We start from the raw sequence: 107,227 nt of genomic DNA on the forward strand, positions 1-107,227 counted from the left end.
GATTCTAGAATTGTCCGCATGGGACAGCAGACGAAAGAGCGGTGGAAGACGGCGCATCTCGGCAAGCGGGGAGACCGCGTGCGTCTGGGAGGGCGGCAACTCTGGCAGTGCGAGTGGCGCTGGATCAACAAGAACACCGTTCGCCTGCCCCACCCGCTGCACACCGACCAGATGTTCTCGTTCATGATCTGCGAGGTCGGCCCCGCCTCGGCGCCGGTGCGCTTCGCCGCGGCGCAGGTCGAGCCGGAGATGTGGGCGTTCTACGTGCCGGATTGAGGGGCGGCCAAGCGCCAAACCTTACGGCGGGGTCGAGCGGTGCACCATCAGCTATGGGCCGCCCTTAGATCGTCATCCCGGCGAAAGCCGGGATCCATTTGGGTCGCCGTTTAGGCTCCTGCTGACACCGAGAGGCGAATGGATCCCGGCTTTCGCCGGGATGACGCGCGGCGTGAGGGCACTCCTCCAAGCAGAAGCCAGAACGAAAACGGGCCGAACCTTTCGGTACGGCCCGTCCGTTTGTCCGGTCTCTCAGGCGACTCAGATGTCGTCGCCGAGCGCACCCTTGATCTTGCCGCCGAGCTGCTGGGCCTTGCCCTTGGCTTCCTGCGCGGCGCCGTCGGCCTTGGTGTCCGGGTTGTCGCTGTGCTGCTTCACCTTGCCGGCCAGCTCGTTGAGATTGCCTTTGATCTTGTCGGTCAGCTCGCCCATGATCGATACTCCTGGCTAAGGTCGGGTGCCACACGACACGGCACCTGCGACTTGCCGGAAATAACGTATGTCGAGCAGGACCGTTCCCGATCAGCTGCGCGTGACTTCGCCCAGAAACGCCTTGGTCGCGCGCCAGGCGTCCAGCGCGCCGTCCGGATTCTTGGTCCGCAGCAGCGTCGACGACCCGTGCACCCCGCCCAGCTTGGGTACGAACTGCGTCTTCTGCGTCGAGGGCGACGCAGCGAGGATCTCGCGCGCGGCATCCTCCTCCTTGCCGTCCTGCGCCGAAGTGACGAAGATCGGCGCGGTGACCTGCTTGGCCGCACGCGCAACCGCGCCCTTGTCGTCAAGATATTCGCCCGGCGAGAAGGCGAGCAGCGCCTTCACCTGCCCCTTGTGCTCGGCGGCGAGCGGGAAGATCAGCGCGGCCGAATAGCTGCTGCCCCAGAGGATGATCGGCAACTTCTGCTGCTGGCCCCAGGCGAAGGCGGCCTCGAGGTCCTTCTTCGCATCGGCATAGCTCGCCGAATGGCCGAGCATCTTCACCGTCTCGTTCACGCCGAACAACGTGCCGCCGGCGCGCTGGTCGATCCTGAGCGACGAATAGCCCGCCTGCGCCAGCTGAGGCGCGAGCAGCGCATATTCGTCCTTGCCCGATTCGGCCTGGTGGAACAGCAGCAGCAGCGCCTTGGGCTTGGCCGCCTTGGTATAGACGCCCGCGATCTTCACCCCGTCGGCGGCGCGCAGCGTCACCGGCTCGGCCGAGATCGGCCCCTGATTCTCCATCGGATCGCTCTGCGGCCGCGGGTGACAGCCCGCGACTCCGATCAATGCCAGCGCCGCCAGCGCCGCGCGCATCAGATCAGCCCTGCCAGCGGGCTCGACGGATCGGCATAGCGCCGCTTCGCCATCCGCCCGGCGCGATAGGAAAGCCGCCCGGCCTCCACCGCCGCCTTCATCGCCGCCGCCATCAGGATGGGGTCCTTGGCCTCGGCGATCGCGGTGTTCATCAGCACGCCGTCGCAGCCCAGCTCCATCGCCACCGCCGCGTCCGAGGCCGAGCCGACGCCAGCATCGACCAGCACCGGCACCTTGGCGCCCTCGACGATCAGCCGGATCGTCACCTGGTTCTGGATGCCGAGGCCGGAGCCGATCGGCGCGCCCAGCGGCATGATCGCGACCGCGCCCGCATCCTCCAGCCGCTTGGCGGCGATGGGATCGTCGACGCAGTAGACCATCGGCTTGAAGCCTTCCTTGGCCAACACCTCGGTGGCGCGCAGCGTCTCGACCATGTCCGGGTAGAGCGTCCGCGCCTCGCCCAGCACTTCCAGCTTCACCAGCTCCCAGCCGCCCGCCTCGCGCGCCAGCCGCAGCGTGCGGATCGCCGAATCGGCATCGAAGCAGCCCGCGGTGTTGGGCAGATAGGTGATCTTCTTCGGGTCGATATAGTCGGTGAGCATCGGCGCCTTGGGGTCGCTGACGTTCACCCGGCGGACCGCCACGGTGACGATCTCGGCGCCCGAGGCCGCGACGGCCGCGGCATTCTGCTCGAAATCCTTGTACTTGCCGGTGCCGACGATCAGCCGCGAGCGGAAGGTCTTGCCCGCCACCGTCCAGCTATCGTCGACGAGCGGTGCGGCATGGTCGCCACCGCCCACGAAATGCACGATCTCCAGCTCGTCACCGTCCTCGACGATGACGTCGTTCAGCGTCGAGCGCGGCACCACCTCCAGGTTGCGTTCCACCGCCACCTTCTCGGGCACCAGCCCCAGCTCGCTCGCGAGCTGGGCGAGGGTAAGCCCGGCGGTGATGCGCTTGTGTTCGCCATTGACGCGGATGGAGACGGTGCCGTCGCTGTGCATGAAGAGCCTTGGATTTGATCGGAGACGCCGGCTCATATAGGGAGGACCGCATCCTGCCCGCAACCGAAAGGCGCCTGCATTGGCCGATACGATCTTCGTCTTGAATGGTCCCAACCTCAATCTGCTGGGGCTCCGCGAGCCGGAAATCTATGGGTCGGACACGCTGGACGACATTGCCGGCATGCTGGAGGATCGCGCCCGCGAGCTGGGGCTCGAGATCGAGGTCCGCCAGTCCAACCATGAGGGCCATCTGATCGACTGGCTGCACGAAGCCCAGGCCGATGGTGCGCGCGCCGTCCTACTAAATCCGGGAGGGTACACGCACACCTCGGTCGCGCTACACGATGCGATCAAAAGCATCAGCACGCCGGTGATCGAAGTGCATCTCTCCAATCCCCACGCCCGCGAATCCTTCCGCCACACGAGCCTCGTCGCCCGTGCCGCGAAGGGCACAGTGGCCGGGTTTGGTGCAACCTCCTATATGCTCGCGCTTGAAGCCGCCGCGCGTCTCTGACAGAGGGCGCCGTTTCATCTGTAGAATTTCAAAGAAGGGTCGTATGGCCGAAGAAACCAAGTCGGGTGCAATGATGGTCGACATCGAACTGGTCCGCCAGCTCGCTGCCGTGCTCGATGACACCCAGCTCACCGAGATCGAAGTCGAGGACGGCGAACGCCGCGTCCGCGTCGCCCGCAAGGTGACCGCAGCGCCCGCAGCGGTGCAATATGCCGCGCCCGCCGCGCCGATGCTCGCCGCCACGCCGGCCGCAGCTGCTCCGGCCGAGATCGTCGCCGCGCCGCAGCCGGCCGCCAATGCGGTCAAGTCGCCGATGGTCGGCACCGCGTACCTTAAGCCGAATCCCGAGGCGAAGACCTTCGTCACGGTCGGCCAGCAGGTCGCCGCCGGCGACACGCTGCTGATCATCGAGGCGATGAAGGTGATGAACCCGATCCATGCCCCCAGCGCCGGCACGGTCAAGGCGATCCTGGTCGAGAACGGCCAGCCGGTCGAGTTCGACCAGCCGCTCGTCGTGGTCGAGTAACGGAACGGCCATGCCCGAGATCAAGAAGCTGCTGATCGCCAATCGCGGCGAGATCGCGCTGCGCATCCACCGCGCGTGCCACGAAATGGGCATCAAGACGGTGGCGGTGCACTCCACCGCCGATTCCGACGCGATGCATGTGCGTCTGGCGGACGAGGCGATCTGCATCGGCCCGCCGGCCGCGGCGGAGAGCTATCTCAACATCCCGAACATCATCTCGGCCGCCGAGATCTCGGGCGCGGATGCGATCCACCCGGGCTATGGCTTCCTCTCGGAGAACGCCCAGTTCGCCGAGATCGTCGAGGCGCACGGGCTGATCTTCGTCGGCCCCAAGCCCGAACATATTCGCACCATGGGCGACAAGATCGAGGCGAAGCGCACCGCCGGCGCGCTCGGCCTGCCGCTGGTGCCGGGCTCGGACGGCCCGATCAGCGACCTCGAAGAGGCCAAGGCGATTGCCGCCAAGGCCGGCTATCCGGTGATCATCAAGGCGGCTTCGGGCGGCGGCGGTCGCGGCATGAAGGTGTGCACCAGCGAGGATCAGCTCGAGACGCTGATGCAGCAGGCGGGCAGTGAGGCGAAGGCCGCGTTCGGCGACGCCACCGTCTACCTGGAAAAGTATCTCGGCAACCCGCGCCACATCGAGTTCCAGGTGTTCGGCGACGGCAACGGCAACGCGATCCATCTCGGCGAGCGTGACTGCTCGCTCCAGCGCCGCCACCAGAAGGTGCTCGAAGAGGCCCTCTCGCCGGTGATCACGCCCGAAGAGCGCGCGCACATGGGCGGCATCGTCGCCAAGGCGATGTCCGACATGGGCTATCGCGGCGCGGGCACGATCGAGTTCCTGTGGGAAAATGGCGAGTTCTACTTCATCGAGATGAACACCCGCCTCCAGGTCGAGCATCCGGTGACCGAGATGATCACCGGCATGGACCTGGTCCGCGAGCAGATCCGCGTCGCCGAAGGCCACGGCCTGTCGGTGCGCCAGGAGGACATCGAGTTCCGCGGCCACGCGATCGAATGCCGCATCAACGCCGAGGATCCGCGGACCTTCGCGCCCTCGCCGGGCACGATCACCCACTTCCACGCGCCGGGCGGCATGCATGTCCGCGTCGATAGCGGCATCTATTCGGGCTACCGGATCCCGCCTTACTATGATTCCATGATCGCCAAGCTGATCGTCTATGGCCGCACCCGCGAGGGCTGCATCCTGCGACTGAAGCGGGCGCTCGAGGAGTTCGTGGTCGACGGCATCAAGACGACGATCCCGCTCCACCAGGCACTGCTCGACGATCCCGAGTTCCTGAAGGGCGACTATACGATCAAGTGGCTCGAGGAGTGGCTCGCCAAGCAGGACGAGGCCGCCGCGGCGTGAAGGCCACGATCTACCACAACCCGCGCTGCTCCAAGTCGCGCGAGGCGCTGGCGATCCTCAAGGACGCCGGCGCCGAGGTGGAGGTGATCGAGTATCTGAAGACGCCGCCGAGCCGCGCGACGCTGGCGGATCTCTACCAGCGCGCGGGCATGACCGCGCGCGAGGGCCTGCGCATCGCCGAAGACGCCGCCAAGCCGCTCAAGGGCGCGGACGACGAGACGATCCTCGACGCGATGGCGGCCAACCCGATCCTGATCGAACGCCCGCTGGTGGTAACCGAGCGCGGCGTGCGGCTGGGAAGGCCGCCCGAGAAGGTGCGGGAAATCCTGTAACGGAGCATCTTCTCGCCGGAACGAGAAGATTTCCCGCCACCAACAGCCGTCATCCCGGCGAAAGCCGGGATCCATTGGGGTCGCCGTATCGGCTCCTGCCTAGAGCGAATGGCGAATGGATCCCGGCTTCCGCCGGGATGACAAGCATTGCCTCAGCCCCGCACCCCCGCCGCGATCGTCTCGCGCCACGGCGTGGTCGGCCGACCGATCAGCCCGGACAGCGTCTTCGACTCCTCGAACAGCGCGCCGTCGGCGACCCGCGCATCGCTGTCCGCGAGGATCGCCGCGAACGGGCCCGGCAGCCCCGCGCCTTCCAGCGCCTTGGCGTACTCGGCCTGCGGCAGGTCCTGATACGCGACCGGCTTGCCCGACGCCTCCGCCAGCGCCGCGGCAAGCTCGGCATGGGTGAAGCCGGTGTCGCCCGCCAGCTCGAACGTCCCCGCCTGCCCACGTACCAGCACCACCGCCGCCGCCTCGGCATAGTCCGCGCGCGCCGCGCCCGAGACCAGCCCGTCGCCCGCGCTGCCGATCAGCACGCCGTGTTCGATCGCCGGACCGGCGCTCATCAGGTAATTCTCGGTGTACCAGCCGTTGCGCAGCAGCGCGGCGGGAATGCCGCTCGCGGCGAGCAAATCCTCGGTCGCCTTGTGCTCGACCGCCATCTGCATCGGCGAGGTCTGCGCGCGCAGCAGGCTGGTATAGGCGATCAGCTGCACCCCCGCCGCCCTGGCCGCATCGATCACTGCCCGATGCTGGGGCACGCGGCTGCCGATGGCGTTGCCGGAAATGAGCAGCAGCCGGGTCACGCCCGCCAGCCCCGGCGCCAGCGTCTCCGGCGCATCATAGTCGAACGCGCGCACGGTCACGCCCTTGGCGGCGAGGTCGGCGACGCTGTCGGGATTGCGCACGAGCGCGACGATCTCGCCGGGCGCGACCTTCGCCAGCAGCGATTCGACGACAAGGCGGCCCAGCTGGCCCGAAGCTCCGGTAACGGCGTACATGGCAGTTCCTTCCGATCGTGGATTGACCAGCGCGATGTAACACCCCACTTACGAATCGTAAGTACGCACATAAAGGTAAGTATCAAAAAATGTCGGACGAGACGCCCCGCACCCTGGCCGCGATGATGGCGCGCGGCGACGTGTTCGTCCCCGATTGCCCGTCGCGCGCGGTGCTCAAGCGGATCACCAGCAGCTGGGGCCTGCTCGTGCTGGTGGCGCTCCGCGACGGCACGCGGCGCTTCAGCGAGCTTCGCCGCCGAGTGAACGGGGTGAGCGAACGCATGCTCGCCCAGACGCTCCAGCAGCTCGAGGCGCACCAGCTGGTCACGCGTCGCAGCCTGCCGGTGGTGCCGCCGCATGTCGAATACAGCCTCACCCCGCTGGGCGAGCAGGCCGCGGCGAAGGTCGAGGATCTGGTCGAGTGGATCCAGGCCAACATCGCCGCGCTGATGCCGGCGGAGGCGGAGGCGGCCGAGTAACCTTGAGCCGTCATCCCGGCGAAAGCCGGGATCCATTGGGGTCTCCGTTCCGGCGCTTGCTGAAGCCGAGAGGCGACTGGATCCCGGCTTTCGCCGGGATGACGAACGGAGGGGGGGGCCCAATGTCCTCCACCACAGCCGCCCGCACCCGCTTACGGCGCCCGCAACCAGCCCTCCCCTCCCCCGCAGTGTACCTCGCCGCGCGCGCATGGCATGGCACCGCCCCATGATCGCCGCCATCGCCACCCTGCTCCTCTGCCAGCTGCTCGGCGAGGGGATCCACCTCGTCACCGGCCTGCCGCTGCCGGGGGCCGTCATCGGCATGTTCCTGCTGCTCGGCTGGCTGCTGCTCCGCCCCGGCGAGCGGCCCACGCTGGTGCAGGTCTCCGCTTGGCTGACCGCGCATCTCTCGGTGATGTTCGTCCCCGCCGCGGTCGGGCTGATCGAGGAGGGGCCGGTGCTGGCCAGGAACGGCGTGGCGATCGTCGTCGCCACGCTCGCCTCGACGCTGCTGACGATGGTGGTCACCGCGCTGGTCTTTCGCTGGGCCCTCGCGCGCACGGAGCCGATGGCATGACCGGGGCGTGGCACACGCTCCAGGGCACGCCGCTGCTCTGGCTGGCGGTGACGCTGCTGGTGTTCGAGGGCGCCGATCGCCTGTCGAAGCGCAGCAATCGCCACCCGCTCTGCCATCCGGTGCTGCTAGCGACGCCGGTGCTGATCGCTATCCTGCTGGCGACCCGCACCCCCTACCCCGTCTATGCGCAGAACACCGCGATGCTCGGCTTCCTGCTCGGCCCGGCGACGGTCGGCCTGGCGGTGCCGCTGTGGCGCAACCGCGCGCTGGTCCGCCGCGCCGCCGGACCGCTGCTGCTCGCGCTGTTCGCCGGATCGCTGACCGCGATCGTGAGCGTCACCGGTATCGTCTGGGCCTTCGGGGGCAGCGCCCAGATTCTCGCGACCGTCGCGCCCCGCTCGGTGACGACTCCCGTGGCGATGGCGCTGGCGCAGCAGCTGGGCGGCATCCCGGCGCTGGCGGCGGTGGTGGTGCTGATCGCCGGCGTGTTCGGCGCGATGATCGCGACGCCGCTGCTCGACGCGCTGCGAATCCGGGATTATCGCGTGCGGGGGTTCGCCGCGGGGGTCGCCGCGCACGGCTTCGGCACCGCCCGCGCCTTCCAGGTGGACGAGCTCGGCGGCACCTTCGCCGGCATCGGCATGGCGCTCAACGCCGCGATGACCGCACTGCTGCTGACGCTGTGGGCGGTGCTGTAGCCGCTATTCGTCGGTCACGTCCTGCTTGGTGCCGTAGAGCCGCACCGGGCGGCCGTTCTCGAACTCCACATCGGCGGTGAGCCGCATCTTGCGCAGGGCGCCGTCACGACGGCGGATCGCCACGTCGATGGTGAAGCTGGCGCCCTCCGCCACCGCGCGATCCCGCACCGCGCGCAGCAGCGCCTGCGACTCCGGGGTGTACATCGCGACCACCTCGTCGCGGGTCAGCGGCGCGCCGCGCGGAATGCCGAACAGATCATAGACGCCCGGCGACCAGCGCAGCCCGTTCGTCGCGAGATCGCACTCCCAGGCGGCGGGCAGCGGGATCAACGGATCGCCGGCGCGCAGTCCCGTGCCGAGGAGAGGCTGGATGAGCATGCCAAACGTTAGCATGCGCAGGGTTAACGCACCATTGCCCACCCCCTCCGCAACTCCCGGGGTGACGCGCGCGCAACACCCCGCTAAGGGGTCCGGCCATGACCCAGATCACGCCCGAGATCGTGGCCGAGCACGGCCTTTCGCCCGAAGAATATGACCGCGTCCTCAAGGCGCTCGGTCGCGAGCCGAACCTGACCGAGCTCGGCATCTTCTCGGTGATGTGGTCCGAGCATTGCAGCTACAAGTCCAGCCGCATCCACCTGAAGAAGCTGCCCACCACCGGCCCGCAGGTGATCTGCGGCCCCGGCGAGAATGCCGGCGTGGTCGATATCGGCGACGGCCAGGCAGCGATCTTCAAGATGGAGAGCCACAACCACCCGAGCTACATCGAGCCCTATCAGGGTGCTGCGACCGGCGTAGGCGGCATCCTGCGCGACGTGTTCACCATGGGCGCGCGCCCGATCGCCAACATGAACGCGCTGCGCTTCGGCCGGCCCGACCATCCCAAGATGAAGCACCTGATCGCCGGCGTCGTCCATGGCATCGGCGGCTATGGCAATTGCGTCGGCGTGCCGACGGTGGGCGGCGAGGTGAACTTCCACCCGGCCTATGACGGCAACATCCTGGTCAACGCGATGACCGTCGGCATCGCCGATACCGACAAGATCTTCTATTCGGCGGCCTCGGGGGTCGGCAATTCGATCGTCTATGTCGGCTCCAAGACCGGCCGCGACGGCATCCACGGCGCGACCATGGCCTCGGCCGATTTCGGCGAGGATTCGGAAGAGAAGCGCCCCACCGTCCAGGTCGGCGATCCCTTCACCGAGAAGCTGCTGATCGAAGCCTGCCTCGAGCTCATGGCCTCGGACGCGATCGTCGCGATCCAGGACATGGGCGCCGCCGGCCTCACCTCCTCCAGCGTCGAGATGGCGTCCAAGGGCGGCGTCGGCATCGAGCTGATCATGGACGACGTGCCCCAGCGCGAAACCGGCATGACGCCGTACGAGATGATGCTCTCCGAGTCGCAGGAGCGCATGCTGATGGTGCTCAAGCCCGGCCGCGAGGATTTCGCCCAGGCGATCTTCCGCAAATGGGAGCTCGATTTCGCGGTGATCGGCCATGTGACGGATACCGGCCGCATGGTGCTCAAGTGGAAGGGCGATGTCGTGTGTGACATCCCGCTCGCCCCGCTGGCCGACGACGCCCCCCTCTACGATCGCCCGCACGTGCCGACGCCGAAGCCGGCCGAGCTGCAGAACGTGCCGGAATGCACCGATCCCGCCGCCGATCTCGTCAAGCTGATGGGTTCGCCGGACATCGCCAGCCGCCGCTGGATCTGGGAACAGTATGACCACATGGTCGGCGGCGACACCGTGCAGCGCCCGGGCGGCGACGCCGCGGTCGTACGCGTCCACGGCACCGACAAGGGCCTGGCGATCACCACCGATTGCACCCCGCGCTATTGCTTCGCGGACCCGGTCGAGGGCGGCAAGCAGGCGATCGCGGAAGCATGGCGCAACCTCTCGTCGGTGGGCGCGACCCCGCTGGCGGTGACCAACTGCCTCAACTTCGCCAACCCGCAGCGCCCGGAGATCATGGGCCAGATCGTCGGCGCGCTCGAAGGCATGAGCGAGGCGTGCCGCGCGCTCGACTTCCCGATCGTCTCGGGCAATGTCAGCCTCTACAACGAGAGCAAGGCCACCGGCGGCGGCTCGGCGATCCTGCCGACCCCGGCGATCGGCGCGATCGGCCTGCTCAAGGACTGGCAGAAGAACTGCACCATCGCCTTCAAGGGCACCGGCGACGTGATCATCGCGGTCGGCGAGCGCGGCGGCCATCTCGGCCAGTCGATCTGGCTGCGCGAGATCTGCGGCCGCGAGGAAGGCCCGCCCCCGCCGGTCGACCTGATGATGGAGCGCCGCACCGGCGCGTTCATCCGCTCGGCGATCTGCGGCGGCGCGATCACCGCCTGCCATGACGTGTCCGACGGCGGCCTCGCGGTCGCGGTGGCCGAGATGGCGCTGGCCTCCAACATCGGCGCGATCCTCGACCAGCCCCAGCCCTTCGGCGTCGCCGGCAGCTGGTTCGGCGAGGACCAGGGCCTGTACGTCGTGACCGTGAAGGACGAGGCGCTGGCCGACTTCCTGGTCGCCGCCGACAAGGCCGGGCTCGCCGCCGACCCGATCGGCCGCACCATCGCCAACCGCATCATCTTCGAGCTGGAGGAAGGCGATTTCTGCGTGAGCCTCGCCGACCTCCGCAAGGCGCATGAGGGCTTCTTCCCGGCGCTGATGGGCACGGCGGAAGCGGTGAGCGAAGAGAACGCGATCTAAGCACACTTAAGCCTCTCCCCCTCGGGGGAGGGGTTGGGGTGGGGCAGTGTCTCACCGAGACCAACAGAGGTTCTGGAATCCCTCCACCCCCAAACCCAGTATCAGGTGAACCGCGCCCCGCGCGGTTCAGGTCATGCCGGGGGCATGACCGACCTGATACTCCAAGGAGGAGGGGCTAAGAAGTGTGCACGCCACCCACGCCTTGCACCAGCCGCACACAATCGCGCCGCAACCCCCAAATGGGGGGCGGCGCCTTGCTCGCCTTGGGCTGGTGACAGCGTAATCAACGCGGCATCCTTCGCCCATGTCGGATTTCGGGGATCGGGCCAGGGGCGGCGGGAGCGTCGCCTTGTCGGGCGGGACGCAGCTGGGCGCCGGGCTGGACGGCACCCGCCTGCGTGCGCTGGCCGCGTCGCTGCTCGCGCTCGGCATCTTCTGGATCGACAGCTTCACCAGCTTCCACAGCGCGATCGCGACGCTCTACGCAGTCGTGCTGCTGCTCGCGGGCGCGCGGCTCGATCGGCGCCAGCTGATCGGCTGGAGCCTCGCCTGCGCCGCGCTCACCCTGACGAGCTTCGTCATCGTCCACCGCGATGCGCCCACCACCGAAGCCGCGCTGCGGCTGGTGGTGAGCCTCGCCGCCAACGCCGTCACCACCGCGCTGCTGCTCCACCGCATCGTGCTCGACCAGCGCGTCGCGCGCGAGGAGCGCCGCTACGCGACGATGACCGACACGCTCGCGATCGCCATCTGGGAACATGATTTCAGCTGCGTCGATGCCGCCATCCAGGGCCTGCGCGCGAGCGGCGTCAGCGATCTGCGCGCCTATCTGCGCGCGCATCCCGAATTCGTCGCCCAGCTCCGCCGCCAGGTGCGCATCACCGACGTGAACCAGACCGCGCTCGACATGATGGGCGTGCCGAGCAAGGCAGCCTTCTTCCGCAGGCTCGGCGACTTCCTGCCCGAAACCGACGCCAGCTTCGCCGACTGCATCGTCGCGATCGACGAGCGGCGGCCGATGTTCCAGGCCGAGACCCAGGTGCTCGCCGCCGACGGCAGCCCCATCGACATCATCGTCGCGTTCAGCCTGGCCCCCGGCACCTGCCTGGCGCACGTGCCCGGCAGCATCCTCGACATCCGCCAGCGCAAGCGGCTGGAGACCACCGTCGAGCGCACCCGCATCGAGCTGGAGCGCGTCCAGCGCACCGCGGCGATCGGCGCGATGTCCGCCTCGATCGCGCACGAAATCAACCAGCCGATCTCCGCGGTGCAAAGCTACGCCGATTCCGCCGCGCGCTGGCTCGCCCGCCCCGAGCCGGACCTGGCCGAGGTGCGGCTGTCGCTGGCCGGGCTCAACCAGGCGGTGGCGAACGTCCATGCGGTGATCCAGCGCGTACGCTCGCTGGTCGGCGGGTCGCAGGGCGAGATGCGGCCGCTGCCGCTGGGCAGCCTCGTCGCCGACACGCTGGCCATCGCCGCACGCGATCTTGACGCCCATGGCGCGCGGATCCATGTCGCGCCGCTGGGCGAGCCGACGGTGGTCGGCGACCGGATCCTGCTCAAGCATTTGCTGCTCAACCTGATCACCAACGCGCTGCAGGCGATGGAGGCCGCGGGGATCGCCGACAAGCGAATGGACCTTACGCTCCACGCCAATGACGACCATGTCCTGCTGCTGCTCCGCGACTACGGCCCTGGCCTTTCCGACGCCATTGCCGAGCCGTTCGACACCTTCGCCACCACCAAGCCCGGCGGCATGGGGCTCGGCCTGTCGATCTGCCGCTCGATCGTGGAGCTGCACGACGGCCGCATCGCGCTGAGCAACCACCCCGATGGCGGCGCGCTGGCGGCGATCGAGCTGCCGCTGGCGGCCTGAGCGATCAGCCCAGCGCCCGCTCCAGCGCGCCGGAAAGCAGATCGGGATCGACCGGTTTGTCGAGCAGCGCGACCAGGTCCAGCGTGGCGGCACGCGCGCGCAGTTCGGGGGTGGGATAGGCGGTCATCAGGATCACCGGCACCGTCGATCCGCGCTCGCGCAGCCGCTGGCGCAGTTCCAGCCCCGATCGGCCGGGCATCTGGAGGTCGGTGAGCACGCAGTCCGCGGCATCATCGCCGGTATCGAGATAGGCGTCGGCCGAGGGGTAGATCGCGGTGCGATAGCCGAAGGAGCGGATCAGGCTCGCCGCCGCGTCGCGCACCAAGGCATCGTCATCCACCACGGCAACCAGGCTGTCCGGCACGCACTACGCTCCCACGTCGCCGGGTCATCCGGGACTGGCTACAAAGCTAGGGTGCGTTGCCGCGTCTGTAAGCTATACGCTTGGTTATTCGGGAAACTACGCATTCCCATCGGAGGACGCCAGCGCCTCGGCGGCGCGGACCAGATCGGGCACGGTGCGCAGCCCCATCTTGCGCATCAGGCTGGCGCGGTGAAGCTTCACGGTGATCTCGGCAATGCCCAGCTCGCCGGCGATCTGCTTGTTGAGCAAGCCCCGCACCACGCCTTCCATCACCTGCCGCTCGCGCGCGGTGAGCGTGGCGAAGCGCTGGCGGACGCCTTCGCTTTCCTGCGCAGCGCTGCGCCGCTCGGCAGCGCGGGCGAGCCCGGCATTGACCGCATCGAGCATGTCCTGATCGCGGAACGGCTTGGTGAGGAAATCCACCGCCCCGCCCTTCATCGCCTTGACCGACATCGGGATGTCGCCGTGGCCGGTGAGGAAGATCACCGGCAGATCCACGCCGCGCTCGGCGAGGCGATCGCGACACTCGAATCCGCCCATGTGCGGCATCCGCACGTCGACGACGAGGCAGCACGGCGTCTCCGGCAGGGCTGCGTCGAGAAATTCCTGGGCCGAGCCATAGTTGCGCACCGCGAAGTCGACCGAGCGGAACAGCGAATCGAGCGCCCCGCGCACCAGCGGATCGTCGTCGACGACCAGCACGACGGGCTGCGCTTCGGGCGCGGGAGCGAGGCGGGGCATGGTTGCGATCCTTTCGCAACAGGCGTGGCGCAAGGGGCGCCGGGGAGCAATCCCGGATGGGGTGCGGGGGCGCCCCCCGAATGGGAAGGTCGATCGGTCGCGGGCTGGTGTAGCGCTGCGTTACGACGACAAGCGATGGCCCGCCTGTGCCCCGATAGCGCACGGCGCCTCCTTCACCTTGACTTTAGGGGTTGTTAACCAGTCTTGACTACCCACTGCCACTTCCATGACGAACCTCGGTATTTCAGCATGATATTCACCGTTTCTGAGCGGGTACGAAACGAGTGCCGGCAATATGATGTGGACATCAGGACGGGCGCGAGCTTTGGCAGCGCTGGCCAAACGAGCATTCTCGTTGAATCGCCGATTTGCATCAAACCAGGGCTTTTCGACATCGATGTAGTGGGAGCCTTCACCTATTTTGGCGACCATCAAGCATTCCAAGGTTCGTTCTACCGCGAGGTAAACCTGATCGGGCGCTTTTGCTCGATTGCAGGCCGCGTGGCGATTGGCGCGCAAGAGCACCCGACCGACTGCGTCTCGCCTCATATCCTTTTCGGTGGTGGCTGCGCGTGGAAAGCGGCTGACGAATTTCGAGCCCGCAACGCCGGAACTACCCAGCGACATCTGGCAAAGCAGTGCCACCTGACGGACACGCTTGGCAAAGTGCGTATTGGCAACGATGTCTGGATCGGCGAAGGCGTCTATATCCGCAAGGGCGTGCGCATCGGCGACGGTGCGATCATTGCGTCTCATGCCGTTGTCACCAAGGACGTTCCCCCCTATGCGATTGTCGGTGGTGCCCCGGCCAAGGTCATCCGCTACCGTTTTGCGCCTGATATAGTTTCCGAGCTGCTACGCCTGGAATGGTGGCACTACGGTTTAAGCGCTCTCGAAGGTGTCGACATGACGGACCCCGAGCGTGCCGTAAGAAAGATTGAAGACAACATCGCCCAGGGTACGGCACAGACGTACAAGCCACCCGTTCTACAAATTTCCGCCGACGATCTGCAGGTATTCTACTGGGATCACGAGAGCCAGCGACTGGTAGCTTGATCTTTGTCGCGATAGTAGCCGGTGAGCAACCGCAGATGGTGGAAACCGCTCTTGCGTTGCGCGCGCCAGAAGCTTTTCTCCGAAGCAGGTCATCGATGCGCGCGATGCGGGATGCACGGCACCCCCTGCGCCATCGCGCCTGCCACCGTCCTGAATGAACCCAAATCGGTCGCCGAGCTTTCCGGCGACGTCAGTCCCCCCGCGCCTCGCGGCGCGCTCGGACCGCGGGCGGAACCGGGCGCGGCCCGGCTGCCGGGGGCGGGCTTGCGGCCGGTGGTGGGCTCGGGCGGCTTGGTGCGGCCGCGCTAGGGCGGGCCGCAGGCGGTTGGAACGCCGGACGGGGCGGCGGCGTGCCCGCCCCCTCGGGGCGTGCCTGGCGCATCCAGCCCGGCGACATCCAGCCGCCGCCGCGGCGCGGCCCGGCGTTGGTCGGCGCAGCCGGTGCAGGTGCGGCCGGTGCGGGTGCGGCGGCGGGCGGCGTGCTCGGTCGTGGTGCCCCGGCACCGGGACGATTCCCCGACCAGCCCGGGCGCGGGCCCTGCCAGCCTGGGCGCCCGTCGCCTTCACCGCGCGGCGGACGCGCGGTCCAGCCGTCCGGGCGCGGACGCCCGGCACTCCAGCTCGGAGCACCGGTGACCGGCGGCTGGCCCGGCGTGACCGCGCCGGGCGGCGGCGTGGTCGGTATCGTGCCCGGCGGCGGGGTAGGACGCGTGCCACCTTGCGGGCGGCCGGGCCGATCGGGGCGCTGGCCCGGCAACCCGCCCCACATCCATGGTCGCCCCGGCTTGCCGGTGCCCGGCGGCGGCGCCGGCTGCCCTGCTCCCGGCGCCGGCGCTGCGTGCGGCGGGCGGCCCGGCCGCGGCGGACGATGCTGCCAGTGCTGGCCCAGCCCCGGCGGCGGCGGACCGTTGAAGCCGCCGTTCCGCCAGCGGGCGAAGGCCGCCGCCATCGCCGCGCGACGGGCGCGCTCGGCGGCCCAGCGCTGCTGGTCGGCAAAGGCGAAGTTCGCGCCGCGATATTGCCAGCCCGAATCCCAGCCGGGATCGATGCCGACGAAGAACAGGTTCATGTCGCCCCAGCTGGTGGTGTCCACCGCGTCCCATTGCCGGTCGAGCAGCGCATCGCGCAGCCGCCGCCCACGCTGGTAGAGCCGCTCGCCCTCGTCGATCCAGCGCACGCCCGCGTCGCGCGGCAGCAGCTTGCCGCCGCCGTCATAGACCGCGGCGACATTGCCGTCCTGATAGCCGAAGCTGCGATCGGCCTCGCGCACGAGAAACGGACCGCGTTCGCCCGCGGCGAAGAAATAGGTGCGCGCGCCCTCGGACTGGTCCTCCGCCACCACCCAATAGCCGTCGCGCAATTCCCAGGCGACGGGCGTGCCGCCGTCGAAGCGGAAGCTGTAGTCGGGCGGCGCGTCGCCCAGCGTGTCCCACAGCGCATGGGCGCGGTCGATCCAGCGATAGCTGCTCTCGCCCTCGGCATCGACATCGGCGGAGCCGGCGGTGACGATCGCGCCGTTCTGCGCGGCGGCGGGGTGCGCGGCTCCGCAGAGCAGCGCTGCGCCGAGCATCCAGGGGGTGATCCGGGTCATCGCGTCATCCTGTCCAACATCCTGCCGCCACCATCCGCCGCCTCCGGTGAACAAAGCATGACAATGTGGACAGCTCCGGCAACAATATGAAAAACATCGGATTAACCAAAACTTAGCGTCGCGCGCCGCATAGCCGACTCCATGGTTAATGCGTCTTTCAAAGGATTCGGCATGCGGCGCGCGATCCTGCTTCCGACGATGGTTTCTGCCCTGGCCCTGGTCGGCGCCTGCAGCGGCGGAGGCGGAGGCGGCGGCGGCGGCGTCGCGACCACGCCTGCGGCCCCCCAGCCTACCCCGGACAAGACGCCCACGCCGAGCCCGTCCCCCACCCCCACGCCGGTGCCGACGCCCTCGCCTTCCCCGACGCCCGCCCCGTCTCCGACACCGACACCGACACCGACGCCCACGCCGGGCGTGACGCCAGCACCCACCAATCCGCCGATCAACGCTTCGTTGCTGTCGCTCACCCAGACGGAGAGCTTCGACAACGACGCGACCGGCTACGCGGGGACCTTTTATCCTGATGCACGTGCGTGCGGCTGCCTGGCGGACACGCGTGCCCTCACGATCCGCTTCGACGCGGCCACCGGCGGCTACACCGTCAGCGACGGCGTCAACACCGAGACCTTCCTTCCCGGCGACATGGACGCGTCGCAGTCGAACAGCGTGCTGCGGGTCTATCGCCACGCGAGCGCGACCAGCGACTACACCCTGACGCTCACCCTGCCGGGCACCAGCGGCGCGCTGACCTACCAATATGTCGGCGCCGGCTTCTGGCAGCGCGCGGACATGGCGGCGAGCGGCGAAAGCGCCTTCCGCTTCAACGCCTTCACCTATGGCGTCGAAACGCCCGACGCCGCCCAGCCGCGCACCGGCAACGGCGCCTATGCGGTCGATCTGGTCGGCTCGCTCGGCTATGGCGTGCTCGAAAGCCTGGTCGGCAGCGGCACGCTCCAGGTCGATTTCGCCACCGGCAAGGTCGTCACCAGCGGCGAGGTGCGCGAGGTCTCCACCACCACCGGCGCGACCATCACCAGCTCGGCCTTTCTCGGGCTCGCCCAGATGGCGGCGAGCAGCAACGCCTTTGCCGGGATCTTCGCCTTTTCCGGCGGCGAGCTCGCCGGCACGCTCGACGGGCGCTTCTACGGCCCCGCCGCGCAGGAAGTCGGCGCCGCATGGAGCGCGGCCAATGCCGATGGCCGTGCCGCCGCGGGCGTGCTGATCGGCCGCCAGTCGGGCGCGCAGACCGGCAATGCCAGCCTCGCCAGCCTTACCGCCAGCCAGATCTTCACCGGCGAGGCGGCGACGCTGACCGCGCGCTACGGCGATACCACCGGCGAACTCACCGCCCCCAGCGCCGCCGCGCAGCCGGTTACGGTGAGCTACGACGCCGCCTCGGGCAATTATGTGGTGATCTCGGGCGCGCGCACCGGCCTGTTCCCAGCCAATCCCACGGCCGGCGCGCCGGACCAGCTGACGCTCGATGCGCTGGGCGGCATGCGCTATGTCCGCGCCGCCCGCTGGGCGACGACCAGCAGCAGCAACGGCATCACCAGCAGCGTGACCGACGCCTTCACCTTCGGCATGGCGACCGCCGCCGGCAGCGTGCCGCGCACCGGATCGGCGAGCTATGCCGTGCGGCTGGCAGGCGCGCTCGCCGACGCCAGCAAGCCGGGGCCGTTCGCGGTGACCGGCAGCGGCACGCTCACCGCCGATTTCGCCAGCGGCGCGATCGCGACCAGCGGCACCGCTACCGCCAGCTTCACCGATGCGGCCAACGCGACCACCAGCACCGCCGGCAGCTTCAGCGGATCGGCGACGCTGTCGAGCAGCGCCAACAGCTTCACCGGCAGCCTCAACCTCGCGCTGTTCGCGGGTTACAACGGCGCGCTGACCGGCCATTTCTATGGCCCCGCGGCCGACGAGGTCGGTGCCGCCGCCGGGCTCACCGATGCGGATGGCGAGGCCGCCGCGATCAGCCTGGTCGGCGCCAAGAGCGGCAGCACGCTCGCCGCGGGCCGAACCCTCGCCACGCCGGACGTCGCTGGCGATGCCGCCGGCGGCTACAGCGTGACCGGCCTGCCCGGCCTGTCTGAGACGCTGGTGCTGCTCACCGCCGCCGATCGCGAGGCGATCACCAGCGACGCGGGCTTCGACGTCTATCGCAAGACGCTGGCCGCCGGCACCGTCCAGGCGCGGATCTACGATGCCGGCAAGGGCCCGCTCGCGCTCAGCTATACCAGCTTCGCCGAGCTTGCCTATCTCGCCAGCGACGCCGCGGCGGGCAGCGATCCGCTGCGCTGGTACTTGCCCTTCGGCCAGCGCACCACGGCGGACCAGATGCCGCGCACCGGCACTGCCAGCTATGCCGGGCAGGTGTTCGGAACCGGCACGGTGGGCGCCGCCGCCTACACGCTGGGCGGCACGAGCAGCTTCGCGGTCGACTTCGCCCGGGCGAGCGCCAGCGGCAACCTCGCCATCACCGGCAGCGGCGCGACCGGCACGCGCGACTTCGGCAGCTTCGGCTTCGCGGGCACGGGCATCTCGGCCAACGGCTTCACCGGCGCGCTCAGCGGCGCTGGCGGTTCCGGCAGCCTCACCGGCTGGTTCTTCGGCCCGCAGGCGCAGGAGATCGGCGCGCGGTTCGAGACGAGCGGCACGCTCCCGAACGGCGACAAGGCGGTTCTCCACGGCGCGACGCTGGCCAAGAAGGCGCCGTGACCGCACGCATCGCCCTTCCCGTGGCGCTGGCCCTGCTCGCGCCGTTTCCCGCCCTCGCCCAGGCTACCGAGCAACGCCAGGTCTCGGCGGTGGAGTTGTTCGCGCTCGCCGCCCAGGCAGAGGTCGCGGGCCGCGGGCAAGAGGCGGAGACGATGTACCGCGCTCTCGCCAAGGATCCCGATTCCGAGGTCCGCGCCGAGGCCCGCTTCCGCCTGGGCCAGCTGCTCGAGCGGCTGGGCCGCAGGCGCGAGGCGGCGACCATCTATCGTGCGCTGCTCGACGAGAAGCCCGGTGCTGCGCGCGTTCGGCTGGAACTCGCCCGGCTGCTCACCCAGCTCGGCGACGAGGGCGCTGCCCGGCGCGAGCTGCGCCAGGCACAGGCGGGCGGGCTGCCGCCACAGGTCGCGCAGATCGTCGACCAGTTCGCCGCGGCGCTGCGCTCGCGCAAGCCCTGGGGCGCCAGCCTCGAAGTCGCGCTGGTGCCCGACAGCAACGTCAACCGCGCCACCGATGCGGCGACGCTCGATACCGTGCTCGCCCCGCTCCAGCTCTCGCGCGACGCCCGCGAGCAATCGGGGGTCGGCGCGCATGCCGGCGGCCAGCTCTATGCGCGCGTGCCGATCGCGACCAACCTGTCGCTGGTCCCGCGCGTCTCGGGCCAGGGCGATTTCTACCGCCAAGGCCGCTTCAACGACGTCTCCGCCTCGGGGCTGGTCGGGCTGGAGTGGAGCCTCGGCCGCGATCGCCTGCGCCCTTCGGTCGGCGGCACCCAGCGCTGGTATGGCGGCAGCCCCTATGCCCGCACCGCCACCGCCGCGATCGACTGGCAGCATCCGCTCGGCACCAAGGCGCAGCTGACCACCAGCGCGACGATCGCCGACACCAAATATCGCGGCAATCCCCTGCAGGACGGCCTGCTGCTCAACGGCAGCGTCACCTATGAGCGCGCGTTCAGCGCCCGCGCCGGCGGCAGCATCACCGTCTCCGCCACCCGCCAGAGTGCCGAGGATCCCGGCTATGCGACGGCCTCGGGCGCGGGCAGCCTGCTCGCCTGGCGCGAGTTCGGCCGCACCACCGTCTATGCGACGGCGGGGCTGCGCCGGCTGGAGGGCGATGCGCGGCTGTTCCTGTTCCCCGAGCGCCGCAAGGACTGGAACATCAGCCTCGGTGCCGGCGCGACCTTCCGCCGCCTGCAGATCCACGGCTTCGCGCCGCTGATCCGGCTCGACTGGGAGCGGAACAGCTCCACGGTCGGCATCTACGACTTCACCCGCAAGGCGGCGACGATCGGGCTCACCCGGGCGTTCTGAAACCGCTTCTGAGTATGCCTGGAAGACCGACTGCAGTGAGCACGCTCGAATTGGATCGGCTATCCCAACCGGGTCAATAATTTTACCAACGCGACCTGACTGTTGGTGCCCGACTTCTCGAACAGGGATGCGAGTTGCACCCTGGCTGTCGCGTAGGAGATGCCAAGCTTCTCCGCAGTGGCGCGCAGGCCGCCTTCTTCGGCCAGCAACGCAGCGGCAAGTCGCGTTTCCGCCCGGGTAAACTGGAACAGCGCTTCCCAATCCGCCTGCATCGAGGGGGGCCGCACGTCCCGATCCAGCAGGCGCATCAGCAGCGCCGGCCGGGCGATGCCGGTTCGGTGCGCGCCGACCGGCAGGCGCGAGATCACTGCCAATAGATCGCTGCCGAACCGTCGCAGCGCCACCGATACCGTCGCGCGGGTAGCGTTCGCATCCAGCATTGCGGCGATCGCGCGATCCAGCGCGATGTCGCTGGCCCGGTCCGCCGCATGCAGTCTGCCGTTTCGGCAGCCCAGCCCGTCGGCTCGTCGCAGGATGGCCTCGGCGCTGGGGCTGCACCCCATGAACTCTCCCCGCTGCCCCAGAACGATCACTGCGTCCGGGCCGCTTAGATCCGGCGGACGCGCCGCGAGCCGCGCCGCTTCGGCCATGTGATCGGTCAACATCGCCAGGAGTCGGGTTTCCTGCACGTTCAGCGGGCCGTGATCCTCGTCGCGATGCAGCGACAGTCCGAAGCGATGGCGTTCTCTGCCGCTATAATGAAGTTGCCAGAAGCTGCTGCTCAGCCAGTCCCGGTTCCAGCGCACATAGGCATGCTCCCGATACGCTTCGGGACTGGCGATCACCCGCGAGTCGAACATTCCCCCCGCGGGATTGGCTGCTGCGAAGCGATTGGTCGGATCGTTTCGCCAATGGTGGGTGGCATAGGCCTGCATTCCGTCCAGGAACCTGCTGTTGGGCACCTGGTGGAAAGACTGATCGAACGGGTGCTTGCCCGCTTCGTCGAAGGGCGCGACGAGAATCCATTTCGCGGAAAGTCGTGAACAGACCTGCGCCAGCGCCGCGTTCCAACGCTCCGGGCTGTCGACGCCCTGATAGAATTTCAGGATCAGCTTGGAGATATCCTCGTGGATCAACCCTCGTCCCCCCGAAGAAGCGCGATCGCCAGCGGCCTATCTTAGTGAAAACCCCGCCCTGCTCCGGCGCTTGGTATAGTCCAATTGGCGTATGCGCGAAATACAGGACGCCATTATTGCTTCCGCACCTTGATTGAGGGGGCGAGCGCACGCGGGTATCTGGTGTCCACCTGGGCCGATCCCGCAGAATTAGCCGTATCGAAATGCACGATCGATCCGGCGTAACGCCCAGCCTCCGCAGGAACTCTCCGTGTCGTCTCGTCCTGACGGTCCGGCAGGGAGTGCGAGTGCCGCGTAGCATATGTTCAGCCCCTTCGGTTGCGCCCAGGGAGCGGGCGCCCCGCAACCCGGGGTCTGGAACTGCCGACAGGATGAATCTCGTGCGAGGTGCCCGGCCCGCCACTAAGCTCAAGGAGGGAATGATGAAGCGCTTTATGACAGCGGTCGGCGCCACCGCAGCCCTGATGGCGGGTGGTTGCAGCATGATCGTCAAGGAAACGCGACACAGCGGCGGCTATCCGGGCCACCTGCTGGACCAGCGGACGTTCGATGCCTCCTACTCGAAAAGGCTGCAGCTTTTCCGAGCGACGCTGATCCTGGCCATGGCGGCGGACATGGGCCGAACAACGGTGAGCGGGCAGGATGCCGATGGCTTCGCGCAACTGCTCTCGGCCGCCGCAAGCGAGATCAACTATGCCGCGGCGGACCTGTTCGCAAACGAAGCTGGAGGGTCAGTATGCAGCACCGTCAACGCACTGCCCCCCGGTGATCTGAAGAACGACATCGGATGTGCCGGCTTCTACGAGAATTTCGAGAGCAACCTGCCGCTGATCGAAGCGCGCATCATCAAGGTGATGCTGGCCGCGCTGCCGACGGCCAAGGTCCGCAAATTCCTGGAAGATGCGAAGGGCGGCAACGTCATGGGCGCGGCCTGGTCCGCATTGGGAGCAATGTCGGAGGCGGTAAGCGGACTCCATGTCAGCTTCGCGCGTTACCGCACCGGCATCGAGATCGTCGCGGCAAGCCTTGCCCAGTGCAAGGGCGGCGGCACCTTCGACGCCAAGGAACAGACTGTTGTCGACGCAGCGGCTTGCCTTGGTCTCTCGCCGCACGACCTTTTCAGCCCCGGCGCGCTCCACGGCAGAAATCTGGCAAAGGGCACGGTGCAACCGAGAGCGTTTCTGGTGGTGATGCGCGGCATCGCCGCTGACTGCGTGGCGCTGAACTTCAGCGGAAAGGGCACCGACCTTGTCGCGAGTCAGAACATCCGGAAGCGCGCGTGCAACACCATCGGCTTCGCACCCAAGCCACGTCCCTACAGATTCCGGCCCGAAACGGATATCCTTGTCGAGGATGCGCCGCTCGAACACGGTTCGACCCCGCTTGCAGATGCAAACTGAGCGACCGCTGATGTGTTGTCCGCCACGCCGCCGTGCATGCGAAACCGCGCGTGAAGCGTCGAGAAAGGCTTAGGGCAAGGACATACCGAATGCCCAAAAGAACAGCGGGCGGGCACGTCCAGCCCCCCCGGTCTGGACCTGCCCGCCCGCATGGGCGCCGCGCTTCCCCCGAATTGCGGCGCCTTGGGAGACCTGGCGCGCCGTGGGCCCTGGGCTCCGGCGCTGCGGTGCTTCTGCCACGCTGCGGACATGCCGCCTGTGACGAACGTCACGCTCCAGCAATGAATCCTGCGTCGTCGATGCCGGATGCGATCGAAAAAGGGCGCGCGCCGCCGTCGACGGGGTGTATTCCCATGGAGAGCCTGCCGGATGTCGCGGGTGGACCGCAGGGGCAGGTGGCGAAGCGGGGGCGGCATTCCTATCTGGGCTCTGGAAAACCATTCAGAACAAAGATAGAACCCTCCTCTATGGCACTCACCACGATCTCCGTCCGCGGCGCGCGCGAGCATAATCTCAAGGGCGTCGACATCGACATTCCCCGCGACACGCTGACGGTGATCACCGGGCTGTCGGGGTCGGGCAAGTCGAGCCTCGCCTTCGACACCATCTATGCCGAGGGGCAGCGCCGCTATGTCGAGTCGCTCTCGGCCTATGCGCGCCAGTTCCTCGAGCTGATGCAGAAGCCCAATGTGGAGCATATCGAGGGCCTCAGCCCTGCCATATCAATCGAGCAGAAGACCACCAGCCGCAACCCGCGCTCGACGGTGGCGACGGTTACCGAGATCTATGATTACATGCGCCTGCTGTGGGCGCGGGTGGGCGTACCCTATTCGCCCGCCACCGGGCTGCCGATCAGCGCGCAGACGGTGAGCCAGATGGTCGACCGCGTGCTGGCGCTGCCCGAGGGCACCCGGCTGCTGCTGCTCGCCCCCGTCGTGCGCGGGCGCAAGGGCGAGTATCGCAAGGAGCTCGCCGAGTGGCAGAAGGCGGGCTTCAGCCGCGTCCGCATCGACGGCGAGATGTACCTGATCGAGGAAGCCCCGGCGCTCGACAAGAAGTTCAAGCACGACATCGAGGTGGTGGTCGATCGCCTTGTGGTGCGCGACGATATCGGCACGCGGCTGGCGGAAAGCTTCGAGACCGCGCTCAAGCTGGCCGAGGGGCTGGCCTATGTCGACCTGGTGGATACCACGGTGGAGGCGCTGCAGGGCACGGGCGCGGCTGTCCGGGAGGCACCCCAGACGTTCGCAGCAGAAGGACAGGACGGGCCCCACCCCAACCCCTCCCCTGAAGGGGAGGGGCTCAAGAAGCAGAAGGGGATGAAAAACACCGGGATTCCCGACAACCGCATCGTCTTCTCCGAGAAGTTCGCCTGCCCGGTCTCCGGCTTCACCATCCCCGAGATCGAGCCGCGGCTGTTCTCGTTCAACGCCCCCCAGGGCGCCTGCCCGGCATGCGACGGCCTCGGCGAGAAGCTCGAGTTCGACGAGGACCTCGTCGTCCCCAACCATGATCTCAGCATCAAGAAGGGCGCGGTGGTGCCCTGGGCCAAATCCAACCCGCCCTCGCCCTATTACATGCAGGTGCTGGGCAGCCTCGCCCGCGAATTCGGCTTCAAGCTCGACACCCCCTGGGGCGAGCTGCCCGCCGAGGTGCAGCGCATCATCCTCCACGGCACCGGCGGCAAGCCGGTCACCCTCACCTTCATCGACGGCCGCAAGAGCTACGACGTCAAGAAGCCGTTCGAGGGCGTGATCGGCAACCTCAACCGCCGCATGCTGCAGACCGAAAGCGCCTGGATGCGCGAGGAGCTGGGCAAGTACCAGGCCTCCCACCCCTGCGAGGTCTGCGGCGGCGCGCGCCTCAAGCCCGAGGCGCTGGCGGTGAAGGTCGCCGGGCAGGACATCGCCTATGCCACCCATCTCTCGGTGGTCGACGCGCTCGGCTTCTTCCAGACGCTGCCCGCCACCTTCACGCCGCAGCAGCGCGAGATCGCCCGCGCGATCCTCAAGGAAATCGACGAGCGGCTCGGCTTCCTCAACAATGTCGGGCTCGACTATCTCAACCTCGACCGCACCTCGGGCACCTTGTCCGGCGGCGAGAGCCAGCGCATCCGCCTCGCCAGCCAGATCGGCAGCGGGCTGTCGGGCGTGCTCTACGTGCTCGACGAGCCCTCGATCGGCCTGCACCAGCGCGACAACGACATGCTGCTCGCCACCCTCAAGCGGCTGCGCGACCTCGGCAACACCGTGCTCGTCGTCGAGCATGACGAGGATGCGATCCGCACCGCCGACTATGTGATCGACATGGGGCCGGGCGCCGGCGTCCATGGCGGCGAGATCGTCGCCAAGGGCACGCTCGACGAGGTGCTCGCCACCGAGGGCAGCGTCACCGCCGACTATCTCAACGGCACCCGCGAAGTGCCGCTGCCCGCCAAGCGCCGCAAGGGCAACGGCAAGAAGATCACGGTGCACAACGCCGTCGCCAACAACCTCAAGGGCGTGACGGCGAGCATCCCGCTCGGCACCTTCACCTGCATCACCGGCGTCTCGGGCTCGGGCAAGTCCAGCTTCACGCTCGACACGCTCTACGCCTCGGCGGCGCGCCAGCTCAACGGCGCGCGCGTGCTCGCCGGCAAGCACGACAAGATCACGGGCCTTGAGAACTGCGACAAGGTGATCGACATCGACCAGTCGCCGATCGGCCGCACCCCGCGCTCGAACCCGGCGACCTATACCGGCGCCTTCACCAACATCCGCGACTGGTTCGCCGGCCTCCCCGAAGCGCAGGCGCGCGGCTACAAGCCCGGCCGGTTCAGCTTCAACGTCAAGGGCGGCCGGTGCGAGGCGTGCCAGGGCGACGGCGTGCTCAAGATCGAGATGCACTTCCTCCCCGACGTCTATGTCACCTGCGACGTGTGCCACGGCGCGCGCTACAATCGCGAGACGCTGGAGGTGAAGTTCAAGGGCAAGTCGATTGCCGACGTGCTCGACATGACGGTGGAAGACGCGGTCGAGTTCTTCAAGGCCGTGCCCCCGATCCGCGACCGCATGGCGATGCTCGCCGAAGTGGGCCTCGGCTATGTGAAGGTGGGCCAGCAGGCGACGACGCTGTCGGGCGGCGAGGCGCAGCGGGTGAAGCTCGCCAAGGAACTGGCGCGCCGCGCCACCGGGCAGACGCTGTACATCCTCGACGAACCCACCACGGGCCTGCACTTCGAGGACGTGCGGAAGCTATTGGAAGTGCTCCACGCGCTGGTGGAGCAGGGCAACACGGTCGTGGTGATCGAGCACAATCTCGACGTCATCAAGACCGCCGACTGGATCCTCGACCTGGGGCCCGAAGGCGGCGTGAAGGGCGGCGAGATCGTCGCCGAAGGCACGCCGGAGCAGGTGGCGAAGGTGGCGGGCAGCTATACCGGGCGGTATCTGGCGCCGTTGCTCAAGCCGCGGAAGGTGAAGGCGGGGAAGGTGGCGGCGGAGTGATCCGCCGCCGACGCCGAGCTTGACCTTAAATCAGGAATTCATCTTCAACCGCATCAAAGGCCGTTTTGGCCAAATTCATCTCTTCATCTGAAATATCTTTGGCGTGAGCATCAGCCCTATATTTGTTCACCTCATTCAAAGCAGCTCGCAATTCAGAGCGGCGACTTCCAAGATATGTCAGAACTTTTTCAGATCCCAATATAGAAATCAGGTCCGTTAAATACAAGGGACTATCAGTATTAGAAAATAAAAACCTGTGGTCGAGGTGGTCGAGCGCCTCAAACCTTCGCTTTGATAGCTGACTACTGATTATCGATACAAAATCAGATGCCTCAATTCCCCGCGCCCAAACAGAAAGGGTAGTTCTTATGCCCTGTTCTATTTTGCCACGCCGAAGACAAAGCTCACCCCACTTATCTTCCAGATCTTCGCATTTTTCGTCAGGTGCAATTCGTAGAACAGCTTTACGAACTGAATCAAATGCTATCTCTGGCACACCATCTCTGACAGAAATTAGCCCGTATCCTAGTAGATGATCTACAAGGTCAGGAGCCTGCTTAACGTACTCCGCTAACTCATCAGGGCTCCCAATGATTAGTTGGCGCAACAGGGCAAATTCTTCTTCGTAGTAAACTTTGATATTGTGCACTATCTCGTACAGATAAGATTGTAATTGGCTGGCGAAGGCAGTCTGCGCCTGATCAATACGTTGCATTGGAACATCTTTCGGTCGCTGACCGAAGGTTAGCTGATGAACCTTACTACAAATCTGCCGAGTGAAAAACGGGTGGCCACCATATGCAGAGTGCAATTTAGAAATCGCCGCAGCGTCGAAGTCCAACCCCATAAAAAAACCCAAGCGATCAACCATCTCTCGAGTTTCGTCAAATGTTAGATTCGGGATAAATCTTTTTTGAGCTAATAGATAGGCTGGGTTATCTACACCATTTATTCTTGCTTGCTCAAGAAGATATGGGCTTGTGCCTACTATGCAAACTGACAAGGAAAACTTTTTGGTCGCCTGCGCGAACGACCTGATCACCTGCCAAAAATAGAGAGGATCGTTACCAGACCGCCAGTGATCCGACGCGCCCGTGTGCGGAGATATTTTTTCTATTTCGTCAAATATTATCAGGAGGTTGGTTTGCAATGCAGACATGGTTTGCGCCATGTAGAAATTAAACCACTCTGAGACCACCACACCCTCAAGACTTTTCGGGCGCTGCAACGCCTTCAACCGGTTTTGGCTTCGAATGGTTTCTACGATGTGGACCAAAAGTTCGCCATATCTTCGACAATGCACACTAAGCGATTCACAGTCGAAAGTTGCTATAATTAGCTCTGTCGCCTTTGACCGACGCTGGATAGCATGGATTGCCGATGTCTTCCCACTTTTCCTTAAACCAAACAAACTTGAATGCTGCCCCGATTTAGCAAGATCTACGACACTGCTAACGATATCGGATCTACCAAAAAAGAAGTGCTCTTCCTTCAGAGCAGCCTGAAATCCAAAAAGATCACGAATGTGATAGTTCTGTCGGACCGCAGATATAAGTGGGTTGACCCTGGTGCTTAGAACCTCAAAGGTCAACGGGACAATAATGGGATACTCCAAATGCTTTTCCAGGTAAAGCTGGACAGCTCTTTCAATATCGTAGTCACCACTTACGAGAAATCTTATTCCACGGTCTATCCGAGCTGAAGCCACTAAATCAAGAAACTTATTGTAAGCTTCAAGCGTTCTGACTTCAAATGTGTCGTAGTCTGCAAACAGTATTAGCAACTCTCTTTGGGTGTTTAGCACAACGGACGAATCGTCGGTCGGCCTAATCAGCGCCGCAAAGTACGTAGAATTATCAACTTGGATGCCGTCGAAAGATCGTGTGACGTAAAACGTCTGGGCCACCTTCCTCAAAGCCATCTGTATTTTCTGAGGATACTTACCAATTTCGAAGTTCTGATTGAAACCAGCGTATGTAGGCATGAGGCTCCCCCTAAACCCCTTCGGCATAACCGGCGGCGATTTGGCAGCCAAGTGGGAACGCAATTAAAAAAGCTCGCCGGCGTCGCAGCCATAGCGCGTTGAGCGCGCCAGTTCGTATCGCTGGCGTCTAGGTGTGTGTTCAAAGTGATAGCTTTGCTGTAAAACAGAGCCCCATTGGCCTATCCCAACTTTCACGCATGCCCCACCTCCCCACCAACCCCGCCCATCTCGGCCGCGCCGCCAGCGCCACCGTCGAGCCCGACTTCACCGGCCCCGACTGGTTCGAGGCCTATGCCGCCCGCCACGAAGCGGACGGGCAGGAGGGCCGGCTGGTCTCGCAGTTCGCCTTTTCGGAGAGCTGGGACTCGTGGGAGATGCACCCGCACGGCGCGGAGCTGGTGATCTGCACCCAGGGCGCCTGCACGCTCCACCAGGAACATGCCGACGGCAGCACCGAGCGCGTGACGCTCGCGCCGGGCGACTATGCGATCAACCCGCCGGGGACGTGGCACACCGCCGATGTCGCGCCGGGCGCAACCTGCACCGCGATCTTCATCACCCCCGGCCTCGGCACCACCCATCGGCCGCGCTGAACAGAGGCGCGCAAACCGGCACCGGGAACGTCCCCGATGCCGGCGGTACCGTGGCTCGCGCGATTCAGGCGGCGATCTTCTTCGGGTCGATCCAGAGCGCCGTCTGCGCCTTGTTCGGCGCGAACTGCGGCTCGCCGAACGGGCAGCGGATCAGGCTTTCCTGCTCCAGGCATTCGGGAAAGCTGGCATACAGCGCCTCCCAGTTCTTGTACTTGCAGTACAACAGCGCATCATTGCACACATAGGCGGCACGCGCGGCCATCGCCGGCTGGCGGGTCGACGTGGCAAAGGTTACGACAACGGCCAGAGCCCCCAACTTCGCTGCGACTTGCATCCACCGCATCGTCTTCTCCCTCTGTTCGATTGCGACTCTTCGAAGAGCCGCAGCTATATTCCTGCAATATTTTGCGATTGGCAATGCGCCTTGCGGCGCCCGCGCCGTGCACCCACCCCGCCCCGCCCTGCCCGCTCAGCAGAACAAATCGATAACAAATCGCTTTCCTACAGCATCCGATCCGGCATATCTGGAGAGTCGCCTGCAACCAGGAGACGTTCGATGATCCCGGATCCCGACGCGCTTACCGTCCACCCCGACGCCGACGACCTGTTCTGCCTCGACACGATGATCGAGCCGCGCATCGATTTCGGCGGCGGCCTCCCCGCCCGGCGCGAACGGCACGATGGCTGGACGCCGGCCAAGCAGCGCCAGTTCCTCCAGATGCTGGCCGAGGGGCACACCATCACCAACAGCTGCGCCGCGCTCGGCATGTCGACCAGCTCGGCCTATGCGCTGCGCCGCTCGGCGGCGGGGGCGGCGTTCGCGCTCGGCTGGCAGGCGGCGCTGCTGCTCGCGCGCGAGCATCTGGCCGACCGGCTGCTCGAGCGCGCGATGCACGGCTCGGTCGACACGATCACCCAGCCCGACGGCTCCACCGTCACCCGCCAGCGCCACGACAACCGGCTGGCGATGCACATGCTCAACCGGCTCGACCGGCTGGCCGAGCAGGACTGCGGCCCCGCCGACCATGCCGCCGCGCGGCTGGTCGCCGGCGAGTTCGAGCAGTTCCTGGCGCTGGTCGCGGTCGACGGCGGGGCGGCGCGCGCCGGGCTGTTCCTCGCGCGGCGGGCGGGCGGCGCGGGCGGCATGGGCACGGAAGCGGCGGACGAGCTGGCGGCGGTGCGCGCGCTGGCCCGCGCCGATGCCTGGCTGCGCACCGGCGCCGATGCGCGCGAAGGCGTGGCGGTGGGCGATCTCGATCCGGCGCAGCGGCGCGGCTGGAGCGCCGAGCAATGGGCGCGCGCCGAGACGGCCGGGCTGCTCGTCCTCGCGCCGCCGCCCGCCCCGGCGGAAAACGCGCGCGAGCGTGAACTTTGGCAACTTAGCGCGCGCGACAATCCGAACGGCGAGCCCGTCTGGTGCGACAGCGACCGCGGCGAATGGCGCACCAGCTTCCCGCCACCCGACGATTTCTACGGCGAGGAGTTCGGGGACTATGGCGAGCCGGACTATGCGCGCGAATTGTCGCCCGAGGAGCTGGAGGTGCTGGAAGGCCCGCTGCGCGCGGCGCGCGAGGCCCGGCGGGTCGCGGCGGCGCAGGAGCGCGATGCGTTCTTCGCGGACGGCGTGGACGTGATCGAGGTCGACGCGCACGGCGTGCCGCTCTGGGGGGAGGCAAAAAGCGAGGGCGAAGCCGAGCCTGCCAAGTCCCCCTCCCGCCTGCGAGGTTCAGGTCGGTCAGGCCCCCGGCCTGACCTAAGCGATGCGGGGCATCGTTTACCTGAACCTGGGTTAGGGGAGGGTGAGAGAGGGTCGCAAGCGAAGCGCGATAGGGAAGCGGACACACCGCAGCTTGCATCGGAGTCACCCCCCAGCACCCCCACTGCCTGCCACCCTCACACACCCTCCCCCATCCCCTCCCGCAAGCGGGAGGGGGGTAAGAAGGGCGCTTCGTCGCATCCCGGGACGGGCCCCGCCGCCCCCGGCTTGACACCCCCGGCCGACGCGCCCATCTCGCCCCCGGCACGCGCCAGGGGTGCGTCCAAACGCCAACGGATCCGAGAAGGAACCATGCCCAGTAACGATCAAAGTAGACCGACCGCGCCTGCCAGGGCCGCCGCGCTGAACTGATCCTGCTGGGTCACGTCACTCGCGCCGGCCCCGGGGGGCCGGTCGGCAGTGAGGTGTACCATGAATGCAGCCATTCGTTTCCTGAACGACCTGCGCCGGATCGGCGGTGCGTCGCGGGACCTCAACGCGGTGTTCGACGAACGCCTGACCTTCGGCGAACGCCTCGCCGATCGGGTCGCGGCGGTCGGCGGCTCCTGGGGGTTCATCATCGGCTTCGGGGTGTTTCTCGGCGCCTGGGCGCTGGTCAACACCGTGGTGCTGGCCGCGCACGCGTTCGACCCGTTTCCGTTTATCTTCTTGAACTTGATGTTGTCGATGCTCGCCGCGCTCCAGGCCCCGATCATCATGATGAGCCAGAACCGCCAGGCGGCGAAGGACCGGCTCGAGGCGCGGCTCGATTATGAGACCAACTTGCGCGCCGAGGCGCAGATCGAGGAGCTGCACGCGAAAATCGATTCGCTGCATGCCGATATTGCCCGGCTGGTCGAGGTCCGGGCGCCGCGCTGATCCGGTCGCCTCAGAAGGCGACGGCGCGGGCTTCCTTCTCGGCCTCGTTGAGCGCGCGCTGGGTGGCGACCCGCTCGGCGCGGACGGCCATCGCTTCCCAGGCCGCCTGGGACCGGAGGTGCCGCTCGCGGACATTGTCGAGATCGCAGCCGGCGGCGGCATTGCCGGCTTCGTCGGCACGGGCGCGGAACAGTTCGATTTCGGTCATCGGCGGGGGTGCCTCGCTGGGGAAAGAGGGAGGGACATGCGAAAACGGCGGCCCCGGATGGAGCCGCCGTCTTGGGGTTCAGGTCAGTCGGCCGCCTGGAGGTTGACCGCCGCCATCTTGCCGCGGCGATCCTCTTCCAGTTCGTAGGTCACGCGCTGGTTCTGCTGCAGCGTGATCATGCCGGCGCGCTCCACCGCGGTGATGTGGACGAAGGCGTCGTTGCCGCCGGTGTCCGGCGCGATGAAGCCATAGCCCTTGTCGGCGTTGAAGAACTTGACGGTGCCAGTGATGCTCATGGTGTTTTCCTTACATTGTCGGCGCGCCCCGTGCGGGCGGACCTCGCGCTTCAGGGCAGGGATGGAAGGAAAACGGAGCCGCAAAGCACCAGAGACCAACGATTTGCGACTTCAGCCTGCCCTATGTGGGCCTATTGGGAAGGGAATGCAATGGCGGCGACCGGAACTGCGGCGGGATGCCGGGCCTGCGAGGCGAGGCCCCGCCCCGTATCGGAGCGGGGCGAAGGCCGGTCAGTCGGGCTTCTTGGCGACGGCGACGAGCGCCGGGCGGAGCAGCCGGTCCTTGATCATGTAGCCGGACTGGATCTCCTGCACCACGGTGCCGGGTTCCTTGTCGGCGACGGGCATTTCCATCATCGCCTGGTGCCTGTTGGGGTCGAGCGCCTCGCCCAGCGCCACCACCTTGGAGATGCCGTGACGGCTGAAAATTGCCTCCAGCTCTCGGCCGGTGGCCTCCAGGCCGGTGACGAGGCCCTTCATCTTCTCGTCTTCCCGGAGCTCGGCCGGAATGGCCTGCAGCGCCCGGCCGAGATTGTCCGCGACCGAGAGGATGTCGCGGGCAAAGCTGGTCGCGGCATAGGCGCGTGCGTCCGCCACTTCCTTTTCGGTGCGGCGACGAAGGTTCTGCATGTCGGCCTGGACGTAGAGATGCGCCTGCTTGGCCTCGGCCAGCTGCGCCTCCAACTCGGCGACACGGTCCTGCTCGGCCACTTCCGGCGCGGCTTGTGCAGTCTCTTCCCGCAGCGTTTCGCCCTGGGTCGGTTCGGTATTTTCGATGTTCTCGGACATGGTTCCCTGTTTTCTTCAGGCCAGCAAACGGGCCAATGTGGCCGCCGTGAAATCCACCATGGGCACGACGCGGGCATAGTTCAACCGGGTGGGGCCGATCACGCCGACGACGCCGACGACACGACCGTCCAGCGAACGGACCGGCTTGGCGATCACCGACGAGCCGGAAAGCGCGAACAGCTTGTTCTCGGAGCCGATGAAGATCCGCGCCGCCTCGCCTTCGCGGGCGCTATCGAGCAGGCGGGCGATCTCCTCCTTGCCCTCCAGCTCGTCGAGCAGCTGGCGGACGCGGTCGAGATCCTCGGCGGCACCGGTGTCGATCAGCCGGGCCTGCCCGCGGACGATCAGCACCGGACGGCGGCCGCTATCCTCGCTCCACACCGCCAGGCCGCGCTCGACCAGCTCCGACGCGGCGGCGTCGAGCGCAGCCTGTTGCTGGCGGAGTTCCCGCTCGATCCGGCCGCGCGCCTCGGCGAGCGTCAGCCCGGCGAGCGTGGCGCTCATGTAATTGGCCGCGCGCTGCAGCGACATCGGATCGACCCCGCCGGGCAGCTCGACCACCCGGTTCTCGACCGAGCCGTCCTCGCCGACCAGCACGGCAAGCGCGCGGTCCTGGCTCAGCGGTACGAAGCCGAACTGGCGCAGCACCGTCTCCGCCTTGGGCACCAGCACCAGCCCGGCGCACGCGGACAGCCCGGAAAGCGCCGCGGTGGTGCCCGCGATGGCGTCTTCCACCGGACCACCCGCCCCGGCCCGGGCCTCGATCGCCGCGCGTTCCTCGACCGAGGGCTCGCTCGCCTGCATCATTCCGTCGACGAACAGGCGCAGCCCGCTTTCGGTCGGCATCCGGCCGGCGCTGGTATGGGGCGCCGCGAGCAGGCCGAGCTCCTCCAGATCCTGCATCACGTTGCGGATCGACGCCGGCGACAGGTTGAGCGCCGAGATGCGCGAGATGGTGCGCGAGCCCACCGGCGCGCCGTTGTCGAGATAGGATTCCACCACGATGCGAAACACGTCGCGCGCGCGGTCGGTCAGCTCGTGGATCGGCGGCGTGATCATGGTGTCTGTTATCTAGGCGGTCGGGCGCCCCTGCTTCAAGGCCGCGCGCCGATCAGGCCGGCGATCGGCAGCAGATCGGGCGCCGAACCCAGCGCGTCGGCGACGCCGGGGCTCCGCGTGCGGTCACAACCGAAATAATAGGAGAGCGCGCGGTGCCCTGCCCTCCCGTCCCACTGGACCTCGACGCTCGGCATGTCGGTGGCATGCTGGCCGCAACTCGGCGAGCCCGGTGCGGTGCGGACGCTGCCGCTGCGTGGACGATAGGGTGCGAGCCGGGTAAGGAACGCCTCATACTGCGCCGGGGACACCCGGAAGTCGCGCGCGCCGGTCACCGCGGTGAAGCGCTGCCCCTCGAAGGTGCCGGTCCCGTCGGGCCGCACCGTGACGGAATAGACCGGGCAGGCGCCGCCGCAGGGGCTCGTGGCATAACGGATCATCTCGCCGCGAACGATCGGTGCGGATGGGCCCGCGGGAACGCCGCTGCTGACGGGCGGCGGCGGTGGCGCCGGGCGGGACGGCCGGGCGGGCGCCGGGCGCGACGACCCCTCGGGCGGCGCCACCTGCGGAATGCAGCCGCCGAGCATCGCTCCGCCGCAAACCAGTGCAACCAACAGGCGCATGCGTGTCTTTCTCCCCTTATCGTGCAAGACTGGCGCAACGCGCCGCCACGGTCTAGGTGCCCGGCTCGATCTTTAGGGAGACTGAATCGCATGCGCCCATCCGGCCGCGCCCCCGACGAAATGCGGGAAATCACCATCACGCCGAACTTCACCCGCCACGCCGAAGGATCGGTGCTGATCGGCTTCGGCGACACCCGCGTGCTCGTCACCGCCAGCGTCGAAGAGCGCGTGCCGCCGTTCCTGCGCGGCAAGGGCGAAGGCTGGGTGACCGCCGAATACGGCATGCTCCCCCGCGCCACCCACACCCGCGGCCAGCGCGAAGCGGCCAAGGGCAAGCAGTCCGGCCGCACCCAGGAAATCCAGCGGCTGATCGGCCGCTCCCTCCGGGCGGTGACCGACCTCAAGCTGCTCGGCGAACGCCAGATCACGCTCGATTGCGACGTGCTCCAGGCCGATGGCGGCACCCGCACCGCGGCGATTTCGGGCGCCTGGGTGGCGCTGCGGCTCGCGGTCAACAAGCTGATGGCCGAGGGTGCGATCGCTACCGATCCGATCACCACCCAGGTGGCGGCGGTAAGCTGCGGCATCTACCAGGGCACGCCGGTGCTCGACCTCGACTATCCCGAGGATTCGTCGGCCGACGCGGACGCCAACTTCGTGCTGCTCGCCAACGGCAACATCGCCGAAGCGCAGGCCACCGCCGAGGGCGCGACCTATGACGAGGAAGGCCTGCTGCGCCTGCTCCGCCTCGCTCGGATCGGCTGTGCCCGCATCTTCGACGCCCAGCTAAAGGCGGTGGGATGAGCGGCGAGGGCGACACGCCCCAGGCGATCCGCAAGCTCGCGCCCGGCAAGCTGGTGATCGCCAGCCACAATGCAGGCAAGGTGCGCGAAATCCGCGAACTGCTCGGTCCCTATGGGATCGAGCCGGTCTCGGCCGCTGAGCTCGACCTGCCTGAGCCTGAGGAGACCGGCACCAGCTTCGTCGCCAATGCCGAACTCAAGGCGCTGCAGGCGGCGGACCTGTCGGGGCTCCCTGCCCTTGCCGATGATTCGGGGCTGTGCGTCGAGGCGCTGGGCCTTGCGCCCGGCATATACTCCGCGCGCTGGGGCATGGCCGCGCCGGGGATGGACGGGCTCGAACCCGTTTCGCCGTTCGAGGGGCGCGATTTCGGGCTGGCGATGCAGCGGGTCGAGGACAAGCTGGCGGCGCTGCCCCCCGAGACAAGCCGCGCCGCGCATTTCGTCTGCGCGCTGGCGCTCGCCTGGCCGGACGGCCATGTCGAATGGTTCGAGGGCCGCGTGCACGGCGAACTCGTCTGGCCGCCGCGCGGTGAAAAGGGCTTCGGCTACGATCCGATGTTCGTACCGCTCGGGCATGCGGAAACGTTTGGCGAAATGGAGCCGGCCGCGAAACATGCGATGAGCCACCGCGCCGATGCATTCCGCCAATTGGTCGCCTCGGTCTTCTGAGGCGGGTCTATTTCGGCTGCAACGATATTCATGGCATCGAAGGTTTAAGCTATCCTAACGACGTCCATATGTTGATCGAGTAACGATCGCTGCCTAAGCACGGGCGACGATGGAGGACAAATTGGGGGTGCGCGGCACCGAACTATTCGATGAAGTCGATGCGCGGCTGAGCGAAATCAAGCGGCTTTTCACGCAGTTCGCCGGCGAGGCCCCTGCCTCCGCCAGCGAATCGCGGGCCGGTTCGTTCGGGCGGCTGCAACTCGCCCGGATGATTCTCTGGGGACGCACGCTGCTGGAACGCGAAGTCGCCAAGGATCTGTTCGCCGACCCGGCGTTCAATATCCTGCTGACGCTCTATGTCAGCCGCGCCGACGGCAAGGACGTGTCGACCTCGGCGGCCTGCACCGCCTCCGGCGTGCCGACCACGACGGCGCTGCGCTGGATCAACGCGCTCGCCCGGCGCGGCATGATCCACAAGCGCAGCCTCGCGACCGACCGGCGCTTCACCTATCTGGAATTGACCGAGAAAACGGGCGCGGCGCTGGACCGCTATTTCGACCTCATCCTGGATCGCGCAGCACACCCGCCGACGCCGTAACCCCATATTTGGTCGTCAGCCGCTCGAGCGACAGTGAGATATTGGCCGCTTCGGCATCCTCGCCCAGAAGGTCGAGCAGCGCGATCGCGTCCACCAGGTGCGTGCACACCGTCTCGATACCTGCGCCCCGTTCGTCCATTGTTTCAAAATCTCGCGTATCTTTATATCCGTATTGGATTTTCGGGTACGCGTGGACAAGTCAGGAATAATCCCGACGCGGGACACACCTAGTGTGCCAACCAACAGGATCGCAAGTCTTTGTGCATTGCGCCACTATGTCCATTTTGGATATTGCTGAGCTTTGCCGCAAGGAAGGCCTGTGACTCCGCTTTCTACGCTCCTGGAGCGCGCCGAAGCCATTTACCTGACCCATGGCAGCGACAGCGCACGCTATCTGCTCGACCAGATCGAAACGGCCATCCGCGAAGGCGCACCGGCATCGCAGATCTGCGAGCTCGACCATCTTCTGCAACTGATCGAATTTCGCGACCGGACGCTGGCGCTGTACGGGAAGCGCTGATCGCGCCCCTTGCCGGGCGCATGCAGCTTGGCGATCCTGAGGGGAGGATCGCTCGCAGCGGCGGTGGTGGATAGGGATGGATTCGAACCACCGTAGGGCGAAGCCCGGCAGATTTACAGTCTGCTGCCTTTAACCACTCGGCCACCTATCCATGGAGACCGCCGCTTGCGAGCGAGGTGGGCCCAATGCCGAAGCGAAGCGGGCCTGTCAACGCCTTGCGTGCACTCTTTTGCGCGCATAGCGTCCCGCCTTCACTTTTTGGGGGGATAACATATGCGTCGCACCGTCCTTGCTCTCACCGCCGCGCTGCTCGCCAGCGCACCGATCGCCGCCCAGACGATCCAGACGAGCCCGACCGACCGCGTCATCGACCAGGGGACCAACCATTCCGAGGTGATGCGAATCGCACAGTATCTCACCGACGTGATCGGCGCGCGGCTCACCAACTCGCCCGGCATCCGCAAGGCCGAGGACTGGACCCAGGCCAAGTTCCGCGAATGGGGTCTGGTCAACGTCCACAAGGAAGGCTTCGAGTTCGGTCGCGGCTGGTCGAACGAGAAGCTGGCGGTGCGGATGGTCGCCCCCCGCCCGCTCCAGCTGATCGCCGCCCCCCTGCCCTGGACGCCCGGCACCAACGGCGCGATCACCGGCGAGGTCATCCTCGCCCCGCTCGCCGACGCGGCCGCCTTCGCGCAGTACAAGGGCAAGCTGAAGGGCAAGCTGGTCCTGATCACCGAGCCCAAGGACATCGAGGATCCCACCGAAGCGCCGTTCAAGCGCTGGAGCGTCGAGGAGATGGCCAAGCGCGACTTCTACGACCTGCCCAACGGTGAGAGCGAGCGCCCGTTCAACCCCGCGCGCTACACCTTCGCGGGCAAGCGCGACGCCTTTCTGAAGGAAGAAGGCGCGATCGGCTATGCGATCATGTCCAGCCGCAACGGCAAGCTGGTCCACGGCCAGAACAGCCAGTTCCAGGTCGGCAAGTCCGGCACGCTGCCCGGCATCGAGATCGCGGCCGAAGACTATCGCCGCCTCGCCCGCCTCGCCAAGATGGGCGCCAAGCCGACGCTGGAGATCGATGCCGTCAACCGCTTCGACGACAGCGACACCAAGGGCTACAACATTCTCGCCGACATCCCAGGTACCGATCCCAAGGCCGGCTATGTAATGGCCGGCGCGCATCTGGACAGCTGGGCGATGGGCGACGGCGCGGCCGACAACGCCGCCGGCAGCGCGATGGTGATGGAAGCCGCGCGCATCATCCGTACCTCGGGCATCAAGACCAAGCGCGCGATCCGCTTCGCGCTATGGGCGGGCGAGGAACAGGGCCTGCTCGGCTCGATGGCCTATGTCGAGGCCCACATCGCCAAGCGCCCGGTCGATCCCAGCGCGACGGGCACCGTCCGCTACATGACCTGGAGCCGCGCCTTCCCGATCACGCCCGGCCCGGACCACGCCAAGCTCGCCGCCTATTTCAACCTCGACAACGGCTCGGGCAAGATCCGCGGCATCTACGCGCAGGGCAACACCGCGGTAATGCCAATCTTCGAGCAGTGGTTCACGCCGTTCCACGCCATGGGCGCAACGCAGGTTTCTGCGCGACGCACCGGCAGCACCGACCATGTCTTCTTCGACGCGGTGGGCATCCCGGCGTTCCAGTTCATCCAGGACCCCCTCGACTATGGCTCCATGGTGCATCATACGGACGTCGACACGTTCGATCATCTGAAGGCCGACGATATGCGCCAGGGCGCAACCATCCTCGCCGCATTCCTGATCAACGCCGCCAACAGCGATCAGCCGCTGCCGCGCGCGCCGCTTGCGACCGCGCCGACCCCGGCCGATCAGTTCTACAATTTCCCGGAGTCCGCACACTGATGAAACGTCGAGGCCATCGTCCCAGCCAAGCCCCAGCATCGCGGCCGCGTTTCTACGGCCGCCACGCGGTGCTCGCGGCACTCGCGAACCCTGAGCGGACGGTGCGCAAGATCTGGGGCACGCGCGAGGCGCTGTCGGCGCTGGACCTGCCCCCGGTCATTCCGATCACCTATGCCGACGCGGCCGATCTCGGCCGCCTCGTGCCCTCTGATGCGCCGCACCAGGGGCTGGTCGCCGAAGTCGATCCGCTCGAGGAGATCTGGCTGGGCGACCTGCTGGAGCAGGGCGCCGAGGACAAGCGCCCGCTGCTGGTGCTAGACCAGGTGACCGATCCGCACAATGTCGGCGCGATCCTGCGCTCGGCGGCAGCGTTCGACGCGTTGGGCATCGTGACGCAGGACCGACATGCACCGCCCGAGACCGGCACCCTCGCCCGCTCGGCGGCGGGGACGCTGGAAGTGGTGCCCTGGGTCCGCGTGGTGAACCTGTCGCGCGCACTCGACGAGATTGCCGAGGCCGGCTTCTGGCGGGTCGGTCTCACCGGCCATGCCAAGGCGACGCTGGGCGAAGTGATGGGCGAAGGCCGCGTCGCGCTGGTGCTCGGCGCCGAGGGCGAAGGCATGCGCCAGAACACCGAGGCGCATTGCGACCAGCTTGCCCGCCTTCCGATCTCGCCCAAGGTGGAAAGCCTGAACGTGTCGAACGCCGCAGCCGTGGCGCTCTACGCGGTGAACACGCGCGGCTGAGGAGCATACGCATGACCAGGATGCTGCGAACGCTGGCGCTGGTGGTACTCGCCCCGCTGGTACTGGCGAGCTGCCTGTTCGTGCCCGGCAAATTCGATTCCGCGCTCACCATCCACCGCGATCGCAGCTTCACCTTCACCTACAAGGGCGAGGTGGTCGCGATCGACCTCAAGGGGCTGGGCGGCGACTTCATGAAGATCGGCGAGGAAGAAGGGGCCAAGAAGGGCAAGAACGGCTCGGCCGATCCCGCCAAGGTGAAGGCGGCGGAGCAGGCGAAGCGCGACGAGGAATATCGCAAGCTCGCGGTCGAGCTCGCCAAGGAAGCGGGCTATCGCAGTGTCGAATATCGCGGCAACGGCATCTTCTACGTCGATTTCGCGCTGTCGGGCGTGCTCGATCACGCTTTCGTCTACCCCTACAACCAGGACAATGAGATCGTCCTGCCCTGGATCGCGATCGAGCTGCGCGGCAAGGATGCGCTGCGGGTGAAGGCGCAAGGCTTCGCCCGGCAGAAGAGCGAGGCCGCGGGCCTGGGCGGCATGGGCGCCGGCCTGTCCGACGGTGCGGCGGCAGCCGATCGCATGGAGGGCAGCTTCACCCTCACCACCGATGCCGAGGTGATCAGCCAGAACAACGAGGCCGGCGCCGAGACCGTCGGCAGCGAGAAGGTAATCACCTGGAAGGTGAATACCCGCACCAAGGACGCACCGATGGCCTCGTTGCGCGTGGCGCCGTTGCGCTGATACGAAAACGGGCGGGTGCACCGGCACCCGCCCGCCCTCTCCACACCCCTTTGGGGATAGGGTTCAGGCCAGTTCCCACTCCAGGGCGATCTGGGCCTTGAGCAGCTTGGACACCGGGCAGTTCGCCTCGGCGCCCTTGGCGAGCGCCTCGAACTGCTCCTCACTGATGCCGGGCACTTCGGCGCGCAGCTTCAGGTCCGAGCGAGTGATGGTGAAGCCGTCGCCGTCCTGCTCCAGCTTCACTGCGGCCGTGGTCTCGAGCGTGCCGTCGCTGAACCCCGCCTGGGCGAGCGCGAAGCTCAGCGCCATGGTGAAGCAGCCGGCATGCGCCGCCGCGATCAACTCTTCCGGATTGGTGCCCTTCTCGTCGCCGAAGCGCGTGTTGAAGCTGTAGGGCGTCGCCTCAAGCACGCCCGAGGGGCTGGTCAGCTGGCCTTTGCCGGCCTTGCCGAAGCCGGTGTAGCGGGCGGTGGCGGTGCGGGTGGTCATGGCAGACTCCTGGAAATGGTCGGGCCGGGGAATCGACCCCGGCCCGATCCTATCACTTGCACGTGACGTTGTTGCGATCGATCGAACGCCCCGCCGCAGCACCCGCCGCCGCGCCGAGCAGCGTGCCCAGCGTCTGCGATCCGCCCGGCGCGATGAGGTTGCCCAGCACGCCGCCCGCGACACCGCCAACGATCAGGCCGGTCGTGCCGTCATTCCGGCGGCAATAATAGCGACCGTCCTGCCCGCGATAGACGCGGTCGTTGCGCGACAGGCGGCGTTCGCGCGCGCGCTGATCCTCGCGATAATAGCGGTCGGCATAATAGCCGTTATAGGCCGGGTCCGGTCGGTTATAATCATACTGGCGATAACCGCCGCCGCCGGCATAGCCGGGGCCGTAGCCGCCTTCGGCGCAACCGGAAACCAGCGTCGCCGCAGCGACCATGCTCAAAGCGAAGATGCGCATCGGGTCTCTCTCCTGATCCATGTTGATGTGCGTGGGCAATGCGCGGCCGGGCGGAAGGTTGCGCGGCCGTGCCGATCCGGGGAGGATCAGGAAGGTGCTGCGTCGTTGCGGCGAAGCTCGTCGGCCTGGCCGGCAACCAGCGTCGGGGCGGAGCCACCGGCCAGCGCCGGGGCAAAGGCCTCCCGCTCGTTTGCCGGGATCGACGCTGTGGGATCGGGGCGGAACTGCTCGATCGCGCGCTGGCTGCCATCGGGGTGGCTGTCGCCCATCAGGTCCGTCGGCACGGTGCCGGGCTCCGATGCCGCACGGCGCGTCCAAAGCGCACCGAAGGCAATCGCGCCGATGGCACCCAGCCCGGCCGCGGCGATCGCCGCGATGCCGGTCCGCCCCAGCGACGAACGCTTGCGGACCTTGGTCGCCGGCGCGGCTGCCTTAGGGGTGCGCTTCGGGCGCGCCTTTGGGGCGGGCTTGGCGGCCGCGGGCTCTGCCTTGGTGTCGGCGGCTGCAGCCGTGGTCGCGGCCTTGGGCGTGCGCTTCCGCGGCGTGATGGTCTTGGGCGTCTTGCTTTCGGTCGCCATCGAAATCTCCTTTCGGTTACGGTACGGTCAACGGGCCGGGATGTGCGCGTGTTCCGCGCGATGCGCGATCAGCGGGCGCAAATGCGGGTGCGTTGGTTCACCCAGCAGCCGTCCTTGCGGGTGACGGTGCCCAGCGGGTCGCCCGCCTTGTCGTCGTTCGGATCGGCATTCCAGGTCGCATCGGCCTTGCCGTCGGCGCGGGTGGTAACCACGGCGAAGTGCGACTGGACGGGCTTGCCGGCGCTCCAGGTGTTGAGCGTGTAGCCGCCGTCGCCCATCGGATAGACCTGGCAGCGGCCGTCGAGCAGCGTCTTGCCGTCGACCTCGAAGCGGCACTGCTTCGCGGCGGAATGCGGCGGGGTTTCGTCCTTTGTCACCGGCGCGGTGCTGGGAGTCGGTGTCGGGCTGGGCGTCGCGACGACCGGAGAGGCGACGTTCGCCGTGACGGCATTGTCGTCGGCCTGCGGGCTGTTGCAGGCGGCCAGCGGTGCGAGGAGCAGCAGCGTCGCGGCGATGGAGCAGGTCTTCAAGGGCAAACGGCGTCTCCGCAGGAGGTTGCCCCGCCCTACCCACACGGCGTGTGTTTGGTTCCCGAACGGCGCGGCAAGCAATAGCCCCTCCCCTTCAGGGGAGGGGTTGGGGTGGGGCATGTCGGATCCACCGGTACTTCGCTTCTCGGTCACGCCCCACCCCAAACCCCTCCCCTGAAGGGGAGGGGCTTAAATCGTTCTTCCCCCTCCCTTCCCGCGTGAACTTCCCCCCAAATCCTCCTATCTGACTCGCATGCCCACCCGCTTCGCTTCCGTGCCCCATCGCCGCGCCCTGATCGATCGCCGTGCCGTCGCCGAACGCCTTGCCGCGCTGGAGGCCCGCGACACCGCCGCGCTGCGCCAGGCGGGCGCCACCGAGCTCAAGGCCGCCCTCGCCGCCGGCCAGGCGGAGATTGCCCGTCGCCTCGCCGAACATCCCTCACGCGGGCTGGAAGCGGCCGCCGCGGGCGCCTTCCTCACCGATCAGATCCTGCGCCTGCTGTGGGACTTCACTGTCGAGCGGCTCCACCCGAACGCCAATCCCACCGCCGCCGAGCGGATGACGCTGATCGCGGTGGGCGGATACGGGCGCGGCGAGATGGCGCCGCATTCGGACATCGACATCGGCTTCCTCACCCCGTGGAAGGTCACCGGCTGGAGCGAGCAGGTGATCGAATCGATGCTCTATTCGCTGTGGGACATGCGGCTGAAGGTGGGGCATTCGTCGCGCTCGCTCGACGAGATGGTTCGCCAAGCCAAGGCCGACGTCACCGTCTGCACCGCGCTCTTGGAGGCGCGCTATGTCTGGGGCGACACCGACCTGTATGACGAGGCGGCGAAGCGCTTCAAGGCCGAGATCCAGGCCGACAGCGCCCGCGGCTTCATCACCGCCAAGCTCGAGGAGCGCAACGCCCGCCACAAGAAGATGGGCGACAGCCGCTATGTCGTCGAACCCAATGTGAAGGAGGGCAAGGGCGGACTGCGCGACCTCCACACGCTCTTCTGGATCGGCAAGTTCGCTTATAACGTCCGCGAGCCCGCCGAGCTGGTCGAGGCCGGGCTGCTGACCCCCGCCGAATATCGCCAGTTCCGCCGCGCCGAGAACTTCCTCTGGGCGGTGCGCAGCCAGCTCCACCTGATCACCAACCGCCCCGAGGACCGGCTGACCTTCGACGTCCAACGCGAGATCGCCGAGCGGATGCGCTTCGCCGATCGGCCGGGCATGTCCAAGGTCGAGCGCTTCATGCGCTACTATTTCCTGCAGGCGAAGGTGGTGGGCGACCTCACGGGCGTGTTCCTCGCCCATCTCGACGAGAAGTTCGCCGCGCGCGGCCGCCGCTTCGGCTTCCCGGCGCTGTGGCGCGGGCGGCGCAAGCTCAAGGGCTTCGTGCTCGAGCGCGGCCGGCTGGCGCTGCCGCGCGACACCTTCTTCCGCGAAGACCCCGTCCGCCTGATCGAGCTGTTCGCGCTCGCCGACCTGCACGAGCTGGAGATCCACCCGCTGGCGATGCGCGCCGCCGCCCGCGACGCCAAGCTGGTCGATGACGTCCGCACCGATCCGCGCGCCAACGCGCTGTTCCTCGACGTGCTGACCTCACCGCGCGATCCGGAAACGGTGCTGCGCTGGATGAACGAGGCCGGCGTGTTCGGCCGCTTCGTGCCGGACTTCGGCCGCGTCGTCGCGCAGATGCAGTTCGACATGTACCACCACTATACGGTGGACGAGCATTCGATCCGCGCGATCGGGCTGCTCAGCAAGATCGAGAAGGGGCAGCTCAAGGAAGACCATCCGCTCGCCAGCGGCATCCTCCACCAGCTCACCTCGCGCCGCGCGCTCTATGTAGCGGTGCTGCTCCACGACATTGCCAAGGGCCGCAGCGGCGACCATTCGATCCTCGGCGCCGAAGTCGCCGAGCGGCTTTGCCCGCGCCTGGGCCTCACGCCCGGCGAGACCGAGATGGTGGCGTGGCTGGTGCGCTGGCACCTGCTGATGTCCGCCACCGCGTTCAAGCGCGACCTGGCCGATTTCAAGACCATCCTCGATTTCACCGCCCAGGTGCAGAGCGCCGAGCGCCTGCGCATGCTGCTGGCGCTGACCGTGGTCGATATCCGCGCGGTCGGCCCCGGCGTGTGGAACGGCTGGAAGCGCCAGTTGCTGGGCGGGCTGTACGAAGCAGCGGAGGAGGTCCTCCGTCTCGGTCACAAGCAGCGCGGCCGTACCGAGCGGATCGCCGCCAAGCAGGACGAACTCGGCGCCGCCCTCGGCTGGCCCCCCGCGCGGTTCGAGGCATTCAAGCGCCGCTTCACCGAAAGCTACTGGATCGCCGAGCCCAGCGACGTGCTGGAGCGCAACGCGGCGATGGTCGCGGCGGCGGGCGACGCGACGCTGCACGTCGAGGCGCAGGTCTATCCCGATCGCGGCGCGACGCTGGTGACGGTCTATGCCGCCGATCATCCCGGCCTGTTCTACCGTATCGCCGGTGCAATCCACGTCGCCGGCGGCAACATCATCGACGCGCGGATCCACACGACACGCGATGGCATGGCGCTCGACAATTTCCTGGTCCAGGACCCGTTCGGCCAGCCCTTCGACGAGGAAGCGCGGCTCACCCGGCTCAAGACCGGCATCGCCGATGCGCTCGCCAATCGCGCGCGGCTTTCCGAACGGCTCAAGACCAAGGCGCCGGTGCGGCTGCGTGCGGATGCCTTCTCGATCGAACCCAATGTGTTCATCGACAACAAGGCATCGAACCGCTTCACCGTCATCGAAGTCAACGCGCGCGATCGGCCGGCGCTGCTCTACAGCCTCGCCAATGCGCTGTTCCAGTCGAAGGTGACGATCCATTCGGCGCATGTCGCCACGTACGGCGAGCGCGCGGTGGATACTTTCTATCTTACCGACCTGATCGGGGATAAGATCAGCTCGACGTCGCGACTCAAGACGATCGAGCGGCGTCTGCTGGAGGCCGCGGCCGGCGAGGAGATCGCCCAGGCCGCCTGATCGGGGGGACGGACATGCCGGTAGTGGGGCTGGGCGGCTTTTTCTTTCGCGCGCAGGATCCGGAAGGGCTGAAGAGCTGGTACCAGGAGATGCTGGGCGTCGGCGGCGGCTGCGGCACCGATCCCAGCGGCCAGGCGAGCCCGTGGTTCTGGTATCCGGAGCCCGGCGGGGTCATCTTCCAGCCCTTCCAGGCGGACAGCAGCTACTTCGCCGCGGACAAGCAGGTGATGCTCAACCTGCGGGTGATCGACCTCGACGGGTTGCTGGAGCAGCTCAATGCCGCTGGCGTGGCGATCGAGACGCGCGCCGAGTGGGACACGCCGGAAACCGGCCGCTTCGCCCGCATCCATGATCCCGAGGGCAACCCGATCGAGCTGTGGGAACCGCCGGCGGAATAATCCTGACCATCGTCATCCCGGCGAAAGCCGGGATCCATTGGGGTCTCCGTCGCGGCTCTTGCTCAGGCGGAGCGGCGACTGGATCCCGGCTTTCGCCGGGATGACGGCTGGGGTGGGCGTGTCCTCCACCATTCACCCCCTACCCCGTCCCGAACGGCAGGATGCTCTCCAGCGTCGCCAGCGGCGGTGCCCCCGGCACTGTTGTCCCCTGCCGCAGCAGGAACACGTGCCGGACGATCTCCGCCTGCTGCTCGATCCCGTAGCGCGCCAGCGTCCAGCCCGGCTTGATGCTGTAGTGGTAGCGGCAGAAGGGGTGTCGCCGCAGCACGAGGTTCAGCCCCTGCTGGTGCTGCCAGACATGGACCAGCTCGTGGATCAGATGCCCCTGCAGCGCCAGCCCCGCGCTGGCGAAGCACTCGCGATAGGCATCTCCCGCGGGGTGGAAGTGGAGATGCCCGCGCGGCGCCATCGTCACGTTGCGCGGCTGGAAGGGAAACCATTTGCGCCGATAGATCCGCACGGGATCGAGGTCGATCGCATCGCCGAACATGCCGCGCGCCAGCGCGCGCTCGGCGTCGGTGAGGGGGCGGCCCTGTCGTGGGTCGTCGCCGGACATGGCCGCCCTCCCCTGCCTACTTGATCGCGAGCCCCGCCCACTTGGCGGCGAACGCCCAGAGGTCGGCGGTTTCCTCGATCACCTTGTCGGTCGGTTTACCCGAGCCGTGCCCGGCGCGGGTCTCGATGCGGATCAGATGCGGGCGGTCGCCGATCTGCGCATGCTGCAGCGCCGCCGTGTACTTGAAGCTGTGCCCCGGCACCACGCGATCGTCGGTATCCGCCGTGCTCACCAGGATGGCGGGATAGTCCACGCCGCTCCTGATGTTGTGATAGGGCGAATAGGCATAGAGCCGCTTGAAGTCGGCTTCCTTCGACGGATAGCCGTAATCGTCGACCCAGTAGCGCCCGGCGGTGAACCGGTCGAACCGGGTCATGTCCATCACGCCCACCGCCGGCAGCGCCGCGGCGAACAGGTCCGGGCGCTGGTTGGTCACCGCGCCGACCAGCAGGCCGCCGTTGGAGCCGCCCTGGATCGCCAGCTGGCCCTTGCCGGTGATGCCTTCCCGGATCAGGAACTCGCCCGCGCCGATGAAGTCGTCGAACACATTCTGCTTGTTGGCGAGGCGACCGCCGTCGTGCCACGCCTTGCCGTACTCGCCGCCGCCGCGGATGTTCGCCACGACGAACACCCCGCCCTGCTCCAGCCAGGCCAGCCGGCCCGCCGAGAAGCCCGGGGTGATCGGGATGTTGAACCCGCCATAGCCGTAGAGGATCGTCGGCGCGGGGCCGGTGACGCTCTTCTTGCGGACGATGAACATCGGCACCTTGGTGCCGTCCTTCGAGGCGTAGAAGCGCTGCTCGACCGCATAGTCCTGCGGGTCGAACGCGACCTTCGGCTGCGCCCAGGGCTCGGCCTTGCCGGTCTTCACGTCGTAGCGGAAGATCGTCGTCGGATAGTTGAAGCTGGTGAAGGCGAAGAAGGTCTCCCCCTCGTGCGGATGGCCGCCGAACCCGCTCGCGGTGCCGATGCCCGGCAGCGCCACCGTGCCGTCGGCCTTGCCGTCCAGCGTGTAGCGGCGCACCTCGGTGGCGGCATCGACCATGTAGCTGAGGATCAGCCGGTCGCCTACGATCGACTGGCCGGCCAGCGTCTCCTTCTGCTCGGGCACCACCTCGTGCGGGGTCAGCGCGGGGTCGGCGAGGTCGATCGTCACGATCCGCTGGCGCGGCGCGCCGTCGTCGGTCGCGAACCAGAACTTCGTGCCGACATTGCCGATCGCCGACCAGTCATGCTCGAGCTTGCCGATGACCGTCTTCGCCTTCCAGGCGGGGTCCTTCAGGTCGACGATATGGACCAGGTTCTTGTTGTCGGTCCCCTCGCTGGTGGTGATCACCAGGTAGCGGCCATCGTCGGTGATGCCGGCATAATGGCTCTGCTTGGGCGTCGCCGGGGTCTCGTAGACCAGCCGGTCGGCGCTCTGCTGCGTGCCGAGCTTGTGGAAATAGACGCGGTGATTCTCGTTGAGCGCCTGGAACTTGGCGTCCGCGGGCGGCTCGGGATAGCGCGAGTAGAAGAAGCCGCTGCCGTCCTTGGCCCAGGCCACGCCCATGGTGAACTTCGCCCAGCCGACGGTGTCGCCGGTCTCCTTGCCGGTCGCGACGTCGAGCACCTTGATCGTGCGCCAGTCGGTGCCGCCGTCCTGGATCGAATAGGCGAGCAGCTTGCCGTCCTCGCTCGGCAGCCATTCGGCGAGCGCGGTCGCGCCGTCCTTAGACCAGCCATTGGGATCGATCAGCACCCGGCCCTCGGCCTTGAGCCCGTCGCGCACGAACAGCACCGCCTGGTTCTGCAGGCCGCTGTTATGCGCGTAGAAATAATGGCCGCCCTTCTGATCGGGCAGGCCGAACCGCTCGTAATCGAATAGCTGCTTGATCCGCGCCTTGAGCGTATCGCGGCCCGGCAGCGTCGCCAGATAGGCGTCGGTGACCTTGTTCTCGGCCTCGACCCAGGCGGCGACCTCCTTGTCATTGCGGACGTCGTTTTCCAGCCAGCGATAGGGATCGGCGACCTTAACCCCGAACTGTTCGTCCACCACATCGACGCGGCGGGTCTCGGGATAGGCGAACTTGGTCATCGGCGCATTGGTCTCCGGCTTGGGGGTCTGGGCGTAGGCGGGGCTGGCGAAGAGTAACGGCAGGATCAATGCACGGCGCATTCAAGGGCTCCCTGAGAATGCGCCTACCCTAGGCAGGCCAGCCGCTCGGCTCAAGCAAAGCCGGCCCATTCGATCGCCCAGGCAAAGGCCGCGAGCGGCGACAGCGCCAGCAGCGCGGCGATCCACGCGCCGACATCGATGGGCGCGGACCTGCGCACCCGTTTGGACTTGCGAGACATGTCGTTCTCCAGCACCGCCTGCCGAGGCGATGCACCCTGTTCGGCGGCGGAAATGGGGAGCGCCGGAAGGATTGCAAGCGAAACGAAACTTGGGTGGGGGGAAGCAAAACTGGGCAAAAGAAAAGGGCGGCCGCACCAGCGACCGCCCTCCCTTTGTTCGATCCGAACGAAGCGCCGATCAGGCGGCTTCGTCGAAATCCTCGTCCGACATCACCGGGCCCGAATCCTGGCCCTTGGCCGAGACGTCGCGGTCGACGAACTCGATGATCGCCATCGGCGACGCGTCCGAGGCGCGGATGCCGGCCTTGATGATGCGGGTGTAGCCGCCGTTGCGATCGGCATAGCGCGCGGCCAGCACGTCGAACAGCTTCACCAGCTGGGCGTCGTCCATCAGGCGCGCATGGGCCAGACGACGGTTGGACAGGCCACCCTTCTTGGCGAGGGTGATCAGCTTCTCGACGTACGGGCGCAGTTCCTTCGCCTTGGCGACGGTGGTGGTGATCTGCTCGTGCTTGATGAGCGCGGCGCTCATGTTGCGGAACAGAGCAATACGGTGAGCCGAGGTACGCTGCAGCTTACGACCGCCTACACGATGGCGCATGGTTCTTTCCTTCGTTCGTTAAGGGGCCGTTCGACGGAACCCCAGACCAGGCGGTGCGATCAGGGCCACCGCCCAAAACCCTAAGTTGCCAAAGTTCACAGGGTAGCGAACTTTGTCGGCTGGCCGCCGCGGCAAAGCCGCGTCGTCGGTCGGAGCCTTCGGCCCCGCCGGCCGGGCCTCGCGATCAGCCCGGGATTAGCAACGCTAATCCCGGACCCGAGGCTCAGCCCATGATCTCCTGCTCGAGCTTCTTGGCCATTTCCTCGATGTTCTCGGGCGGCCAACCCGGGATTTCCATGCCCAGGCGCAGGCCCATGCTGGAGAGGACTTCCTTGATCTCGTTGAGCGACTTGCGGCCGAAGTTCGGCGTGCGCAGCATCTCGGCTTCGGTCTTCTGCACCAGATCGCCGATATAGATGATGTTGTCGTTCTTGAGGCAGTTGGCCGAGCGGACCGAAAGCTCCAGCTCGTCGACCTTCTTGAGCAGATAGCGGTTGATCTGCGCGGCATCACCCGCAGCACCTTCCGCCGGAGCCGCTGCCGGCGCCATGCCGACCGGGGCTGCCCGGGTGATCGACGAATCGTCGAAGTGGACGAACAGCGCCAGCTGGTCCTGCAGGATCCGCGCGGCATAGGCCAGCGAGTCCTCCGGGGTCACCGTGCCGTCGGTTTCGACGGTCAGCGTGAGCTTGTCGTAATCGAGCTCCTGGCCGACGCGGGTGTTCTCGACCTTGTAGGACACCTGACGGACCGGGCTGAACAGCGCATCGACGGGGATGAGCCCGATCGGCGCATCGGCCGGGCGGTTCGCGGTAGCGGGCACGTAGCCCTTACCCACGTCAGCGGTCAGTTCCATGTTCAGCGTCGCGCCGTCGTCGAGGTGGCAGATCACCAGCTCGGGGTTCATCACTTCGATGTCGCCCGAAACCGCGATGTCACCCGCCTTCACTTCCGCCGGGCCGGTGGCCGACAGCTGCAGACGCTTCGGGCCTTCGCCCTGCATCTTGAGCGCGATCTGCTTCACGTTGAGGACGATGTCGGTCACGTCCTCGCGCACGCCGGCGAGCGACGAGAATTCGTGCAGCACATTCTCGATCTTGATCGAGGTGACTGCCGCGCCCTGCAGCGACGACAGCAGCACGCGCCGCAGTGCGTTGCCGAGGGTGAGGCCGAAGCCCCGCTCCAGCGGCTCGGCGACGAACGTCGACTTCCGCTTGGGATCGCCACCGGGCTTCTTCTCGAGGCCGTTGGGCTTCTTGAGTTCCTGCCAGTTCTTAGCGTTGACCGACACGGGCTTTCCTCATGTTGGGCGGGGAAGAGGCATTCCCCGCCAGGTATTTACTGCAAGACCGCGGACCCGCCTCAGGGCCCACGGTGCAAGCAGGACGTATCAGACGCGACGACGCTTCGAGGGACGCACGCCGTTGTGCGGGATCGCCGTCACGTCCCGGATCGAGGTGATCTGGAAGCCGACAGCCTGCAGCGCGCGGAGCGCCGACTCACGGCCCGAACCCGGACCCTTGACTTCGACTTCGAGGGTGCGAACGCCGTGCTCGGCGGCCTTGCGGCCGGCGTCTTCGGCGGCGACCTGCGCGGCGTACGGGGTCGACTTGCGCGAGCCCTTGAAGCCCATCATGCCAGCCGACGACCAGCTGATCGCGTTGCCCTGCGCGTCGGTGATGGTGATCATGGTGTTGTTGAAGCTGGCGTTCACATGCGCGACGCCGGCGGTGATGTTCTTGCGTTCGCGACGGCGAATACGCTGCGGTTCACGTGCCATTTGGAATTTCCTGACCTAGAAGCTTGGTGCCTGGAGGCGCTGGGCCTCGGGGGAAGAAGTGCGCGCTGGGGAGCGCTGCTTACTTCTTCTTGCCGGCGATCGGCTTGGCCTTGCCCTTGCGGGTGCGCGCATTGGTGTGCGTGCGCTGGCCGCGGACCGGCAGGCCCTTGCGGTGACGCAGGCCGCGATAGCAGGCCAGGTCCATCAGGCGCTTGATGTTCATCGCCACCTGGCGACGAAGATCACCTTCCACGGTGTAGCCGGCGTCGATCGCTTCGCGGATCTGCAGCACTTCCTGGTCGCTCAGGTCCTGCACGCGGCGCTCCGGCGCGATGCCGAGCTGCGTGGTCAGTTCCTTGGCCTTTGCGGGGCCGATGCCGTGGATATACTGCAGCGCGATGACGACGCGCTTGTTGGTCGGGATGTTAACACCCGCAATACGTGCCATGAAATATATTCTCCCAGCTCCACGAGGCACTGCATGGCAGCGGCGCCCCATCTCGTAGCGTTGCCTTCCGAAATGCAGCGGCACGACGCACGCAGGGAGCGCCGCCGTAATCTACTGTTCCGGAAGTTGGGCGAGATACGGGGCCGCAGGCGAACTGTCAAGCGCCGCGGAGCCGGAAAATGCTGAACCCTCTCTATATAGCAAGGTTCCCGGCAGGCCAAGCGCGGCGAGGGGTGCGGCGGCGAAGCGCGTCCCGTTTCGGATAGGGCGGATCGACTAACACCAAGCTGCACGGATAAGAACGCATCGCCGCCCACACCACATCGTCACCCCGGCGAAAGCCGGGGTCCATTGGGGCCTCGCTATCGGCTTTTGCTGCAACCGAGTGGCGAATGGATCCCGGCTTTCGCCGGGATGACGGCGGCTTGTGGTGGGAAGCGGTCGTTCGCATACTATAGGACCTGAATGGATAGCTACCTTCCACTGTTGCTCATTCCCGCCCTCCTACTTGTCATTTGGTTTGGGGGCATTCCTCAAATCAAACGGTATATGAACGACATTAAGACCGGACCGTCAGAGGCGCGTGCGAACGCTGATCGCGCAAAGGCTGATGCACACGAGGAAGCCGAATAGACGGCAATGTCCGAAACTGGGGCGGGAACGGACATAGCGACCACCCCAAATCAAAAAAGGGCGGGGTTCCCCCCGCCCTTCCCGTTATCCCTGCCCGTCGAGCACCGCGGCGATCTGCCGCGTCACTTCGTCGATATCGGCCATGCCGTCGACTCGCCGGACCAGCCCCTTCTCCTCGTAGAAGGGCAGGATCGGCGCGGTCTTGGCACGGTATTCGGCCATGCGGGTGCGCACCGTCTCGGCATTGTCGTCAGGGCGGCGCTTGAACTCGGTCGAGCCGCACACGTCGCACACGCCGTCCGTTTTGGGCAGCTTGTACTTGTCGTGATAGCCCTCGCCGCACTTGGCACAGGTGAAGCGGCCCTCGACGCGGTCGACCAGCGCTTCTTCGTTGACCAGCAGCTCGATCACATAATCGAGCTGGCGGCCACGCTCGGAGAGCAGCCCATCCAGCGACTCCGCCTGCGCATAGGTGCGCGGATAGCCGTCGAAGATCGCGCCCTTCTCGGTATCGGCCATGTCGAGCCGCTCGCCGATGATGCCCGAGACGATTGCGTCGGAGACGAGCTCGCCCGCCTCCATCACCGCCTTGGCCTTCAGGCCCGTGGGCGTCCCCGCCTTCACCGCGGCGCGCAGCATGTCGCCCGTGGACAGCTGCACCATGCCGCGCTCGGTCTCGAGACGCTTCGCCTGGGTGCCCTTACCGGCCCCCGGCGGACCCAACAGGATGATATTCAACAGGTACCTCCCCTAGTGCCGCCGCGCCGATCAGCGCGCGCGGCCGCCCTTCAGCTTCGCCTTCTTGATCAGATCGCCATACTGGTGGGCCAGCAGGTGCGACTGGATCTGCGTCACCGTATCCATGGTTACGTTGACGACGATGAGAAGGCTAGTGCCGCCCATCAGGAACGGGATGCTCATCGCGGAGAACGCCCATTCCGGGACCAGGCAGATGATGGTCAGATAGGCTGCACCGATCACGGTGATGCGGGTCAGCACATAGTCGAAGTACAGCTCGGTGTTCTTGCCCGGACGGATGCCGGGGACGAAGCCGCCATAGCGCTTCAGATTGTCCGCGGTCTCCTCGGGGTTGAAGACCACCGCGGTGTAGAAGAACGAGAAGAAGATGATTCCGGCCGCATAGAGCGACATGTAGATCGGCGAACCGTGGCGCAGCCAGATGTTCAGATTGCTGATCAGCTCGCCCCACCAGCCGTCGCCCGCCGACTGGCCGGCGAACTGGGTGATCGTCAGCGGCAGCAGCAGCAGCGACGAGGCGAAGATCGGCGGGATCACGCCCGCGGTGTTGAGCTTGAGCGGCAGGTGGCTGCGCTCGGCCTGTACGCCGCGCGCGGTCTGGCGCTTCGGATACTGGATCAGGATGCGGCGCTGGGCGCGCTCCATGAAGCAGATGAACAGCACGAGGATCGCGACGCCGACGATCACGAAGATCAGGCGCAGCGGGTCGATCGAGCCCGAACGGCCGCTCTCGAACAGCTGGACCAGCGTGACCGGCAGGCGGGCGACGATGCCGGCCATGATGATCAGCGAGATGCCGTTGCCGATGCCGCGGCTGGTAATCTGCTCACCGATCCACATCAGGAACATGGTGCCGCCGACGAGGCTGACCACCGCGGTGAGGGTGAAGGCCAGGCCGGGTTCGACCACCGGGCTCAGGCCCTTGGCCGCACCCGCCGCCTCGAGGCCCTGCACCAGGAAATAACCCTGCACGCAGGTGAGCAGCACCGTGCCGTAGCGGGTGTACTGGTTCAGCCGCTTGCGGCCGCTCTCGCCTTCCTTCTTGATCGCGTTGAGCTGCGGCGACAGCGAGGTCGCCAGCTGCACGACGATCGACGCGGTGATGTAGGGCATCACGCCCATCGCCACGATCGACATGCGCGACAGCGCGCCGCCGGTGAAGTTGTTGAAGAAGTCGAGCACGCCGCCCTGCGTCTGCTGCGCAAGCAGGCCGAGCGCCGTCGGGTCGATGCCCGGCAGCGGCACATAGCTCAGCATGCGGAAGACGATCAGCGCGCCGAGGGTGAACCAAAGGCGCTTCTTGAGGTCGGTGGCCTTGCTGAACTTCGCCAGATTGATGCTGGAGGCCAGCTGGTCGGCTGCGGATGCCATTTCGTATCTTCGTCCCGGATAAGTGACGGGCGCTCCCCCGCCCTGCGGAGTCGCATATAGGGGTTGTGCGCGGCTTGTCTAATGGCTGCGGGCGCGGAAAGAAACCGGGCGTTGCCCCGACCTTGCGCCCACCCCCTCGTCATTCCGGCGAAAGCCGGAATCCATTGGGGTCACCGGCGCGGCGCCTGCCATGACGGAGTGGCAAATGGATCCCGGCTTTCGCCGGGATGACGGACGTGGTGGAAGGCGTCGCTCACGACGCGCGCATACCCAGGCCCAGCACGAAGGAAGGCGGAGCCTTGGGAGCCCCGCCTTCGCATTTCGTCAGCCCTGCTTGGCGGCCTTGGCAGCGGCCTGGGCCGTGCGGTGCTTCGCCTTGTGCTTGTCGGCAGCCGGCACGATTTCCGGCACGGTTACGGTGCCACCGGCCTTCTCGACCGCTTCACGCGCACCGGCGGAGACGCCCTGCACGGTGAAGTTCAGCTTCGCGGTGAGCGAACCCTTACCGAGCAGACGGACGCCGTCCTTGCCGCCACGGGCGAGGCCGGCGGCCTTCAGCGCGGCGTGATCGATGTCGGTCGCGGTCAGCTTGCCGGCGTCAACAGCCTTCTGGATCTCGCCCAGGTTCACCTCGGCATAGTCCTTGGCGAAGATGTTGTTGAAGCCACGCTTCGGCAGACGCATGTGGAGCGGCATCTGGCCGCCTTCGAAGCCCTTGATCGAGACGCCTTCGCGGCTCTTCTGACCCTTGACGCCGCGGCCGCCGGTCTTGCCCTTGCCCGAGCCGATACCACGGCCGATGCGCATGCGGCGATGACGGGCGCCCTGGTTGTCGTTGAGTTCGTTCAGCTTCATGATGTGTGCACTCGCTTTCGCTTTGGTCGCGCGTTGATGGGAAGCGCGGGCTCATAGCGGCGAGCGGGGGGAATGTCGACTCTTGTTTGCCAAGGGCGACGACCCGAGCCCAGGGCACGCGGTCCTACCCGACCATGCACCACAGCCCTCCCCGTCCAACGCGTCAGTCGTATCTGCGGAATGGTGATCATGCTATAGGTTTCCGTCTCAATCTCGAGGGAGCGCCGCATGATTGTTCCGCTTCTCGCCTTGCTATCGGCCGCCTTCGTGCCGCCGCCCGCTGGATCAGCACGCGCCTGCAAACCCTCACCCATTCGCGTCGCCAGCGAATCGCTGCATGCGGAGGTACGACAACGCAACGCTAACCTGGTCACGGCGCGCCTCGCGGGACGGGTCGACGCGCTGATGACGAACTATGCGCCGGACAGCGTGTTCATGCCTGAGCACCAGCCTCGCCTCTACGGCGTGGCGCAGGGCACCGCATATTATCGCGCGTATCTCGCGCGTCTTCCCGAGCGCGCGCTCACCTTCACGACAATGGATATCGTCCCCCTGGACGGCGGCGGACTGGAATGGGGCACGTTTGAAGTCGTCCGCGGCGCGAACGACGACCCTGTTTCGTCGACCTTGGCCGGCAAATATCTGCATCTGTGGCGCCGCCAGGCCGATGGAACGCTGAAGCTGACGGCGGAAGTGTGGGGATATTCGAAGCCGCTGGACGACCCATCCTCCCATTGGTTCTCCGGGCTCGAGCGAGGCAAGCCCAGCGCCCGTGTCCCGAGCGCCAAGGTCGCAGCCGAACTGGGAGTGCTGAATGCATCGAACGCCGCGTCGGTGCGCGAGCACGACTATGCGCGAATCGGGCAATATGCCGATGACGCCGTGTACCTCCCCTTTGCGGAGCAGCCACAGATAGGCCTCTCGGCCATCCGGTCGCATCTGATGCCCTATATCGAGAGAGGCCGGGGAACGACCTTCGAGCGCCTCGACGTCGGAAACGACGGCTTCGAGATCATCGATGGCCACATCCTCGAATATTCGAAGTTCGCGGTGCACTGGCGTGCCGGGGAGCGGGCGGGTGTGACCTCTGGCGGCGGACTGCGTCTGTGGCGGCGCGGCGCGGATTGCTCGCTCAAGATCCTCTGGCAGATCGGCACGCACGACTATCGGCCGTAGCGCATTCCCGCCGAATACCGGCGTACGGGCCGATGGAAAAACCTGCGGGCTCTGGGAGCCGACTTCCTCTGGATGCGCACGAACCTCCAAAACGAAAAAGGACGGTGGTTGCCCACCGCCCTTTTCCAAATGTCGCCAGGTCAGCGAACCGAAGGCTCAGCCCTCGATCACCTCGACCATGTGCGGCAGCTTGCGGATCATGCCGCGGACCTCGGGGCTGTCTTCCAGCTCCGAGACCTTGTGCATCTTGTTGAGGCCAAGGCCGATCAGCGTTGCGCGCTGATCCTTGGTGCGGCGGATCGGCGAACCGATCTGCTTGATCTTGATCTTCGCCATGATCGTTTACTCCGTAACGGCCGCAGCGTCCGCCTCGGCGGTCTGCGAACCACCGCGGCCGAGCAGGTCGGCGATCTTCTTGCCACGGCGCTGCGCGACCGACTTCGGCGAAGTCTGCTCACCCAGTGCCTCGAACGTGGCGCGGATCATGTTGTACGGGTTCGAGGTGCCGACCGACTTGGTCACCACGTCGGCCACGCCCAGCGATTCGAAGATCGCGCGCATCGGGCCGCCGGCGATGATGCCGGTACCCTGCGGCGCCGAACGGACGGTCACGCGGCCTGCGCCGAAGTGGCCGTTGCCGTCGTGGTGCAGCGTGCGGCCTTCCTTCAGCGGAACGCGGATCATCGCCTTCTTCGCCGAAGCGGTCGCCTTCGAGATGGCTTCCGGCACTTCGCGCGCCTTGCCATGACCGAAGCCGACACGGCCCTTGCCGTCGCCGACGACGACGAGCGCCGCGAAGCCGAAGCGCTTACCGCCCTTCACCGTCTTCGAGACGCGGTTGATGTGGACGAGCTTTTCGATCAGCTCCTCGCCACCGTCGTCCTGCGGACCACCGCGACGATCGTCGCGACGACCACGGTTGCCATCGCGACCGCCACGGCCGCGGTTGTCACCGCCGCCGCCCGGGCCGCCACGGCCACGGCCGCCACGCGAACCACGACCCTGCTGCTGCTGGTCGGGAGCCGCCTGGCCGGCGTCCTGCGCCTCGACCGGTGCTTCGGTCGTGTTGATTTCATCGGCCATCTTAGAACTCCAATCCGCTCTCACGCGCGGCATCCGCCAGCGCCTTGACGCGACCATGGTAGAGGAAGCCACCGCGGTCGAAGACGACCTGGGTGATGCCTGCGGCCTTGGCGGCCTCGGCAACGCGCTTGCCCACTTCCTGTGCCGCGGCGATCGTGGCGCCGGTCTGGCCACGCACGTCCTTCTCGAGCGTGGAAGCCGAGGCGACGGTGCGACCTGCGGCGTCGTCGATCACCTGGGCATAGATGTGCTTGCCCGAGCGATGGATCGACAGACGAGGACGGCCACCGGCCCGCGCACGCAGCGCGGTACGGTTGCGGCGACGACGCTTTTCGAAAAGCGAAAGACCCTTGGTGCTGATCACTTCTTCTTCCCTTCCTTGCGGAAGATGAATTCGCCATCGTACTTGATGCCCTTGCCCTTATAGGGCTCCGGCTTGCGCCAACGGCGGATTTCCGCGGCCACCTGGCCGACCTTCTGCTTGTCGATGCCCGAGATCTCGACCGTGGTCTGATCCGGCGTCTTGATCTCGATCCCCTCGGGGATGTCAAAGTTGACGTCGTGCGAATAGCCGAGCTGCAGCTTCAGGACCTTGCCCTGCGAAGCAGCGCGGTAGCCCACACCGGTGATCAGCAGCTTCTTGGTGAAGCCGGTGGTCACGCCGGTGACGAGGTTCTGCACCAGGGTACGCTGCATGCCCCAGAAGGCACGCGCGCGCTTGGTCTCGTTCGCCGGCTGCACCGAGATGCCGCCGTCGGTCACTTCGTACTTGATGTCGTCCGCGAGCGGCATGGTGAGGGTGCCCTTGGGCCCCTTCACCGAGATCTGCCCGCCGTCGACGGTCGCGGTCACGCCCGCGGGGACGGGAACCGGCTTCTTACCGATGCGGCTCATCAGAACACCTCCGCGAGCACTTCGCCGCCGACATTCTGTTCGCGCGCTTCCGCATCGGACAGAACGCCGCGAGGCGTCGAGACGATCGTGATGCCCAGGCCGTTACGGACGCGCGGAAGCTCCTGCGAACCCGAATAGACACGGCGGCCGGGCTTCGAGATGCGCGCGACGTGCTTGATCGCCGGCTGGCCCTCGAAATACTTCAGCTCGATGCGGATGCCGGCCGCGGGGCCCATCTGCTCTTCGCTGTAGCCACGGATATAGCCCTCGCGCTGAAGCACGTCGAGGACACGGACACGCAACTTCGACGCCGGCGTGAGGACAGAGTCCTTGCGCGCGCGCTGACCGTTGCGGATGCGGGTGAGCATGTCACCCAGGGGATCGGTCACTGCCATCTTGCGTGTCCTTTACCAGCTCGACTTCGTGACACCCGGGATCAGGCCCTTGTTGGCCAGATCGCGCAGCATGACACGTGCGAGACGGAACTTGCGGTAATAAGCGCGGGGACGACCCGTCAGCTCACACCGGTTGCGAATGCGGGTCGGGTTCCCGTTGCGGGGGATCTCGGCCATCTTGAGCCGTGCGATGAGACGCTCGGTCTCATCCAGGCTTTCGTCGTTCGCAATCGCCTTGAGCTTCGCGTACTTGCCGGCGTACTTCTTCACCAGCTGCTTGCGACGCTCGTTCTTGTTGATCGAACTCAGTTTCGCCATGACTTAAGTTCTTCCTTCCTTACGCCGCCTGCTTCGTTTCGCCGTCCGCCTGCGGGAACGGGAAACCGAAGAGACGGAGAAGCTCGCGAGCCTCGTCATCCGTCTTGGCAGTGGTGGTAACGATCACGTCCATGCCGCGCACCTTGTCGATGCGGTCATAGTTGATTTCGGGGAACACGAGCTGTTCCTTCAGGCCGCAGGCATAGTTGCCACGACCGTCGAACGACTTCGGGTTCAGGCCGCGGAAGTCGCGGACGCGCGGGAGAGCGATCGTGATGAAACGATCGAGGAACTCGTACATGCGCTCACGACGAAGGGTAACCTTCGCACCGATCGGCATGCCCTCACGCAGCTTGAACTGCGCGATCGACTTCTTCGCCTTGGTCACGACGGGCTTCTGGCCGGCGATCAGTTCCATTTCAGAAGCGGCCTGCTCGACCTTCTTCTTGTCCTGGGTGGCTTCGCCAACGCCCATGTTCAGCACGATCTTTTCGATGCGCGGAATTTCCATGACGTTCTTGTAGCCGAACTTCTCGGTCATCGCCTTGACGATCTGCTCGTCATAGAGCTTGCGCAGGCGGGGAGTGTAGGAATCAGCCATTGATGACATCCCCGGTCTTGACGGCGACACGAACCTTCTTGCCGTCGCGGGTTTCGAAGCGGACGCGCGTCGCCTTGCCGTCGGCGGTCACGTGCGCGACCTTCGAGACATGCAGCGGCGCCTCGATGCGCACCAGGCCACCCTGGGGCTCGCCCTGGGTCGGCTTCTTGTGGCGCACGGCGATGTTCACGCCGGAGACGACGACCTTGTCGTCCTTCGGCAGCGACTTGACGACCTCACCGGTCTTGCCCTTGTCCTTGCCGGACAGGACAACGACCTTGTCGCCCTTCTTGATCTTGGCAGCAGCCATCACAGCACCTCGGGGGCGAGCGAAATGATCTTCATGAAGCCCTTCGAGCGGAGCTCGCGGACCACCGGGCCAAAGATACGGGTGCCGATCGGCTCCTCGTTCTTGTTGACCAGCACGGCGGCGTTACCGTCGAAACGGATCACCGAGCCGTCGGTGCGGCGGATGTCCTTCGCCGTGCGGACGATAACCGCGCGGTGGACGTCGCCCTTCTTAACCTTGCCGCGGGGAGCGGCTTCCTTGATGCTGACGACGATGACGTCGCCCACGCCGGCGAAGCGACGCTTCGACCCGCCCAGCACCTTGATGCACTGCACCCGCTTCGCGCCGCTGTTGTCAGCGACGTCGAGATTGGACTGCATCTGGATCATCGATCCGGTTCCTTCTCGTTTGGCCTGCCGGGACGCGCCCGGTGGTTCCGTTTCTAATGCGTCACCCCGGCCTCACGGCCGGGGCACCAAAGCGGCGGCCTATGACCGCAACTCGAGTTCTCCGCAAGAGCGGAGATGACGATTATGCGTCGACCGTGTTCGGCGTCGCGTGGGTATCAACCCGCCCGATCACCTTCCAGGTCTTCAGCTTGGAGATCGGCGCAGTCTCTTCGATGCGCACGGTCTCGCCGGCCTTGTACTCATTCGCCTCGTCATGGGCGTGGTACTTCTTCGAGCGGCGGATGATCTTCCCGTAGAGCGGGTGCTTCACCTTACGCTCCACCAGAACCACCACGGTCTTGTCGCCCTTGTCCGAGACGACATTTCCGGTCAGCACGCGCTTCGGCATGGTCTCGGTCCTCTTACTTGGCAGTCGAGCGCGAGCGCTCGTTCTGCAGCGTCTTGATACGGGCGATGTCGCGACGCACTTCCCGCACGCGGGTCGGCTTCTCGAGCTGGCTGGTGGCCGCCTGGAAGCGCAGGTTGAACTGCTCGCGCTTCAGGTTGCCCAGCTGCTCGGCGAGCTGGTCGTCGGTGTTGGCCCGAAAGTCGGTTGCCTTGGTCATTTCTCTCAGCCCTCCAGGTGCGTCGTGTCGCCGAGGCGGGCGACGACCTTGGTCTTGATCGGCAGCTTCATCGCAGCGCGCTCGAACGCTTCCGCCGCGAGCGGGCCGGGAACGCCGTCCAGCTCGAACAGGATGCGGCCGGGCTTGACGCGGGCGACCCAGAACTCCGGCGAACCCTTGCCCGAGCCCATGCGGACTTCGGCGGGCTTCGACGAAACGGGGACGTCCGGGAAGATGCGGATCCAGAGACGACCCTGACGCTTGATGTGACGCGTGATCGCGCGGCGAGCCGCCTCGATCTGGCGCGCGGTGATCCGCTCGGGCTCCATCGCCTTCAGGCCATAGGAGCCGAAGTTGAGCGCCGTACCACCCTTGGCTTCGCCATGGATGCGGCCCTTGAAGGCCTTACGGAACTTGGTGCGCTTCGGTTGCAGCATTGTTCTGTCCTAGTCCTTAGCGGCGATGATCGTCGCGCGACGGGCGCACGCCCGAGGTCTGTGCCTCGAGGTTCAGCCGGTCCTGCGCCATCGGATCGTGACCGAGGATTTCGCCCTTGAAGATCCAGACCTTCACGCCGCACACGCCGTAGGCGGTGTGGGCTTCGGCCTCGGCATAGTCGACGTTCGCGCGCAGCGTGTGCAGCGGAACGCGGCCTTCGCGGTACCATTCGGTGCGGGCGATTTCCGCGCCGCCCAGACGGCCGGCGCAGGTGATACGGATGCCTTCGGCGCCGAGACGGAGAGCCGACTGCACCGCGCGCTTCATCGCACGACGGAACGCGATACGGCGCTCCAGCTGGTCCGCCACGCCCTGCGCGACGAGCTTCGCATCGACTTCCGGCTTGCGGATCTCGACGATGTTGAGCGAGACGTCGGACGAGGTCATCGCGCCGAGCGTCTTGCGCAGCTTCTCGATGTCCGCGCCCTTCTTGCCGATGATCACGCCGGGGCGTGCCGCGAAGATCGAGATGCGGCACAGCTTGGCCGGACGCTCGATGACCACCTTCGAGATCGCGGCCTGGGGCAGCGTCTTGACGATGAACTTGCGGATCTTGAGGTCCTCGAGAAGGAGCCGACCGTAGTCGGCGCCTTCCGCGAACCAGCGGCTGTCCCAGGTGCGGTTGATCTGCAGACGCAGACCGATGGGATTGCTCTTCTGACCCATTATGCTTCTTCCTGCTCGCGCACGACGATGCGCAGACGGCTGAACGGCTTCAGGATGCGGGTGGACTTGCCACGGCCGCGCGTCGCGAAGCGCTTCATCGTGATCGACTTGCCGACCGACGCCTCGGCGACGACGAGCGCGTCGACGTCGAGGTTGTGGTTGTTCTCGGCATTGGCGATGGCCGACGCCAGAACCTTGCGCGCGTCGACCGCCATCGCCTTCTTGGAGAAGGCGAGGATGTTCATCGCTTCAGCCGCGGTACGACCACGGATGAGACCGGCGACCAGGTTCAGCTTCTGGGCCGAACCACGGATCTGGGTGGCGACGGCAAGGGCTTCCTTGTCGCCGACCTTGCGGGGGGCTGCCTGCTTGCTCATTAGCGCTTACCCTTCTTGTCCGCGGCGTGGCCGGGGAAGAAACGGGTCGGCGCGAACTCGCCGAGCTTCATGCCGACCATGTCCTCGTTGACCGAGACCGGGACGAACTTGCGGCCGTTGTAGACGTTGAACGTCAGACCAACGAACTGCGGCAGGATCGTCGAACGACGCGACCAGGTCTTGATCGGGCCAGCGCGGGTGCCGGCGTCCTGAGCGGTTTCTGCCTTCTTGAGCAGATGCAGGTCCACGAACGGACCCTTCCATACGGAGCGAGCCATCTATCAGCCCTTCTTCTTCGCGTGACGCGAACGGATGATCATCTTGTCCGTCGCCTTGTTGTGGCGGGTGCGCGCACCCTTGGTCGGCTTGCCCCACGGGGTGACCGGGTGACGGCCGCCCGAGGTACGACCTTCACCACCGCCGTGCGGGTGGTCGACCGGGTTCTTCGCGACACCGCGGGTAAGCGGACGCGAACCCTGCCAGCGGCTACGACCGGCCTTACCGAAGTTCTGGTTCTGGTTGTCGGGGTTCGACACCGCACCCACGGTCGCCATGCAGGCGGCGTGGATGTAGCGCTGCTCACCCGAACCCAGACGCACGATCACCATGCCGCGGTCACGACCGACGACCTGGACATACGCACCGGCCGAACGGGCGATCTGACCGCCCTTGCCCGGCTTCATCTCCACATTGTGGACGATGGTGCCGACCGGGATCTGGCCCAGCTCCATGGCGTTGCCCGGCTTCACGTCGGTCTTCTTGCCCGCGATCACCTTGTCGCCGACAGCGAGACGCTGCGGGGCGATGATGTAGGCGACGCGATCCTTGCCGGCTTCGTCGGCGCCGTAGTTGATCAGCGCGATGAAGGCGGTGCGGTTCGGGTCATACTCGATCCGCTCGACGGTGCCTTCGACGTCCCACAGGCGGCGCTTGAAATCGACGATGCGATAGCGCTGCTTGTGACCGCCGCCGATGCCACGCGAAGTGACATGGCCCTTGTTGTTGCGGCCGCCGGTCTTGGTCTTGCCTTCGGTCAGCGCCTTGACGGGGCGACCCTTGAAGAGCTGCGAGCGGTCGATCAGGATCAGCCCGCGGACGCCCGGCGACGTCGGATTATAGTTCTTGAGCGCCATGGTCTCAGATCCCCGTGGTCACGTCGATCTGTTCGCCCTGGGCGAGCGTCACGACCGCTTTCTTAAAGTCCGAACGGCGGTAGGGCGCGCCCTTCCACTTCTTGGTCTTGCCCTTCTGGACGAGGGTGTTCACGCCGGTGACCTTGACGTTGAACAGCGCCTCGACGGCAGCCTTGATCTCCGGCTTGGTCGCATCGTTGGCGACCTTGAAGACCACGGCGTTCGCCTCGGAGACGAGCGTCGACTTTTCGGTGATGTGCGGGGCGAGCACCACGTCGTAGTGACGGATGTCGACCGGCTTGGACTGCTTAGCCATTGAAGCGCGCCTCCAGCTTCTCGACGGCAGCGCGGGTCAGGACCAGCGTGTCGCTCTTCAGGATGTCGTAGACGTTGGCGCCGATCGCCGGCAGCACGTTGACCTGGTGCAGGTTGCCTGCCGCCAGCGCGAACGTGGTCTCGACGGTGTCGCCATCGATCACCAGCGCCTTCTTGCCGAAGCCCAGCTTTTCCAGGTTGCCCACGAGCACCTTGGTCTTGCCGTTCTCGACGACCAGGCTGTCCATGACGATCAGCGAACCAGCCTTGGCGTGGCTCGACAGCGCCATCTTCAGGCCCAGCGTGCGGATCTTCTTGTTCAGCGACGGATTGAAGTCGCGAACACGCGCACCGTGCGCCTTACCACCGCCGATGAACACCGGCGCGCGGCGATCGCCGTGACGTGCGGTACCACCGCCCTTCTGGCGGCCCCACTTCTTGCCCGTACGCGCAACGTCCGCACGCTCGCGGGTGCCGCGGGCAGTGCCGCGACGCTTCTCGAGCTGCCAGGTGACGACGCGGTGCAGGATGTCGGCGCGCGGATCGAGACCGAAGATCTCGTCGTTGAGCTCGATATCGCCCTTCTCGGCGGCGTCGAGGGTTTGAACCTTGACCTTCACTTAGCCCTCCTGGCCTTCGGTGGCTTCCGGAGCCGCCACTGCGGGCGCTTCGGCGGGAGCCTCGTTGCTGTTCGCGACGGTCTTCAGACCGGCGGGGTACGGCGCTTCGGCGTGACGGGCGACCTTGACGGCGTCCTTCACGATCAGCCAGCCGCCCTTCGAGCCCGGAACCGAACCCTTGACGAAGATCAGGCCGCGTTCGGCATCGGTGCCGACCACTTCCAGATTCTGCTGGGTGCGATTGCGGTCGCCCATGTGGCCGGCCATCTTCTTGTTCTTGAAGACGCGACCCGGATCCTGGCGGTTACCGGTCGAACCGTGCGAACGGTGCGAGACGGAAACGCCGTGGGTGGCGCGCAGACCGCCGAAGCCCCAACGCTTCATGGCGCCGGCGAAACCCTTACCCTGGGTACGGCCCGACACGTCGACCAGCTGGCCTGCGACGAAATGGTCGGCCGAGATTTCGGCGCCCACGTCCAGCAGACCATCTTCCTCGACGCGGAATTCGCAGAGGATCGCCTTCGGCTCGACTTCGGCCTTGCCGAAGTGGCCGCGCTGCGGCTTGGCGACGTTCTTGGCCTTCGCCGTGCCGGCGCCGACCTGAACGGCCACATAGCCATCCTTGTCGGTGGTGCGCTGTGCCACCACCTGGACGCCTTCCAGTGCCAGAACGGTCACCGGCACGTGCCGGCCGTCGTCCTGGAACAGGCGGGTCATCCCCATCTTCTTCGCGATAACGCCAGTGCGCATCGGCCTGTTGCTCCTATTACAGAGGCACCCCCGGGACCATTCCCGCGGGTGCGTGTTCAACCCTGAATGTTTTACTGCGAAGCCCCCGTCCGGGCTGAACCTCCACCTTGCGGTGGAAGAGACGGGGGACGCAGGCCCGGCCACTCGAAAGCCGCCGGCGGTATCCCTTGTCGCTGCGGGCCTGTCCGGCCCGCCACTCCTTGCGTTGGATCGGGAAACGATCCGGTCGAGGAGGATGGCGACTCCAATGCAGGAGCCGCGAATCTCGAGGAAGCGGCGCCTTTACGTCAGCTACGCTTCCATGTCCACCGCATTAAAGGGTGAACGCCAAAAGCCCCCGCGAAGCGCGGGGGCTGGAGCCGGCTCAGGCCAGCTTGATCTCGACGTCGACGCCGGCGGCCAGGTCGAGCTTCATAAGCGCGTCCACGGTCTGCGGGGTCGGCTGAACGATGTCGAGCATGCGCTTGTAGGTGCGCGTCTCGAACTGCTCGCGCGACTTCTTATCGATGTGCGGGCCACGGTTGACCGTGAACTTGTCGATGTGAGTCGGGAGCGGGATGGGGCCACGGATGAGGGCGCCGGTACGGCGGGCGGTGTCGGCAATGTCGCCGGCAGCCTGATCGAGCACGCGGTGATCGAACGCCTTGAGGCGAATGCGGATATTCTGCGTTTCCATGGTCCTACCGATGCGAAAGAGCGGGGCAACGCACCCAATTGCCATCCCGGCGAAGCCCCGGCCCCTGCCCCATCCGCTGCTAGAGCGATTCGGGCGGCGCCGGTTGAACCGGAACGGCGGCTGGATGGCCGCCTCTTGCTGTTGAACTCAAAACTCGAAGGGCGCGCCTTTAACGGGCCTTCTATAAAAAGGCAACCGCCCGGCACTCATTTTCTGAGTGCCGGGCGGAACCTTTTTGCAGTCACCTGCGGGCCGAGGCCCGCAAATGCTTACTTGTCGATCGAGGCAACCACGCCCGCGCCGACGGTACGACCGCCCTCACGGATGGTGAAGCGCTGGCCGACGTCCATGGCGATCGGCGCGATCAGCTTGACGCCGAGCGCGATGTTGTCGCCCGGCATCACCATCTCGGTGCCCTCGGGCAGCTCGACGGTGCCGGTCACGTCCGTGGTACGGAAGTAGAACTGCGGACGATAGTTCGCGAAGAACGGCGTGTGACGGCCACCCTCGTCCTTCGACAGGACGTACACTTCCGACTTGAACTCGGTGTGCGGCTTGATCGAGCCCGGCTTCGCCAGAACCTGACCACGCTCCACCTCGTCGCGAGCGACGCCACGCAGCAGCGCACCGACGTTGTCGCCGGCCTGGCCCTGGTCGAGCAGCTTGCGGAACATCTCGACGCCCGTGACGGTGGTCTTGCGGGTGTCGTGAATGCCGACGATCTCGACTTCCTCACCAACCTTGATGATGCCGGTTTCGACACGGCCGGTCACCACGGTGCCGCGACCCGAGATCGAGAACACGTCTTCGATCGGCATCATGAACGGCTTGTCGAGCGGACGCTCCGGCTCCGGGATCGACTCGTCGACAGCCGCCATGAGCGCCAGGATGGCGTCCTTGCCGAGCTTGTCGTCGGTCGCGTTCAGAGCGGCGGTCGCCGAACCACGGATGATCGGAATGTTGTCGCCGTCGAACTCACGCTTGGAGAGCTCTTCGCGGATTTCCATCTCGACCAGCTCGAGGATTTCCTCGTCGTCGACCAGGTCGCACTTGTTGAGGAACACGACCATGGTCGGCACACCGACCTGACGGGCGAGCAGGATGTGCTCCTTGGTCTGCGGCATCGGACCGTCGGTCGCTGCCACCACCAGGATCGCGCCGTCCATCTGCGCTGCGCCGGTGATCATGTTCTTCACGTAGTCGGCGTGACCCGGGCAGTCGACGTGCGCGTAGTGACGGCTGTTCGTCTCATACTCGACGTGTGCGGTCGAGATGGTGATGCCGCGCTCGCGCTCTTCCGGAGCCTTGTCGATGTTCGCGAAATCGACCGCTGCGTTGCCCGCAACGTTCTCCGCCAGGATCTTCGTGATCGCAGCCGTCAGCGACGTCTTGCCATGGTCGACGTGACCGATGGTGCCGATGTTGAGGTGCGGTTTGCTCCGATCGAACTTTGCCTTCGCCATTGTCTTCCTACCTTCTGATTCAATTTCCCGTGCCGCCATGGGGACTCGCGAGAACGCGGCCCCATAGCGGCTGTTTTCCGATTACGCCAGCTTTGCCTTCACTTCGTCGGCGACGTTGGCGGGCACCTCGTCATAGTGCGAGAACTGCATCGTGTACTGCGCACGGCCCTGGGTGAACGAGCGGAGCGCGTTCACGTAGCCGAACATGTTTGCCAGCGGCACCATGGCAGTGACGGCCTGCGCGTTACCGCGGGTGTCCGTGCCCTGGATCTGGCCACGACGGCTGTTCATGTCGCCGATGACGTCGCCCAGATAGTCTTCCGGGGTGACGACTTCGACCTTCATGATCGGCTCGAGCAGCTTGATGCCGGACTTCTGCGCCGCTTCGCGCATCGCTGCACGGGCGGTGATTTCGAACGCCAGCGCCGACGAGTCGACGTCGTGGTACGCACCGTCATACAGCAGCACTTCGAAGTCGATGATCGGGAAGCCGACCAGCGAGCCCGTAGCTGCCGTCTCGCGGAAGCCCTTCTCGATCGCGGGGATATATTCCTTCGGAATGTTACCGCCCTTGATCTCGTCCTTGAAGACGAAGCCCGAACCGCGCTCGCCCGGCGTCAGCTTGACCTTGACGCGGCCGAACTGGCCGGTGCCGCCCGACTGCTTCTTGTGCGTGTAGTCGATGTCGACCGGCTTCGCGAGATATTCGCGATACGCCACCTGCGGCGCGCCGACGTTCGCCTCGACCTTGAACTCGCGCTTCATGCGGTCGACCAGGATCTCGAGATGGAGCTCGCCCATGCCCTTGATGATGGTCTGGCCGCTCTCCGAGTCGGACGAGACGCGGAACGACGGGTCCTCGCGGGCAAGACGATTGAGCGCGACGCCCATCTTTTCCTGGTCCGCCTTGGTCTTCGGCTCCACCGACAGCTCGATCACGGGCTCGGGGAATTCCATCCGCTCGAGGATGATCGGAGCGTTCTGCGCGCAAAGCGTGTCACCGGTCGTGGTATCCTTGAGGCCGGCGAGCGCGACGATGTCGCCCGCATAGGCTTCCTGGATGTCCTCACGGCTGTTCGCATGCATCAGCAGCATGCGGCCGACCTTTTCCTTCTTGTCCTTCACCGAGTTCATCACGGTGGTGGCCGCTTCGAGCTTGCCCGAATAGATGCGCGCGAAGGTCAGGGTGCCGACGAACGGGTCGTTCATGATCTTGAACGCCAGCGCCGCGAACGGCTCGGTGTCCGAGGACGGACGCTCGTCCGGCGTCTCGCCGTCGAGCTTCACGCCCTTGATCGCCGGAACGTCGAGCGGGCTCGGCAGATAGTCGATCACCGAGTCGAGCAGGGGCTGCACGCCCTTGTTCTTGAACGCCGAACCGCACACGACCGGGACGAACGCCATCTCGAGCGTGCCCTTGCGGATCAGGCGCTTGAGGTCGGCGACGCTCGGCTCGTTGCCTTCGAGATAGGCTTCCATCAGCTCGTCATCGAGCTCGACGGCCATCTCGATCAGGTCGCTGCGATACTTCGCGGCCTTCTCGGCGAGATCCGCCGGGATTTCCTGATATTCGAACTTCGCGCCCAGGCTCTCTTCGAGCCAGATGATCGCGCGGTTCTCGACCAGGTCGACGAGACCCTTGAAGCCGCCCTCGATGCCGATCGGGAGATACAGCACCGCCGGACGCGCGCCGAGGCGGTCGACGATCGAGTTGACGCAGAAATAGAAGTCGGCGCCGGTGCGGTCGAGCTTGTTGATGAAGCACATGCGCGGCACGCCGTACTTGTCGGCCTGGCGCCACACGGTTTCCGACTGCGGCTCAACGCCGGCAACGCCGTCGAAGCACGCAACCGCACCGTCGAGCACGCGCAGCGAACGCTCGACTTCGATGGTGAAGTCGACGTGGCCGGGGGTGTCGATGATGTTGATGCGGTGCTCTTCGCCCTTGCCGTCGGCAGCGCGCCAGAAGCACGTGGTAGCAGCAGACGTGATCGTGATCCCGCGCTCCTGCTCCTGCTCCATCCAGTCCATCGTCGCGGTGCCTTCGTGCACTTCGCCGATCTTGTAGGACTTGCCGGTGTAATAAAGGATGCGCTCGGTCGTGGTCGTCTTACCGGCGTCGATATGGGCCATGATGCCGATGTTGCGGTAACGCTCGAGCGGATGGCTGCGGGCCATGATCGTGGTTTCCTTGAAAATTTGGGGAGCCGGACCGTCCGGCTCCCCAATATGTAGGGTCGAAAGTTACCAGCGGTAGTGGCTGAAGGCGCGGTTCGCTTCCGCCATGCGGTGCGTGTCTTCGCGCTTCTTCACCGCGTTGCCGCGGTTGTTCGCCGCATCCATCAGCTCACCCGAAAGACGGGCGGCCATGGTGTGCTCGCTGCGATTGCGGGCCGAGGTGATCAGCCAGCGGATCGCGAGCGCCTGCGCACGCTCCGGACGAACCTCGACCGGAACCTGGTAGGTCGCACCGCCGACGCGGCGGCTGCGGACTTCGATGCCGGGCTTCACGTTGTTCAGCGCGTCATGGAACACACCGATCGGCTCGCGCTTCGCGCGCTGCTCGACGGTCTGGAGGGCGCCATAGACGATCGCTTCCGCGACTGCCTTCTTGCCGTCCAGCATGACCGAATTCATGAACTTCGATAGAACCTGATCCCCATAGACGGGATCGGGCAGGATTTCCCGCTTTTCGGGACGACGACGACGTGCCATCTCACATAATTCCTTCTGATCTTCAGCCGATCCGGAACACGTCCGGGGCTTACTATGGCCTGATTACTTCGGACGCTTCGCGCCGTACTTCGAACGGCTCTGCTTACGATCCTTGACGCCCTGCGTATCGAGCACGCCGCGAAGGACGTGGTAGCGGACGCCGGGAAGATCGCGCACACGGCCACCGCGGATGAGCACCACCGAGTGCTCCTGCAGGTTGTGGCCTTCGCCCGGGATGTAGCTGATGACTTCGCGGCTGTTGGTCAGACGGACCTTGGCCACCTTGCGAAGTGCCGAGTTCGGCTTCTTCGGGGTCGTCGTGTACACGCGGGTGCAGACACCGCGCTTCTGCGGGTTCTGTTCCATCGCAGGGACCTTGGACTTGGCCTTCTGCGGTTCGCGGCCCTTGCGGACCAGCTGGTTAATCGTCGGCATGAAGCCCTTCACCTTTCAGATGGTTACTTTGCTGGAGCCCTGTTGGACAGAATACGAAAAAGCCCCGAAGGCCTCAGCCCCCCGGGCGATTGCGTCTCCAGCAACGTTCAGCTCTTTGTACCCAAGGCAGGAATCGCCCTACCCGGAACCGGGCGGCCTATACCGATGCAGGGCGATCCGGTCAACAGCGCCGCCCCTCGGGCCGCCGCAGCGCCGGCGTTAACCCTTTCCAGGGGCTGATCCCCGGCGGCAGCTGTGCTAGCCCGCCTGCCGAATGGGTTCAACATGGGGATGTGGCGCATGTTCAACGGCAATCGCAATCGGGACGATCGCGCAGCGTCCGCGGGGAGCACCGCGCATAGCAATGCCCGGCGCGGGCAGTTCTCGGTGCTCGGCGCCGACATCGTCATCACCGGCAACCTCGTCGCCACCTCGGACCTGCATATCGACGGACGGATCGAGGGCGACGTCCGCTGCGGCAGCCTGGTGCAGGGCGCCGAGAGCCAGATCTTCGGCCGAGTCGAGGCTGAGGACGCGCGGCTCGCCGGATCGGTCGAGGGATCGGTGCGCGCCCGCCAGCTCACGATCGAGCGCACCGCGCGGATCACCGGCGATGTCGAATATGAGACGATCATGGTCGAACAGGGCGGCCATATCGACGGCCGGCTCAAGCATATCGGCGGCGCGACCGCCTCGGTCGCGCCGCCGGTGCTGATCAAGGCGAGCGAGGAAGCGGCCTGAGGCCCCTTCCCCCGCCGCTCACATGCCCTTGATCATGTCGTAGTGCTTGGAGATGACGGGCTCGGCATCCTTCGCGAAGTCGCGCAGCTGCGCCACGTCGCCGCCCTGCGCATAGGCCTGCACCGCGTCGAGCGCCTTGCGGTGCGCGACGACCTGCTGGCTCTTGTACGCGGTGTCGAACTGCGTGCCGGTGGCCGATTCGAGCGTCTTCAGGTTCGCCTGCTGCTCGTCGGTCATCGCCGGCGCCGGGGTGATCGCCGGGCTGGCCTTGCCGCCTGCGGTCTTCAGCATGGCGGTGGACTTGGTGTGATCCTCGACCATCTGCTTGCCGAAGCTCTTCAGGTCGGCAGTGGTCGCCTTTTGCTGGGCGAGCTTGCCCGCGGCGATCTCGAAGGCGTCGCTCGCCGCGACGGTGTTGGCGAAGTCCTGGCCGGTCATCGGCGCGACCGCCATGGCGTTGCCGTCCATGCCGTTCATCGCGCCCATATTGTCGCCCATGCCCGTCTCGCCGGCGGGGACGTTGGTGATCGTGTCGCCGCTGTTCATGGCATCGGTGCCGCCATTGCTGTTGCCGCCGCAGGCAGCGAGCGCGAAGATCGGGGCGGCGCTCAGGATCAACAGGTGCTTCTTCATCATTCAGACCTCCTCGTTTCCGGGACCGAACGCCCCGCCCCCGGCCGCGTTCCGGAACGAGCAGCTTATGTGTTTGAGTTAGCAACATAAGTTATGAAATGGCGCCATATTCGCGCGGTGGCAGCCAACGGATCGTCGGCAAATTGGTGCAGCGCAACGCAATTGATGCAGCGCGCAAACTTACGTTACTTTTCATCCATTTGCCGGTCAAAGTCGGCGCGTACCTGAGGAGCCTCACTGCAAGAGGATTCCCACGATGCACCAGGATGAACGCACCCGCCGCATGGAACGCCTGCGAAGCTCGATCGCACTGCTGCTGTTCGGGCTGGGCACGCTTGCCTTCCTGATCGCGATTGACCGCCCCGAATGGTTCCACCTGCGCCCGGCGAGCGGCACCGCCGCCGCCATGTCCCATGCATCGAGCCCCGCGCCCGACCGGAACGACGGCTGACCGGACCTACAAACGTTTTCGCGCGTATAGTCCGCCCATGATCGTCACCACCGCCCCCCGCGCGAAGCAGGTTCTCCGCGAAATCTGGATGCCGCTGGCGCTGCTGTTCCTCTGGGACGTGATCGTCACCATCATCTATTATGTGCTGCCGTTCCGCGCGCCCTCGCTGCCGCTGACGCTGTTCGGATCGGTGCTGGCGCTGTTCCTCGGCTTCCGCTCCAACTCGGCCTATCAGCGCTGGTGGGAAGGGCGCGGGCTGTGGGGGCTGATGATCAACGCCAGCCGCAACCTCGCCCGGATGGCACGCAACTATCTGCCCGATGGCGAGGCGGTGGATCTCAAGCGCACCATCGTGCTGCGCCAGATCGCCTATGTGAATGCGCTGCGCTGCCAGCTGCGCCGCCAGCCCGCCGATCAGGAAGTGTTGCGCTTCCTCTCGCAGGGCGAGGCGGACTATGCGCTGGCGCGCACCAATATCGCCAACGGCATCGTCGACGGCACCGGCCGGCGGATCGAGATCGCGCGCTCGAAGGGCTGGATCACGTCGATGCAGCAGCATTCGATGGAAAGCGTGCTGATCGACATCGCCAATGCCCAGGGCGGCATGGAGCGGCTGAAGAACACGCCGCTGCCGATGCAATTCCGCTTCGTGCCGACCGCCTTCACCCATATCTTCTGCGTGCTGCTGCCGATCGGTCTGGTCGAGACGCTGGGCGTGGCGACGCCGCTGGGTTCGACGATCGCCGGGCTGATGTTCCTGGCCGTGCTGGCGATCGGCGACGACCTGGTCGACCCGTTCGCGAACACGGTGCACGACCTGCCGCTCAATTCCATGTGCCGCACGATCGAGATCGACCTGCTGCAATCGATCGGCGACCCCGCCCCCGATCCTGCGACGCCCGACAAGCAAGGTGTGCTGTGGTGAGTTGCATGCTGGCCGCCCCTCACAACGTCATCCCGGCGAAAGCCGGGATCCATTGGGGTCTCCTGTTCGGCGCCTGCTGATAGCGCATGGCGAATGGATCCCGGCTTCCGCCGGGATGACGGCTGAGAGGGATGGCTTGCCGTCGTCCCCCTCCTGCCGCTACAGCGCACCGCGTAACGGGTGCCCTCCCCTGAAGGGAGGGTGAAAAGGGAAGCCGGTCCAGAGTCCGGCGCTGCCCCCGCAACTGTAGCCGGTGAGCCGGCGTGCCAATCTGCCACTGGAGCCCATGCTTCCGGGAAGGCGGCGCGCCTGCGACGACCCGGGAGCCAGGAGACCTGCCCGCTACGGTCGATTCCTTCACGCGGGCGGGGTGCACCGGGTGATCGGGGCTGAAATCCCCGTGTGAGCGACACCAAACCATGCGGGAGCAGCGCGCTCCCCATACCGGGTGTCTGTACCAATGCAGTTCTTCAAGCTTTCCCTGTTCGCCACCGCCGCGCTCGCGCCGCTGGTGGCCCATGCCGATCCCGACGACGACCGCATCGTCGTCGTCGCCAGCGGCGTCGCCCAGCGCGCCGATACGGTCGGGCGGTCGATCACCACCATCGATCGCGACGAGATCGAGCAGCGCCAGACCGTGGCGCTCTCGGACCTGCTCGCCACCACCCCCGGCGTCACCGTCGTCCGCAATGGCGGACTCGGCACCGCGACCGCGCTCAGCATCCGCGGGGCGCAGAGCGACCAGACGCTGGTGCTGATCGACGGCATCCGCGTGGGCGATCCCTCCGCGACCGGCGGTGCGTACAACTTCGCCAGCCTGCTCGCCGGGTCGGTGGAGCGCGTCGAGGTGCTCCGCGGGCCCAATTCGGTGATCTGGGGCAGCCAGGCGATCGGCGGCGTGGTCAACGTGACGACGCTCCAGGGTGCGCAGGGCCTGCATGTCCGCGGCAATGCGGAGGGCGGATCGTTCGGCACGTTCAACGGCAATGCCGCGATCGCCGGCGGCAACGACCGGATCACCGCCGGGCTGACCGCGGGCTATCTCACCACCGACGGCATTTCGGCGGCAGCGAACGGCAGGGAGGCGGACGGCTATCGCCAGGTCGGCGCGACCGGCAATGTCGAGGTGCAGCTGACCCCCGGGCTAGCGCTCGACCTGCGCGGCTATTATGCCGACAGCAAGGTCGATCTCGACGGCTATGCGCCCCCCACCTACGACTTCGGCGATACGAACGAATACGCCAAGACGCAGGAGATTTACGGCTATGCCGGGCTGAAGAACGAGGCGTTCGGCGGCAGGCTGCACAACCGGCTGGGCTTCACCCTCTCCGACATCCACCGCGACGGCTATAACGACGATTCGTCGATCGCCTATCGCTACCGTGGCCGCGCCGAGCGCTACACCTACCAGGGCGACGCCACGCTCGCCGAGCAGCTCCGGCTGGTGTTCGGCGCCGAGCATGAGCAGAGCCGCATCCGCTATGACGAGGGCTTCGGCAGCGCCGGGCGCTATTCGGTGGGCATCACCAGCTTCTACGGCCAGGCGATCGTCACGCCGGTAGCACCGGTCACGCTGACCGGCGGCATCCGCCACGACGACCACGACACGTTCGGCGGCCACTGGACCTGGAACGGCGACCTCGCGGTGCGCGCGACCGCCAGCACGGTGCTCCACGCCAGCTTCGGCGAGGGCTTCAAGGCGCCGACGCTCTACCAGCTCTATAGCGCCTATGGCGATCGCGCCCTCCGGCCCGAGACCGCGAAGAGCTATGAAGCGGGCGTGCGGCAGACGCTGGCCGGCGGCAAGGTCGCCCTGGGGGCCACCTGGTTCCATCGCGATTCGGACAACCAGATCGACTATAACTTCGATACCTCGACCTATTACAACCTCAACAAGACCCGCGCGGAGGGTGTCGAGCTCGAAGCGCTGCTCCAGCCGGTCACGGCGCTGACGGTGCGGGCGAATTTCACCCATGTCTTCTCGGAGAACCGCAGCGCAGGCTATCTCGGCAACGACCTGCCGCGCCGCCCGCGCGACACCGCCAATGTCTCGGCCGATTATCGCTTCCCCTTCGGGCTCGCGATCGGCGGCACCGTGACGATGGTCGGCGACAGCTTCAACGATGTCGGCAACCGCACCCCGATCGACGGCTATGCGCTGGCCAGCGTGCGGGCGGAGATGCCGGTGACGAAGCTGCTTTCGGTCTATGGCCGCGTCGATAATATCGGCGACGTGCGCTACCAGCAGATCACCGGCTACGGCACCTATGGCCGCGCTGCCTTTGGCGGCGTGCGGGTGCGCTTCCAGTGAGGTTCGGCGCCGCGCTGCTCGCCTGCCTGGGGCTCGCGGGCTGCGCGGCGCCGCCGTCCCAGGGCGGCGGGGGTATCGTCTCGATGAACCCCTGCGCCGATGCGACGCTCATGGAACTGGTGCCGCCGTCGCGGATCGCCGCGATCAGCCATTATTCGCAGCGCGCCGACTCGACCTCGATCCCGCTCGACGTCGCGCGCCGCTTCCGCGGCAATAACGGCACCGCGGAGGAAGTGATCGGCCTCAGGCCCGACCTGGTGGTCGCGAGCAGCTTTACCGCCCCCTCGACTCGCGAAGCCTTTGCCCGCGCCGGGCTGAAGGTGCTCTACCTCAATATCCCGCCCTCGATCGCCGACAGCAAGGCGCAGGTGACCGAACTCGCCGCCGCCGTCGGCACGCCCGCCAAGGGCGCCGCGCTCAACGCCCGCATCGACGCGGCGGTGGCGGCCACACGCTGGAAGGGCTCAAAGGCCCCCGCGCTGCTGTGGATCGGCGGCAACCTCGTTACCGGCGGCAAGACGCTGCTCGACGACCTGATGACCACCGCCGGCTTTTCCAACCAGGCCGCGCATTACGGCCTCACCCATACAGGCCATCTGCCGATGGAGCGGGTGATCGCCGACCCGCCCCGCGTGATGCTCGCCCCCGAGGCCGCGGGCCATGACGGTGATTCGCGCGCCGCGATCCTGCGCAAGCGCGCCATCGCCGAGACCGGCCTCAAGGTCACCCAGGCGCAGTTCTCGCGAAGCCTCGTCAATTGCGGCGGCCCAGTGATCCCCGCAGCCCTCGCGCGCCTCGCCGAGATTCGCCGCCAGGTCCGCTGAGCCGCCTCAGCGGCGCGCGATCACCTTCTCGATCGTCTCATGCGGGATCGGAGCCGCCTCGCCGAATTCGCGCTCCAGCCGGTCGCGAATGGCGAGCAGCTGCTTCTCACTCAGATGCTCGATGCCGATGAACTCGTTGCGCGCCTTGTCGACCGCGCGGATCACTTCGTCCAGCTTGGCCTGCAGCGCGGCGGCGTCGCGGTTCTGCGCATTCTGGATCAGGAACACCATCAGGAAGGTGACGATGGTGGTGCCGGTGTTGATCACCAGCTGCCAGGTGTCCGACCAGTGGAAGATCGGCCCGCTCGCGCCCCACACGACGATGATCAGGAAAGCGAAGGCGAAGGCCGGCGGGCGGCCCGCCCATCCCGCGACGCTTTGCGCGAACCGTTCGAAAATGCGTCCCAAGCCGATGCTCCCGATCCGTGTGGGCATCGCTATGCGCGTGCGCCGGGCGCTTGCCAATCGGGGCTATACCGCGGTCTGAGGGCCGGACGCTAAAGGGGGGCCGACGTTGCCGCCAGCCCCCCATGTCGCCGGCCGGTCGGGTGGTGCGCCGAAGCGCATCGCCTGGCCCGTCGGCGGCCTGCGGCAAGCGTCCCGGCAGGGGGACGATCGCCGGTTCGGCACGCGAACCGCCACCGGGAGGGGCGAACGCCGCGCACCTGCCGGGTCGCGCGGTTTCCCGAAGGCACCAGCGCCGACACCAGCTCGCAAGCTGCTGATTTCGCCTCGGTTTCCCTCCGCGCCGCCAGCCTTCCTGCAAGTCCGAGGGTCTCACTCGCGGCGAGTCGCACCAAGCGGCATCGCCTGTTGATACTGTGGATAACGGGGATAACCCGTGCTCAGAACCCCGGCGGCGCCCAGCCCGGCGCGGCCAGCTCGAACCCGGCAAAATCGAAGCCCGGTACCACCACGCAGCTCACCAGCCCCCAGCCCTGCGACGCCTCGGTCGCCTGCCAGCGACCGGCGGGCACGCGCGCCTGCGGCACTTGGCCCACCAGCACGTCGCCGCCGAGCACGATCCGCTCGATTGCCCCATCGACACCCTCGATCAGCAGCTCGAGCGGCGATCCGGCGTGCCAGAGCCACAGTTCGTCGGCATCCACCCGGTGCCAGTGCGAGCGCTGCCCGAACTCGAGCAGGAACAGGATCCCCGTGCCCGGCGACCGCGTTTTCCCCTCGGCGGGCGCGCGCCATGTCTCGCGGTACCAGCCGCCCTCGGGATGCGCCGCCAGCCCCAGTCGCTCGATGATCGCCCGCGCCTCGTCCAACTGCCTGCCTCCTGCCTGAACGCGACGTAGTATTGGGTTCATGCAACCGGGATTAAACCCGACACGTTCACTTCATCAACAACAACTCGGGGAGTATCCCATGCGTACCCTTCTGCTTTCGCTCAGCGCCGCTGCGCTCGCCATTCCCGCCGCGGTCGTGCTGCCCGCCACCCAGGCCGAGGCCAAGGCGTCGATCGGCCAGGACCGTTATTATCGTGACCGTGACGACCGCCGGTATCGCGACGATCGCCGCTACCGCGACGACAACCGCCGTTACGCCTATCGCGAGTGGCGCGGCCGCGACGGCCGCCGCTATTGCCGCAAGCCTGATGGCACCACCGGCACCGTGGTAGGTGCGGTCGGCGGCGCGCTGCTTGGCCGCACCATCGATACCGATGGCGACCGCATGACCGGCACCCTGCTCGGCGGCGTCGCCGGCGCTCTCGCCGGCCGCGCGATCGAAAAGGGCGGCAGCAACTGCCGCTGATGCGCTGAAGCATTAACCCCGGGGTGGTAGACACCCCGGGGCATGCTTCGCGTCCTCGTTCTCTCCACCCTGTTCCCGGACGCCGCGCGCCCGAATTTCGGCATCTTCGTCGAGCGCCAGACGCGGGCGCTTGCGGCGCGGGACGGGGTGGAGGTGCGGGTGGTCGCCCCGCGCGGGTTGCCGCCCTTCCCGCTCGATCGCCATCCGCGCTATGCCGCGCTCGCCGATCAGCCCCCGCGCGAGGACTGGAACGGCCTGACCGTCCACCGCCCGCGCTTCCTGAACCTGCCCGGCACCGGCGGCCGCTTCCATGCCGCGATGCTCGCCCGCGCGCTCCGCCCGATGCTGGCCGCGTTGCGCCGCGACTTCCCCTTCGACGTGATCAATGCCGAGTTCTTCTTCCCCGACGGCCCCGCCGCGATCGCGCTGGGCAAGGCCTTCGACGTGCCGGTCTCGATCAAGGCGCGCGGCTCGGACATCCACCAATGGACTCGCCGCCCCGCCATCGCCCGCCAGATCGTGCGCGCGGGACAAGCGGCGGACGGCCTCCTTGCGGTATCGCTGGCACTGCGCGACGACATGATCGCGCTTGGCATGCCCGCCGAGCGGACCGACTGTATCGTCACCGGCGTTGACCTCGCCCGCTTCGCCCCGCGCGACCGCGGCGCCGCCAAGCAGGCGATGGGGATCCACGGGCCGCTGGTCGCTTCGGTCGGCGCGCTGATCCCGCTCAAGGGGCACGACCTGCTGATCGACGCGGTCGCCGGCCTGCCCGGCGTCCACCTCGCCATTGCCGGCCAGGGACCGGAAGCCGAGCGGCTCGCCGCGCGCATCGCTGCGCTCGGCTGTCGCGATCGCATCCGGCTGTGCGGCCCCCTGCCCCCGGAGCGGATCGCCGAACTGCTCGCCGCCGCCGACGTGATGGCGCTGGCCTCGTCCTCCGAAGGGCTGGCCAATGCGTGGCTCGAGGCGCTCGCCAGCGGCACGCCGATCGTGATCCCGGACGTGGGCGGCGCGCGACAGGTGGTGACCGCGCCCAGCGCCGGCCGCATCGTCGAGCGCACCCCCGCCGCGCTCGCCGCCGGCATCGCCGATCTGCTCGCCGCGCCCCCTTCCCCCGAGGACGTCCGGCGTATCGCCGCGCCGTTCACCTGGGAGGCCAATAGCGAACGATTGCACCGGCACCTCGAACGGCTCGTCGCCGGGCATCGCGGAACCTGAGCGTATCTGCAGGGGTTCGTAGCTTCGGGGGGCTGAAGGAGCCCGTGATGCAGAAGCCCAAGCCCTATCGATCGCCGCGCCGGCGCCATGCCCCGGCCGCGCTGCCGCCGCGTCGTCTGCGTCGCGCCGCCGCCGGACCGGCCGACACCGATTTCGACATCGTCTTCGAATTCGAAGCCGACGAGCAGACTCACCACTGAGCGCGTCCGCCGCCAAACGTTGACAGCGCGAATCGCTTGGCGGAAGCTGGCCGCTTCACCCAGAGAGGGAGGTGCGGCATGGCCGGCAAGAAAGAGAAGAAGGCGAAGAAGGACGGCAAGAAGACCTCGTTCCTGCCCAAGGTGATCGACGGCATCAAGCTGCCCAAGGAGGCCCGCCGCCAGCTCACCGCCCTCGCCAAGCACCCGGTGATCGCCGATCTGCTCGCCTCGGGGCTGGTCGCGCTCGCCCAGCGGATCAAGGGCGACAGCAGCAAGACCGAAGCCGCGCCGGCACCTACGCCAGCGCCCGCAGCCACGCCCGCACCGGCTGCAACCGAAGCGGCGGCAACGCCCGCCAAGCCTGCCGTGAAGCGGATCCGCAAGCCGGCCGCCACATCGGCCGCGCCTGCCGAGGATGCGCCTGCCGCCAAGCCCGCGCCGGTCCGCCGCACCCGCAAGCCCGCGACCGCAAAGCCCGCCGCCGCGGCGGAACCGGCCGCGGCACCCGCCGCCGCGGACGCCAAGCCCGCACCGGTCGCCAAAGCCCCGCCGCCGCGCCGCACGCGCAAGAATGCCGACACCGCCACCAAGCCGCGCACCCGCCGCACGCCGCCCAAGACGGAGAGCTGATCGCCTGCTATCCTGAATGCCGGGGCAAACAGGGGGACACGGCATGCAGACCACGCACGCGCCCGATACGCATGGGCCCGGCCATGCGATCGAGCGCCTGATCTTCTTCTCGGACGCGGTGTTCGCGATCGCGATCACGCTGCTGATCATCGAGATCCACGTCCCGGAGATCCACCCGCCCCTTACCGACGCCGCGTTCCTGCAGGCGCTGGCGCATCTGTGGGTGAAGTTCCTCAGCTTCTTCGTGTCGTTCTTCGTGATCGGCGCCTTCTGGGCCGCGCATCACCGCGCCTTCGATTGCGCCCGCCACTGGTCGCCCAGGCTGATCCTGCCCAATCTCTGCCTGCTCAGCACGGTGGCGGCGATGCCGTTCTTCACCGCCTTCTCGTCCGAATATTACGGGTTCCGGGTGCCCTCGGCGCTCTACGCCTTCTGGATGATGCTGATCGCGCTCGCCAATATCTGGGTGCAGCGGCTGGCGACCTCCGCGCCGGTGGTTGGCGAGCGAGTCGCCAAGGCGCATTGCCGGGTGATCCGCCAGCGCGGGCTCGCGACGCTGCTGGGGACGATTTCGGCCTTCGCGATGGCGCTGGTGCTGCCCTTCGCCTCGCAGATGACGCTGGCGACGATCCCCTTGTGGCGGCTGCTGCTCCAGAGAGTATCGCCCCCGCGCGGGTGACCCTTCCTCCAGCCGTCATCCCGGCGAAAGCCGGGATCCATTGGGGTCTCCGTGTCAGCTCGAGCTGCTACCGAGTGGCGAATGGATCCCGGCTTTCGCCGGGATGACGGACGGGGGTTCTCCGAAATTCCCACAGAAAGCGGGCCCCGCCGTGCGGCGAGGCCCGTCTCGTTCATCCGTCGCTGCGATCAGCGACGGTGGTTGTTGCGGTCGTGCTTCTCGTAGCGGACCTTGGCCGACAGCGCGTCGTAGCGACGGTCGAGATCGCGGCGCTCCTGCATCGTCAGGCCGGGGCGCGAGGCGCGGTAGCGGGCCTCCAGGCGCACCAGGCCGCGATATTCGTTGCGGATCTGCGTCGCCTCGCGGCGGCTGAGCGAACCGGAGCGGATGCCCTGGTTGATGCGCTGCTCGATGCGATCCTGGCGGGCGTTGATGTTCTGCCAGCCCGGCTGCGCCGAAGCGGGAACGGCGGCGGTGGCGACACCAAGGCCGGCGATCAGCAGCATGAACTTCTTCATCGGATACTCCTCAATTCGACTGGACCGCCCCTGCGGTCGAGAGCCGTTGTGGAACGCCGATGTCGCGATTTTGTCCCACCACCCGCAATTTTGCGTCACCAATTGTCGCAAGCCTGCGACCTTTGTTCAGGTTCAGGCAGCGAGCAGCCGCTCCGCCTGGGCGCGGGCCTCGGGGGTGATCTCGGCACCCGAGAGCATCCGGGCGATCTCCTCGCGGCGCTGCTCGGGGGTGAGCGGGGTGACGCCGGTGCGCGTGACGATGCCGTCATGGCTCTTGGCGATCAGCAGGTGCCGCGCCCCGCGCGCCGCGACCTGCGGGCTGTGGGTGACCACCAGCAACTGCGAGCCCTGCGCCAGCCGCGCCAGCCGCTCGCCGATCGCATCGGCCACCGCGCCGCCGACGCCGCGATCGATCTCGTCGAAGATCAGCGTCCGCGCGCCGCCCTCTTCCGCCAGCGCCACCTTCATCGCGAGGATGAAGCGCGAGAGCTCGCCGCCGCTGGCGATCTTCATCAGCGGGGCGAAGGGCGCGCCGGGGTTGGTCGAAACCTCGAACTCCACCCGGTCCATGCCGGCGGCACTCCACTGGTGCTCGTCGAGCGGCTCGACCACAGTCCGGAAGCGCGCGGCATCGAGCTTGAGCGGCTTGAGCTCGGTCGCGACCGCCGCATCCAGCCGCGCCGCCGCCATGGTGCGCATCGCGGAGAGGGTCTGCGCCGCCTCGCGATAGGCGGCATGCGCTTGCGTTGCCGCCTTCACGAGCCTGGCGATGCCTGCACCGCCGCTGGTCAGCCGCTCCATCCGTCCGGACAGCTCTGCGAGCAGCGCGGGGAGTTCGTCCGGCTGCACCCGATGCTTTCGGGCCACGCCGCGCAGCTCGAACAGCCGGGCCTCGTCCGCCTCCAGCGCGGCGGGATCGAAGGCCAGCGCCTCGGCCGCGGCATCGACCTGCGCTTGCGCCTCGCTGCCCTCGGTGATCGCGCGGTCGATCGCGGCCAGCGCCTCGGCCAGCGCTTCGTGATCGTCGGACACGCGCTCCAGGATCCGCGCCGCCTGCCGCAGCCGGGCGAGCCCGCCGTCCGAGCCTTCGAGCAGATCGGCGATCCCCTGCAGGTCGGTGGCGATCTTCTCGCCCCGCTGCATCGACGCGCGGCGCTCGGCGAGCCGTTCCTCCTCACCCTCCTCGGGCGCGAGCGCGGCAAGCTCAGTAACGGCATGCTCCAGCCACTCGCGGTCGCGCTCGGCACTGTCCTGCTCGGCGCGCGCCACCGCCAGCGCATCCTCGGCCGCGCGCCAGGCGCGGTGCGCGATCGCCACCGGCCCCGTGTCGCAGCGCCCGAAGGAATCGAGCAGCAGCCGGTGCCCGCGCGGGTTGAGCAGCCCGCGATCGTCATGCTGTCCGTGGATCTCGACGAGGTGCGGCGCCAGCTCGCGCAGGAAGCCCGCCGACGCGGGCTGGTCGTTGACGAACGCCCGGCTGCCGCCATCGGCCTTGACCAGCCGGCGGACGAGCAGCGGCTCGCCCGGTTCCAGCTCCATGCCGTTCTGCGCGAAGAGGTTGGCGATCTCGCCATCGGCGGCGGGCGGCACGAAGCTCGCCACCACCACCGCCTGGCCTGCGCCGCTGCGGACCAGCCCGCTGTCGGCACGCGCGCCCAGCGCCAGCCCCAGCGCGTCGAGCAGGATCGACTTGCCCGCCCCGGTCTCGCCGGTCAGCACGCCGAGCCCTTCGCCGAACTCCAGGTCCAGCGCCTCGATCAGCACCACGTCGCGAATGGATAGCGCGGTCAGCATCGCGGCCCCCTATCGCAGGAACAGGAGAAGAACGAAAGTGGTTTCAGCTCGCGGGCTTGGGCGGCGGGCTGGCCTTGGCAGCCGCGGCCACCTTGTCCTGGTTTTCCTGCATCAGCTCGTACGCATGCTTGTACCAGTCGGTGCCCGGATAATTGGCGCCCAGCACCGCGGCGGCCTTGTTGGCTTCCTCCGGCACGCCCATCGCGAGATAGCTCTCGGTCAGGCGCATCAGCGCCTCGGGCACATGGGTGGTCATCTGATAGTTGTCGACCACGTTGCGGAAGCGCAGCGCCGCCGCCAGCCACTGGCCGCGCGCCTCGTAGAAGCGGCCGACTTCCATTTCCTTGCCGCCCAGGTGGTCGCGCACCAGGTCGAGCTTCAGCCGCGCATCGGCCGCGTATTTCGAGTTCGGGTAGCGGCGAATCAGCTCGCCGAGCGAATCGAGCGCCTGCTGGGTGATCTTCTGGTCGCGGGTGACGTCGCTGATCTGCTCGTAATAGGAAATGCCGATCAGATAATAGGCATAGGGCGCATCGCGGTTGCCCGGGTGCACCGCCAGGAAGCGCTGCGCCGAGGCGATCGCTTCGGCATAGTCACGGTTCAGATAATAGCTGAACGCGCCCATCAGCTGCGCGCGCCGCGCCCAGACCGAATAGGGATGCTGGCGCTCCACTTCGTCGAACAGCGCGGCGGCGAGCTTGTACTGGTGCTGGTCCAGCTTCTGCTTGGCCGTGCTGTACAGGGTGCCGACGTCGCGGGCGACATAGGGAAGGTCCTTCACCCCGCCGCGCTTGGCGCAGCCGGCGACGGAAAGGGCGAACACCGGAAGAAGCGCGAACGCAAGCGCGCGAGGCAGAGGACTACGCATATGGCGGGGTTCTTAGACCGGGGCCGTGGCTGCAAACAATCCTTTTCGGGGCGGGATTGCGGCGGAACCTGCTTCGGGCCACATGCGCTCCCGTTTCCGTGACCGTAATTGAAGGGGATCTTCCGTGCCCGCCACGCTACTCGCCACCCACCGCGTCGAAAAACCCTGGGGCCGCCACACCCTGTATCCGGGCTTTGCCGATCCCGCCAAGGACGGCGATCCGGTCGGCGAAGTGTGGTTCCAGACGCCGGGCGACAGCACCCCGGACCTGCTGATCAAGTATCTGTTCACCAGCGAGAAATTGTCCGTCCAGGTCCACCCGAACGACGAGCAGGCGCACGCCGCCGGGCTGCCGCGCGGCAAGGACGAATGCTGGGTGATCCTCGACGCCCAGCCCGATTCGACGATCGCGCTCGGCACCAAGCAGCCCTATACCCGCGAGGAACTCCGCGCGGGCGCACTCGACGGATCGATCGAGGACATGCTCGACTGGAAGCCGGTCAAGGCAGGCGACTTTTTCTACTCGGCCTCGGGCACGGTGCACGCGATCGGCGCGGGAATCACGCTGATCGAGGTCCAGCAGAACAGCGAGACCACCTATCGCCTCTATGATTACGGCCGCCCGCGCGAGCTGCATCTCGACCAGGGCATCGCCGTCGCCGAGCCGGTGCCCTTCGTGCCGCACCCGATGCCGGGCGCCGTCGCCCCGAACCGCACGATCCTCGTCGAGGGCCCCAAGTTCGTGCTCGAGCGCTGGGAGGGCGGCCACCGCCGCTTCGATCTGCCGGAAGGCACGACCGGCTGGCTGATCCCGGTGAAGGGCGAAGGCGCGGTCGACGGCGTCGCCTTCAAGGCGGGCGAGTGCCTGACGCTCGAAGGCCATGTCGAGCTGGAGGCGGCGGTCGGCAGCGACTTGCTGTTCGCCTATCCGGGCGACGCACGTGTCCCGTCGATGGACGCCGCGTGAACCACACGTAGTTTCATGTTCACGCAACTTGCCGCCGCCGTGGCACGTTCGGCACGCATCGATAACGACAAGGAAAATGTCCCAATGCGCATGTTGTTCGTAGCCGCCGCGGCGGCGGCACTCACTCTGCCGACGGTGCCGGCAATGGCGCAGGGCTGGCAAAATCGCGACGCCCATTGGCAGGACCGCGATCATGGCCGCGACCGCGACGGCCGCTGGAACGATCGCGGCCCGGGCCGCGGCCATGGCGCGGATCGCGGCGATTGGCGCCGCTTCCGCAACTATGACTATAACCGCCCCGGCCCCGGCCAGCAGCGTTACTATGCCGACCAATATTATCGCGACGGCCGCTATTATCAGGAACGCCGCCTGAGCCGGAACGACCGGATTTATCGCGGCCGTGACAATCGCTATTATTGCCGCCGCAACGACGGCACGACCGGCCTGATCGTCGGCGGCCTGGGCGGCGGCCTGCTGGGCAACGCGCTGTCCTCGGGCGGCAATGCGACGCTGGGCACGCTGCTGGGTGCAGTCGCAGGCGGCGCGCTCGGCCGCTCGGTGGACCGCGGCAACGTCCGCTGCCGCTAAGGCCTGACGGCCTGCACGAAGAGGGGTCCGGTTCGCCGGGCCCCTTTTGTTTGCGCTGCCGAGTCACGTCGGAAAGACGCCCCCCGCTTGGTACGCCGTCATTCCGGCGAAAGCCGGAATCCATTGGCGCTCCCTCTCAGAAAGAGCGGCAGCGTAGAGGCGACTGGATCCCGGCTTTCGCCGGGATGACGATGAGTGACAAAGCGCCGCCATAGCGGCAGCGATCAGATGAACCCGCCGGTCAGCATCAGCCGCACCCCGCTGATGATCAGGATCAGCAGGTTCAGGTTCCGCCCCGCCGTCCCGCGCGAGAGCATCCCCACCACCGTGCCGGTGAGCGCGATCGGGAAGGCGATCCAGTTGATCAGCGGCACGAAGGGGAACGGAATGATCCCCACCAGCGCAAAGGGCAGCGCCACCAGCCCGATCAGCAGCGAGAGTGCGTTGAACATGGTCGGGATGTGGGGTGTGAAACTGTGTTATCAAGGTAGGACACGTTGGGATGTTTGCGTGCGTCAGCGGGAATGCAAATGGTCGCTGAGTGGTTTGTTTCTGCGGAATAGTCCGGTGGCAGAGCGCTAATAGGTTTTTTAGGTGGTCCATCGCGACCGGCCGGACTTCCCCTCTCCCGCCTGCGGTAGAGGGAGGGAGCCGCCGCCAGGCGGCGGAAGGGTGAGGGTGCGTGGGGCGAATGCAGCCCTCTCCTTCGCCCGAGTCACCCTCACCCCGGCCCTCTCCCGCAAGCGGGAGAGGGAGATGGAGACACGGATGCCGCTCTATACCTGGACGACGAACCGGCATTGCTCCGCTACACCGCCCAGGACTTCGTCGCCGAACATGCCCCCGTCCGCCACCCAGTGCCGTCCGAAATCAGTTCGCTGAAGGGAGCGTAGGACCGCTTGCCACCAAGTCCGGCCACTCACCGCATCCGCGTCAACAGCTCGCCGTGCGCCACAGCCCGGTCGTTTCAGACGCCGGACAGGTCCATCACCGGCGGGCGTTTGTACTTCGCGCCCTCGATCGCGCTGTACGCAAAGTCGAAAAACTCCCCGGCCTGCGTATAGACGCGGACCGAAAACTGGCTCTTGTTGATGCGAACGATGGCAAGGGGCTCGGCGCGCGCCCGGAGATAGAGCTGGACGGTCGCGCCGCTATGCAGGCCCTCGTCCACGCAATCGACAATCTCTCGTCCCGCAGAGTGATCTCTCGCACTCACACCAACGCTCCTTCCGCCAGGTCGGTTATCGTTCGGGCGTACGTTCCGTAAAACCACGTACGATCCAGTCGCCGCCACAACCAGCCGGCATCCTTCTCGGGCTCCACCAAGAACGCGCTTGGAAAGCGCGAAGGTGACGACGAGCAACTGGTACCGCGCTTTGCTTAACGATCGCCCGCTCCGACACTCCGATCATTACCTGAGCGCAACGGCTTGTCTCGGCGATCGAACAAGCGACCGCTTTCAGATTGCCGCGCTTGTCCCCCTTGGGGGCGTTCCCTATATGTACACATCCCAGCCGCAATCCGGCACCGCTCTTTGACAAGGTTCGGCTTCTCCCCTGCCCGTCCACGGCGACAGCACGTCTCGCGGACGCGCGCATCGTTCGCCCTGGTGGCTCGGGTGCGCCTGCTCGCGCGCTTATGTGAACGCGCATGCATGTGAACTTTGGCAACTTTGCGCGCTCGCAAGTCCCGATCTGCCCCTTGTCGAATTGCGCATATGCGTGAACTTTGTGAACTTAAGGCCCGCGACTGCCGCCTGCCGCAGCAGCTGTCCCGGGTCCCGGACAACCACCAACCCTGAAACTTCCCCTTTGCCCCGATTCGCGCTAGGGGCGCGGCATGCCCAATCTTTTTCTCGTGATGCTCGGCGGGGCCATCGGCTCCGCGGCCCGCTACGGCGTTGGCCGCGCCGGCGTCGCCTTGCTCGGCCCGGCCTTCCCCTGGGGGACGCTCGCCGTCAACATCGTCGGCGGTTTCCTGATGGGGCTGCTCGGCGCCAGCCTACTCCGCTTCGGTCCCAATGCTGAACAGGCGCGGCTGCTGCTCGGCGTCGGCGTGCTCGGCGGCTTCACCACCTTCTCGTCCTTCTCGCTCGAAACCTTCGCGATGATCGAGCGCGGCGACCTGCTGACGGCGATCGGCTATGTCCTCGCCTCGGTGATCGGCGCGATCGGCGCGGTCGCCATCGGCATGACGCTGGCGCGGGCGGTGACGGCATGAGCGGCAACGAGGACGGCGTCCGCCAGTTCGTCGTCGGCTATGACGATGACGGCATCCGGCTGGACCGCTGGTTCAAGCGGCATCTGCCCGATGTCAGCTTCAACATCGTCTCGCGCTGGGCGCGGACGGGCCAGCTCCGCGTCGACGGCTCCCGCGCCACGCCGGGCGACCGCATTGCCGCCGGCCAGCAGATCCGCGTGCCCCCGGCCGAGCCGGCCAAGGCCGCCGCCGCCGCGGCGCCGCGCGCCAAGCGTGCGCCCAAGCCGCTCAGCGCGGAACAGACCGCGTTCGCGCAGTCGCTGGTGATCCACCGAGACGACGCAGCACTCGTGCTCAACAAGCCGCCGGGCCTCGCAACCCAGGGCGGCACCAAGACCTTCGAGCATGTCGACGAGCTGCTCGACGGCCTGTGGTTCGAAGCCGAAGGGCGCCCCAAGCTGGTCCACCGGCTCGACAAGGACACGTCGGGCGCATTGCTGATTGCGAGGTCGGCGCGCGCCGCTGCGTTCTTCTCGAAGAGCTTCTCCAGCCGCACCGCGCGGAAGATCTACTGGGCGCTGGTGATGGGCGTGCCGGAGATCGAGGATGGCTTTATCGAGCTGCCGATCGGCAAGCAGCCGGGCACCGGCGGCGAGAAGATGCAGGTCGACATGGAAGAGGGCCAGCCCGCCCGCACCCGCTACCGGGTGATCGAGATGGCCGGCAACCGCTGCGCCTGGGTCGAGCTCCAGCCCTTCACCGGCCGCACCCACCAGCTTCGCGTCCACATGGCGGCGATCGGCCACCCGATCGTCGGCGACGGGAAATACGGGTTGCAGGAAGCGTTCCTCACCGGCGGCATCAGCCGCAAGATGCACCTCCATGCGCGCCGCATCCGCATCGACCATCCCGATGGCGGCCGGATCGACGTCCGCGCCGAGCTGCCGCACCATTTCGCGGAATCGATGCACACGCTCGGCTTCGACCTGTCGGTAGGCAATGCGCTGGAGATCGACGATGGCCCCCCGCCGATGAGCAAGGAACTGCTCAAGCAGAAGGCCAAGGCGCACGCCAAGAACTACCGCAAGGAACGCCGCGGCGAACGGCGGGGCCGGGGCGAGAAGAAGTAGGCGTGCGCCTGCCTCCACTACCGTCGTCATCCCGGCGAAAGCCGGGATCCATTAGGGTCGCCGTTGCGGCGCCTACCGCGCCGGAGTGGCGAATGGATCCCGGCTTCCGCCGGGATGACGGTGCTGTGGTATGCGCCTCCGCATGAACCGCCTCGCCCTGTTCGATTGCGACGGCACGCTGGTCGACAGCCAGGCGAGCATCTGCCTCGCCATGGAGCATTGCTTCGCCGGCCAGAGGCTGGCGCCCCCGGCCCGCGAGTCGATCCGCCGCATCGTGGGCCTCAGCCTGGTCGAGGCGATCGCCCAGCTGCTGCCGGAGGCGGAGGACGATCTCCACCGTCACCTCGCCGAGGCATATAAGCGCGCCTATTTCACGCTGCGTACCGCCGGCCACATCGAGGACGAGCCGCTCTACGACGGCATCCGCGAGGCGATCGAGACGCTGGACGCCAATGGCTGGCTGCTCGGCGTCGCCACCGGCAAGTCCGATCGCGGGCTGCTCCGGGTGCTGGAAGCGCATGGTCTGCGCCGGCGCTTTGTCACCCTGCAGACCGCCGATCGCCACCCCTCCAAGCCGCACCCGTCGATGATCGAGACCGCGATCGCCGAGGCCGGGGCGAGCCCGGAAACCACGGTGATGATCGGCGACACCAGCTTCGACATGGCGATGGCCGTCGCGGCCAATGCGCATCCCTTGGGTGTTGCATGGGGCTACCACACCCCCCATGATCTGCACGCGGCCGGCGCGGTGCGGGTCGTGGAGCATGCGTCGGCGATCCCGGCGCATCTGGAGGCCCTGTGACCGAGGCAGACCGCGTAGCACGCAACCGCTATTTCCTGATGATGGGCGCGAACTGCGTCGGCGTGGCCGGCGCGGTGCTGGCGCTGCTGATCCTGGGCCGCGCCAGGACCACCGAACTGACGATGCTGGGCATCGCGCTGATGCTCGCCTCGTTCTGGGTCATGGCGGCAATTCCCAGGATGCTCGCCCGCCGCTGGAGGACACCCCCCGAAGCATGAAACGTTTCTGGAAGACCGTGACGATCGTCGACGGCGCGATCGAACTCGATGGCCGCCCCGTCCGCACCCCTGCCCGCGCCGCGCTGACGCTGCCGACACCGCAGCTGGCCGAAGCCGTGGCCGACGAATGGCGCAGCGTCGGTGAGGAACTCGATCCCCGCGCGATGCCGCTGACCGGCCTCGCCAATGCCGCGATCGACCAGATTGCGCCGAACCCCGCCCCCTTCGCGGCGGACCTTGCCCGCTATGGCGAGAGCGACCTGCTCTGCTACCGCGCCGAGCTGCCCGAGCCGCTGGTCGAGCGCCAGGCTGCGCAATGGGACCCGCTGCTCGACTGGGCGCGCACCCGTTACGATGTGCATTTCGAGACGACCGCGGGAATCATGCATCGTCCCCAGCCGGCGGCCACCATCGCGCGCCTGAGCGAGGTGGTGGCAGCGCTGGACCCGTTCCGGCTCGCCGCGCTCAGCCCGTTGGTGACGATCAGCGGTTCGCTGGTGGCAGCCCTTGCGCTGCTCGAAGGCGCGGCCGATCCCGATACGATCTGGCGCGCAGCCCAGCTCGACGAGGACTGGCAGGCCGAGCAATGGGGCGACGACGATCTCGCCGCCCGCGCCCGCGACGTCCGCCGCGCCGACTTCGACGCGGCAGCGCGGTTTCTTAGCCTCCTCTGAGAGCCTTCAAAGGACGTCCGACGACTCGCCGGTCGGGTCGCCGCGCTTCATCAGGCCGCGGATGAAGCCAATCAGGCCGGTTTGGCGCGAGCGCTTGAGTCGCTCCGCCTTGAGGATGGTGTGGACCGCCTCGAAGCATTTGTCGGCATCGTCGTTGACCAGGACATAGTCATAGCCGTCCCAGTGGCTCACCTCGTTCGAGGCGCGCGCCATGCGGTGGGCGATCACTTCCGGAGAATCAGTGCGGCGGCCTTCGAGGCGGCGGTGGAGCTCGGCCATCGACGGCGGCAGGATGAACACGCGGACCACATCGCCGCCCATCGTCTGGTGCAGCTGCTGCGCGCCCTGCCAGTCGATGTCGAACAGCATGTCGCGGCCGGTGGCGAGCACCGCGTCGACCGGGCCCTTGGGCGTGCCGTAGCGATGCTTGAAGACGTGCGCCCATTCGATGAAATGGTGCTGCGAGACCATCTCGCGGAACCGGTCGACGCTGACGAACGTATAGTCGACCCCGTTCACTTCGCCCGGCCGCGGCTCGCGCGTGGTCACCGATACGGACACGGCGAGATCGGGTTCGGCGGCCAGCAGCTTGCGGGCGATGGTCGACTTGCCGGCGCCCGAGGGCGAGGAAAGGACAAACAAAACCCCGCGGCGATGGAATCCATGCGGGTCGTTCTGGTGCGTATGGGCCATGCGGGCCTTTGGCGTAGCGGCACCCGGGCCGTCAAGCCCGGGCGCCGTTTGGCTGCTTACGCGCCGAGCCCCGTATCGGGACCGTGCTCGGTGCTCAGCTTGCGCTTGAGATAGGCCGCGCCCACCGCGCCCGCGCCGAGCACGAACGCCGCCGGCACCACGCGCTTGGCGACTTCCCATGTCGCGACGCCGACCGCCGCGCCCACCGCGCCGCCTTCGCCGTCCCGCCGGTCGATCTTGCTGCCGATCCAGCCTGCAATCAACTTGCCGATCATTGTCTTCTCCTTCCGCGAAAGAACGGCGATGCGGCGGCTGCGTTCCCGCCGCTCGCCGCAGCCGGTCAACGGCCGATCATCGTTTCCGGCTTCACGAACTTGTCGAAGGTCGCCTCGTCGACAAGCCCGAGCGCCAGGCCCGATTCCTTGAGGGTAAGGCCCTTTTCGTGCGCGTTCTTGGCGATCTTTGCCGCCGCGTCGTAGCCGATGGCGGGGGCGAGCGCGGTGACCAGCATCAGCGAGCGATCGACCAGTTCCTTGATCCGCGCCTCGTTCGCCACCGCGCCGTCCACCGCGCGCTCGGCGAAGTTGGTCATGCCGATCGCCATCAGCGTGATCGAGCGCAGGACGTTGGCGCCGATCAGCGGCTTGAACACGTTGAGCTCGAAATGCCCCTGCATGCCGCCCACGGTGACGGCGGTGTGATTGCCGATCACCTGCGCCGCGACCATCGTCAGCGATTCGCTCTGGGTAGGATTGACCTTGCCCGGCATGATCGAGCTGCCCGGCTCGTTCGCCGGCAGCTCCAGCTCGCCCAGCCCGGAGCGCGGGCCCGAGCCGAGCAGGCGGATGTCGTTGGCAATCTTGGTGAGCGAGACGGCCAAAGTGTTGCAGACGCCGGAGAGGTTCACCAGCTGGTCCTTGGTCGCCAGCATCTCGAACTTGTTGGGCGCCGAGACGAAGGGCAGCCCGGTGATCTTGGCGATCTCGGCCGCCACGTCCTCGGCATAGCCCGGCGGCGAGTTGAGGCCGGTGCCCACCGCGGTGCCGCCCAGCGCCAGCTTGAAGATGTCGAGCTCGAGCACGCTCTGGAACCGCGCCCGAGCCGAGGCGAGCATCGCGGCATAGCCGGAAAACTCCTGGCCCAGCGTCAGCGGCGTCGCATCCTGCAGATGGGTGCGGCCGATCTTGACGATGTGATCCCAGTCGTGCGCCTTGCGGTCGAGCGACGTGTGCAGCCGCTCCAGTGCCGGGAACAGGTCCAGCGTCACCGCGCGCGCCGCGGCGATGTGCAGCGCGGTCGGGAAGCTGTCGTTCGACGATTGCGCCATGTTGACGTGATCGTTCGGGTGGATCGGGCTCTTGCCGCCCCGCTTGCCGGAGAGGATCTCGTTGGCGCGGCCGGCGATCACCTCGTTGACGTTCATGTTGGTCTGGGTGCCGCTGCCGGTCTGCCAGATCACCAGCGGGAACTGGTCGTCGAGCTTGCCGTCGATCACTTCCTGCGCGACCTGGTCGATCACCTCGGCGATCTTGGGGTCGAGCCCGTGCTTGACGTTCACCCGCGCCGCGGCCTGCTTCACGATGGCCTGGGCATGGACGATGCCGATCGGCATCCGCTCCTCGGGCCCGAAGGGGAAATTCTGGATCGATCGCTGGGTCTGGGCGCCCCAATAGGCGTCGGCGGGAACTTCGATCGCGCCGATCGAATCGGTTTCGGTGCGCGTGCCGGTCATGTGCTTCTCCGCGTTGTTTGTGGGCGATGTAGGCCGCCTGCCCTGCCCCACAACCCGTGCGATGGTTGGAGTTTCAGCGGCGCCGGCCAAGCCCTCGGAAACACTTGGTAACTTGCATTCTCGCGAAGGGAACGAGCAAAGACGCGATGCCACCGGCGACAACAGCCGGGGCAACCGCAGGAGAAGAGCCATGATCCCGTTGATCCTGGGGCTGCTGCTCGCCGCCCCTTTTTCCGAGATCGCGCACAGCGTGCGCATCGACCATGACAGCGGCCCGGTGCATGCCGACTATCGCATGCGGGTCGACGTCCGTCATCAGCAGCTGGGCGTAGCCGGCCCCGGCGGCCGCGCCTCGACGCTGCGCTGCCGCTGGCAGGCCGATCTGGTGGTCGACCGCCAGGCGCGCCACGCCGCCGGCACGCTCCAGCGCGCGCTGCGCCAGGAAAGCGTCGCGGCCGGCAGCCGTCCCGGCTGGTGCACCGCCAACCGCGCGGTGATCGCCAGGGACGTTGCCAGCGTGACCAAGGACATGCGAGGCGCGGTCGAGGCGCTGGCCGGCCAGGATGCCGAGATGCTGCGCGCCGAACTCGATCAGATAGGACGTGTAAACACCTGATGCGTATCCCCATTGCCGTTGCCGCCTTCGCCGCGCTCGCCCTTCCGCTCGCCGCCCGGGCCCAGGTGCTGCCCAAGGTTTCGGGCGGCGTCGAACTTTCGACCGACGAAAGCCGCCGCGGCCTCAGCTGGAGCGAGAACCAGTTGAGCGCCTCGGGCGACCTGTCCGCCGGCATCCTCGGCTTCGATGCCTCGGCGCGCGTCGCGATGGTGCGCGAATCGAGCCGCCATGCCGGGGCGGACACGGTGTTCGACCTGGAAGCAGGTCGGCGCTTCGGCATCGGCGCGCTCAACCTTCGCGGTTTCGTCACCGGGCACGTGTTCACCGGCGCGGCGCGGGCCATGGACTATGTCGAGGTCGGCGGTGAGGGCAATTTCTCGTTCGGTCCGCTGCAGCTGAACGGCGGCGCGATCTACGCGCCCGATCAGGGGCCGATCGGCGGCGACAATCTCTATCTGCACGCGGGCGCGGCGGTGGGCGTGCCGTCGACGCCGTTCACCGTGTCGGGGTCGATCGGTCACACCACCGGCAGCACCGACGACATTCGCGCGGCACGACTGCGCCCCACCGGCGACTATACCGATTGGCGGATCGGCGTGGAGCATGTCAGCGGGCCGCTGACGCTGGGCGTCGACTATGTCGGGACCGACATCGACACCAACCGCGCGGTGTCGTCGCCGTACGCGGATCTGCGGCACAGCGGCAACCGCGTGCTGGGCCGCGCGCGGCTGTCGTTCTGAGGCTGCGCTAATTCCCCCCTCCCGCTTGAGGGAGGGGATGGGGGAGGGTGTGGCGTGGAGGTTCTTTCTTAGACGCCTTCGCCTGCTACCCTCACGCACCCTCCCCTAACCCCTCCCGCAAGCGGGAGGGGAATTTTAGAAGAGCGGGAGTTTTGTGGCCTACCGCTGCTCGGCGCCCGGCACGGCGACATCGGCCACTGCCGTCGCCTCATGCCCGCTGGCGAAGTGGAGGGTCAGCGGCACCTTCTCGCCGGCATGGACATTGGGCACCAGCCCGAACAGCATCACGTGCTTGCCGCCCGGCGCGAACTTCACCTCGGAGCCCACGGGCAGGTCGAGGCTGGCGAGCTGAGTCATCTTCGCCATGCCCGCGGCATCCTTGGCGCTCTCGTGAATCTCGGCCTTGTCCGCCGCGCGAGTCGATACGCTCACCAGCGTTTCCGCCTCGCGCCCGCCGTGGAGCGTGAAATAGGCCGCCCCCGGCTGGCCCGCCACCGCCGGCAGGCGAATCCAGGCGCCGTCCACCTTCACGCCATCCGCCTGGGGCGAGCACGCCCCCAGCACCAGAACCGCTACAAGCCCCGCCAGAGTGCGCATTCGGCATCCTCCCTCTTTGATTTGGGAAATCTTGTAGAAACCCGGGCGTCTTGCGGCAAGGCACGACGCACCTATATCCCCCCTCGGACATCTGGACGGCGGTCGCCTCTTCTGGGGCCGGCATCCGGATAACGCTTTTAAACCCTTTTGTTTCGATTGTGGGGGCCAACGAGGACCATGGCTAAAGTTATCGGTATCGACCTGGGCACGACCAACAGCTGCGTCGCTGTGATGGAAGGCGGCAAGCCCAAGGTCATCGAGAATGTCGAAGGCGCACGCACCACGCCGTCGATCGTCGCCTTCGCCAAGGACGGCGAGCGTCTGATCGGCCAGCCGGCCAAGCGCCAGGCGGTGACCAACCCGGACAACACCATCTTCGCAGTGAAGCGCCTGATCGGCCGCCGCTTCGACGACCCCGTGACCAAGAAGGACACCGAGCTGGTGCCCTACACGATCGCGCGCGGCACGAACGGCGACGCCTGGGTCAAGGCGGGCGGCGAGGAATACAGCCCGTCGCAGATCTCGGCCTTCATCCTGCAGAAGATGAAGGAAACCGCCGAATCGTACCTCGGCGAGAGCGTGACGCAGGCCGTCATCACCGTGCCGGCGTACTTCAACGACGCGCAGCGCCAGGCGACCAAGGACGCCGGCAAGATCGCCGGCCTCGAAGTGCTGCGCATCATCAACGAGCCGACCGCGGCCGCGCTCGCCTATGGTCTCGACAAGGACAACAACAAGATCATCGTGGTCTATGACCTTGGCGGCGGCACCTTCGACATCTCCGTGCTGGAAATCGGCGACGGCGTGTTCGAAGTGAAGGCGACGAACGGCGATACCTTCCTCGGCGGCGAGGATTTCGACAACAAGATCGTCGATTACCTGGCCGACCAGTTCAAGAAGAAGGAGGGCCTCGACCTCCGCACCGACAAGCTGGCGCTGCAGCGGCTGAAGGAATCGGCCGAGAAGGCGAAGATCGAGCTGTCGTCGGCGGCGACGACCGAGATCAACCTGCCCTTCATCACCGCCCGCATGGAAGGTGGCGCGACCACCCCGCTGCACCTGGTGGAGACGATCACCCGCGCCGATCTGGAGCGTCTGGTCGACGACCTGATCAAGCGCACCCTCGAGCCGTGCCGCAAGGCGCTGGCCGATGCGGGCGTCAAGGCCGAGGCGATCGACGAAGTCGTGCTGGTCGGCGGCATGACCCGCATGCCCAAGGTCCGTCAGGTCGTGAAGGACTTCTTCGGCAAGGAGCCGCACACCGGCGTGAACCCGGACGAAGTCGTCGCCATCGGTGCGGCGATCCAGGCCGGCGTGCTCCAGGGCGACGTCAAGGACGTGCTGCTGCTCGACGTGACCCCGCTTTCGCTGGGCATCGAGACGCTGGGCGGCGTGTTCACCCGCATGATCGACCGCAACACCACGATCCCAACCAAGAAGTCGCAGGTCTACTCCACCGCTGACGACAATCAGCAGGCGGTGACGATCCGCGTCTTCCAGGGCGAGCGCGAGATGGCGGCCGACAACAAGATGCTCGGCCAGTTCGACCTGGTCGGCATCCCGCCGGCGCCGCGCGGCGTGCCGCAGATCGAGGTCACCTTCGACATCGACGCCAACGGCATCGTCAACGTGTCCGCCAAGGACAAGGGCACCGGCAAGGAGCAGCAGATCCGCATCCAGGCCTCGGGCGGCCTTTCGGACGGTGACATCGAACAGATGGTCCGCGACGCCGAGAAGTTCGCCGAAGAGGACAAGAAGCGTCGTGCCGCGGCGGAAGCCAAGAACAACGCCGAGAGCCTCGTCCACACCACGGAGCGCCAGCTCGCCGAAAACGGCGACAAGGTCGACGCGGCGCTGAAGGGCGAGATCGAGGCGGCGATCGCCGAGACCAAGTCGGCGATCGAGAGCGGCGACGCCGATGCGATGACCGCCAAGGCCCAGAACCTCGCCCAGGTGGCGATGAAGCTCGGCCAGGCGATCTACGAGAAGCAGGCTGCCGAAAACGCCTCGCCGAACGCGGGTGCCGCGGCCGGCAGCGAAGCCGGTGGCGAGGAAGTGGTCGACGCCGAGTTCTCGGAAGTGGACGACAACAAGGCGTAACGAACGCCCCTCCCTCTCCCCGCCGGGGAGAGGGCCGGGGATGGGGGGAGCGGGGCAAGGCGATGCGATCGGGCATCGGCCGCGCCGCCCTCCCTGTCCCTTGATGGGGAGAGGGCTTGCTGGATGACCACCGAAGTCGATTATTACGAACTGCTCGAAGTCGAGCGCACCGCGGACGATGCGACGATCAAATCGTCCTACCGCAAGCTCGCGATGAAATATCACCCGGACAAGAATGCCGGGTGCAAGGATTCCGAGGCGAAGTTCAAGGCGATCAGCGAAGCCTATGACTGCCTGAAGGACCCCCAGAAGCGCGCGGCCTATGACCGCTTCGGCCATGCCGCGTTCCAGAACGGCGGCGGCGGCGGCCATCATGGCGGCCAGGGCGATTTCGGCGCGTTCAGCGACATTTTCGAAAGCGTGTTCGGCGAGTTCATGGGCGGCGGGCGCGGCGGCGGCCGGCCCCAGCGGCGCGGCGCGGACCTGCGCTACGACATGGAAATCTCGCTCGAACAGGCCTTCCACGGCCATTCGACCGAGATCACCATCGACGTCTCGGGCCCCTGCGACAGCTGCAATGGGTCGGGCGCCACGCCCGGCACCAAGGCCAAGACCTGCACCACCTGCGCCGGCCATGGCAAGGTGCGCGCGCAGCAGGGCTTCTTCATGGTCGAGCGCACCTGCCCCGCCTGCCACGGCGCTGGCGAGGTGATCGCCGAGCCCTGCCGCACCTGCCGCGGCGAGGGCCGGACCGACAAGACCAAGACGCTCAAGATCGAGATTCCGCCCGGCGTCGACGAAGGCACCCGCATCCGCCTGACCGGCGAGGGCGAGGCCGGTGCGCGTGGGGCGCCCGCGGGCGATCTCTACATCTTCCTCCACGTGACCCGCCATTCGCTCTACGAGCGGCAGGGCACGACGCTGTACGCCACCGCGCCGATCAGCTTCACCACCGCGTCGCTCGGCGGCGAGATCCGCATCCCGGGTCTCGATGGCGAGGAGCATGTGATCAAGATCCACGCCGGCACCCAGTCGGGCCGCGAGATGCGCCATCGCGGCGCGGGCATGCCGGTGCTCCAGGGCCGCGGCCGCGGCGACCTGGTCGTCCGGCTGGAGGTGGAGACGCCGACCAAGCTCACCGCCAAGCAGCGCGAGCTGCTCGAGGAATTCCGCAAGACCGAGACGGGCGAGGAATGCCCGCAGTCGAGCGGCTTCTTCGCCAAGCTGAAGGCGGCGCTGGGTTGAACTTGACGTACCGCACCCATCAGCCGTCATTCCGGCGAAAGCCGGAATCCATTGGGGTCACGGTGGCGGCTCGAGCCGAAACCGCGTGGCGAATGGATCCCGGCTTCCGCCGAGATGACAGGGGTAGGGATGACGTCGTGGGCGGCCAGGCATGACCCCGCGCGAACTCCTCGACACCGCCGACGTCCCTGGCGGCGAACCGCTGCGGCTGTTCCGCCGGGGCGACGACCACATGATCGTGCTCGAACGCAACGAGCTGATGAACAGCCGGATGAGCGGTTCGGAAGAAGCGCTGGCGGTGATGACACTCGAACGGCTTGGCAAGCGCGAGGCGCGGGTGCTGATCGGCGGATACGGCATGGGCTTCACCCTGCGCGCCGCGCTGGGCGTGCTCGGGACCAACGCCAAGGTGACGGTGGCCGAGCTGGTCCCCAAGATCGTCGACTGGGCGCGCGGGCCGATGGCGGCACTCACCAATGGCTGCCTCGACGATCCGCGCGTGAAGATCGTGTTCGACGATGTCGGCCGCGTGATCGCCGACGGCCAGAATGCCTATGACGCGATCCTGCTCGACGTCGACAACGGCCCCGACGGGCTGACCCGCATCGGCAACGACAGCCTCTATTCGATGCGCGGCCTCGATTCCGCCCGCCAGGCGCTCCGTCCCGGCGGCATTCTCGCGGTGTGGTCCGCAGCACCCGACGCACCCTTTGCGCGCCGCATGCGCGACAGCGGGTTCCAGGTGGAAGAGGTCGCGGTGCGCGCTCGCCAGAACGGCAAGGGCCCGCGCCACGTCATCTGGTTCGGGAAGCGGCGATAACGCAGCCCAAGGACTGAACGTTGCCGCCCCTGCGCCTGCCTCAACCCACCGTGTGCGCCGTGATCGCATAGCCGAACGGGTCGCGGAACGCGAAGTAACGGCCGAACGGTCCGTCCTTGGGCGCGAAGACGATCGGCGTGCCGTGCGCCACCAATTGCCCGTGCAGCGCATCGGCATCGTCACAGCCGAACCAGAGCGCGACGCCTTCCCCCAGCGCCTGTTCGGTATCCAGCGGCCCGACCGGGTTGCGGACGGCGAACGCAACCGGGCCGGTATCGAACACGACCGCGCCCGGAGGACTGTGCGGCACGAGCTTCAGCCCCACCACCTCGCTGTAGAAGATCCGGGCGGCATCGAGGTCGTGCGTCTGGATGCTGATGAAGTCGGGACCGAGGAGACGCGCCATGGTGTGCTTCCTTTTTCGTGACGGATGATGTATCAGTGTCCTGATATTATGTAAGGGCCCTGATATGTCAAGCACGAAGCGGGAGGCGAACATGGACGATCCATACGCCACCATCGGATTTGCCCTGAAGCTGGCGCAGCAGGCGTTGCGCACGCACATGGACGCCGGGCTCCAGCGGATCGGGCTGACCACGCCGCAATATGCGGTGCTCAACTTCCTCAAGGCGGAGCCGGGCGCCTCGAACGCGGAGCTCGCGCGGCGATCGTTCGTGACCCCGCAGACGATGCAGGGAATCGTGGTGGCGCTCGAGCGGTCCGGTTTCATCGTCCGCGCGCCGCACCCCGAACATGGCCGCGTACAGACCACCGAGCTGACCGAGCGGGGGCGCGAAATACTGGCCGCGGCATCCGGCATCGTGTCGGAAGCGGAAGCGCGGCTGCGCGCCGCGTCCGCACCGCTCGATCCCGGAACCCTCACCGAGGCCCTGTTGCGCCTTGCCGAGGCGCTTCGCTGAAGCAGGGCAGCCGCAACCAGCGCCACGCGCCTTGGACCGCGCGTCCACCCGCGCGCACCTGAAACTTGGGTCAGGTCATCCCGTCTGCGGAACGAGGTTCGGGGCTCGTGCATTCCGAAGAGCGCAAGTTCCAGAAGGAAGCCCGACGATGTCCGATACGCCCGAAACCACCAGCCTGCTCGTCACCGCCCGCGTCGATGGGCTCAAGGTGCGCAGCCGCGACGGCGATTCGCTGGGGCAGGTCCAGGCCTTCATGGTCGAGAAGGGCACGGGCCATACGCTCTATGCGGTGCTCAGCCTCGGCGGGTTCCTCGGCATGGGCAAGAGCTATTACCCCCTGCCCTTCGAGCTGATCTCCTATGACGCGACCGGCGACGACTATGTCGTCACGATCGACCGCCGCGTGCTCGAAGGCGGCCCGAGCTGGGCGAGCAACGCGCCGGAATTCACCCAGGCCTATGCTGATCGCGTGTCCAATTACTACGGCCTCTCCGCGGCGCGGGTGGATCGGGTGCCGCTGGGGTGATGGCCTGACCGGCGAGTCAAAATCAAAGCGTTTACTCCCCCGCCAGGGGGAGGAAACAGCTTTAGGCTGCCCTCGCACTAAAACGCCCCTCCCGCTTGCGGGAGGGGCGGGGGGAGGGTGCGTGAGGGTGGCAGGGGCGAGCGGCGCAGAAGCGTCCTTGGGGAGGATGCGACGTCCAGCACACTCTCGGCCGATCCGCTCGCTACCCTCACACACCCTCCCCTAACCCCGCCCGCAAGCGGGAGGGGGATTTGCAGGGCTCACCCTCGCCGCAGGCGCTTGGCGATCCCCTCCGCGCCCAGTCGCCGCACCACCCGCTTGGCCAGCGCAATCCCGCCATCGAACCTCGCCAACGCCGCGATCAGCGCCCGGTTCGCCAGCGTGGGCCGCAGCAGCAGCAGGTCCACGCACGCCACCCCGCCGCTCGCCATCTGGCGCTTGTGCTGCCCCTCGCCCTCGGTGAAGTCGAACCAGGCGAAGCGCGCTTCCGCGAACAGCGCGCGCAGCGCCGCCAGTTGCAATACCGCGCCGGGCGACAGCGCCGCGAAGTCCGGGTCGTGCCCGACATGGGCGTAGATCAGCGTGTCCCCAACCGCCGGGCAGCACAGATACGCCACCGGCCGCCCTTCCACCAGCAGCAGCCACGCGCGCACCGCATCCGCTTCGGCCAGGCGCTGCAGCGCCGCCAGGTCGTCCGGCAGCCCGGCCCCGAGCAGCCGCTCCTGATAGGTTCGCGCCGACAGCGCGCGAGCGCGCGGGTGGAAGTCGGCCATTTCCGCCGGCGTGCGATAGCAGCGCACCTCGCCGCCGAGCCGATTCGCCTTGCGCTTCAGCCCCTGCCGCGTGTTCGCCGACAGCCCTGCGAACCAGGCATCGAAACCCAGCGACAGGTCGACGTAAAAGCGCGTGTAGCGCTGCCGGACGAACCCCAGCATCCCGCCGCCGAGCGGCGCCGGGCACTGCGCCTCGGGCAGCGAGGTCAGCAGATAGCCCTGGGCCTTGGCTGGTAGCGGCGGCAGTGCGGGGCAGCCCCCCGCCCGCGCCTCGGCCAGCGTCAGAGGCACCCGCACCAGCTGCCGCCGCACCGTCGCCAGCGTCCGCGCACCGACCATGAACCGCAGCGCCACCGTCTGCGCTTCGCTCACCCTGCCCGCTCCTCGACGAGGTTCGACCAGAGCTGCTCGGCCTGACGCAGCCGGGTGCGCAGCAGGCTGGGGCCAAGCGGCGCGTCCTCCTGGTCGAGCGCAAGCGGAGGGCGATCGGCGAAATGCGCGGTCGGCAGCACGTCCCGACGCGCCGCGAGCATGGCGCACAGCGCCTCGAAGCGGCGGACATGCACGGCGTTGGGGCGGGTGCCCGCGCGGTTGGCCAGTTCGAAGCCGTGGCTGACGATCGTCACCGCGGCATGCCGCGCGGCTGCCGCATGGTCGAGCGCGGCGCGCATCTCGCGCTGCGACAGCGCGCAGATCTGGAAGTGGCGCAGCTGGGTGCCCGCATCGATCAGCGTCACCGGCACCTCGATCACCCCCTGGTGCAGCACCGGCGCGATCCGCTGCGGCGACAAGGCGATTCCGCTCGGCCAGGGATGCTCGGAGCCATTGTGGCTCGAGTCATAGGCGAAACCCTCTGCCGCCAGCGCGGCGAGCGTCGCATCGTTCGCCGAATAGCTGCCCCCGCGAAACGCGATCGGCGGCGGCGCCCCCGCCTCGATCAGCAGCGCGCGCGCCTGGCGTATCAGCGCGTGCTGCTCCTCCGCGCCGTAATCGACCAGATCGAACCGCGCCGGCATCTTCGCGCGATCGGCCGCGCTCGCCCCGGTCCAGTTGGGGTGGAGATGCAGCTGCACTTCCTGCCCCGCGGCACGGATCGTCCGCACCACCGCCGCGATGGGTGCGAGCCCGTGGACCAGCGCCGGCATCGGATCGACGAAGAAACACGCCTTGAGCCCATGCGCCGCCAGCCGTTCCAGCTGCCAGCCCACCCCCACCCCGGCCGGCTCGAACGAGCGCGCCGCCATTTCCGCCAGATCGAGCCCGGCGACGTGGTGGCGCCACATCAGCTCGGTATCGATCGTCAGGAAGACTTGGGTGGGCATGCAGTCGCGTCTCGCTCTCGCCCCGGAGACGGGGGTTCGTCACCCCCGTCCTAGCCCCACCGGCGTGAACAAATGGCAAAGCGCCTAGGGCTTGATCCCGTAGCGGGCGAACTGCTCGTCGATCCGCGGCTCGATCATCCGCGAGGCGGCGAGATAGGCATCGGCGTCCTTGGCCTTGGTCCGCTTGCCGATCACCCCGCGCATGTAGAGGCTGGCCGCCTGTTCGGGCTCGGACTGGAGCGCCGCGTCGAGATCGGTCTGCGCCGCGTCGAGCTTGCCCATGCGAAAATAGACCATGGCCCGGCTGTCGAGCACCGAGGCCGAGCTGCTGCTAAGCTCCACGCCGCTGGTGCAATCCTGCAGCGCCTGCGGAAGCGCGACATTGTGCGTCGCGCGGATCCAGCAGCGGCTGTTGAGCAGCGACGCGTTGCGCGGGGCCGCGGCGATCGCCTCGTCGAGCACGGCGACGGCGTCGTCGACCTTCCCCGCCTCGGCCAGCAGGTCGGCCAGCTGCATCTGCCAGCCCAGCTTCTTCTCGCCGCCCTGGTCGATCCGGGCTTCGATCAGCGCGCGCGCCTCGTCCAGCTGCCCCTTGTCGCGCTTGAGGGTGGCGGAAAAGGCGGTTGCGCCCGCCGACTCGGGCTCCAGCTCCAGCGCCGCCTGCACGTCGGCCAGCGCCTTGTCGTCCTGGCGCAGGGCGTAATAGGCCCGGGCCCGGCGCAACAGGGTGTCGGCGGTGGGGGCCAGCTCGATCGCCTTGCTGAGATCGGCAATCGCGCCCTCGCGCTCGTACAGCGTCTCGTAGAACCAGGCGCGGTTGGTGTAATTGTCGGGATCGTCGGGGGTGGCGGCGATCGCCTTGGCATAGGCCTCGAAGATCGGCTTGAGCCGGATGCCCTGCTTTGCGGCGGTGATCGCCGCCCAGCGCGGCGGCAGATCGGCCGGAGCGACCAGCCGCAACGGGTTCGCCTTGACCCGCGCCACCTCGGCACGTGCCGCCGGGATCTGCGCGGCGGGGACTTCCTCCAGCCCGGTGGTGGTGCGATCCTGCAGCGACAGCCAGCCTTCGGCCAGCGTCACCTTGCGCGCCAGCTGCATGCCCGCGACGGCAGCCGGCAGGGTCTGCTGGCCTTCCAGCGTGAAGCCGCTGCCGCCATTGGGCAGTTGCCAGCGCCGCTCGACCCACACGTCACTCAGCGCGCCGCTGGTCGCCGGAATCGTCTTCCACGCCGTCCGCGCGCGGTTGGGCGCGAAGTTCAGCGACGCCGCCGTGGTGTCCAGCGTCTCGCGGAAGCGGCCGCGATCAAAGTTCCAGTCCTGATAGGCGACGCCCGCCGCGCTCACCGTCACGGTGCCGCCGGTAGCGTCGTCCTCCATCTTCTGGTCGTAGGTACTGTGACTGCCGAGCACCGCGCTGATCTGCGGATCGAGGAAGGCAGTGAGCTTTTCCTTGTCGATCTGGGAGCGGGCGCCGCGCAGCGCCTCGGCCATCGCGCCGCTATAGACGATCCTGATCGTGTAGAGCTGCGGGAATTCGATCCCCGCGGTGGCATCGAGCGTCACCGACACCTGCTGCGCCGGTCGCGCAGGCGGCCGCATCGGCATCGCCTCCAGCCCGGCCCCGGCGGCGCGGATTGGCAGCGCGGTCTTGAACGGCGGCACATCGTCGAGATCCTCGGCGCGCGAGCCGCCCTGGGTACCGTCCAGCCACAGCGTCTTCCCCGCGATGGTCGCGCGGACGATCACATGGTCGAACGCGCCCGGCGAGGGCAGCCGCGATTCGACGAGGTCGCCCAGCCCGCTGCTCACCAGCGCCGGCTCCGCCTCAATGTCGAGCGCGCGGAGCAGCGAGACGAGCAGCAGCGTCTTGGCCTTGCAGTCGCCATAGCGCAGCGACCAGGTGTCCGCCGGGGTCTGGGGACGGTAATTGCCGTTGTCCATGCCGCGGAACAGGTAGCGGACCTGGTCCTGCACCAGCCGCAGCGCCAGCGCCGCGCGAGTGCGCGGGTCCTTGCTCGCGGCGGCGATCCGCGCGACTTCGGCGGCGAGCGGGCTGCCCGCCGGGATCGCCCCCTCGCTGCGATAATAGGGCGCCATCCCGCGCGAGATCGCCGCCCAGTCGGGATAGCTGCTAAGCTCGAGCATCGGCAGCGGCTTGTAGCGTGCGGGTGCGTCGTCGGGCAGCTCGGCGGGCTTGGCCGCGGGCATCGGCAGGGTCAGCTCGCGATAGCCGCCGGCGATCAGCTTCACCTCCGCCTTGCTGCGCTCGGCCGATCCGACAACGCCGCCCGAATAGTCGCGCCACGCCAGCGGTACGCCGTCCTTCCACAGCACCCGCGCGCGGCCGAAACCGAGCTTGTTGGGCGCCGGCACCATCGGCAGGACGCTCATCATCTCCTTGCCGAGCACCGGATCCTTGCGGGTGATCGAGAAGGCGACATCGATCACGTCGCCGACCCGCAGCCCCTCCAGCGCCACCGTGGCGGTGAGCGTGCCGTCGAGCGCGGCCTGCTCCAGCTTCTGCTCGCGCTGGAGGACGTTGAAGCGGGTGCCCTTGGCGAGCAGGTCCACCCGCTCGCCCTTGCGCAGGATCTGCAGCTTGTGGACGATCAGGTCGCCCTTGGCGGGATCCCATTGCAGCGGCAGCGTGCCGCTCTGGGTGAGCATCTGCGGCGAGGCGATGCGGATCGCGCTCTCGAAATAGATCGAGACCTGGCCGTCTTCCAGCCGCTGCTGCTGGTCGAAGATCTGCAGCACGGGGGCGGAATCGTCGAGCTTGGCGGTGTCGACCGCCGGCGCTGCCAGCACCCAGGCGGGTGCAGGCTGGTAGAGCGGCTTGTCCCCGGCATGCGCCACCCCAGCCGTGGACAACAACACGGCCACCAACATTCGACGCCCCCGCATGCAACTCCCCCTCAGATCATGGGGCGACAGTAGCGGATGCGGAACGACGCTCAAGTGCCCTTTACGAACGACGAGCCGTTAGGCCTAGCGACTGTGGTAGAAGTCGTACACCTGCTGCGCGACGGCCGCCGAGACGCCCGGCGCCTTCTGCAGATCCTCCAGGCTCGCATTCCGCACGGCGCGCCCGGTGCCGAAGTGCATCAGCAGCGCTTTTTTCCGCGCCGGGCCAATGCCGGGCACTTCGTCCAGCGGACTCGCGCCGATCGCCTTGGCGCGCTTGTCGCGATGCGCGCCGATGACGAAGCGGTGGACCTCGTCGCGCAGCCGCTGGAGGTAGAAGAGCAAGGGCGCGTTGACCGGCAGCATCCGCTCGCTGCCGTCCATCAGGTGGAACACCTCGCGGCCGTCGCGGCCATGGTGCGGTCCCTTGGCGACGCCGACCATGCACACGTCCTCAATGCCCATTTCCTCCAGCACCGCGCGCGCCGCGTTGAGCTGCCCGCGACCGCCGTCGAGCAGCACCAGGTCCGGCCAGTCGCCCTGGCTGCGATCGGGGTCCTCGTCCTGCGCGCGGGCGAAGCGGCGGCTGAGCACCTCGCGCATCATCCCGTAATCATCACCGGCGATCGTCTCGGGGCGCTTGATGTTGAACTTGCGATACTGGCTCTTGCGGAAGCCCTCGGGCCCCGCGACGATCATCGCGCCCACCGCATTGGTGCCCTGGATATGGCTGTTGTCGTAGACTTCGATGCGGTTCGGCGGCTCGGGCAGATCGAACAGGTCGGCCATTTCGCGGAGCAGCTTGGCCTGCGTCGTGCTCTCGGCGAGGCGGCGGTCGAGCGCCTCCTCGGCATTGCGCTTGGCTTGGTCGAGCAGACGACGGCGGGTGCCGCGCTGGGGGACGGAGAGCGCCACCTTGTGCCCGGCGCGCTCGCCCATCGCCTCGGCGAGCAATTCGGCCTCGGGCAGCTCGCGATCGACGAACACGTTCCGCGCGGGCGGCACCTCCTCGTAGAACTGCATCAGGAAGGCGGCGAGCACCTCGTCCTCGGGCACGTCCTGAGTGTGGCTGGGGAAGAAGCTGCGATGGCCCCAATTCTGGCCGCCGCGGATGAAGAAGGCCTCGATGCCGATCACGCCCGACTTGCTCGCCTGCGCGAAGATGTCGGCATCGCCCACGCCTTCCGCGTTGATCGCCTGGCTGCCCTGGATGAAGGTGAGCG

The 107,227-nt window shown here is 67.0% G+C and carries 124 protein-coding genes, 1 tRNA gene and 1 riboswitch (1 of these 126 only partly in view); of the genes, 52 read left to right on the forward strand and 73 right to left on the reverse strand.

Annotated features, from left to right (window positions below):
* The first annotated feature begins 18 nt into the window (after nt 1–18).
* Entirely contained in the window at nt 19–276 is a 258-nt protein-coding gene (locus ABIC65_RS09090) for a hypothetical protein (protein WP_354308207.1), read from the forward strand.
* A 261-nt stretch (nt 277–537) separates the two neighbouring features.
* Here the strand turns inward: ABIC65_RS09090 and ABIC65_RS09095 are convergent, their stop codons facing one another.
* From ABIC65_RS09095 to thiS, 3 genes are all read right to left on the reverse strand, one after another.
* Nucleotides 538–708, reverse strand: coding sequence for a CsbD family protein (locus tag ABIC65_RS09095; protein ID WP_354308208.1), 171 nt, complete (start codon nt 706–708; stop codon nt 538–540).
* A gap of 90 nt (nt 709–798) precedes the next feature.
* Entirely contained in the window at nt 799–1,566 is a 768-nt protein-coding gene (locus ABIC65_RS09100) for an alpha/beta hydrolase (protein WP_354308210.1), read from the reverse strand.
* A complete protein-coding gene (gene thiS, locus ABIC65_RS09105; RefSeq protein ID WP_354308211.1) occupies nt 1,566–2,570 on the reverse strand; it encodes a sulfur carrier protein ThiS in 1,005 nt (334 codons plus the stop codon). The genes ABIC65_RS09100 and thiS overlap by 1 nt, the downstream gene beginning before the upstream one ends.
* Before the next feature lie 79 nt (nt 2,571–2,649).
* Here thiS and aroQ point away from each other — a divergent pair, with 79 nt between their 5' ends.
* Genes aroQ through arsC form a run of 4 tightly spaced genes read left to right on the forward strand, consistent with a single transcriptional unit; the run spans nt 2,650 to nt 5,317 of the window.
* A complete protein-coding gene (gene aroQ, locus ABIC65_RS09110; RefSeq protein ID WP_354308212.1) occupies nt 2,650–3,084 on the forward strand; it encodes a type II 3-dehydroquinate dehydratase in 435 nt (144 codons plus the stop codon).
* A gap of 43 nt (nt 3,085–3,127) precedes the next feature.
* Complete coding sequence (accB, locus tag ABIC65_RS09115) at nt 3,128–3,610, forward strand: acetyl-CoA carboxylase biotin carboxyl carrier protein (RefSeq protein WP_064309912.1); 483 nt, start codon at nt 3,128–3,130, stop codon at nt 3,608–3,610.
* Nucleotides 3,611–3,620: 10 nt separating this feature from the next.
* Nucleotides 3,621–4,985: an acetyl-CoA carboxylase biotin carboxylase subunit gene (gene accC / locus ABIC65_RS09120; protein WP_354308213.1), complete on the forward strand. Its 1,365-nt coding sequence runs from the start codon at nt 3,621–3,623 to the stop codon at nt 4,983–4,985.
* Entirely contained in the window at nt 4,982–5,317 is a 336-nt protein-coding gene (gene arsC / locus ABIC65_RS09125) for an arsenate reductase (glutaredoxin) (protein WP_354308214.1), read from the forward strand. Before accC ends, arsC begins: the two co-directional genes overlap by 4 nt.
* Nucleotides 5,318–5,469: 152 nt before the next feature.
* On the opposite strand, the gene ABIC65_RS09130 is transcribed toward arsC, so the two are convergent.
* Complete coding sequence (locus ABIC65_RS09130) at nt 5,470–6,318, reverse strand: SDR family oxidoreductase (protein WP_354308216.1); 849 nt, start codon at nt 6,316–6,318, stop codon at nt 5,470–5,472.
* Between the two features lie 89 nt (nt 6,319–6,407).
* Here ABIC65_RS09130 and ABIC65_RS09135 point away from each other — a divergent pair, with 89 nt between their 5' ends.
* The 3 genes from ABIC65_RS09135 to ABIC65_RS09145 all read left to right on the forward strand — a co-directional run bounded on the left by ABIC65_RS09135 (nt 6,408) and on the right by ABIC65_RS09145 (nt 8,072).
* Nucleotides 6,408–6,797, forward strand: coding sequence for a winged helix-turn-helix transcriptional regulator (locus ABIC65_RS09135; protein WP_354308217.1), 390 nt, complete (start codon nt 6,408–6,410; stop codon nt 6,795–6,797).
* A gap of 226 nt (nt 6,798–7,023) precedes the next feature.
* On the forward strand, nt 7,024–7,374 hold the full coding sequence (locus ABIC65_RS09140; RefSeq protein ID WP_354308218.1) for a CidA/LrgA family protein: 351 nt from the start codon (nt 7,024–7,026) through the stop codon (nt 7,372–7,374).
* Complete coding sequence (locus ABIC65_RS09145) at nt 7,371–8,072, forward strand: LrgB family protein (protein WP_354308219.1); 702 nt, start codon at nt 7,371–7,373, stop codon at nt 8,070–8,072. Before ABIC65_RS09140 ends, ABIC65_RS09145 begins: the two co-directional genes overlap by 4 nt.
* Nucleotides 8,073–8,075: 3 nt before the next feature.
* Here ABIC65_RS09145 and ABIC65_RS09150 read toward each other — a convergent pair whose 3' ends face one another.
* Nucleotides 8,076–8,450, reverse strand: coding sequence for a PAS domain-containing protein (locus ABIC65_RS09150; RefSeq protein WP_354308220.1), 375 nt, complete (start codon nt 8,448–8,450; stop codon nt 8,076–8,078).
* 98 nt (nt 8,451–8,548) lie between these two features.
* Here ABIC65_RS09150 and purL point away from each other — a divergent pair, with 98 nt between their 5' ends.
* Both purL and ABIC65_RS09160 read left to right on the forward strand, forming a co-directional pair.
* On the forward strand, nt 8,549–10,783 hold the full coding sequence (gene purL / locus ABIC65_RS09155; protein WP_354308222.1) for a phosphoribosylformylglycinamidine synthase subunit PurL: 2,235 nt from the start codon (nt 8,549–8,551) through the stop codon (nt 10,781–10,783).
* 304 nt (nt 10,784–11,087) lie between these two features.
* Nucleotides 11,088–12,659: a sensor histidine kinase gene (locus ABIC65_RS09160; protein WP_354308223.1), complete on the forward strand. Its 1,572-nt coding sequence runs from the start codon at nt 11,088–11,090 to the stop codon at nt 12,657–12,659.
* A gap of 4 nt (nt 12,660–12,663) precedes the next feature.
* On the opposite strand, the gene ABIC65_RS09165 is transcribed toward ABIC65_RS09160, so the two are convergent.
* Nucleotides 12,664–13,023: a response regulator transcription factor gene (locus tag ABIC65_RS09165; RefSeq protein ID WP_354308224.1), complete on the reverse strand. Its 360-nt coding sequence runs from the start codon at nt 13,021–13,023 to the stop codon at nt 12,664–12,666.
* Nucleotides 13,024–13,119: 96 nt separating this feature from the next.
* On the reverse strand, nt 13,120–13,764 hold the full coding sequence (locus ABIC65_RS09170) for a response regulator transcription factor (protein ID WP_354308225.1): 645 nt from the start codon (nt 13,762–13,764) through the stop codon (nt 13,120–13,122).
* A 249-nt stretch (nt 13,765–14,013) separates the two neighbouring features.
* Here ABIC65_RS09170 and ABIC65_RS09175 point away from each other — a divergent pair, with 249 nt between their 5' ends.
* The gene (locus ABIC65_RS09175) at nt 14,014–14,820 is read left to right on the forward strand and encodes a CatB-related O-acetyltransferase (RefSeq protein ID WP_354308226.1); all 807 of its coding nucleotides are present in this window, start codon (nt 14,014–14,016) and stop codon (nt 14,818–14,820) included.
* Nucleotides 14,821–15,010: 190 nt separating this feature from the next.
* Here the strand turns inward: ABIC65_RS09175 and ABIC65_RS09180 are convergent, their stop codons facing one another.
* Nucleotides 15,011–16,411: a hypothetical protein gene (locus ABIC65_RS09180; protein ID WP_354308228.1), complete on the reverse strand. Its 1,401-nt coding sequence runs from the start codon at nt 16,409–16,411 to the stop codon at nt 15,011–15,013.
* 171 nt (nt 16,412–16,582) lie between these two features.
* On the opposite strand from ABIC65_RS09180, the gene ABIC65_RS09185 reads away from it, so the two are divergent.
* Nucleotides 16,583–19,132: a transferrin-binding protein-like solute binding protein gene (locus ABIC65_RS09185; RefSeq protein ID WP_354308229.1), complete on the forward strand. Its 2,550-nt coding sequence runs from the start codon at nt 16,583–16,585 to the stop codon at nt 19,130–19,132.
* On the forward strand, nt 19,129–20,442 hold the full coding sequence (locus tag ABIC65_RS09190; RefSeq protein ID WP_354308230.1) for a surface lipoprotein assembly modifier: 1,314 nt from the start codon (nt 19,129–19,131) through the stop codon (nt 20,440–20,442). Before ABIC65_RS09185 ends, ABIC65_RS09190 begins: the two co-directional genes overlap by 4 nt.
* A 59-nt stretch (nt 20,443–20,501) precedes the next feature.
* Here ABIC65_RS09190 and ABIC65_RS09195 read toward each other — a convergent pair whose 3' ends face one another.
* Entirely contained in the window at nt 20,502–21,578 is a 1,077-nt protein-coding gene (locus ABIC65_RS09195) for a helix-turn-helix transcriptional regulator (RefSeq protein ID WP_354308231.1), read from the reverse strand.
* A 419-nt stretch (nt 21,579–21,997) separates the two neighbouring features.
* Between ABIC65_RS09195 and ABIC65_RS09200 the strand changes: the two genes are divergently transcribed.
* Nucleotides 21,998–22,978: a hypothetical protein gene (locus ABIC65_RS09200; protein WP_354308233.1), complete on the forward strand. Its 981-nt coding sequence runs from the start codon at nt 21,998–22,000 to the stop codon at nt 22,976–22,978.
* A gap of 467 nt (nt 22,979–23,445) precedes the next feature.
* Nucleotides 23,446–26,463: an excinuclease ABC subunit UvrA gene (gene uvrA, locus ABIC65_RS09205; RefSeq protein ID WP_354308234.1), complete on the forward strand. Its 3,018-nt coding sequence runs from the start codon at nt 23,446–23,448 to the stop codon at nt 26,461–26,463.
* 25 nt (nt 26,464–26,488) lie between these two features.
* Here the strand turns inward: uvrA and ABIC65_RS09210 are convergent, their stop codons facing one another.
* Nucleotides 26,489–28,498 carry a hypothetical protein gene (locus ABIC65_RS09210; RefSeq protein ID WP_354308235.1) on the reverse strand — a complete coding sequence of 670 codons (2,010 nt, stop codon included), beginning with the start codon at nt 28,496–28,498 and terminating at the stop codon, nt 26,489–26,491.
* Between the two features lie 146 nt (nt 28,499–28,644).
* On the opposite strand from ABIC65_RS09210, the gene ABIC65_RS09215 reads away from it, so the two are divergent.
* Complete coding sequence (locus tag ABIC65_RS09215) at nt 28,645–29,040, forward strand: cupin domain-containing protein (RefSeq protein WP_354308237.1); 396 nt, start codon at nt 28,645–28,647, stop codon at nt 29,038–29,040.
* 64 nt (nt 29,041–29,104) lie between these two features.
* On the opposite strand, the gene ABIC65_RS09220 is transcribed toward ABIC65_RS09215, so the two are convergent.
* Nucleotides 29,105–29,374: a hypothetical protein gene (locus ABIC65_RS09220; RefSeq protein ID WP_354308238.1), complete on the reverse strand. Its 270-nt coding sequence runs from the start codon at nt 29,372–29,374 to the stop codon at nt 29,105–29,107.
* A gap of 222 nt (nt 29,375–29,596) precedes the next feature.
* Between ABIC65_RS09220 and ABIC65_RS09225 the strand changes: the two genes are divergently transcribed.
* Nucleotides 29,597–31,168 carry a hypothetical protein gene (locus tag ABIC65_RS09225; protein ID WP_354308239.1) on the forward strand — a complete coding sequence of 524 codons (1,572 nt, stop codon included), beginning with the start codon at nt 29,597–29,599 and terminating at the stop codon, nt 31,166–31,168.
* A gap of 60 nt (nt 31,169–31,228) precedes the next feature.
* Nucleotides 31,229–31,675, forward strand: a complete 447-nt coding sequence (locus ABIC65_RS09230) for a DUF1003 domain-containing protein (RefSeq protein ID WP_354308240.1) — start codon at nt 31,229–31,231, stop codon at nt 31,673–31,675.
* 10 nt (nt 31,676–31,685) lie between these two features.
* Here ABIC65_RS09230 and ABIC65_RS09235 read toward each other — a convergent pair whose 3' ends face one another.
* The 5 genes from ABIC65_RS09235 to ABIC65_RS09255 form a co-directional block, all read right to left on the reverse strand.
* On the reverse strand, nt 31,686–31,883 hold the full coding sequence (locus tag ABIC65_RS09235; RefSeq protein WP_121074401.1) for a hypothetical protein: 198 nt from the start codon (nt 31,881–31,883) through the stop codon (nt 31,686–31,688).
* A gap of 83 nt (nt 31,884–31,966) precedes the next feature.
* Nucleotides 31,967–32,179 carry a cold-shock protein gene (locus ABIC65_RS09240; protein ID WP_121074399.1) on the reverse strand — a complete coding sequence of 71 codons (213 nt, stop codon included), beginning with the start codon at nt 32,177–32,179 and terminating at the stop codon, nt 31,967–31,969.
* 231 nt (nt 32,180–32,410) lie between these two features.
* Nucleotides 32,411–32,968, reverse strand: a complete 558-nt coding sequence (grpE, locus tag ABIC65_RS09245) for a nucleotide exchange factor GrpE (RefSeq protein WP_354308241.1) — start codon at nt 32,966–32,968, stop codon at nt 32,411–32,413.
* Nucleotides 32,969–32,983: 15 nt separating this feature from the next.
* Entirely contained in the window at nt 32,984–34,027 is a 1,044-nt protein-coding gene (hrcA, locus tag ABIC65_RS09250; protein WP_354308242.1) for a heat-inducible transcriptional repressor HrcA, read from the reverse strand.
* A 35-nt stretch (nt 34,028–34,062) separates the two neighbouring features.
* Entirely contained in the window at nt 34,063–34,647 is a 585-nt protein-coding gene (locus ABIC65_RS09255; protein WP_354308243.1) for a DUF6438 domain-containing protein, read from the reverse strand.
* A 90-nt stretch (nt 34,648–34,737) separates the two neighbouring features.
* Here ABIC65_RS09255 and rph point away from each other — a divergent pair, with 90 nt between their 5' ends.
* The 3 genes from rph to ABIC65_RS09270 all read left to right on the forward strand — a co-directional run bounded on the left by rph (nt 34,738) and on the right by ABIC65_RS09270 (nt 36,717).
* Complete coding sequence (gene rph, locus ABIC65_RS09260) at nt 34,738–35,451, forward strand: ribonuclease PH (protein ID WP_125973949.1); 714 nt, start codon at nt 34,738–34,740, stop codon at nt 35,449–35,451.
* Nucleotides 35,448–36,119, forward strand: coding sequence for an RdgB/HAM1 family non-canonical purine NTP pyrophosphatase (gene rdgB, locus ABIC65_RS09265; RefSeq protein ID WP_354308244.1), 672 nt, complete (start codon nt 35,448–35,450; stop codon nt 36,117–36,119). Before rph ends, rdgB begins: the two co-directional genes overlap by 4 nt.
* 109 nt (nt 36,120–36,228) lie before the next feature.
* Complete coding sequence (locus ABIC65_RS09270) at nt 36,229–36,717, forward strand: transcriptional regulator (RefSeq protein WP_354308245.1); 489 nt, start codon at nt 36,229–36,231, stop codon at nt 36,715–36,717.
* Here the strand turns inward: ABIC65_RS09270 and ABIC65_RS09275 are convergent.
* Entirely contained in the window at nt 36,680–36,856 is a 177-nt protein-coding gene (locus ABIC65_RS09275) for a hypothetical protein (protein ID WP_354308246.1), read from the reverse strand. The genes ABIC65_RS09270 and ABIC65_RS09275 overlap by 38 nt on opposite strands.
* 180 nt (nt 36,857–37,036) lie before the next feature.
* Here ABIC65_RS09275 and ABIC65_RS09280 point away from each other — a divergent pair, with 180 nt between their 5' ends.
* Nucleotides 37,037–37,237, forward strand: a complete 201-nt coding sequence (locus tag ABIC65_RS09280; RefSeq protein ID WP_354308247.1) for a hypothetical protein — start codon at nt 37,037–37,039, stop codon at nt 37,235–37,237.
* A 64-nt stretch (nt 37,238–37,301) separates the two neighbouring features.
* Here the strand turns inward: ABIC65_RS09280 and ABIC65_RS09285 are convergent.
* Nucleotides 37,302–37,388 (reverse strand) — tRNA-Tyr (locus ABIC65_RS09285).
* A gap of 122 nt (nt 37,389–37,510) precedes the next feature.
* Here ABIC65_RS09285 and ABIC65_RS09290 point away from each other — a divergent pair.
* The 3 genes from ABIC65_RS09290 to ABIC65_RS09300 are packed head-to-tail and all read left to right on the forward strand — an operon-like array spanning nt 37,511 to nt 40,604.
* Nucleotides 37,511–39,115 (forward strand): M20/M25/M40 family metallo-hydrolase, encoded by a 1,605-nt coding sequence (locus tag ABIC65_RS09290; RefSeq protein WP_354308249.1) that lies wholly within the window; start codon nt 37,511–37,513, stop codon nt 39,113–39,115.
* Nucleotides 39,115–39,861: a 23S rRNA (guanosine(2251)-2'-O)-methyltransferase RlmB gene (gene rlmB, locus ABIC65_RS09295; protein WP_354308250.1), complete on the forward strand. Its 747-nt coding sequence runs from the start codon at nt 39,115–39,117 to the stop codon at nt 39,859–39,861. Before ABIC65_RS09290 ends, rlmB begins: the two co-directional genes overlap by 1 nt.
* A gap of 11 nt (nt 39,862–39,872) precedes the next feature.
* Nucleotides 39,873–40,604, forward strand: coding sequence for a hypothetical protein (locus ABIC65_RS09300; RefSeq protein WP_354308251.1), 732 nt, complete (start codon nt 39,873–39,875; stop codon nt 40,602–40,604).
* A 63-nt stretch (nt 40,605–40,667) separates the two neighbouring features.
* Here ABIC65_RS09300 and ABIC65_RS09305 read toward each other — a convergent pair whose 3' ends face one another.
* The 4 genes from ABIC65_RS09305 to ABIC65_RS09320 all read right to left on the reverse strand — a co-directional run bounded on the left by ABIC65_RS09305 (nt 40,668) and on the right by ABIC65_RS09320 (nt 42,664).
* Complete coding sequence (locus ABIC65_RS09305; protein WP_121074363.1) at nt 40,668–41,093, reverse strand: OsmC family protein; 426 nt, start codon at nt 41,091–41,093, stop codon at nt 40,668–40,670.
* 52 nt (nt 41,094–41,145) lie between these two features.
* Nucleotides 41,146–41,556: a glycine zipper 2TM domain-containing protein gene (locus ABIC65_RS09310; protein WP_354308253.1), complete on the reverse strand. Its 411-nt coding sequence runs from the start codon at nt 41,554–41,556 to the stop codon at nt 41,146–41,148.
* Nucleotides 41,557–41,642: 86 nt separating this feature from the next.
* On the reverse strand, nt 41,643–42,134 hold the full coding sequence (locus tag ABIC65_RS09315; protein ID WP_354308254.1) for a hypothetical protein: 492 nt from the start codon (nt 42,132–42,134) through the stop codon (nt 41,643–41,645).
* Nucleotides 42,135–42,202: 68 nt separating this feature from the next.
* The gene (locus ABIC65_RS09320) at nt 42,203–42,664 is read right to left on the reverse strand and encodes a hypothetical protein (protein WP_354308255.1); all 462 of its coding nucleotides are present in this window, start codon (nt 42,662–42,664) and stop codon (nt 42,203–42,205) included.
* Nucleotides 42,665–42,917: 253 nt separating this feature from the next.
* Here ABIC65_RS09320 and ABIC65_RS09325 point away from each other — a divergent pair, with 253 nt between their 5' ends.
* Both ABIC65_RS09325 and ABIC65_RS09330 read left to right on the forward strand, forming a co-directional pair.
* On the forward strand, nt 42,918–45,665 hold the full coding sequence (locus tag ABIC65_RS09325; RefSeq protein WP_354308257.1) for a [protein-PII] uridylyltransferase: 2,748 nt from the start codon (nt 42,918–42,920) through the stop codon (nt 45,663–45,665).
* A gap of 14 nt (nt 45,666–45,679) precedes the next feature.
* Entirely contained in the window at nt 45,680–46,063 is a 384-nt protein-coding gene (locus tag ABIC65_RS09330) for a VOC family protein (RefSeq protein ID WP_354308258.1), read from the forward strand.
* A gap of 139 nt (nt 46,064–46,202) precedes the next feature.
* Here ABIC65_RS09330 and ABIC65_RS09335 read toward each other — a convergent pair whose 3' ends face one another.
* The 10 genes from ABIC65_RS09335 to rplO form a co-directional block, all read right to left on the reverse strand.
* Nucleotides 46,203–46,679: a vgr related protein gene (locus tag ABIC65_RS09335; protein WP_354308259.1), complete on the reverse strand. Its 477-nt coding sequence runs from the start codon at nt 46,677–46,679 to the stop codon at nt 46,203–46,205.
* A gap of 16 nt (nt 46,680–46,695) precedes the next feature.
* Entirely contained in the window at nt 46,696–48,837 is a 2,142-nt protein-coding gene (locus ABIC65_RS09340) for a prolyl oligopeptidase family serine peptidase (RefSeq protein WP_354308261.1), read from the reverse strand.
* A gap of 50 nt (nt 48,838–48,887) precedes the next feature.
* Nucleotides 48,888–49,016, reverse strand: coding sequence for a hypothetical protein (locus ABIC65_RS09345; protein WP_354308262.1), 129 nt, complete (start codon nt 49,014–49,016; stop codon nt 48,888–48,890).
* Nucleotides 49,017–49,194: 178 nt separating this feature from the next.
* Entirely contained in the window at nt 49,195–49,617 is a 423-nt protein-coding gene (gene rplQ, locus ABIC65_RS09350; RefSeq protein WP_019368405.1) for a 50S ribosomal protein L17, read from the reverse strand.
* Nucleotides 49,618–49,840: 223 nt separating this feature from the next.
* A complete protein-coding gene (locus ABIC65_RS09355; RefSeq protein ID WP_168845183.1) occupies nt 49,841–50,908 on the reverse strand; it encodes a DNA-directed RNA polymerase subunit alpha in 1,068 nt (355 codons plus the stop codon).
* Between the two features lie 99 nt (nt 50,909–51,007).
* Nucleotides 51,008–51,397: a 30S ribosomal protein S11 gene (rpsK, locus tag ABIC65_RS09360; protein ID WP_019368402.1), complete on the reverse strand. Its 390-nt coding sequence runs from the start codon at nt 51,395–51,397 to the stop codon at nt 51,008–51,010.
* A gap of 79 nt (nt 51,398–51,476) precedes the next feature.
* Nucleotides 51,477–51,845 (reverse strand): 30S ribosomal protein S13, encoded by a 369-nt coding sequence (rpsM, locus tag ABIC65_RS09365; RefSeq protein ID WP_010545744.1) that lies wholly within the window; start codon nt 51,843–51,845, stop codon nt 51,477–51,479.
* Nucleotides 51,846–52,562: 717 nt separating this feature from the next.
* Nucleotides 52,563–53,216: an adenylate kinase gene (locus tag ABIC65_RS09370; RefSeq protein ID WP_354308263.1), complete on the reverse strand. Its 654-nt coding sequence runs from the start codon at nt 53,214–53,216 to the stop codon at nt 52,563–52,565.
* A gap of 30 nt (nt 53,217–53,246) precedes the next feature.
* A complete protein-coding gene (secY, locus tag ABIC65_RS09375) occupies nt 53,247–54,608 on the reverse strand; it encodes a preprotein translocase subunit SecY (RefSeq protein ID WP_354308264.1) in 1,362 nt (453 codons plus the stop codon).
* Between the two features lie 324 nt (nt 54,609–54,932).
* Nucleotides 54,933–55,463, reverse strand: a complete 531-nt coding sequence (gene rplO / locus ABIC65_RS09380; RefSeq protein ID WP_354308265.1) for a 50S ribosomal protein L15 — start codon at nt 55,461–55,463, stop codon at nt 54,933–54,935.
* A 228-nt stretch (nt 55,464–55,691) separates the two neighbouring features.
* On the opposite strand from rplO, the gene ABIC65_RS09385 reads away from it, so the two are divergent.
* On the forward strand, nt 55,692–56,639 hold the full coding sequence (locus tag ABIC65_RS09385; protein WP_354308267.1) for a YybH family protein: 948 nt from the start codon (nt 55,692–55,694) through the stop codon (nt 56,637–56,639).
* Nucleotides 56,640–56,795: 156 nt separating this feature from the next.
* Here the strand turns inward: ABIC65_RS09385 and rpmD are convergent, their stop codons facing one another.
* The 24 genes from rpmD to rpsL form a co-directional block, all read right to left on the reverse strand.
* Nucleotides 56,796–56,975 (reverse strand): 50S ribosomal protein L30, encoded by a 180-nt coding sequence (rpmD, locus tag ABIC65_RS09390; protein WP_019369689.1) that lies wholly within the window; start codon nt 56,973–56,975, stop codon nt 56,796–56,798.
* A 6-nt stretch (nt 56,976–56,981) separates the two neighbouring features.
* The gene (gene rpsE, locus ABIC65_RS09395) at nt 56,982–57,722 is read right to left on the reverse strand and encodes a 30S ribosomal protein S5 (RefSeq protein ID WP_064313333.1); all 741 of its coding nucleotides are present in this window, start codon (nt 57,720–57,722) and stop codon (nt 56,982–56,984) included.
* A gap of 1 nt (nt 57,723) precedes the next feature.
* Nucleotides 57,724–58,083, reverse strand: coding sequence for a 50S ribosomal protein L18 (gene rplR, locus ABIC65_RS09400; RefSeq protein ID WP_174539078.1), 360 nt, complete (start codon nt 58,081–58,083; stop codon nt 57,724–57,726).
* Nucleotides 58,083–58,616 (reverse strand): 50S ribosomal protein L6, encoded by a 534-nt coding sequence (rplF, locus tag ABIC65_RS09405; RefSeq protein ID WP_064313335.1) that lies wholly within the window; start codon nt 58,614–58,616, stop codon nt 58,083–58,085. Before rplF ends, rplR begins: the two co-directional genes overlap by 1 nt.
* Nucleotides 58,616–59,011, reverse strand: a complete 396-nt coding sequence (gene rpsH, locus ABIC65_RS09410; protein ID WP_010545734.1) for a 30S ribosomal protein S8 — start codon at nt 59,009–59,011, stop codon at nt 58,616–58,618. Before rpsH ends, rplF begins: the two co-directional genes overlap by 1 nt.
* Before the next feature lie 12 nt (nt 59,012–59,023).
* A complete protein-coding gene (gene rpsN, locus ABIC65_RS09415; RefSeq protein ID WP_010545733.1) occupies nt 59,024–59,329 on the reverse strand; it encodes a 30S ribosomal protein S14 in 306 nt (101 codons plus the stop codon).
* 19 nt (nt 59,330–59,348) lie between these two features.
* Nucleotides 59,349–59,930, reverse strand: coding sequence for a 50S ribosomal protein L5 (gene rplE / locus ABIC65_RS09420; protein WP_093294265.1), 582 nt, complete (start codon nt 59,928–59,930; stop codon nt 59,349–59,351).
* Nucleotides 59,923–60,240: a 50S ribosomal protein L24 gene (rplX, locus tag ABIC65_RS09425; protein WP_354308268.1), complete on the reverse strand. Its 318-nt coding sequence runs from the start codon at nt 60,238–60,240 to the stop codon at nt 59,923–59,925. The genes rplE and rplX overlap by 8 nt, the downstream gene beginning before the upstream one ends.
* Nucleotides 60,240–60,608, reverse strand: a complete 369-nt coding sequence (rplN, locus tag ABIC65_RS09430; protein WP_010545730.1) for a 50S ribosomal protein L14 — start codon at nt 60,606–60,608, stop codon at nt 60,240–60,242. Before rplN ends, rplX begins: the two co-directional genes overlap by 1 nt.
* Nucleotides 60,609–60,750: 142 nt before the next feature.
* The gene (rpsQ, locus tag ABIC65_RS09435; protein ID WP_064313337.1) at nt 60,751–61,017 is read right to left on the reverse strand and encodes a 30S ribosomal protein S17; all 267 of its coding nucleotides are present in this window, start codon (nt 61,015–61,017) and stop codon (nt 60,751–60,753) included.
* Nucleotides 61,018–61,030: 13 nt separating this feature from the next.
* On the reverse strand, nt 61,031–61,234 hold the full coding sequence (gene rpmC / locus ABIC65_RS09440) for a 50S ribosomal protein L29 (protein WP_010545728.1): 204 nt from the start codon (nt 61,232–61,234) through the stop codon (nt 61,031–61,033).
* 5 nt (nt 61,235–61,239) lie between these two features.
* The gene (rplP, locus tag ABIC65_RS09445) at nt 61,240–61,671 is read right to left on the reverse strand and encodes a 50S ribosomal protein L16 (protein ID WP_010545727.1); all 432 of its coding nucleotides are present in this window, start codon (nt 61,669–61,671) and stop codon (nt 61,240–61,242) included.
* Nucleotides 61,672–61,687: 16 nt separating this feature from the next.
* The gene (gene rpsC / locus ABIC65_RS09450; RefSeq protein WP_354308270.1) at nt 61,688–62,398 is read right to left on the reverse strand and encodes a 30S ribosomal protein S3; all 711 of its coding nucleotides are present in this window, start codon (nt 62,396–62,398) and stop codon (nt 61,688–61,690) included.
* Nucleotides 62,398–62,775: a 50S ribosomal protein L22 gene (rplV, locus tag ABIC65_RS09455; RefSeq protein WP_010545725.1), complete on the reverse strand. Its 378-nt coding sequence runs from the start codon at nt 62,773–62,775 to the stop codon at nt 62,398–62,400. The genes rpsC and rplV overlap by 1 nt, the downstream gene beginning before the upstream one ends.
* The gene (rpsS, locus tag ABIC65_RS09460) at nt 62,775–63,053 is read right to left on the reverse strand and encodes a 30S ribosomal protein S19 (RefSeq protein ID WP_264607826.1); all 279 of its coding nucleotides are present in this window, start codon (nt 63,051–63,053) and stop codon (nt 62,775–62,777) included. The genes rplV and rpsS overlap by 1 nt, the downstream gene beginning before the upstream one ends.
* Nucleotides 63,054–63,056: 3 nt before the next feature.
* A complete protein-coding gene (gene rplB, locus ABIC65_RS09465) occupies nt 63,057–63,908 on the reverse strand; it encodes a 50S ribosomal protein L2 (protein ID WP_093294269.1) in 852 nt (283 codons plus the stop codon).
* 4 nt (nt 63,909–63,912) lie between these two features.
* Complete coding sequence (locus tag ABIC65_RS09470; RefSeq protein WP_010545722.1) at nt 63,913–64,224, reverse strand: 50S ribosomal protein L23; 312 nt, start codon at nt 64,222–64,224, stop codon at nt 63,913–63,915.
* The gene (gene rplD / locus ABIC65_RS09475) at nt 64,217–64,843 is read right to left on the reverse strand and encodes a 50S ribosomal protein L4 (RefSeq protein ID WP_141988652.1); all 627 of its coding nucleotides are present in this window, start codon (nt 64,841–64,843) and stop codon (nt 64,217–64,219) included. Before rplD ends, ABIC65_RS09470 begins: the two co-directional genes overlap by 8 nt.
* Nucleotides 64,844–65,593, reverse strand: a complete 750-nt coding sequence (gene rplC / locus ABIC65_RS09480) for a 50S ribosomal protein L3 (RefSeq protein WP_121074307.1) — start codon at nt 65,591–65,593, stop codon at nt 64,844–64,846. It abuts the gene before it with no gap.
* Between the two features lie 364 nt (nt 65,594–65,957).
* Complete coding sequence (rpsJ, locus tag ABIC65_RS09485) at nt 65,958–66,269, reverse strand: 30S ribosomal protein S10 (RefSeq protein ID WP_010545719.1); 312 nt, start codon at nt 66,267–66,269, stop codon at nt 65,958–65,960.
* Nucleotides 66,270–66,538: 269 nt separating this feature from the next.
* A complete protein-coding gene (gene tuf / locus ABIC65_RS09490) occupies nt 66,539–67,732 on the reverse strand; it encodes an elongation factor Tu (RefSeq protein ID WP_064313341.1) in 1,194 nt (397 codons plus the stop codon).
* 81 nt (nt 67,733–67,813) lie between these two features.
* A complete protein-coding gene (fusA, locus tag ABIC65_RS09495; RefSeq protein ID WP_064313342.1) occupies nt 67,814–69,910 on the reverse strand; it encodes an elongation factor G in 2,097 nt (698 codons plus the stop codon).
* 66 nt (nt 69,911–69,976) lie between these two features.
* Complete coding sequence (gene rpsG, locus ABIC65_RS09500; protein WP_064313343.1) at nt 69,977–70,447, reverse strand: 30S ribosomal protein S7; 471 nt, start codon at nt 70,445–70,447, stop codon at nt 69,977–69,979.
* Nucleotides 70,448–70,510: 63 nt separating this feature from the next.
* Entirely contained in the window at nt 70,511–70,882 is a 372-nt protein-coding gene (gene rpsL, locus ABIC65_RS09505; protein ID WP_010545715.1) for a 30S ribosomal protein S12, read from the reverse strand.
* Between the two features lie 300 nt (nt 70,883–71,182).
* Between rpsL and ABIC65_RS09510 the strand changes: the two genes are divergently transcribed.
* Nucleotides 71,183–71,623 carry a bactofilin family protein gene (locus tag ABIC65_RS09510; protein ID WP_354308609.1) on the forward strand — a complete coding sequence of 147 codons (441 nt, stop codon included), beginning with the start codon at nt 71,183–71,185 and terminating at the stop codon, nt 71,621–71,623.
* Between the two features lie 18 nt (nt 71,624–71,641).
* On the opposite strand, the gene ABIC65_RS09515 is transcribed toward ABIC65_RS09510, so the two are convergent.
* Complete coding sequence (locus tag ABIC65_RS09515) at nt 71,642–72,259, reverse strand: DUF4142 domain-containing protein (protein ID WP_354308271.1); 618 nt, start codon at nt 72,257–72,259, stop codon at nt 71,642–71,644.
* Between the two features lie 253 nt (nt 72,260–72,512).
* Between ABIC65_RS09515 and ABIC65_RS09520 the strand changes: the two genes are divergently transcribed.
* From ABIC65_RS09520 to ABIC65_RS09535, 4 genes are all read left to right on the forward strand, one after another.
* Complete coding sequence (locus tag ABIC65_RS09520; RefSeq protein ID WP_093294278.1) at nt 72,513–72,707, forward strand: hypothetical protein; 195 nt, start codon at nt 72,513–72,515, stop codon at nt 72,705–72,707.
* A 37-nt stretch (nt 72,708–72,744) separates the two neighbouring features.
* Nucleotides 72,745–73,632, forward strand: a complete 888-nt coding sequence (locus ABIC65_RS09525) for a bestrophin family protein (RefSeq protein ID WP_354308272.1) — start codon at nt 72,745–72,747, stop codon at nt 73,630–73,632.
* 161 nt (nt 73,633–73,793) lie between these two features.
* A riboswitch (cobalamin riboswitch) is annotated at nt 73,794–73,989 on the forward strand.
* A gap of 103 nt (nt 73,990–74,092) precedes the next feature.
* Nucleotides 74,093–75,943, forward strand: a complete 1,851-nt coding sequence (locus ABIC65_RS09530; protein WP_354308273.1) for a TonB-dependent receptor plug domain-containing protein — start codon at nt 74,093–74,095, stop codon at nt 75,941–75,943.
* Complete coding sequence (locus ABIC65_RS09535; protein WP_354308274.1) at nt 75,940–76,767, forward strand: ABC transporter substrate-binding protein; 828 nt, start codon at nt 75,940–75,942, stop codon at nt 76,765–76,767. The genes ABIC65_RS09530 and ABIC65_RS09535 overlap by 4 nt, the downstream gene beginning before the upstream one ends.
* A gap of 6 nt (nt 76,768–76,773) precedes the next feature.
* Here ABIC65_RS09535 and ABIC65_RS09540 read toward each other — a convergent pair whose 3' ends face one another.
* Nucleotides 76,774–77,175, reverse strand: coding sequence for a low affinity iron permease family protein (locus tag ABIC65_RS09540; protein ID WP_354308275.1), 402 nt, complete (start codon nt 77,173–77,175; stop codon nt 76,774–76,776).
* A 437-nt stretch (nt 77,176–77,612) separates the two neighbouring features.
* Nucleotides 77,613–78,083: a cupin domain-containing protein gene (locus ABIC65_RS09545; RefSeq protein ID WP_354308276.1), complete on the reverse strand. Its 471-nt coding sequence runs from the start codon at nt 78,081–78,083 to the stop codon at nt 77,613–77,615.
* Nucleotides 78,084–78,141: 58 nt separating this feature from the next.
* Here ABIC65_RS09545 and ABIC65_RS09550 point away from each other — a divergent pair, with 58 nt between their 5' ends.
* The 5 genes from ABIC65_RS09550 (at nt 78,142) to ABIC65_RS09570 (ending at nt 81,258) form a co-directional block, all read left to right on the forward strand.
* On the forward strand, nt 78,142–78,528 hold the full coding sequence (locus ABIC65_RS09550) for a glycine zipper 2TM domain-containing protein (protein WP_354308277.1): 387 nt from the start codon (nt 78,142–78,144) through the stop codon (nt 78,526–78,528).
* Nucleotides 78,529–78,570: 42 nt separating this feature from the next.
* Nucleotides 78,571–79,749 (forward strand): glycosyltransferase, encoded by a 1,179-nt coding sequence (locus ABIC65_RS09555; protein WP_354308279.1) that lies wholly within the window; start codon nt 78,571–78,573, stop codon nt 79,747–79,749.
* A gap of 47 nt (nt 79,750–79,796) precedes the next feature.
* Entirely contained in the window at nt 79,797–79,949 is a 153-nt protein-coding gene (locus tag ABIC65_RS09560; RefSeq protein WP_354308280.1) for a hypothetical protein, read from the forward strand.
* Between the two features lie 78 nt (nt 79,950–80,027).
* Complete coding sequence (locus ABIC65_RS09565; RefSeq protein ID WP_354308283.1) at nt 80,028–80,579, forward strand: hypothetical protein; 552 nt, start codon at nt 80,028–80,030, stop codon at nt 80,577–80,579.
* A 43-nt stretch (nt 80,580–80,622) separates the two neighbouring features.
* Entirely contained in the window at nt 80,623–81,258 is a 636-nt protein-coding gene (locus ABIC65_RS09570) for a TMEM175 family protein (RefSeq protein WP_354308284.1), read from the forward strand.
* A 188-nt stretch (nt 81,259–81,446) separates the two neighbouring features.
* Here the strand turns inward: ABIC65_RS09570 and ABIC65_RS09575 are convergent, their stop codons facing one another.
* The 3 genes from ABIC65_RS09575 to ABIC65_RS09585 all read right to left on the reverse strand — a co-directional run bounded on the left by ABIC65_RS09575 (nt 81,447) and on the right by ABIC65_RS09585 (nt 84,438).
* Nucleotides 81,447–81,776 (reverse strand): hypothetical protein, encoded by a 330-nt coding sequence (locus ABIC65_RS09575; protein ID WP_313535838.1) that lies wholly within the window; start codon nt 81,774–81,776, stop codon nt 81,447–81,449.
* Nucleotides 81,777–81,908: 132 nt separating this feature from the next.
* A complete protein-coding gene (recN, locus tag ABIC65_RS09580; RefSeq protein WP_354308285.1) occupies nt 81,909–83,570 on the reverse strand; it encodes a DNA repair protein RecN in 1,662 nt (553 codons plus the stop codon).
* A gap of 43 nt (nt 83,571–83,613) precedes the next feature.
* Entirely contained in the window at nt 83,614–84,438 is an 825-nt protein-coding gene (locus ABIC65_RS09585; RefSeq protein WP_354308286.1) for an outer membrane protein assembly factor BamD, read from the reverse strand.
* 124 nt (nt 84,439–84,562) lie between these two features.
* Between ABIC65_RS09585 and ABIC65_RS09590 the strand changes: the two genes are divergently transcribed.
* Together ABIC65_RS09590 and ABIC65_RS09595 are read left to right on the forward strand one after the other, a co-directional pair.
* Nucleotides 84,563–85,405: a class I mannose-6-phosphate isomerase gene (locus ABIC65_RS09590; protein WP_354308287.1), complete on the forward strand. Its 843-nt coding sequence runs from the start codon at nt 84,563–84,565 to the stop codon at nt 85,403–85,405.
* An 84-nt stretch (nt 85,406–85,489) separates the two neighbouring features.
* Complete coding sequence (locus ABIC65_RS09595; protein WP_354308289.1) at nt 85,490–85,993, forward strand: glycine zipper 2TM domain-containing protein; 504 nt, start codon at nt 85,490–85,492, stop codon at nt 85,991–85,993.
* A gap of 224 nt (nt 85,994–86,217) precedes the next feature.
* Here the strand turns inward: ABIC65_RS09595 and ABIC65_RS09600 are convergent, their stop codons facing one another.
* Together ABIC65_RS09600 and ABIC65_RS09605 are read right to left on the reverse strand one after the other, a co-directional pair.
* Nucleotides 86,218–86,445: a hypothetical protein gene (locus ABIC65_RS09600; protein WP_354308290.1), complete on the reverse strand. Its 228-nt coding sequence runs from the start codon at nt 86,443–86,445 to the stop codon at nt 86,218–86,220.
* Nucleotides 86,446–86,960: 515 nt separating this feature from the next.
* Complete coding sequence (locus ABIC65_RS09605; RefSeq protein ID WP_354308291.1) at nt 86,961–87,164, reverse strand: hypothetical protein; 204 nt, start codon at nt 87,162–87,164, stop codon at nt 86,961–86,963.
* Nucleotides 87,165–87,832: 668 nt separating this feature from the next.
* On the opposite strand from ABIC65_RS09605, the gene crcB reads away from it, so the two are divergent.
* From crcB to ABIC65_RS09630, 5 genes are all read left to right on the forward strand, one after another.
* Complete coding sequence (gene crcB, locus ABIC65_RS09610; RefSeq protein ID WP_354308293.1) at nt 87,833–88,213, forward strand: fluoride efflux transporter CrcB; 381 nt, start codon at nt 87,833–87,835, stop codon at nt 88,211–88,213.
* Nucleotides 88,210–89,322: an RluA family pseudouridine synthase gene (locus ABIC65_RS09615; RefSeq protein ID WP_354308294.1), complete on the forward strand. Its 1,113-nt coding sequence runs from the start codon at nt 88,210–88,212 to the stop codon at nt 89,320–89,322. The genes crcB and ABIC65_RS09615 overlap by 4 nt, the downstream gene beginning before the upstream one ends.
* A gap of 142 nt (nt 89,323–89,464) precedes the next feature.
* On the forward strand, nt 89,465–90,124 hold the full coding sequence (locus tag ABIC65_RS09620) for an HAD-IA family hydrolase (RefSeq protein ID WP_354308295.1): 660 nt from the start codon (nt 89,465–89,467) through the stop codon (nt 90,122–90,124).
* Nucleotides 90,121–90,342 (forward strand): hypothetical protein, encoded by a 222-nt coding sequence (locus tag ABIC65_RS09625; RefSeq protein ID WP_354308297.1) that lies wholly within the window; start codon nt 90,121–90,123, stop codon nt 90,340–90,342. Before ABIC65_RS09620 ends, ABIC65_RS09625 begins: the two co-directional genes overlap by 4 nt.
* Complete coding sequence (locus tag ABIC65_RS09630; RefSeq protein ID WP_354308298.1) at nt 90,339–91,016, forward strand: ATP12 family chaperone protein; 678 nt, start codon at nt 90,339–90,341, stop codon at nt 91,014–91,016. The genes ABIC65_RS09625 and ABIC65_RS09630 overlap by 4 nt, the downstream gene beginning before the upstream one ends.
* Before the next feature lie 6 nt (nt 91,017–91,022).
* Here the strand turns inward: ABIC65_RS09630 and gmk are convergent, their stop codons facing one another.
* From gmk to fumC, 3 genes are all read right to left on the reverse strand, one after another.
* A complete protein-coding gene (gmk, locus tag ABIC65_RS09635; RefSeq protein WP_354308299.1) occupies nt 91,023–91,709 on the reverse strand; it encodes a guanylate kinase in 687 nt (228 codons plus the stop codon).
* A 56-nt stretch (nt 91,710–91,765) separates the two neighbouring features.
* The gene (locus ABIC65_RS09640; protein ID WP_125974037.1) at nt 91,766–91,984 is read right to left on the reverse strand and encodes a hypothetical protein; all 219 of its coding nucleotides are present in this window, start codon (nt 91,982–91,984) and stop codon (nt 91,766–91,768) included.
* Nucleotides 91,985–92,049: 65 nt separating this feature from the next.
* A complete protein-coding gene (gene fumC / locus ABIC65_RS09645; RefSeq protein WP_354308300.1) occupies nt 92,050–93,441 on the reverse strand; it encodes a class II fumarate hydratase in 1,392 nt (463 codons plus the stop codon).
* A 190-nt stretch (nt 93,442–93,631) separates the two neighbouring features.
* On the opposite strand from fumC, the gene ABIC65_RS09650 reads away from it, so the two are divergent.
* Nucleotides 93,632–94,057, forward strand: coding sequence for a hypothetical protein (locus ABIC65_RS09650; protein ID WP_354308301.1), 426 nt, complete (start codon nt 93,632–93,634; stop codon nt 94,055–94,057).
* Nucleotides 94,057–94,797, forward strand: a complete 741-nt coding sequence (locus tag ABIC65_RS09655) for a TorF family putative porin (protein ID WP_354308302.1) — start codon at nt 94,057–94,059, stop codon at nt 94,795–94,797. The genes ABIC65_RS09650 and ABIC65_RS09655 overlap by 1 nt, the downstream gene beginning before the upstream one ends.
* 159 nt (nt 94,798–94,956) lie before the next feature.
* Here the strand turns inward: ABIC65_RS09655 and ABIC65_RS09660 are convergent, their stop codons facing one another.
* Nucleotides 94,957–95,394 (reverse strand): copper chaperone PCu(A)C, encoded by a 438-nt coding sequence (locus ABIC65_RS09660; protein WP_354308304.1) that lies wholly within the window; start codon nt 95,392–95,394, stop codon nt 94,957–94,959.
* A gap of 177 nt (nt 95,395–95,571) precedes the next feature.
* Between ABIC65_RS09660 and dnaK the strand changes: the two genes are divergently transcribed.
* From dnaK to ABIC65_RS09675, 3 genes are all read left to right on the forward strand, one after another.
* Nucleotides 95,572–97,494, forward strand: coding sequence for a molecular chaperone DnaK (gene dnaK, locus ABIC65_RS09665; protein WP_354308305.1), 1,923 nt, complete (start codon nt 95,572–95,574; stop codon nt 97,492–97,494).
* 123 nt (nt 97,495–97,617) lie between these two features.
* On the forward strand, nt 97,618–98,739 hold the full coding sequence (dnaJ, locus tag ABIC65_RS09670) for a molecular chaperone DnaJ (RefSeq protein ID WP_354308306.1): 1,122 nt from the start codon (nt 97,618–97,620) through the stop codon (nt 98,737–98,739).
* Between the two features lie 151 nt (nt 98,740–98,890).
* Nucleotides 98,891–99,559 carry a spermidine synthase gene (locus tag ABIC65_RS09675; protein ID WP_354308307.1) on the forward strand — a complete coding sequence of 223 codons (669 nt, stop codon included), beginning with the start codon at nt 98,891–98,893 and terminating at the stop codon, nt 99,557–99,559.
* Nucleotides 99,560–99,599: 40 nt separating this feature from the next.
* On the opposite strand, the gene ABIC65_RS09680 is transcribed toward ABIC65_RS09675, so the two are convergent.
* Nucleotides 99,600–99,965 carry a VOC family protein gene (locus ABIC65_RS09680; protein WP_354308308.1) on the reverse strand — a complete coding sequence of 122 codons (366 nt, stop codon included), beginning with the start codon at nt 99,963–99,965 and terminating at the stop codon, nt 99,600–99,602.
* A gap of 91 nt (nt 99,966–100,056) precedes the next feature.
* On the opposite strand from ABIC65_RS09680, the gene ABIC65_RS09685 reads away from it, so the two are divergent.
* Nucleotides 100,057–100,479, forward strand: a complete 423-nt coding sequence (locus ABIC65_RS09685) for a MarR family winged helix-turn-helix transcriptional regulator (protein WP_354308309.1) — start codon at nt 100,057–100,059, stop codon at nt 100,477–100,479.
* Between the two features lie 148 nt (nt 100,480–100,627).
* The gene (locus ABIC65_RS09690; RefSeq protein ID WP_354308310.1) at nt 100,628–101,005 is read left to right on the forward strand and encodes a PRC-barrel domain-containing protein; all 378 of its coding nucleotides are present in this window, start codon (nt 100,628–100,630) and stop codon (nt 101,003–101,005) included.
* Between the two features lie 260 nt (nt 101,006–101,265).
* Here the strand turns inward: ABIC65_RS09690 and ABIC65_RS09695 are convergent, their stop codons facing one another.
* The 4 genes from ABIC65_RS09695 to uvrC form a co-directional block, all read right to left on the reverse strand.
* A complete protein-coding gene (locus ABIC65_RS09695) occupies nt 101,266–102,150 on the reverse strand; it encodes a GNAT family N-acetyltransferase (RefSeq protein ID WP_354308311.1) in 885 nt (294 codons plus the stop codon).
* Complete coding sequence (locus tag ABIC65_RS09700; RefSeq protein ID WP_354308312.1) at nt 102,147–103,100, reverse strand: polysaccharide deacetylase; 954 nt, start codon at nt 103,098–103,100, stop codon at nt 102,147–102,149. Before ABIC65_RS09700 ends, ABIC65_RS09695 begins: the two co-directional genes overlap by 4 nt.
* 84 nt (nt 103,101–103,184) lie before the next feature.
* Nucleotides 103,185–105,977, reverse strand: a complete 2,793-nt coding sequence (locus tag ABIC65_RS09705) for a DUF3857 domain-containing protein (RefSeq protein ID WP_354308314.1) — start codon at nt 105,975–105,977, stop codon at nt 103,185–103,187.
* A gap of 111 nt (nt 105,978–106,088) precedes the next feature.
* Nucleotides 106,089–107,227, reverse strand: partial view of an excinuclease ABC subunit UvrC gene (gene uvrC, locus ABIC65_RS09710; protein ID WP_354308315.1) — the 3' portion only. Its footprint extends 784 nt past the window's final position; only the last 1,139 of its 1,923 coding nucleotides appear in the window; its start codon lies off the right edge, out of view; it ends in the stop codon at nt 106,089–106,091.

The sequence above is a fragment of the Sphingomonas trueperi genome (assembly GCF_040545665.1).
GTDB lineage: Bacteria > Pseudomonadota > Alphaproteobacteria > Sphingomonadales > Sphingomonadaceae > Sphingomonas > Sphingomonas trueperi_B.

Bases quoted from the DNA above. Each gene is read 5' to 3' on its own strand.
- ABIC65_RS09090 (WP_354308207.1), top strand. From the start codon at position 19: ATGGGACAGCAGACGAAAGAGCGGTGGAAGACGGCGCATCTCGGCAAG.
- ABIC65_RS09095 (WP_354308208.1), bottom strand. From the start codon at position 708: ATGGGCGAGCTGACCGACAAGATCAAAGGCAATCTCAACGAGCTGGCC.
- ABIC65_RS09100 (WP_354308210.1), bottom strand. From the start codon at position 1,566: ATGCGCGCGGCGCTGGCGGCGCTGGCATTGATCGGAGTCGCGGGCTGT.
- thiS (WP_354308211.1), bottom strand. From the start codon at position 2,570: ATGCACAGCGACGGCACCGTCTCCATCCGCGTCAATGGCGAACACAAG.
- accB (WP_064309912.1), top strand. From the start codon at position 3,128: ATGGCCGAAGAAACCAAGTCGGGTGCAATGATGGTCGACATCGAACTG.
- accC (WP_354308213.1), top strand. From the start codon at position 3,621: ATGCCCGAGATCAAGAAGCTGCTGATCGCCAATCGCGGCGAGATCGCG.
- ABIC65_RS09130 (WP_354308216.1), bottom strand. From the start codon at position 6,318: ATGTACGCCGTTACCGGAGCTTCGGGCCAGCTGGGCCGCCTTGTCGTC.
- ABIC65_RS09135 (WP_354308217.1), top strand. From the start codon at position 6,408: ATGTCGGACGAGACGCCCCGCACCCTGGCCGCGATGATGGCGCGCGGC.
- ABIC65_RS09140 (WP_354308218.1), top strand. From the start codon at position 7,024: ATGATCGCCGCCATCGCCACCCTGCTCCTCTGCCAGCTGCTCGGCGAG.
- ABIC65_RS09145 (WP_354308219.1), top strand. From the start codon at position 7,371: ATGACCGGGGCGTGGCACACGCTCCAGGGCACGCCGCTGCTCTGGCTG.
- ABIC65_RS09150 (WP_354308220.1), bottom strand. From the start codon at position 8,450: ATGCTCATCCAGCCTCTCCTCGGCACGGGACTGCGCGCCGGCGATCCG.
- purL (WP_354308222.1), top strand. From the start codon at position 8,549: ATGACCCAGATCACGCCCGAGATCGTGGCCGAGCACGGCCTTTCGCCC.
- ABIC65_RS09160 (WP_354308223.1), top strand. From the start codon at position 11,088: ATGTCGGATTTCGGGGATCGGGCCAGGGGCGGCGGGAGCGTCGCCTTG.
- ABIC65_RS09170 (WP_354308225.1), bottom strand. From the start codon at position 13,764: ATGCCCCGCCTCGCTCCCGCGCCCGAAGCGCAGCCCGTCGTGCTGGTC.
- ABIC65_RS09175 (WP_354308226.1), top strand. From the start codon at position 14,014: ATGATATTCACCGTTTCTGAGCGGGTACGAAACGAGTGCCGGCAATAT.
- ABIC65_RS09180 (WP_354308228.1), bottom strand. From the start codon at position 16,411: ATGACCCGGATCACCCCCTGGATGCTCGGCGCAGCGCTGCTCTGCGGA.
- ABIC65_RS09185 (WP_354308229.1), top strand. From the start codon at position 16,583: ATGCGGCGCGCGATCCTGCTTCCGACGATGGTTTCTGCCCTGGCCCTG.
- ABIC65_RS09200 (WP_354308233.1), top strand. From the start codon at position 21,998: ATGATGAAGCGCTTTATGACAGCGGTCGGCGCCACCGCAGCCCTGATG.
- uvrA (WP_354308234.1), top strand. From the start codon at position 23,446: ATGGCACTCACCACGATCTCCGTCCGCGGCGCGCGCGAGCATAATCTC.
- ABIC65_RS09215 (WP_354308237.1), top strand. From the start codon at position 28,645: ATGCCCCACCTCCCCACCAACCCCGCCCATCTCGGCCGCGCCGCCAGC.
- ABIC65_RS09220 (WP_354308238.1), bottom strand. From the start codon at position 29,374: ATGCAAGTCGCAGCGAAGTTGGGGGCTCTGGCCGTTGTCGTAACCTTT.
- ABIC65_RS09225 (WP_354308239.1), top strand. From the start codon at position 29,597: ATGATCCCGGATCCCGACGCGCTTACCGTCCACCCCGACGCCGACGAC.
- ABIC65_RS09230 (WP_354308240.1), top strand. From the start codon at position 31,229: ATGAATGCAGCCATTCGTTTCCTGAACGACCTGCGCCGGATCGGCGGT.
- ABIC65_RS09235 (WP_121074401.1), bottom strand. From the start codon at position 31,883: ATGACCGAAATCGAACTGTTCCGCGCCCGTGCCGACGAAGCCGGCAAT.
- ABIC65_RS09240 (WP_121074399.1), bottom strand. From the start codon at position 32,179: ATGAGCATCACTGGCACCGTCAAGTTCTTCAACGCCGACAAGGGCTAT.
- grpE (WP_354308241.1), bottom strand. From the start codon at position 32,968: ATGTCCGAGAACATCGAAAATACCGAACCGACCCAGGGCGAAACGCTG.
- hrcA (WP_354308242.1), bottom strand. From the start codon at position 34,027: ATGATCACGCCGCCGATCCACGAGCTGACCGACCGCGCGCGCGACGTG.
- ABIC65_RS09255 (WP_354308243.1), bottom strand. From the start codon at position 34,647: ATGCGCCTGTTGGTTGCACTGGTTTGCGGCGGAGCGATGCTCGGCGGC.
- rph (WP_125973949.1), top strand. From the start codon at position 34,738: ATGCGCCCATCCGGCCGCGCCCCCGACGAAATGCGGGAAATCACCATC.
- rdgB (WP_354308244.1), top strand. From the start codon at position 35,448: ATGAGCGGCGAGGGCGACACGCCCCAGGCGATCCGCAAGCTCGCGCCC.
- ABIC65_RS09270 (WP_354308245.1), top strand. From the start codon at position 36,229: ATGGAGGACAAATTGGGGGTGCGCGGCACCGAACTATTCGATGAAGTC.
- ABIC65_RS09275 (WP_354308246.1), bottom strand. From the start codon at position 36,856: ATGGACGAACGGGGCGCAGGTATCGAGACGGTGTGCACGCACCTGGTG.
- ABIC65_RS09290 (WP_354308249.1), top strand. From the start codon at position 37,511: ATGCGTCGCACCGTCCTTGCTCTCACCGCCGCGCTGCTCGCCAGCGCA.
- rlmB (WP_354308250.1), top strand. From the start codon at position 39,115: ATGAAACGTCGAGGCCATCGTCCCAGCCAAGCCCCAGCATCGCGGCCG.
- ABIC65_RS09300 (WP_354308251.1), top strand. From the start codon at position 39,873: ATGACCAGGATGCTGCGAACGCTGGCGCTGGTGGTACTCGCCCCGCTG.
- ABIC65_RS09305 (WP_121074363.1), bottom strand. From the start codon at position 41,093: ATGACCACCCGCACCGCCACCGCCCGCTACACCGGCTTCGGCAAGGCC.
- ABIC65_RS09310 (WP_354308253.1), bottom strand. From the start codon at position 41,556: ATGCGCATCTTCGCTTTGAGCATGGTCGCTGCGGCGACGCTGGTTTCC.
- ABIC65_RS09315 (WP_354308254.1), bottom strand. From the start codon at position 42,134: ATGGCGACCGAAAGCAAGACGCCCAAGACCATCACGCCGCGGAAGCGC.
- ABIC65_RS09325 (WP_354308257.1), top strand. From the start codon at position 42,918: ATGCCCACCCGCTTCGCTTCCGTGCCCCATCGCCGCGCCCTGATCGAT.
- ABIC65_RS09330 (WP_354308258.1), top strand. From the start codon at position 45,680: ATGCCGGTAGTGGGGCTGGGCGGCTTTTTCTTTCGCGCGCAGGATCCG.
- ABIC65_RS09335 (WP_354308259.1), bottom strand. From the start codon at position 46,679: ATGTCCGGCGACGACCCACGACAGGGCCGCCCCCTCACCGACGCCGAG.
- ABIC65_RS09340 (WP_354308261.1), bottom strand. From the start codon at position 48,837: ATGCGCCGTGCATTGATCCTGCCGTTACTCTTCGCCAGCCCCGCCTAC.
- ABIC65_RS09345 (WP_354308262.1), bottom strand. From the start codon at position 49,016: ATGTCTCGCAAGTCCAAACGGGTGCGCAGGTCCGCGCCCATCGATGTC.
- rplQ (WP_019368405.1), bottom strand. From the start codon at position 49,617: ATGCGCCATCGTGTAGGCGGTCGTAAGCTGCAGCGTACCTCGGCTCAC.
- rpsK (WP_019368402.1), bottom strand. From the start codon at position 51,397: ATGGCACGTGAACCGCAGCGTATTCGCCGTCGCGAACGCAAGAACATC.
- rpsM (WP_010545744.1), bottom strand. From the start codon at position 51,845: ATGGCACGTATTGCGGGTGTTAACATCCCGACCAACAAGCGCGTCGTC.
- secY (WP_354308264.1), bottom strand. From the start codon at position 54,608: ATGGCATCCGCAGCCGACCAGCTGGCCTCCAGCATCAATCTGGCGAAG.
- rplO (WP_354308265.1), bottom strand. From the start codon at position 55,463: ATGAAGCTGAACGAACTCAACGACAACCAGGGCGCCCGTCATCGCCGC.
- ABIC65_RS09385 (WP_354308267.1), top strand. From the start codon at position 55,692: ATGATTGTTCCGCTTCTCGCCTTGCTATCGGCCGCCTTCGTGCCGCCG.
- rpmD (WP_019369689.1), bottom strand. From the start codon at position 56,975: ATGGCGAAGATCAAGATCAAGCAGATCGGTTCGCCGATCCGCCGCACC.
- rpsE (WP_064313333.1), bottom strand. From the start codon at position 57,722: ATGGCCGATGAAATCAACACGACCGAAGCACCGGTCGAGGCGCAGGAC.
- rplF (WP_064313335.1), bottom strand. From the start codon at position 58,616: ATGAGCCGCATCGGTAAGAAGCCGGTTCCCGTCCCCGCGGGCGTGACC.
- rpsH (WP_010545734.1), bottom strand. From the start codon at position 59,011: ATGGCAGTGACCGATCCCCTGGGTGACATGCTCACCCGCATCCGCAAC.
- rpsN (WP_010545733.1), bottom strand. From the start codon at position 59,329: ATGGCGAAACTGAGTTCGATCAACAAGAACGAGCGTCGCAAGCAGCTG.
- rplE (WP_093294265.1), bottom strand. From the start codon at position 59,930: ATGGCTGATTCCTACACTCCCCGCCTGCGCAAGCTCTATGACGAGCAG.
- rplX (WP_354308268.1), bottom strand. From the start codon at position 60,240: ATGGCTGCTGCCAAGATCAAGAAGGGCGACAAGGTCGTTGTCCTGTCC.
- rplN (WP_010545730.1), bottom strand. From the start codon at position 60,608: ATGATCCAGATGCAGTCCAATCTCGACGTCGCTGACAACAGCGGCGCG.
- rpsQ (WP_064313337.1), bottom strand. From the start codon at position 61,017: ATGCCGAAGCGCGTGCTGACCGGAAATGTCGTCTCGGACAAGGGCGAC.
- rpmC (WP_010545728.1), bottom strand. From the start codon at position 61,234: ATGACCAAGGCAACCGACTTTCGGGCCAACACCGACGACCAGCTCGCC.
- rplP (WP_010545727.1), bottom strand. From the start codon at position 61,671: ATGCTGCAACCGAAGCGCACCAAGTTCCGTAAGGCCTTCAAGGGCCGC.
- rpsC (WP_354308270.1), bottom strand. From the start codon at position 62,398: ATGGGTCAGAAGAGCAATCCCATCGGTCTGCGTCTGCAGATCAACCGC.
- rplV (WP_010545725.1), bottom strand. From the start codon at position 62,775: ATGAGCAAGCAGGCAGCCCCCCGCAAGGTCGGCGACAAGGAAGCCCTT.
- rpsS (WP_264607826.1), bottom strand. From the start codon at position 63,053: ATGGCTCGCTCCGTATGGAAGGGTCCGTTCGTGGACCTGCATCTGCTC.
- rplB (WP_093294269.1), bottom strand. From the start codon at position 63,908: ATGGCGCTCAAGAACTATAATCCGACGTCGCCGGGCGTCCGCGGGCTG.
- ABIC65_RS09470 (WP_010545722.1), bottom strand. From the start codon at position 64,224: ATGGCTAAGCAGTCCAAGCCGGTCGACATCCGTCACTACGACGTGGTG.
- rplC (WP_121074307.1), bottom strand. From the start codon at position 65,593: ATGCGCACTGGCGTTATCGCGAAGAAGATGGGGATGACCCGCCTGTTC.
- rpsJ (WP_010545719.1), bottom strand. From the start codon at position 66,269: ATGGAAACGCAGAATATCCGCATTCGCCTCAAGGCGTTCGATCACCGC.
- tuf (WP_064313341.1), bottom strand. From the start codon at position 67,732: ATGGCGAAGGCAAAGTTCGATCGGAGCAAACCGCACCTCAACATCGGC.
- fusA (WP_064313342.1), bottom strand. From the start codon at position 69,910: ATGGCCCGCAGCCATCCGCTCGAGCGTTACCGCAACATCGGCATCATG.
- rpsG (WP_064313343.1), bottom strand. From the start codon at position 70,447: ATGGCACGTCGTCGTCGTCCCGAAAAGCGGGAAATCCTGCCCGATCCC.
- rpsL (WP_010545715.1), bottom strand. From the start codon at position 70,882: ATGCCGACGATTAACCAGCTGGTCCGCAAGGGCCGCGAACCGCAGAAG.
- ABIC65_RS09510 (WP_354308609.1), top strand. From the start codon at position 71,183: ATGTTCAACGGCAATCGCAATCGGGACGATCGCGCAGCGTCCGCGGGG.
- ABIC65_RS09515 (WP_354308271.1), bottom strand. From the start codon at position 72,259: ATGATGAAGAAGCACCTGTTGATCCTGAGCGCCGCCCCGATCTTCGCG.
- ABIC65_RS09520 (WP_093294278.1), top strand. From the start codon at position 72,513: ATGCACCAGGATGAACGCACCCGCCGCATGGAACGCCTGCGAAGCTCG.
- ABIC65_RS09525 (WP_354308272.1), top strand. From the start codon at position 72,745: ATGATCGTCACCACCGCCCCCCGCGCGAAGCAGGTTCTCCGCGAAATC.
- ABIC65_RS09530 (WP_354308273.1), top strand. From the start codon at position 74,093: ATGCAGTTCTTCAAGCTTTCCCTGTTCGCCACCGCCGCGCTCGCGCCG.
- ABIC65_RS09545 (WP_354308276.1), bottom strand. From the start codon at position 78,083: ATGAACCCAATACTACGTCGCGTTCAGGCAGGAGGCAGGCAGTTGGAC.
- ABIC65_RS09550 (WP_354308277.1), top strand. From the start codon at position 78,142: ATGCGTACCCTTCTGCTTTCGCTCAGCGCCGCTGCGCTCGCCATTCCC.
- ABIC65_RS09555 (WP_354308279.1), top strand. From the start codon at position 78,571: ATGCTTCGCGTCCTCGTTCTCTCCACCCTGTTCCCGGACGCCGCGCGC.
- ABIC65_RS09560 (WP_354308280.1), top strand. From the start codon at position 79,797: ATGCAGAAGCCCAAGCCCTATCGATCGCCGCGCCGGCGCCATGCCCCG.
- ABIC65_RS09565 (WP_354308283.1), top strand. From the start codon at position 80,028: ATGGCCGGCAAGAAAGAGAAGAAGGCGAAGAAGGACGGCAAGAAGACC.
- ABIC65_RS09570 (WP_354308284.1), top strand. From the start codon at position 80,623: ATGCAGACCACGCACGCGCCCGATACGCATGGGCCCGGCCATGCGATC.
- ABIC65_RS09575 (WP_313535838.1), bottom strand. From the start codon at position 81,776: ATGAAGAAGTTCATGCTGCTGATCGCCGGCCTTGGTGTCGCCACCGCC.
- recN (WP_354308285.1), bottom strand. From the start codon at position 83,570: ATGCTGACCGCGCTATCCATTCGCGACGTGGTGCTGATCGAGGCGCTG.
- ABIC65_RS09585 (WP_354308286.1), bottom strand. From the start codon at position 84,438: ATGCGTAGTCCTCTGCCTCGCGCGCTTGCGTTCGCGCTTCTTCCGGTG.
- ABIC65_RS09595 (WP_354308289.1), top strand. From the start codon at position 85,490: ATGCGCATGTTGTTCGTAGCCGCCGCGGCGGCGGCACTCACTCTGCCG.
- ABIC65_RS09600 (WP_354308290.1), bottom strand. From the start codon at position 86,445: ATGTTCAACGCACTCTCGCTGCTGATCGGGCTGGTGGCGCTGCCCTTT.
- crcB (WP_354308293.1), top strand. From the start codon at position 87,833: ATGCCCAATCTTTTTCTCGTGATGCTCGGCGGGGCCATCGGCTCCGCG.
- ABIC65_RS09615 (WP_354308294.1), top strand. From the start codon at position 88,210: ATGAGCGGCAACGAGGACGGCGTCCGCCAGTTCGTCGTCGGCTATGAC.
- ABIC65_RS09620 (WP_354308295.1), top strand. From the start codon at position 89,465: ATGAACCGCCTCGCCCTGTTCGATTGCGACGGCACGCTGGTCGACAGC.
- ABIC65_RS09630 (WP_354308298.1), top strand. From the start codon at position 90,339: ATGAAACGTTTCTGGAAGACCGTGACGATCGTCGACGGCGCGATCGAA.
- gmk (WP_354308299.1), bottom strand. From the start codon at position 91,709: ATGGCCCATACGCACCAGAACGACCCGCATGGATTCCATCGCCGCGGG.
- ABIC65_RS09640 (WP_125974037.1), bottom strand. From the start codon at position 91,984: ATGATCGGCAAGTTGATTGCAGGCTGGATCGGCAGCAAGATCGACCGG.
- fumC (WP_354308300.1), bottom strand. From the start codon at position 93,441: ATGACCGGCACGCGCACCGAAACCGATTCGATCGGCGCGATCGAAGTT.
- ABIC65_RS09650 (WP_354308301.1), top strand. From the start codon at position 93,632: ATGATCCCGTTGATCCTGGGGCTGCTGCTCGCCGCCCCTTTTTCCGAG.
- ABIC65_RS09655 (WP_354308302.1), top strand. From the start codon at position 94,057: ATGCGTATCCCCATTGCCGTTGCCGCCTTCGCCGCGCTCGCCCTTCCG.
- ABIC65_RS09660 (WP_354308304.1), bottom strand. From the start codon at position 95,394: ATGCGCACTCTGGCGGGGCTTGTAGCGGTTCTGGTGCTGGGGGCGTGC.
- dnaK (WP_354308305.1), top strand. From the start codon at position 95,572: ATGGCTAAAGTTATCGGTATCGACCTGGGCACGACCAACAGCTGCGTC.
- dnaJ (WP_354308306.1), top strand. From the start codon at position 97,618: ATGACCACCGAAGTCGATTATTACGAACTGCTCGAAGTCGAGCGCACC.
- ABIC65_RS09675 (WP_354308307.1), top strand. From the start codon at position 98,891: ATGACCCCGCGCGAACTCCTCGACACCGCCGACGTCCCTGGCGGCGAA.
- ABIC65_RS09680 (WP_354308308.1), bottom strand. From the start codon at position 99,965: ATGGCGCGTCTCCTCGGTCCCGACTTCATCAGCATCCAGACGCACGAC.
- ABIC65_RS09685 (WP_354308309.1), top strand. From the start codon at position 100,057: ATGGACGATCCATACGCCACCATCGGATTTGCCCTGAAGCTGGCGCAG.
- ABIC65_RS09690 (WP_354308310.1), top strand. From the start codon at position 100,628: ATGTCCGATACGCCCGAAACCACCAGCCTGCTCGTCACCGCCCGCGTC.
- ABIC65_RS09700 (WP_354308312.1), bottom strand. From the start codon at position 103,100: ATGCCCACCCAAGTCTTCCTGACGATCGATACCGAGCTGATGTGGCGC.